The 115,343-nt window shown below is 59.6% G+C and carries 92 protein-coding genes, 11 pseudogenes and 1 riboswitch (2 of these 104 cut by a window edge); of the genes and pseudogenes, 42 read left to right on the top strand and 61 right to left on the bottom strand.

Features of this window, described 5'->3' with window-relative positions; translation table 11 throughout:
- Positions 1 to 570 carry the 5' portion of an enoyl-CoA hydratase-related protein gene (locus XI04_RS27935; protein ID WP_271595714.1) on the bottom strand. 204 nt of this gene lie to the left of the window's left edge, so 570 of the gene's 774 nt are visible here — the first part of the coding sequence; its start codon is at positions 568 to 570; the stop codon falls past the left edge of the window.
- Between the two features lie 653 nt (positions 571 to 1,223).
- Positions 1,224 to 1,800: pseudogene (locus tag XI04_RS27930) on the bottom strand (DNA polymerase/3'-5' exonuclease PolX); the annotation flags it as partial.
- A gap of 97 nt (positions 1,801 to 1,897) precedes the next feature.
- Here XI04_RS27930 and XI04_RS27925 point away from each other — a divergent pair.
- The 3 genes from XI04_RS27925 (at position 1,898) to XI04_RS27915 (ending at position 2,859) form a co-directional block, all read left to right on the top strand.
- Positions 1,898 to 2,056: a hypothetical protein gene (locus XI04_RS27925; protein ID WP_271595715.1), complete on the top strand. Its 159-nt coding sequence runs from the start codon at positions 1,898 to 1,900 to the stop codon at positions 2,054 to 2,056.
- A 39-nt stretch (positions 2,057 to 2,095) separates the two neighbouring features.
- Positions 2,096 to 2,500 (top strand): extracellular solute-binding protein, encoded by a 405-nt coding sequence (locus XI04_RS27920; RefSeq protein ID WP_271623864.1) that lies wholly within the window; start codon positions 2,096 to 2,098, stop codon positions 2,498 to 2,500.
- A gap of 197 nt (positions 2,501 to 2,697) precedes the next feature.
- Positions 2,698 to 2,859 (top strand): hypothetical protein, encoded by a 162-nt coding sequence (locus tag XI04_RS27915; protein ID WP_271595717.1) that lies wholly within the window; start codon positions 2,698 to 2,700, stop codon positions 2,857 to 2,859.
- A gap of 1,224 nt (positions 2,860 to 4,083) precedes the next feature.
- Here the strand turns inward: XI04_RS27915 and XI04_RS27910 are convergent.
- The 6 genes from XI04_RS27910 to XI04_RS27890 form a co-directional block, all read right to left on the bottom strand.
- Positions 4,084 to 4,926: a hypothetical protein gene (locus tag XI04_RS27910; RefSeq protein WP_271623863.1), complete on the bottom strand. Its 843-nt coding sequence runs from the start codon at positions 4,924 to 4,926 to the stop codon at positions 4,084 to 4,086.
- A gap of 355 nt (positions 4,927 to 5,281) precedes the next feature.
- Complete coding sequence (locus XI04_RS38925) at positions 5,282 to 5,581, bottom strand: WD40 repeat domain-containing protein (protein WP_442869421.1); 300 nt, start codon at positions 5,579 to 5,581, stop codon at positions 5,282 to 5,284.
- 384 nt (positions 5,582 to 5,965) lie between these two features.
- A complete protein-coding gene (locus XI04_RS27905; protein ID WP_271595719.1) occupies positions 5,966 to 7,306 on the bottom strand; it encodes an alpha/beta hydrolase in 1,341 nt (446 codons plus the stop codon).
- 11 nt (positions 7,307 to 7,317) lie between these two features.
- Positions 7,318 to 8,472 carry a S1 family peptidase gene (locus XI04_RS27900; protein WP_271595720.1) on the bottom strand — a complete coding sequence of 385 codons (1,155 nt, stop codon included), beginning with the start codon at positions 8,470 to 8,472 and terminating at the stop codon, positions 7,318 to 7,320.
- 20 nt (positions 8,473 to 8,492) lie between these two features.
- Entirely contained in the window at positions 8,493 to 9,167 is a 675-nt protein-coding gene (locus tag XI04_RS27895) for a M12 family metallopeptidase (protein WP_271595721.1), read from the bottom strand.
- Positions 9,168 to 9,171: 4 nt separating this feature from the next.
- Positions 9,172 to 10,251 (bottom strand): hypothetical protein, encoded by a 1,080-nt coding sequence (locus tag XI04_RS27890; protein WP_271595722.1) that lies wholly within the window; start codon positions 10,249 to 10,251, stop codon positions 9,172 to 9,174.
- 207 nt (positions 10,252 to 10,458) lie between these two features.
- Here XI04_RS27890 and XI04_RS27885 point away from each other — a divergent pair, with 207 nt between their 5' ends.
- The 3 genes from XI04_RS27885 to XI04_RS27875 all read left to right on the top strand — a co-directional run bounded on the left by XI04_RS27885 (position 10,459) and on the right by XI04_RS27875 (position 13,333).
- Entirely contained in the window at positions 10,459 to 11,859 is a 1,401-nt protein-coding gene (locus tag XI04_RS27885) for a hypothetical protein (RefSeq protein ID WP_271595723.1), read from the top strand.
- Positions 11,860 to 11,934: 75 nt separating this feature from the next.
- On the top strand, positions 11,935 to 12,900 hold the full coding sequence (locus tag XI04_RS27880; protein WP_271595724.1) for a helix-turn-helix domain-containing protein: 966 nt from the start codon (positions 11,935 to 11,937) through the stop codon (positions 12,898 to 12,900).
- The gene (locus XI04_RS27875) at positions 12,890 to 13,333 is read left to right on the top strand and encodes a hypothetical protein (RefSeq protein ID WP_271595725.1); all 444 of its coding nucleotides are present in this window, start codon (positions 12,890 to 12,892) and stop codon (positions 13,331 to 13,333) included. The genes XI04_RS27880 and XI04_RS27875 overlap by 11 nt, the downstream gene beginning before the upstream one ends.
- Before the next feature lie 69 nt (positions 13,334 to 13,402).
- Here the strand turns inward: XI04_RS27875 and XI04_RS27870 are convergent, their stop codons facing one another.
- From XI04_RS27870 to XI04_RS27835, 8 genes and pseudogenes are all read right to left on the bottom strand, one after another.
- Entirely contained in the window at positions 13,403 to 13,576 is a 174-nt protein-coding gene (locus tag XI04_RS27870; RefSeq protein WP_271595726.1) for a hypothetical protein, read from the bottom strand.
- A pseudogene (locus XI04_RS27865) lies at positions 13,576 to 13,773 on the bottom strand (TrbC/VirB2 family protein); the annotation flags it as partial. The gene XI04_RS27870 and the pseudogene XI04_RS27865, both read right to left, overlap by 1 nt.
- A gap of 461 nt (positions 13,774 to 14,234) precedes the next feature.
- Complete coding sequence (locus XI04_RS27860) at positions 14,235 to 14,555, bottom strand: 4Fe-4S dicluster domain-containing protein (RefSeq protein ID WP_271595738.1); 321 nt, start codon at positions 14,553 to 14,555, stop codon at positions 14,235 to 14,237.
- A complete protein-coding gene (locus XI04_RS27855; protein WP_271623862.1) occupies positions 14,552 to 16,180 on the bottom strand; it encodes an FAD-dependent oxidoreductase in 1,629 nt (542 codons plus the stop codon). The genes XI04_RS27860 and XI04_RS27855 overlap by 4 nt, the downstream gene beginning before the upstream one ends.
- A gap of 43 nt (positions 16,181 to 16,223) precedes the next feature.
- Positions 16,224 to 17,099 carry an ABC transporter permease gene (locus tag XI04_RS27850; protein ID WP_271623861.1) on the bottom strand — a complete coding sequence of 292 codons (876 nt, stop codon included), beginning with the start codon at positions 17,097 to 17,099 and terminating at the stop codon, positions 16,224 to 16,226.
- Entirely contained in the window at positions 17,092 to 17,958 is an 867-nt protein-coding gene (locus XI04_RS27845; RefSeq protein ID WP_271623860.1) for an ABC transporter ATP-binding protein, read from the bottom strand. Before XI04_RS27845 ends, XI04_RS27850 begins: the two co-directional genes overlap by 8 nt.
- On the bottom strand, positions 17,955 to 18,998 hold the full coding sequence (locus XI04_RS27840) for an ABC transporter substrate-binding protein (RefSeq protein ID WP_271623859.1): 1,044 nt from the start codon (positions 18,996 to 18,998) through the stop codon (positions 17,955 to 17,957). Before XI04_RS27840 ends, XI04_RS27845 begins: the two co-directional genes overlap by 4 nt.
- Before the next feature lie 27 nt (positions 18,999 to 19,025).
- Positions 19,026 to 19,955 (bottom strand): TauD/TfdA dioxygenase family protein, encoded by a 930-nt coding sequence (locus tag XI04_RS27835; protein WP_271623858.1) that lies wholly within the window; start codon positions 19,953 to 19,955, stop codon positions 19,026 to 19,028.
- 259 nt (positions 19,956 to 20,214) lie between these two features.
- On the opposite strand from XI04_RS27835, the gene XI04_RS27830 reads away from it, so the two are divergent.
- The 7 genes and pseudogenes from XI04_RS27830 to XI04_RS27800 all read left to right on the top strand — a co-directional run bounded on the left by XI04_RS27830 (position 20,215) and on the right by XI04_RS27800 (position 27,608).
- Positions 20,215 to 20,409: a hypothetical protein gene (locus XI04_RS27830; RefSeq protein WP_271623857.1), complete on the top strand. Its 195-nt coding sequence runs from the start codon at positions 20,215 to 20,217 to the stop codon at positions 20,407 to 20,409.
- 195 nt (positions 20,410 to 20,604) lie between these two features.
- Positions 20,605 to 21,945: an LLM class flavin-dependent oxidoreductase gene (locus tag XI04_RS27825; protein ID WP_271623856.1), complete on the top strand. Its 1,341-nt coding sequence runs from the start codon at positions 20,605 to 20,607 to the stop codon at positions 21,943 to 21,945.
- 376 nt (positions 21,946 to 22,321) lie between these two features.
- Positions 22,322 to 23,758, top strand: coding sequence for an ABC transporter substrate-binding protein (locus XI04_RS27820; RefSeq protein ID WP_271623855.1), 1,437 nt, complete (start codon positions 22,322 to 22,324; stop codon positions 23,756 to 23,758).
- A gap of 61 nt (positions 23,759 to 23,819) precedes the next feature.
- A complete protein-coding gene (locus XI04_RS27815; protein ID WP_271623854.1) occupies positions 23,820 to 24,743 on the top strand; it encodes a carbohydrate ABC transporter permease in 924 nt (307 codons plus the stop codon).
- Entirely contained in the window at positions 24,740 to 25,579 is an 840-nt protein-coding gene (locus XI04_RS27810) for a carbohydrate ABC transporter permease (RefSeq protein ID WP_271623853.1), read from the top strand. The genes XI04_RS27815 and XI04_RS27810 overlap by 4 nt, the downstream gene beginning before the upstream one ends.
- 10 nt (positions 25,580 to 25,589) lie before the next feature.
- Positions 25,590 to 26,685 (top strand): annotated as a pseudogene (locus XI04_RS27805) (ABC transporter ATP-binding protein).
- A gap of 32 nt (positions 26,686 to 26,717) precedes the next feature.
- Positions 26,718 to 27,608 carry an SMP-30/gluconolactonase/LRE family protein gene (locus XI04_RS27800; RefSeq protein WP_271623852.1) on the top strand — a complete coding sequence of 297 codons (891 nt, stop codon included), beginning with the start codon at positions 26,718 to 26,720 and terminating at the stop codon, positions 27,606 to 27,608.
- 43 nt (positions 27,609 to 27,651) lie between these two features.
- Here the strand turns inward: XI04_RS27800 and XI04_RS27795 are convergent, their stop codons facing one another.
- The 5 genes from XI04_RS27795 to XI04_RS27775 all read right to left on the bottom strand — a co-directional run bounded on the left by XI04_RS27795 (position 27,652) and on the right by XI04_RS27775 (position 33,350).
- The gene (locus XI04_RS27795; RefSeq protein WP_271623851.1) at positions 27,652 to 29,547 is read right to left on the bottom strand and encodes a TRAP transporter large permease; all 1,896 of its coding nucleotides are present in this window, start codon (positions 29,545 to 29,547) and stop codon (positions 27,652 to 27,654) included.
- A complete protein-coding gene (locus XI04_RS27790) occupies positions 29,544 to 30,569 on the bottom strand; it encodes a TRAP transporter substrate-binding protein (RefSeq protein ID WP_271623850.1) in 1,026 nt (341 codons plus the stop codon). The genes XI04_RS27795 and XI04_RS27790 overlap by 4 nt, the downstream gene beginning before the upstream one ends.
- Before the next feature lie 162 nt (positions 30,570 to 30,731).
- Positions 30,732 to 31,742 (bottom strand): transketolase family protein, encoded by a 1,011-nt coding sequence (locus tag XI04_RS27785; RefSeq protein ID WP_271623849.1) that lies wholly within the window; start codon positions 31,740 to 31,742, stop codon positions 30,732 to 30,734.
- The gene (locus XI04_RS27780) at positions 31,739 to 32,578 is read right to left on the bottom strand and encodes a transketolase (protein ID WP_271595752.1); all 840 of its coding nucleotides are present in this window, start codon (positions 32,576 to 32,578) and stop codon (positions 31,739 to 31,741) included. Before XI04_RS27780 ends, XI04_RS27785 begins: the two co-directional genes overlap by 4 nt.
- Before the next feature lie 22 nt (positions 32,579 to 32,600).
- Positions 32,601 to 33,350: an SDR family NAD(P)-dependent oxidoreductase gene (locus tag XI04_RS27775; RefSeq protein ID WP_271623848.1), complete on the bottom strand. Its 750-nt coding sequence runs from the start codon at positions 33,348 to 33,350 to the stop codon at positions 32,601 to 32,603.
- Between the two features lie 110 nt (positions 33,351 to 33,460).
- On the opposite strand from XI04_RS27775, the gene XI04_RS27770 reads away from it, so the two are divergent.
- Entirely contained in the window at positions 33,461 to 34,357 is an 897-nt protein-coding gene (locus tag XI04_RS27770; protein ID WP_271623847.1) for a LysR substrate-binding domain-containing protein, read from the top strand.
- Positions 34,358 to 34,465: 108 nt separating this feature from the next.
- Here XI04_RS27770 and XI04_RS27765 read toward each other — a convergent pair.
- The 4 genes and pseudogenes from XI04_RS27765 to XI04_RS27750 all read right to left on the bottom strand — a co-directional run.
- A pseudogene (locus tag XI04_RS27765) lies at positions 34,466 to 34,740 on the bottom strand (transporter substrate-binding domain-containing protein); the annotation flags it as partial.
- Between the two features lie 129 nt (positions 34,741 to 34,869).
- Positions 34,870 to 35,856, bottom strand: coding sequence for a peptidyl-alpha-hydroxyglycine alpha-amidating lyase family protein (locus XI04_RS27760; RefSeq protein ID WP_271595755.1), 987 nt, complete (start codon positions 35,854 to 35,856; stop codon positions 34,870 to 34,872).
- Between the two features lie 38 nt (positions 35,857 to 35,894).
- On the bottom strand, positions 35,895 to 36,566 hold the full coding sequence (locus XI04_RS27755; protein WP_271595756.1) for a 4-carboxy-4-hydroxy-2-oxoadipate aldolase/oxaloacetate decarboxylase: 672 nt from the start codon (positions 36,564 to 36,566) through the stop codon (positions 35,895 to 35,897).
- Between the two features lie 96 nt (positions 36,567 to 36,662).
- Complete coding sequence (locus XI04_RS27750; RefSeq protein WP_271623846.1) at positions 36,663 to 37,649, bottom strand: LysR substrate-binding domain-containing protein; 987 nt, start codon at positions 37,647 to 37,649, stop codon at positions 36,663 to 36,665.
- A 187-nt stretch (positions 37,650 to 37,836) separates the two neighbouring features.
- Between XI04_RS27750 and XI04_RS27745 the strand changes: the two genes are divergently transcribed.
- From XI04_RS27745 to XI04_RS27720, 6 genes are read left to right on the top strand one after another with little or no spacing between them, the layout of a single operon-like run.
- Positions 37,837 to 38,595 (top strand): SDR family oxidoreductase, encoded by a 759-nt coding sequence (locus XI04_RS27745; protein ID WP_271623845.1) that lies wholly within the window; start codon positions 37,837 to 37,839, stop codon positions 38,593 to 38,595.
- Positions 38,592 to 39,101 carry an acetyl-CoA carboxylase biotin carboxyl carrier protein gene (locus tag XI04_RS27740; RefSeq protein WP_271595759.1) on the top strand — a complete coding sequence of 170 codons (510 nt, stop codon included), beginning with the start codon at positions 38,592 to 38,594 and terminating at the stop codon, positions 39,099 to 39,101. Before XI04_RS27745 ends, XI04_RS27740 begins: the two co-directional genes overlap by 4 nt.
- Positions 39,101 to 40,456, top strand: a complete 1,356-nt coding sequence (accC, locus tag XI04_RS27735) for an acetyl-CoA carboxylase biotin carboxylase subunit (protein ID WP_271623844.1) — start codon at positions 39,101 to 39,103, stop codon at positions 40,454 to 40,456. The genes XI04_RS27740 and accC overlap by 1 nt, the downstream gene beginning before the upstream one ends.
- Complete coding sequence (gene pxpB / locus XI04_RS27730) at positions 40,453 to 41,115, top strand: 5-oxoprolinase subunit PxpB (protein WP_271623843.1); 663 nt, start codon at positions 40,453 to 40,455, stop codon at positions 41,113 to 41,115. Before accC ends, pxpB (XI04_RS27730) begins: the two co-directional genes overlap by 4 nt.
- A complete protein-coding gene (locus tag XI04_RS27725; RefSeq protein WP_271623842.1) occupies positions 41,112 to 42,095 on the top strand; it encodes a biotin-dependent carboxyltransferase family protein in 984 nt (327 codons plus the stop codon). Before pxpB (XI04_RS27730) ends, XI04_RS27725 begins: the two co-directional genes overlap by 4 nt.
- Complete coding sequence (locus tag XI04_RS27720) at positions 42,080 to 42,487, top strand: acetyl-CoA carboxylase biotin carboxyl carrier protein (protein ID WP_271595763.1); 408 nt, start codon at positions 42,080 to 42,082, stop codon at positions 42,485 to 42,487. The genes XI04_RS27725 and XI04_RS27720 overlap by 16 nt, the downstream gene beginning before the upstream one ends.
- Here the strand turns inward: XI04_RS27720 and XI04_RS27715 are convergent.
- From XI04_RS27715 to XI04_RS27675, 9 genes are all read right to left on the bottom strand, one after another.
- The gene (locus XI04_RS27715) at positions 42,480 to 43,247 is read right to left on the bottom strand and encodes a LamB/YcsF family protein (RefSeq protein ID WP_271595764.1); all 768 of its coding nucleotides are present in this window, start codon (positions 43,245 to 43,247) and stop codon (positions 42,480 to 42,482) included. The genes XI04_RS27720 and XI04_RS27715 overlap by 8 nt on opposite strands.
- 35 nt (positions 43,248 to 43,282) lie before the next feature.
- Entirely contained in the window at positions 43,283 to 44,260 is a 978-nt protein-coding gene (locus XI04_RS27710) for a biotin-dependent carboxyltransferase family protein (RefSeq protein WP_271595765.1), read from the bottom strand.
- A complete protein-coding gene (gene pxpB, locus XI04_RS27705) occupies positions 44,257 to 44,952 on the bottom strand; it encodes a 5-oxoprolinase subunit PxpB (protein ID WP_271595766.1) in 696 nt (231 codons plus the stop codon). The genes XI04_RS27710 and pxpB (XI04_RS27705) overlap by 4 nt, the downstream gene beginning before the upstream one ends.
- Before the next feature lie 238 nt (positions 44,953 to 45,190).
- Positions 45,191 to 46,285 (bottom strand): ABC transporter ATP-binding protein, encoded by a 1,095-nt coding sequence (locus XI04_RS27700; protein WP_271595767.1) that lies wholly within the window; start codon positions 46,283 to 46,285, stop codon positions 45,191 to 45,193.
- Between the two features lie 10 nt (positions 46,286 to 46,295).
- Positions 46,296 to 47,360, bottom strand: a complete 1,065-nt coding sequence (locus XI04_RS27695) for an extracellular solute-binding protein (protein WP_245003409.1) — start codon at positions 47,358 to 47,360, stop codon at positions 46,296 to 46,298.
- A 29-nt stretch (positions 47,361 to 47,389) separates the two neighbouring features.
- Positions 47,390 to 48,193, bottom strand: coding sequence for an ABC transporter permease (locus tag XI04_RS27690; RefSeq protein WP_192893110.1), 804 nt, complete (start codon positions 48,191 to 48,193; stop codon positions 47,390 to 47,392).
- On the bottom strand, positions 48,193 to 49,125 hold the full coding sequence (locus tag XI04_RS27685; RefSeq protein WP_271595768.1) for an ABC transporter permease: 933 nt from the start codon (positions 49,123 to 49,125) through the stop codon (positions 48,193 to 48,195). The genes XI04_RS27690 and XI04_RS27685 overlap by 1 nt, the downstream gene beginning before the upstream one ends.
- A gap of 214 nt (positions 49,126 to 49,339) precedes the next feature.
- Positions 49,340 to 50,542 carry a pyridoxal phosphate-dependent aminotransferase gene (locus XI04_RS27680; protein ID WP_271623841.1) on the bottom strand — a complete coding sequence of 401 codons (1,203 nt, stop codon included), beginning with the start codon at positions 50,540 to 50,542 and terminating at the stop codon, positions 49,340 to 49,342.
- Positions 50,535 to 51,338 (bottom strand): SDR family oxidoreductase, encoded by an 804-nt coding sequence (locus XI04_RS27675; protein ID WP_271623840.1) that lies wholly within the window; start codon positions 51,336 to 51,338, stop codon positions 50,535 to 50,537. Before XI04_RS27675 ends, XI04_RS27680 begins: the two co-directional genes overlap by 8 nt.
- Positions 51,339 to 51,577: 239 nt before the next feature.
- Here XI04_RS27675 and XI04_RS27670 point away from each other — a divergent pair, with 239 nt between their 5' ends.
- A complete protein-coding gene (locus tag XI04_RS27670; RefSeq protein ID WP_271595771.1) occupies positions 51,578 to 52,270 on the top strand; it encodes an SDR family NAD(P)-dependent oxidoreductase in 693 nt (230 codons plus the stop codon).
- A 326-nt stretch (positions 52,271 to 52,596) separates the two neighbouring features.
- Here the strand turns inward: XI04_RS27670 and XI04_RS27665 are convergent, their stop codons facing one another.
- Complete coding sequence (locus tag XI04_RS27665) at positions 52,597 to 53,640, bottom strand: nucleotidyltransferase domain-containing protein (RefSeq protein WP_271623839.1); 1,044 nt, start codon at positions 53,638 to 53,640, stop codon at positions 52,597 to 52,599.
- Between the two features lie 395 nt (positions 53,641 to 54,035).
- Between XI04_RS27665 and XI04_RS27660 the strand changes: the two genes are divergently transcribed.
- The 5 genes and pseudogenes from XI04_RS27660 to XI04_RS27645 all read left to right on the top strand — a co-directional run bounded on the left by XI04_RS27660 (position 54,036) and on the right by XI04_RS27645 (position 58,144).
- Positions 54,036 to 54,305, top strand: a complete 270-nt coding sequence (locus tag XI04_RS27660; RefSeq protein ID WP_271595773.1) for an excisionase family DNA-binding protein — start codon at positions 54,036 to 54,038, stop codon at positions 54,303 to 54,305.
- Positions 54,306 to 54,546: 241 nt separating this feature from the next.
- Positions 54,547 to 55,776, top strand: a complete 1,230-nt coding sequence (locus XI04_RS27655) for a diaminopropionate ammonia-lyase (RefSeq protein ID WP_271623838.1) — start codon at positions 54,547 to 54,549, stop codon at positions 55,774 to 55,776.
- Positions 55,777 to 56,275: 499 nt separating this feature from the next.
- Positions 56,276 to 56,386 (top strand): annotated as a pseudogene (locus XI04_RS38920) (helix-turn-helix domain-containing protein); the annotation flags it as partial.
- Positions 56,387 to 56,500: 114 nt separating this feature from the next.
- Positions 56,501 to 57,367, top strand: coding sequence for a hypothetical protein (locus tag XI04_RS27650; protein ID WP_271623837.1), 867 nt, complete (start codon positions 56,501 to 56,503; stop codon positions 57,365 to 57,367).
- Between the two features lie 150 nt (positions 57,368 to 57,517).
- Complete coding sequence (locus XI04_RS27645) at positions 57,518 to 58,144, top strand: LysE family translocator (protein ID WP_271623836.1); 627 nt, start codon at positions 57,518 to 57,520, stop codon at positions 58,142 to 58,144.
- Positions 58,145 to 58,791: 647 nt separating this feature from the next.
- Here the strand turns inward: XI04_RS27645 and XI04_RS27640 are convergent.
- Positions 58,792 to 60,045, bottom strand: coding sequence for a DUF418 domain-containing protein (locus tag XI04_RS27640; protein ID WP_271623835.1), 1,254 nt, complete (start codon positions 60,043 to 60,045; stop codon positions 58,792 to 58,794).
- Positions 60,046 to 60,081: 36 nt separating this feature from the next.
- On the opposite strand from XI04_RS27640, the gene XI04_RS27635 reads away from it, so the two are divergent.
- On the top strand, positions 60,082 to 60,402 hold the full coding sequence (locus tag XI04_RS27635; protein ID WP_271623834.1) for a hypothetical protein: 321 nt from the start codon (positions 60,082 to 60,084) through the stop codon (positions 60,400 to 60,402).
- 1,192 nt (positions 60,403 to 61,594) lie between these two features.
- Here the strand turns inward: XI04_RS27635 and XI04_RS27630 are convergent.
- On the bottom strand, positions 61,595 to 62,770 hold the full coding sequence (locus XI04_RS27630) for an OpgC family protein (RefSeq protein WP_271623833.1): 1,176 nt from the start codon (positions 62,768 to 62,770) through the stop codon (positions 61,595 to 61,597).
- Between the two features lie 795 nt (positions 62,771 to 63,565).
- Here XI04_RS27630 and XI04_RS27625 point away from each other — a divergent pair.
- Positions 63,566 to 64,534: a helix-turn-helix transcriptional regulator gene (locus XI04_RS27625; protein ID WP_271623832.1), complete on the top strand. Its 969-nt coding sequence runs from the start codon at positions 63,566 to 63,568 to the stop codon at positions 64,532 to 64,534.
- A 1,019-nt stretch (positions 64,535 to 65,553) separates the two neighbouring features.
- A pseudogene (locus XI04_RS27620) lies at positions 65,554 to 66,736 on the top strand (IS30 family transposase); the annotation flags it as partial.
- 14 nt (positions 66,737 to 66,750) lie between these two features.
- Here the strand turns inward: XI04_RS27620 and XI04_RS27615 are convergent.
- The 5 genes and pseudogenes from XI04_RS27615 to XI04_RS27595 all read right to left on the bottom strand — a co-directional run.
- Positions 66,751 to 67,008: pseudogene (locus XI04_RS27615) on the bottom strand (transposase); the annotation flags it as partial.
- A 326-nt stretch (positions 67,009 to 67,334) separates the two neighbouring features.
- A pseudogene (locus tag XI04_RS38915) lies at positions 67,335 to 67,490 on the bottom strand (helix-turn-helix domain-containing protein); the annotation flags it as partial.
- 1,321 nt (positions 67,491 to 68,811) lie between these two features.
- Positions 68,812 to 69,006, bottom strand: coding sequence for a hypothetical protein (locus XI04_RS27605; protein ID WP_271595781.1), 195 nt, complete (start codon positions 69,004 to 69,006; stop codon positions 68,812 to 68,814).
- Between the two features lie 1,087 nt (positions 69,007 to 70,093).
- The gene (locus tag XI04_RS27600) at positions 70,094 to 70,546 is read right to left on the bottom strand and encodes a hypothetical protein (RefSeq protein WP_442868183.1); all 453 of its coding nucleotides are present in this window, start codon (positions 70,544 to 70,546) and stop codon (positions 70,094 to 70,096) included.
- Positions 70,547 to 70,552: 6 nt separating this feature from the next.
- Positions 70,553 to 70,774 carry a hypothetical protein gene (locus XI04_RS27595; protein WP_271595782.1) on the bottom strand — a complete coding sequence of 74 codons (222 nt, stop codon included), beginning with the start codon at positions 70,772 to 70,774 and terminating at the stop codon, positions 70,553 to 70,555.
- A 692-nt stretch (positions 70,775 to 71,466) separates the two neighbouring features.
- On the opposite strand from XI04_RS27595, the gene XI04_RS27590 reads away from it, so the two are divergent.
- From XI04_RS27590 to XI04_RS27575, 4 genes are all read left to right on the top strand, one after another.
- Positions 71,467 to 71,751 (top strand): hypothetical protein, encoded by a 285-nt coding sequence (locus XI04_RS27590; protein WP_271595783.1) that lies wholly within the window; start codon positions 71,467 to 71,469, stop codon positions 71,749 to 71,751.
- Positions 71,752 to 73,434 (top strand): DNA polymerase/3'-5' exonuclease PolX, encoded by a 1,683-nt coding sequence (locus tag XI04_RS27585; protein ID WP_271595784.1) that lies wholly within the window; start codon positions 71,752 to 71,754, stop codon positions 73,432 to 73,434.
- Positions 73,434 to 73,673, top strand: a complete 240-nt coding sequence (locus XI04_RS27580; RefSeq protein WP_271595785.1) for a hypothetical protein — start codon at positions 73,434 to 73,436, stop codon at positions 73,671 to 73,673. Before XI04_RS27585 ends, XI04_RS27580 begins: the two co-directional genes overlap by 1 nt.
- Before the next feature lie 72 nt (positions 73,674 to 73,745).
- Positions 73,746 to 73,997: a hypothetical protein gene (locus XI04_RS27575; protein ID WP_271595988.1), complete on the top strand. Its 252-nt coding sequence runs from the start codon at positions 73,746 to 73,748 to the stop codon at positions 73,995 to 73,997.
- Between the two features lie 155 nt (positions 73,998 to 74,152).
- Here the strand turns inward: XI04_RS27575 and XI04_RS27570 are convergent, their stop codons facing one another.
- The 3 genes from XI04_RS27570 to XI04_RS27560 form a co-directional block, all read right to left on the bottom strand.
- Entirely contained in the window at positions 74,153 to 74,572 is a 420-nt protein-coding gene (locus tag XI04_RS27570) for a hypothetical protein (protein WP_271595786.1), read from the bottom strand.
- A gap of 14 nt (positions 74,573 to 74,586) precedes the next feature.
- The gene (locus XI04_RS27565) at positions 74,587 to 74,787 is read right to left on the bottom strand and encodes a hypothetical protein (protein WP_271595787.1); all 201 of its coding nucleotides are present in this window, start codon (positions 74,785 to 74,787) and stop codon (positions 74,587 to 74,589) included.
- A 594-nt stretch (positions 74,788 to 75,381) separates the two neighbouring features.
- Positions 75,382 to 75,927, bottom strand: coding sequence for a TlpA disulfide reductase family protein (locus XI04_RS27560; RefSeq protein WP_271595788.1), 546 nt, complete (start codon positions 75,925 to 75,927; stop codon positions 75,382 to 75,384).
- A gap of 409 nt (positions 75,928 to 76,336) precedes the next feature.
- Here XI04_RS27560 and XI04_RS27555 point away from each other — a divergent pair.
- From XI04_RS27555 to XI04_RS27540, 4 genes and pseudogenes are all read left to right on the top strand, one after another.
- A pseudogene (locus tag XI04_RS27555) lies at positions 76,337 to 76,600 on the top strand (AsnC family transcriptional regulator); the annotation flags it as partial.
- 384 nt (positions 76,601 to 76,984) lie between these two features.
- Positions 76,985 to 78,169: a TlpA disulfide reductase family protein gene (locus tag XI04_RS27550; protein ID WP_271595989.1), complete on the top strand. Its 1,185-nt coding sequence runs from the start codon at positions 76,985 to 76,987 to the stop codon at positions 78,167 to 78,169.
- A 746-nt stretch (positions 78,170 to 78,915) separates the two neighbouring features.
- Entirely contained in the window at positions 78,916 to 80,397 is a 1,482-nt protein-coding gene (pdxR, locus tag XI04_RS27545; RefSeq protein ID WP_271595789.1) for a MocR-like pyridoxine biosynthesis transcription factor PdxR, read from the top strand.
- A 96-nt stretch (positions 80,398 to 80,493) separates the two neighbouring features.
- On the top strand, positions 80,494 to 81,123 hold the full coding sequence (locus tag XI04_RS27540) for an FMN-binding negative transcriptional regulator (RefSeq protein WP_271595790.1): 630 nt from the start codon (positions 80,494 to 80,496) through the stop codon (positions 81,121 to 81,123).
- A 1,842-nt stretch (positions 81,124 to 82,965) separates the two neighbouring features.
- Here the strand turns inward: XI04_RS27540 and XI04_RS27535 are convergent.
- Positions 82,966 to 83,148 (bottom strand): hypothetical protein, encoded by a 183-nt coding sequence (locus tag XI04_RS27535; protein WP_271595791.1) that lies wholly within the window; start codon positions 83,146 to 83,148, stop codon positions 82,966 to 82,968.
- Between the two features lie 1,219 nt (positions 83,149 to 84,367).
- Positions 84,368 to 84,673: a hypothetical protein gene (locus XI04_RS27530; protein ID WP_271595792.1), complete on the bottom strand. Its 306-nt coding sequence runs from the start codon at positions 84,671 to 84,673 to the stop codon at positions 84,368 to 84,370.
- 1,508 nt (positions 84,674 to 86,181) lie between these two features.
- Here XI04_RS27530 and XI04_RS27525 point away from each other — a divergent pair.
- Both XI04_RS27525 and XI04_RS27520 read left to right on the top strand, forming a co-directional pair.
- Entirely contained in the window at positions 86,182 to 86,505 is a 324-nt protein-coding gene (locus XI04_RS27525) for a hypothetical protein (protein WP_271595793.1), read from the top strand.
- Positions 86,506 to 87,253: 748 nt separating this feature from the next.
- Positions 87,254 to 87,505 (top strand): hypothetical protein, encoded by a 252-nt coding sequence (locus XI04_RS27520; RefSeq protein ID WP_172789611.1) that lies wholly within the window; start codon positions 87,254 to 87,256, stop codon positions 87,503 to 87,505.
- A gap of 441 nt (positions 87,506 to 87,946) precedes the next feature.
- Here the strand turns inward: XI04_RS27520 and XI04_RS38910 are convergent, their stop codons facing one another.
- A complete protein-coding gene (locus XI04_RS38910; RefSeq protein ID WP_373569543.1) occupies positions 87,947 to 88,276 on the bottom strand; it encodes a GNAT family N-acetyltransferase in 330 nt (109 codons plus the stop codon).
- A 974-nt stretch (positions 88,277 to 89,250) separates the two neighbouring features.
- On the opposite strand from XI04_RS38910, the pseudogene XI04_RS38905 reads away from it, so the two are divergent.
- A pseudogene (locus tag XI04_RS38905) lies at positions 89,251 to 89,534 on the top strand (alcohol dehydrogenase catalytic domain-containing protein); the annotation flags it as partial.
- Positions 89,535 to 91,399: 1,865 nt separating this feature from the next.
- Here XI04_RS38905 and XI04_RS27510 read toward each other — a convergent pair.
- From XI04_RS27510 to XI04_RS27455, 12 genes and pseudogenes are all read right to left on the bottom strand, one after another.
- Positions 91,400 to 92,728, bottom strand: a complete 1,329-nt coding sequence (locus XI04_RS27510) for a glutamine synthetase family protein (RefSeq protein ID WP_271595795.1) — start codon at positions 92,726 to 92,728, stop codon at positions 91,400 to 91,402.
- Positions 92,728 to 94,014 carry an ATP-grasp domain-containing protein gene (locus tag XI04_RS27505; protein ID WP_271595796.1) on the bottom strand — a complete coding sequence of 429 codons (1,287 nt, stop codon included), beginning with the start codon at positions 94,012 to 94,014 and terminating at the stop codon, positions 92,728 to 92,730. The genes XI04_RS27510 and XI04_RS27505 overlap by 1 nt, the downstream gene beginning before the upstream one ends.
- Entirely contained in the window at positions 94,011 to 94,880 is an 870-nt protein-coding gene (locus XI04_RS27500; protein ID WP_271595797.1) for a DMT family transporter, read from the bottom strand. Before XI04_RS27500 ends, XI04_RS27505 begins: the two co-directional genes overlap by 4 nt.
- A 162-nt stretch (positions 94,881 to 95,042) precedes the next feature.
- Entirely contained in the window at positions 95,043 to 95,858 is an 816-nt protein-coding gene (locus XI04_RS27495; protein WP_271595798.1) for a gamma-glutamyl-gamma-aminobutyrate hydrolase family protein, read from the bottom strand.
- Positions 95,855 to 96,913, bottom strand: a complete 1,059-nt coding sequence (gene rtxC / locus XI04_RS27490; protein ID WP_271595799.1) for a dhydrorhizobitoxine desaturase — start codon at positions 96,911 to 96,913, stop codon at positions 95,855 to 95,857. Before rtxC ends, XI04_RS27495 begins: the two co-directional genes overlap by 4 nt.
- Positions 96,914 to 96,944: 31 nt before the next feature.
- Positions 96,945 to 99,356 (bottom strand): 2-aminoethylphosphonate--pyruvate transaminase, encoded by a 2,412-nt coding sequence (locus XI04_RS27485; protein WP_442868184.1) that lies wholly within the window; start codon positions 99,354 to 99,356, stop codon positions 96,945 to 96,947.
- A gap of 1,943 nt (positions 99,357 to 101,299) precedes the next feature.
- Complete coding sequence (gene cysN / locus XI04_RS27480) at positions 101,300 to 103,183, bottom strand: sulfate adenylyltransferase subunit CysN (protein WP_271623830.1); 1,884 nt, start codon at positions 103,181 to 103,183, stop codon at positions 101,300 to 101,302.
- Positions 103,183 to 104,181, bottom strand: coding sequence for a sulfate adenylyltransferase subunit CysD (gene cysD / locus XI04_RS27475; protein ID WP_442868185.1), 999 nt, complete (start codon positions 104,179 to 104,181; stop codon positions 103,183 to 103,185). Before cysD ends, cysN begins: the two co-directional genes overlap by 1 nt.
- Before the next feature lie 174 nt (positions 104,182 to 104,355).
- A complete protein-coding gene (locus XI04_RS27470; RefSeq protein ID WP_271595802.1) occupies positions 104,356 to 105,459 on the bottom strand; it encodes a sulfotransferase family protein in 1,104 nt (367 codons plus the stop codon).
- Positions 105,460 to 106,263: 804 nt separating this feature from the next.
- A complete protein-coding gene (locus XI04_RS27465) occupies positions 106,264 to 106,449 on the bottom strand; it encodes a hypothetical protein (protein WP_172789405.1) in 186 nt (61 codons plus the stop codon).
- Between the two features lie 2,388 nt (positions 106,450 to 108,837).
- Positions 108,838 to 108,980: pseudogene (locus tag XI04_RS27460) on the bottom strand (IS3 family transposase); the annotation flags it as partial.
- A gap of 37 nt (positions 108,981 to 109,017) precedes the next feature.
- Positions 109,018 to 109,272: a hypothetical protein gene (locus XI04_RS27455; protein ID WP_271595803.1), complete on the bottom strand. Its 255-nt coding sequence runs from the start codon at positions 109,270 to 109,272 to the stop codon at positions 109,018 to 109,020.
- 1,374 nt (positions 109,273 to 110,646) lie between these two features.
- Between XI04_RS27455 and XI04_RS27450 the strand changes: the two genes are divergently transcribed.
- Positions 110,647 to 110,808, top strand: a complete 162-nt coding sequence (locus XI04_RS27450; RefSeq protein ID WP_246709090.1) for a hypothetical protein — start codon at positions 110,647 to 110,649, stop codon at positions 110,806 to 110,808.
- Between the two features lie 510 nt (positions 110,809 to 111,318).
- Here XI04_RS27450 and metE read toward each other — a convergent pair.
- Positions 111,319 to 113,664, bottom strand: a complete 2,346-nt coding sequence (gene metE / locus XI04_RS27445) for a 5-methyltetrahydropteroyltriglutamate--homocysteine S-methyltransferase (RefSeq protein ID WP_271595991.1) — start codon at positions 113,662 to 113,664, stop codon at positions 111,319 to 111,321.
- A 101-nt stretch (positions 113,665 to 113,765) separates the two neighbouring features.
- Positions 113,766 to 113,968, bottom strand: a riboswitch (cobalamin riboswitch).
- A 683-nt stretch (positions 113,969 to 114,651) separates the two neighbouring features.
- Here metE and XI04_RS27440 point away from each other — a divergent pair.
- Positions 114,652 to 115,343 carry the 5' portion of a nodulate formation efficiency C protein gene (locus XI04_RS27440; RefSeq protein WP_271595804.1) on the top strand. 31 nt of this gene lie beyond the right edge of the window, so only the first 692 of its 723 coding nucleotides appear in the window; it begins with the start codon at positions 114,652 to 114,654; its stop codon lies off the right edge, out of view.

Here is a 115,343-nt window from a genome sequence, read left to right as displayed (position 1 = left end):
CTCCGCGGCCGTGACGACATCGTCGTGAAGCTCGTCGATCAAGCCCATCCGAATGGCTTGTTCGGCGCCGAAGCGGTCTGCCGAATAGAGTATCCTCTTGGCGTTGGACACGCCGGTGAGTGCGAGCAGGCGCTGCACACTGTGAACTCCGTAGACAATCGACAGCCTCGCCGACGGAATGCCAATTATAGCGTTGAGATGGGCGAAGCGGAAATCGCAAGCGAGCGCAAGATGGCAGCCGCCTCCGAGACAGTAGCCATCGATCGCCGCGACGACAGGCTTTCCCAGCGCAGCAATCGCTCCCGAGCAGGCATCGACTGCGACTTCGTAGGCGGCCGCCTGATGACGGTGTTCTCTGATGCGGTCGAATTCGGAGATGTCCGCGCCGACCGAGAAGTTCCGGTCCGAGCCACGCAGGATCACGCCGCGGACATCCCGATCAATTGCGTAACTCGAGAAGATGTCAGCAAGCTCCCGCCACATCGCAAGCGTTACGGCGTTCCTTACAGCTGGACGATTCAGAACGACGTGCGCAACGCCGTCTCGCCGCTCGACCCGAATTTCCTCCACGAATGCCTCTCTGGGCTGGAACGGGTTTGAGCATACCCGACGAAGGTCGAGGCTCACCCCTCACTTGCATAACTAGACTTAATACTTCGAACGAGTCAAGTCCGCTCTTGCCGTTGACCTCAATCTGCGGAAACATCTCGAATCCCGCGAGTTTCCAGTTCAGCGTCAGGCGATGGTTCGGCCAGCAGATCTGTCGGGCAAACTGTCAACTCTGCTGCCCTTGCTCAGGTGGCGCTACCTAGAGAACGATTGACGTCGTCGAATAGACTGTCTCTACGCGATGGTTCACCGCCGACGCCCAGCCAGCGCCCATTCGAGGCTGTGCAAAATTTCATGGAACACTGATCACGGTTATAGACCATGCCGTTGATCGACGAACTGCCTCCTAGCGTGCGGCCCTGAGCTGTCTAGATAGGTCGACCACCAGTCCGAGCGGTCGGATCCGTCTTGAATTGCTAGGTGGAGGAAGCATCGAAGCGTTTTGATAAACCCCGCTGGTACACGAATGAATGGGTTGCGGTCCACGGGAGCAGCCTCGAGGAGACAGCCTGTTGCGATATCATCCGCCGAGAGGCGACTTGCGAGTAGGCAGCCGGCCGCACCAGCCCCCACAATCACGGCCGCACAAGGGTGTCGCGTTCCACGACGAGGACAAGCGCCGATTGGTGCCAACGCCAATCCAAGTAAAGAGGCCATGGATGTGAGTTGATCTCGACCACGACGTGTTTCGCACAGGTCGATTTCGTGGCCAGGGCGGCGCTGTAGCTGCCGCCCGGTCATGTGGCCGACGATAATCGTGTGAGGATCGGAAGCGGCCCGAAGCAGTCCCTGCGTCTCGTCTTGCAGTCCAGCATGAAGCGCCCGTGGATACTGGCGACAACGAAAGTCGAAACGTCCAAGCACCTCGTCATCGTAGTCAAGCGAGCCGTCCGCCAGAATGTCCGACTCGATGCCGCTAAGGATCCGGAAATCCTTGCCGAAGCGCTTTGTTGAGCCGGTCGGCTGCTCGATGCTGCTGCGCGCCCCGAAATACATCGTATCCGCGCTGGCGCGTCGCTCTTCGCCATCGTCTCCAGGGTCTCGATCCCGTCCGAGTTATCGGCGTGGGAGTGAAGGATTCCGCGCGGGTTCTCCGTCGGTGAAGAGCTTCGGCAGCTTGCCCTTCAGGACCAGCTCAATTTCGCCGCGCCCCTCCCTGAGCTCCGGAGCGATGAAGGGCAGCCTGGCAGCATCTAGCGTTGCACATGGTGGTCGCACGAGCCGGGGCCGTTTGCCGCGCGAGCGGATTGAGTTAGGCGAATAGGGCAGATTCCCGGACGATGGCGACGTGATGTTGCTCTATTACCGGAAGGACATCTTCGACGATCCGAAGATCAAGGACGAGTTCAAGGCCAAGTTCGGCTACGAGCTGGCGCCGCCAAAGGACTGGAAACAGTTCGACGAGATCGGCCAGTTCATCACCGACAAGATGGCGACGAAAGTCTAAGGCGCCGGCTTTTTCCGCAGCGCGCCCTATCCGCAATACATGTTCCAGGAACGCTTCCGCATGGAGGGCGGCAAGTTCTTCAATGCCGACACTATGAAGGCGACGGTGAATGGCGAGGTCGGCCTCAAGGTGTTCAAGCAGATGCTGGCGGAGAACAAGTTCATGCCGCCAGGCGTGGAGCAGTGGAATTTCGTCGACAATCTCGCTGCGTTCCTTCAGGGCACGACCGCGATGACGAGTTCCTGGCCGCCCTACGGCCGCTGGGCCGCGGGCTACGGCTCGGGCGAGGAAGCTTTGAAGTGGGTGCCGAAATCGCAAGTCGCCGGCAAGGTCGGCTATGCGCTCACCCCTCTCGGTCGCCCGGAGCTCGGCGTCGGCTTCGATCTATCTGTGTCGGCCACCAGCAAGAACAAGGAAGCGCCTATCTCTTCATCCAGTGGCTGAACAGCAAGCAGACCAGCCTCGAGCGCGTCCAGCTCCCCTATACGCTGCGCGATCCGTTCCGCCTCTCGCACTACGCGAGCGAGAAATACCGTGCGCTCTGGTCTGACGCTCCAGCCTATCTCGATACGATCAAGACGTCGGGCGAGAAGGGCCTGCTCGATCTCTCGCTCCTGCAACAGGACAAGTACGACGAGGCGATGACCAAGGCGATCTCGAGCCTGTGGGCCGGCGAAGAGCCCAAGGCCATTCTCGATCGCATGGCGCAACAATTCGACGCGATCACCGAGAAGGTCGGCATCGAGAGCCAGAAAGCCGTCTACAAGGTCTGGGCCGCAAAGCCCCGCGCCTATCCGCAATAACTGACTGGATATCGCACGGGAGGCATCGCCCTCCGCGACTCGCAAGCTGGAGGACACGCTTCGCGACCGTTTTTGACTAGGTGACTTCATGGCTACGAAAAGTTGCGTTTACTCTCGACGTTAGGCATCAAAGATGCCCCGCCAACCAATGGGAGCGAGGTCGTCTTTGAGACGCTTGTTGCTCCTGTGATGGAAAGCTTTCCCAATCTTGAAATAACTCACTTCCAATCATTTCGAGAACCCGGCTCGATCAATCAAGCAATCATGGAATACGTTCTAGCGGCGGATTGGGTTATCGCAGATTTGACTGATCTGACGTTCGACGGATTTTACGAACTCGGGTGCGCCATGCGACGAAGCTGCCCACTGTTCTATTAGCTCAGGATGGCGGACGCATGCCTTTTGATCGCAAAGACTATCGCTTTGTTGTCTACCCGTGAGAGGCCACGGACGATGAAACCGAACAAAGGGCACGCGAGGCTCTGGCCGAAGCAATCCGAGATGTTCTTGAAGCGATGCCAACTCCTGCCGGCTCAACGATGCCGGGAATAGATATGACCCCGCGCGAGACGCGTCACCAGCTGGCTTCGCGGATACATGAGGCCGCTGAAGCTCTCCGAACACTGCGGATAAACTCGGCTGCCGAAGTTGTCGCCTCAATGGATAAAATCGCCACGGACCTTGAATCCATCGCAGATGAAGAGACCCGATCGCATTACGAGATGCCGGCGAGAAGGTACTCAAGATTCTTTCGCGGATCGCTGACCAGCTTGCAACCGTTAAGGGCTCGCGGATTATCGTTGCCGGAATTATCTCCCTTGTGCTTGGAGGTGCTAGGTACCCAGGAGCCACAATTTACGGGCTAACATTAGCATTCTGGCAAGGACCAGAGATATTCTCAAAGGCGATCGAGGCGTTCACCAAGCGCAAAAAATAAGCGTTTAGCCGTACTCAAAGCCGAGATTGAGGTCGGTACCTTCAAAAGCCAGTCGAGGTGATGGCGAGAGAGTTCAGTATGACCTGCTTCCCGTTCGAAATCGCGCGATCATTATCGCAGCATGGCAGCGCGGGGGATCGCTCCTGGATACGAGTCCAAGGCCGATGCGGCAGGGCAATGGCTGAACAAGGCCTCGAAGTCAAGAATGTGGCTCCGAAGGAACGAGGAGAGAAGCCTCGCAATTCGGACCTGGTTCTACGATAGAGATCCTTTCATGGGTTTCACTTTTACTCCGTTGGCCCTGCGCTTTCGCTATCGCACTCTTCCATCTCGATGACGCGCCGTTTCAGCGGGGAAACCCATCCCCTGCTATCCTCGACCAATTTCCACCGAGCTTGCTTAGCGATCAAGATTGCGGCATCCATGTAGTCGGCGCCCAACGCGAACTGCGCGTGAATTTGCGCCTCGATCAGAGCATTGACCGGTTTTTCGTAGTATTTGACGATGTAGTAACTGGTGCGCTCGCGATATTCGTCCCACACCATTCTGTGCGCTTTCTCGGCGGCAGCCGCCGAAGCGGTCACGCCCCAGTAGGACATTAGGTCATGCGCGGCGTTGCCACTCCAATCGCGAAACAACCGGTGTTGCCAGTTCTTATTTCTCAATATGGCAGCAACGTCCTGACACCAGCGCGAGATCTCGACAGGATCGACATTGATTCCGGGGGTGGAGGCGAGCCACTCTTTGACCTGCCGCAACGGCTCGTGCAGTCGCCAGTCGAACGCCTCCATCTCGGCGCGACGCTTGGCATCGGGCCGCCATTCGAACAGCACGCGCGTCTTGGTCTGCATTCTGTCGACAGTCGAGCGCGAAGCGAACGACAGGCGCGCCTTTCGTGCCCGCAGCAACTGCAGGACTTCCGTCTCGCCGTAAGTCAAACTCGCGGGAAAATCTAAGGACTTGCCGCTGTTTTGGGCGCGATAGTGCGATTCGTCGATATGCTCCTCGCGGCGCGGTGCGGTCTCAACCACGAGGTCGATATCACCGTGATCGTTGCTGTCGGTGAGGTAGGATCCGAACGCGAGCGCGTCTTCGCGGCGCTGCTCCAGGAGGGATATCTTGAACCCCACGAACCGGAGTATAAGGGCGACGAAAGAAAATACCAGACCAGCCAGAAGGTCTTGACCGGCAGTCCGACGATGCTTTTCACTTCGAGTCTCATCTGGTCCTGTGTTGTGACTGCATTTGAGGATTTGGTCTTTTACTTGTTGGTCCCGCGAACTCGCCGCTTTGGTAGCTTGGAGGGCGATATCTCGCGATCAAGCGTAGCGAAAATCAAGGCGTCACGCCTCCGCCAGATCGCGTCCGAGCCGGGCGATTAGCACAACCAGGACCCCCTCCCCGGTGAAGGTCGATTGTATGCTAATGATCCGCAAGACCGTCATCCTGCTTGAGACTGCTACGCACAATGGGGCATTCCTGCCCTCATCCACCCGCACCGGCAACTGAGGTCTCCTCGAAAGCCGGAACGGCACTAAAACTTCCGTCCGCACAACACACACCCAAGCGCTCTTCATTGAGCCACGCGACTTGACCTGAGTCACTGAACTTTGTCGTTCCCAACACTTCCGCTGATAGTCCAGAACGCCAAACAACGAGCTGGCCGTCCTCTCCCGCCGATGCGATGTGACGTCCACTGTCAGAATAGGCGACGCTCCAAGACCTGCCGGCGTGGGTCGAGTATCGACGGACATCGTTTTCATCGTCTAGTGCTGCAGTAACGATGTCTTCGGGGCTTGCCGCGTAGACAATGTGACTGTCATTTTTCGACTAAGAGAGCGACTGCACAGAATCGCCCGCCTCGATCATTCGGATCAGTTTTCCCGAAGCGGCGTAAATCTCAATCGAACCCGTTTGGATGCCAATGGCCAAAAGTTCACCAGAGCGAGACCACTCACAGCAGTTTACGACAGTGTGGCGTAGTGAAATGCTCCGGTAGACGCTTATTGGTGAGAACATCGTCCAGCTCTCCGCTTGTAAATCTGCTGGGTGCGCAGCAACAAAACATTTCGGCTCGCCGCGCTCATTTGTTCGCACTGAACGCGGCCGCACCTGCTAGCTCTCTTACTGGTCGCCCAAAAACACGCCTGCGAACGGCCAAAGAGCCATTCAGTATGGATACATCCAATAAGTCGTATTGGAATCGTCGGGCATCGATCGCAAGGTCGGGGTCCGCTGCGGGGGTTTAAGATGCGTCGAGGAAGAAATAATCCGGCCTATGTCATCGAGAACGGCGCGGCTGGTTGAGTACGTACTGTGATTTAGAGCGAACATTTCGCTGCCCACCGCGGAAACATCGATGGTTTCGATACCGGGGACCAGCGTTGGCCCGCTGTCGGTCACAAAGCCCATTCGCGAAGTGGACTGCGCTTTCTTCATGGAGGCTAGCAATGCCAGATCCGTCGAGGAGGCATATAGAGTCACCGCCCCCGCAGCTGCCTTGATCTGACTCGCACGCTTCAGATAGAGATCGCGATCGACATCCGGCGCAGCAAAAATCAGCTCGGTGATTCCGAGCGTCGTCTGGCTCAGAGCAGCTTGTTGCAAGGCACCCAGGACAACTTCGCTGCCGAGGCTATGCGCAATCACGATGATCCTTGAGACCTTTCCATCCTTCTTAATCAGCTGGAGAAGATCGAACAAGCCGTCCGGCGCGAACAGAGCACTCTCGCGGTCGTAATCGTAGTCCTTCACTCCGCCCTTCGACGGCCACGAATACATCATGACGCGACCTTTGTAGTTCGCGTCGAAGGCGATCTGCGCGGCCTTGAATGCAGCGTCGGAAAAAGCAACGTTGTAGCCATGCACGAAAAGCATCAGGCTGTCGGCAGGATTGGCGATAGCGGCGGCAAACTCTTCGCGTGAGAGCCTATTTAGCTTCTGAATTCGGAAGTGCTTCCGGTCGTCCTCCGCCTGGCGTATTCCAAGCCAACTCTCGGGTGTTTCCACTTCGCCCATCTTGTGAACGATAGGAATGCTGACGGTCACGTAGCCAAAGGTATTTGTGGCGGCCCGACCATAGGAGATCTGGCCCAATTCAAGACGTGGTCCGCCCGTCACCACGCGATTTGTGGCGAAGTAGACCGGCACCAGGCCCTTGATGACTGGCTTGTTGACCACCACCTCGGCTCCGGTGGTGGTCTTGTCGGGAGGTGCCTCCTGGCTCGCCTCACCAGTTGTCGGTCGCCATGGCCGATAGCCATGATAGTGCCGGACATGATGGTAGTACCCGGGGCCATAGCGATAAGCGTATTTCTTGAATGCGCTCCCATGTTTCTGCGGGGCTTGGTGGATATGCGGCTTTGCCGGATGCGTAGTTGGACCCTGGTGGGCGCAACCGGCCGCAAGCGCGCAGAACAGGACTACGAGCATTGCTCGCACCTGCTGGAAACCTTGACCGAGCCGATGCAACCGGTTCGAAGCGTAAATTGGCAATGCAAGCATGACCATCTATTTGGCACCTACTTCGCAAGGATCTGAGAAACGTTGACCGTAGCGCCCAGCCATCCGCGGTACCTGTCGACGGCAGGTCCGCTGGTGAGCTTGTAGGTGAAGCGAGCCTGCGCCCCAGCGCCGTTTATCGCGCAAGCGATATTGCTGGCACCGTTCGCGGTCTCAACGTGCCACGAGCACCCTGTGATGCGGTAACCGGGCTCAGCAGGGAAAGTCTCGGTATAGTCGGCCGAATGCTTCGCAAATACGACCGGGTGATCGTCCTTGGTTTTGTCCACCGTATACGAGCGCTCGATCTGCTTCGGCTCGACGAGCTGCGACACTGGTACGTTCACGATGAGACGCCGGTCTTCGGGCACAATCGTGTGGATCGCTCCGGCAAGTATCTCGGGAATTTTCATGCCGGCATTGGCTTGCGTCTGCACATGCGTGGAATTCAGCTTGCTCCAGTTCTCAAACGAGATCGTTGTCTCGACCCACTTCGTCCAGCAAACAGACGGCTGGGGAATGGCCGTGATCATGCTGTAGAGTGGACTTGCAGTAATGACAGTGGCGGGAATGATGAAGTTGACGCCAGAAACCAGCGCCTCGTTCCACTTGACGATGCCGCCGACCGCGATCCCGAGCAGCGCGCCGAACTCGTTGAACGCGGGCCCGCCGCTGTTGCCGACATTTATGACCGTGTCGGTCTGCCAGCGACCATTCGGGCTAGTTTGGTTGCTTATCAGACCGCTCGAAATGCTGAGATCCAGATCGAGGGGATAGCCGAGCAGATAGAGCTGAGTCCCCATCGGGGCTTGCTGGTTGTCGTCGATCACCGGCATTGGACAACGAGAGGCGCCTCCGCTATTTCCGGCGGGCTGCGACAGTTCGAGAAGAGCCAGGTCTCTGGCATCGTCGCGGTGAACCGCAGTGACCTTGATCGGGTTCGCATTGCGCGACCCGAGGCGGGCATTGACTTCAAAGCTCTTGTAGTTCTCCTCGCGTCCGATCACATGGCTATTGGTCAGCACGAGACTATCGCCGATGAGCAGCCCGGAGCCGCCGCCGACCTCCTGCTTATCGTTGTACATGACGCCAACGTACTGGACGTGAACCGTCCTGACGTTGTACCGCGCAGCAATCTGCACCGCCGCGCGATCCGCCTGCGCGGGAGCGCTCATGAATACGAAGAGACTGAGTGTCAGGACGGATAGAATGTTCTGACAGCGGCAATATCGAGCGGGCTGAGTTGTCCGTTTCCGTTCCATGCTGGATTACAATAGTTCATTATGGAGTTGGGGTCGTATTTAGTGACTTTATAATCGCCGACCGAGCCAGAAGCTTTCTCGTTGCGGCATTGCTCCGGCGCATCGTCGCGGTTCTGTTCATGTGTGAAACCAAGCGCATGTCCGAATTCGTGGACTGCAACTGCACGAATGCAGAACTCGCGTCTATCTCGACAGCCTTTGCTCCAATGATTGAAACTGAAATTGAGAGTCATGCCCGATGGCTTTCGGTCGAGGTACTTGCCAACGACATCGGTGTGGGCGCCCTCGTCAGCGATCCGCACGTGCACACCGGGCGCGCCATCGGTACACGGTGGCCAAGTCTTCGAAAACCACACGCCACCTTGCGCCGCGGCCTCCCAAGTCTCGGCAACGGCTTTTCGAACTAAGTCGGCATATCTGTGATCTTTTGGTTGCAGGTTCTCCCAGCAGACCGGGATTTCCTTGATTTCCCATTTCGAGCCACGGATGACCGTGCCGTACAGTTCAATTTCGGACACACCTGAAGGAAGCGCAGGCTGTGCATTCGCACCCCAGCAGAACAAGCACACGAGCAGCAGAACGAGTCTGGGCAACCAGATGGGAAACATTTTCCTACTGCGTCGGAGTTGGGGTCGGGGGGAACACAGGCACCGGCGCCAATATAAAGCCTTTGGTGCGAGGTCCGGCGCCCGATGGGCGACCGGCCGCGGCACCTCCGGGGAATTCCTGCGACTTCTCTCCTCCCGGCAAGGGAGTCGTGTAGATGGGATTCTCCTTCGATCCGAGCGGTGGCGTCTTCTCCGCATAACCGGCCGAGCCGGATCTGGCTCCATTAGCCAGGACCGCATTCGGACCATTGATGTAGATTCCGAGATTGCTGAACTGCTGAGCGGAGGCAGATGCTTGGACCGCAGCGGGCGTCCAACGCGACGAAGTGAGAGAGTACTTTGCTTCCAGTCCGCCGGTGACCTGGATCGAAAACGTGTACGTCATCTGCGCCGGCTCCGCTCTCTCCGTGGGCATGGCAGGAGTCAGATCGTTGGCGGCGATGAGAATGGCATTGTCCCGCAACCAGGCCGCTAGTGGCTTGGAAGCATCTACAATAATGCGCTTATAGGCGGTTCTCTCCGGATACTTGTTCTCGGCCAAGCCCTCCAGCTCGACCAGGTCGGCAGGCGCTCCGCGGTAGCAGCCGCGTTCGTACGATGCAGGACTCGCCGCCTGCGGGGTGGTATCGGACGCAAGCTGGGCATTCTGCTTCAGAAGGAACGACCAGATCAGGTCATAGGTGTCCTGGGCTGAAGCGGTGGGACCCACATGGGTCACCTCGTTGCTGGTCGCGCTCAGTATCCGCCTGTAGTCAAATGCCGTACCGGATCCGAAGCCGCCCGTATCAGTCACCTTCAACTCCAGGAAGAAGGTACCATATAGGAAAGGGTCGATGTCGAAATGGGCGTACCTGTCGAACGCCTCTTCAGGCCGCGTCTTGTAGATCTTCAGGTATGCCTTCCGTCTCTCTCGTTCGATTTGGTAGAAGGTCACGACCTCACATCGGATCGACTTGAGGAAGTAAGGCAGCTCACCGGCCGTGATCACGCCTGTCTGCGGATCATGAATATGATATAGACTGGTGCACCCGCCCATGGCGAAGCAAATCGCAACATAAGCCGCGGCTCGGCTGAATTTCCACATATGAACGCCCCCGTCCGCGTCGACGCGCGGATCGCCCGCTCAGATAGAAAAACAGTCCGCACGGGTTCGTCAATAGCATCGTGACAACAATGCAGCTTTTCGTTGCGCCCGTCGCATTTCGCGCAGGTTTTCCGCGCGGCCTCCCCACGTCTTGGTAAGCGTGTTTCGTGATGGTCGTACGGCACGGGCCAAGAAGTGTGAGCAACAATGTCGAGCCGATTGCAAAATCGTGGGCGCACGCTATCGATGGAACATATTGCTGGTGTGATTTGGACAAAGATTTTGCCTGGGCCCGTGAACAGCCGAGCCGAAACGTCAGCCTTTGATGCCTGGAAGAAGGAAGCGTGGGAGCTTGCCGGGCGGCAGGAGCTGATCACGAATGCCAGTCGGGATGATCTCAGGAAAGCTCTGTTCGAGCTCGACACGCTGTTTCGGAAAGCCCCGGGAAGCGTGCACAAGGCCTACCGAAATCTTACAGAAAGGCGGATCGAGCAGGCACGAGAGAGCTTCACCCATTCAATAGGAGATGGCCATCTCTCGTGGTCCTTGTCCAATGAGACGCCTGAACTAACAGCGTTAAGGATGGGCGGCCTCATACGGGAAATCGATCGGATCCTTGCTGAGCGGCGGTCTCAGTGGCCGATCGCACCGAGTGAGTGGCACCTCGAGCAGCTTGGATGCTGGCTCATTCCGCGGCAGGGCGTGAGCGCATTGCGTCCGGCTCGAAGGGGGCAGGCCTACTCGAAGCGTGGCCTGCTCTTTCACAGGATTCTGCCCGCGCTGATTCAGGGCTATCCTGTCCATGTCGTAGATACTCGCACCTTGCGTAGTACCGCACCGGACGCGAGCAAATGGACGATGGGTGCCTGCCTGTTCAAGGAGCTAGAGATCAAGCCAGAATTTGTTTCCATAGGAGGCGATAAGCGTTTCATTGTCGCGGCCGTCGAGGCGCCGTCAGCCGGTGAGGCCATTTCGGAGCAGATTACTCAGGCTCTCAAGGAGAACTGCATCGCTGTTGTGTGGCCGGAGCTCACCGTCTCGCCGGAATTGCGCGAGAACATCGTTAAACTCATTCGAGACCGCGACGTTGCGGACGAGCTCGAAGCTCCCGAAATTCTCATTCCAGGAACCTGGCACGAGACGACCGACCATGGCATCGTGAACCGGGCTCGGATCTACGACGGTTATGGAGAGGAGCGCCTGATCTACGACAAGATCGCCCCGTACGCCGACGATGGCTGGGGCACGGAAAACATCACTGCGGGTGACCGGGTATGTGTCCTTGCCACCGAGGGCGCTTTGATTGGGATCGCCATTTGCCTGGACTTCTGTGACATGTGCGAGACGCCCTTCGGCGAGCTCGACGTCGACGTGATGCTGGTCCCCTCGATGGGGAACGACCGCACAATGCAGGGCCACCAAACCACCGCGGCTCAAGTTGAGGTGAGGTTCGGCACCCGCAGCTTCGTGGTGCAGCATCCAACCCAAACCGTCTTCAAGGATCACAGAATAGGTACTATTTTACCTTTATTGAAAGAACCTAACTCGGTTTCAGCCAAGGAACTCGGTCAAAAAACCGTTTGGGCTGCCTACAAATGGGGCTCTTGACACCTAGATTCCGGGACTAAAATCAGAGTAAAGCGTTGTAAAACGTTCTTAACGGTTGTGATGTAGGGCTAGCCCATGTCGGACGCAGCATTGGAAAAGATTGAGTCGGGCGAAGCGACGGCGAACGAGGCAAGGTGCGTCATTTCGGAATTCCTCAAAGAGGGGTCCGAAACAAGCTTGGAGCGCCTCTATGCGACACTGGGCGCGTGGGTTTGGAACGCCCTTGAAAGCCGCCGGCGTGACCCTGAGCTGCGGGAATGGTTCGATATCTTACGTCGGACGAGCGCAACGCTTAAGCCAAGGAATGCAGCCTATGCGGAACGCTTCAGAGCATTCTACGATCTTCTGCAGATGTCGATAAATACCTCCAAGCTCGCACGGCCGAGCGAGGTCATGCATCGTCAGCACGTCATTGAGATACTTCGGTTGCTGCGTGACACACAGTCGGGGCAGATGGAGAAGGCGGCGATCGCCAAGAGGTTATCTCTTAGAGATGCCAATCTCAGCCGCATTCTCCGCCTCATGACGAATGCTCGTTTCGTGGAGCGAACAACACAGGGCAAGTTCGCTCATTTCGCCCTGACGCGTGACGGCTTGCTTGAGTTAGAAAGGCGCGAAAAGCGCGAAGCCGAGGAGCGTGGCCGGTCAACCCATCTCGTGCGAGACAAGTTTCCAGCAGCCGCCCACCCGATCCATGTACCGGCGGATGCAGACGCGGTTCTTCGTACCTTTATTGATCTGGCAATGCATGGCTCGTTGCCCGCCAACATAGCTGGCTCGCTCAACGCGAGCGCTGTCGGCGTCCGGCGAGCAATGGAGGACTATCTGCTCCATTTTCACGGCCCGGCACCTGCCGCACCCGGATATATGAAGGCCAGGACAAAAAGCTCCTACCAAGCCTTTTCCGTCAGTGTCGTGCAGCCAAAAAAGGCTGAAGCTCACGGCTCCTACACTATAGAGCCGATGAACAGTCCCAAATCCGCCTCATTCCCCGTCGGGATGTTGCATCTGCAGGGAGAGGAGAGCGAACATGTCGAATGAAGATCTCAGTGCTTCGAAGCCGGATGAGGCGCAAAGTGATCCCGACGCCGTCATGTTGTATGGAAGCGCCCTGGTCGACCGGCTCACATATATCTCAACGACATTCAGCTCGCTAGTCATGAGTATGGGCAGAGCTGCGCGGGACAATCGCGATGTCCTAGTCCCGCTCGTCGAGGTGAAGTTTGAGGGACCTACCGGCCAGGACGACACCGTATCCAAGACCTTTTTTTCGGAGCTGGTGCCTCTCGAAAATATAGCTTTCGTTCTCGAGGACATGTCGAACGATCTCACGACTGTTTGCCATCACCTGAGCGCGGTGGGTGCAGGCCCGGTGAAACCTGATTTCAAGCGACTGGGCGAAACGAGAAGGCTTTTGAACGAAGCCAAGGGCAACCTCGAAAAGTGCCTGGCCGATTTGGAAAGGATTGGTTGAGGCTCTCTTAAGCAAGGGCACCAAGCGCTGGAGCGCAGTTGAGAATCGCTTGCCGAGGCGCCAGGTCGATCAGCCATGTTCGCTAAAGACAAACATGAAAGATGAATAGCGTACTGCGGAAGTGTTGTTCGCTTCCGGCGATCGCCACGGTGCGGGGCGCCCGCCCATCAGGATCGGATCGGTGAGCGCGCGATGGACCGGCGCGAAGAAGCCCGGCACTTCTGGATCGACTATTCCGGCCATTACACTAAGGCTCCGCCGGAGAAGCTGAAGAAGGTCAGGAAGGGCTCGATGCAGCAAACGCGATCGAGAGGCCGAAACGATCTGGATCAGCCGGCGGAAGCCGCCGGACGCGTCGCCGAAGGCGAGCGTCAGGCCGGTCACGGTGATGATGATGACCGACATGATCTTGGCGACGGCCCTTGCACCGACTCCAGACCGGCGAGCTGCGTTCGCTGCCACCCGTGACTTGCTTGCCATCGATGAAATGATTGATCTGCGTGGGAAGCTTCAGAATACGTGAAGCGATTGGATGGTCGACTCGACGGTCGACTAATCCTCGACTCGGAAATGGCGCCGCCGCCGCGACCACTGTCCTGATGGACGTTCTATCTGCAGAAGATGGTCAATTCAGCTCCGCTCGGCGGATGAACGTCGTCGGCCGAGTTGGTATAGGCCAAGTTGAGCCGGGCCGATCGCCGAAGCAGCCCAACCGAGGTAAGTGTCTCGTCCGAGATCGTGCAGCAGGTACACATCACATGGTCCCCTTGATCCCGCGATATTGCGTTAGGGTGCGCTCGTTCGTCGACGGTCCCGACGAGCGCGTCGCCAGCTCGCCCGCTGAGGTCCGCTCCGGTGGCTGACGCTTCCGAAGCACCGGCAGCTCATGGGTTGAGTAGGCCTAATGACCGAAAAGCAGGAAGCTGCGATCGGCGCTTCGGCGATCTTTCGTGTCGCTGGTCCATCCGACAGCCCGACGATAGGTGCCCATCCCGTTCGCCTGCTTCAGCGCGGCGACATCGACCGGCTGGGTACCATCCGCGAAAGGCGAGACGTAGAGCGCATCCTCAGGACAATAGAGCTCGCAGAGAAAGCACGTCTGGCAGTCGCTCTGTCGTGCAACAACGGGGATTCCGCTAGTCTTGTCGAACACGTTGGTCGGGCACACATTTACGCATATGTCGCACGACGTGCAACGCTCGGCGTCGATGATTTCGATCATTCTGCTGCCTCCGCATAAGCAGTCTCCGCGTGTGGCCTGGTCGAGGTCCAGACCTCGTCAAGGCCGCCCGTCGTCACGTAGTGGCGCTGCCGGTGATCCTGATCGGGGAAATCGTCGCGGCGATGCATGCCGCGGCTTTCCTGACGCGCCAGCGCGCTGCGATACATCCACCTTGCGGTCGCCAGCATCGCCGCGCTTTCCCGTGCGCGCAATAGCTCGGACGTGTCGGCCGCATCTGCTTCGGAGGCGTTACGCCATCCGGCGTCAAGGCGCGCCAGCGCGCCATCCAGCCGGGACGCCTCGCGGAAATAGTTCAGCTCATACGGAAACACCTCGTCCTGGACAATCTTCTTCAGCGCAGCAGGTTCGAACGCGTGCTGCCCGCGGCGGCGAAAGCCGACCGTTCCCGCCGACGACAGCTTTTGCCGGCCGGTCGTACCGGCTTGTCTTGCGTAATCAGCGGCGCCCCTCCCCGCCAGCGTCCCCGACGACATCGCCCAGGCTGCGTTGTGGCTACCGCCGCCAGTGAAGCCGCCGCAGATCAGTTCACGAGTGGCGGCATCGCCCGCCGCATAGAGACCCGCCACACTGGTGGCGCAGGTGTCGTCAACGATGCGAAGACCGCCGGTGCCGCGGACGGTGCCTTCCAACCGCAGGGTCACCGGAAAGCGATCGGTGAACGGGTCGATGCCGGTGCGATCGAAGGGCAGGAAAAAGTTCGGCTGCGAGACGCGCATGTGCCGCTGCACGTCTGCGTCGGCCTTGTCGAGTCTGGCATATACCGGGCCCTCGAGAAGCGCGCGCGCGATCGCCGATCGGCCGCCCTTGGATGCCGCACCCGGCACCACGCTGCCGTCATCATAGGTGAACGTGGCCCAGCCATAGAACAGCGTCTTGGTTACCGAGCCGAACGCCGGCGAGATCGCATAGGGGTTAGAAAATTCCATGCTGCCGAACTCGGCGCCTGCTTCCGCAGCCATCAGGTAGCCATCGCCGGTCAATACGTTCGAGCCCAGCGTCTTGCTCAGGAATGCGCAGCCCCCCGTTGCGATCACGACTGCCTTGGCGCGCACCGTCCAGCCGTCGCCTTTCTGGCGCCGCAAGCCGCTCGCGCCGGCAACCGCGCGGCCGTCATCCAGCAACAATTCGAGCGCCGGACTGTGATCGAGAATGGTGACGCCGGCCTGCTTGGTCCGCTTGCGCATCAGGCGCATATATTCCGGGCCCTGCAGCGAGTTGCGCTGCGACCTGCCCTGGTCATCGATCGGATAGGGATAGCCCCAGTCCGCCAGGCGATTGCTCTGCTGATAGGTGAGATCGAGTGTGCGGGCCATCCAGCGGCGGTCCTGCAGATAACCGCCGAGCTTTTCGCGGCCGGCCATCGCAGCCTCGCGCTGCGCCGGGTCCGGATCGACATACCAGACGCCGGTCCCGGCCGCCGCCGTCGAACCGGATGTGCCACAAAATCCCTTGTCGGCGAGTACGACGCGCGCACCGCGCCCAGCCGCGCTCACCGCCGCCCAGGTGCCCGCGGGGCCGCCTCCGAGCACCAGCACGTCGGCATCATATTCAACGGATCCGGGTGGCGCAGACCTGCGTTCGGCGCGCCGGAATGGGCTGGTCATGATTGGTTCCCCTTGTTCGAACGATTGCAGTCGGTCGCGGGCTTCACGCCGCGACCGGAGCCTTCCAGCGCATGAAGCGGCGCTCCAACGCCTCGAGCATGGCATTGAACGCCAGCCCGATCACCGTGATGCCGAGAATCCCGAAATACATCTGGGGAATCAGGAAGCTGTACTGGCTGTTGATGATGAGATAGCCGAGACCGGCTTTGGCGCCGACCATTTCAGAGGCGACCAGCACGAGCATTGCGGAGGCGCTGGCAAGACGAATGCCGACGAAAATGGTTGGAAGCGCCGCGGGAAGGATCACCTTCCGAAACAACTGTTGCGGCGTCGCACCCATCGTCCGCGCCGACTTGATCAGCAGCGGATCGACCTGCTTCACCGCGGCGATGGTATTGAGCAGCAGCGGCCAGGCGCAGCTATAGATCACCATGGTAATCTTCGACATCTCGCCGATGCCGAGCAGCAAGATGAATACCGGCAACAGCGCCAGCGGCGCGGTGTTGCGGCAAATCTCGATGAATTGGTTCAGAAGATTGCCGAGCCGAGCATACCAGCCGACGGCGAGCCCAAGCGGGACAATCAAGGCGACCGAGATCAGGAAACCGCTCAGGGCGCGCAGCAAGCTCGCCGAGACATCGTCATAAAGCTCGCCGGTTTGCGCCAGCTGCCAACCGGCGGCGATCACCTCCGAAAACGGCGGCAGGAATACGGGATCGATCAGCTCGAGCCTTGGGGCCGCCTCCCACACCGACAGCAACAGAATGAGTAGCAGGGACCGGTGTCCTAATGCGGCAAGCCCGCGAATAGCGTTATGAAGCCCGTTGCGGATCCGGGACGGTCCATGTTGTACGCCCGCTACCGACGCCGAACGCCCATGCGCGAGCTCCAGCAATGTCAGCGTTTCCAGGCTAGACATGGGCAACCTCCTTTACCTCGGAATTGACACGAAGCGCACCAGCTCCGCCGCTCAATTGCCCCTGCTGTGCTTTCTGCACCTCGTCGCGGAGTTGATTCCAGATTTCATGCCGCACCTGGCCGAACTCCGGCAGCGAGCGCACGTCGTCTGCCTCGTTGCGCAGCGAGGCGGGAATCTCGATGAGCTGCTTGATGCGGCCCGGGCGCGACGTCATCACCGCCACGCGTTGGCCGAGCACGACCGCCTCGTCGATGCCATGGGTGATGAAGACGATGGTCTTGCCGGTGGCGCGCCAGATCCGCAGCAACTCGCCTTGCAGCGTCTCGCGGGTCTGGGCATCGAGCGCGGCGAACGGTTCGTCCATCAGCAGCACTTCCGGGTCATAGGCGAGGCTGCGCGCGATCGCGACGCGCTGCTTCATGCCGCCGGAGAGTTCGTGCGGATAACGATTGGCAAAGCCGGACAGGCCGACGAGATCAAGGAAATGGTGTGCGATCTCGCGCCGCCGACGAGCGTGGAGCCCGCCGATGTCGAGCCCGAACTCGACATTCTCCGCGGCCGTGCGCCAGGGAAATAGCGCGTATTGCTGGAACACGATGCCGCGGTCGCGACCAGGACCCGTGATCGGCCGCCCGTCCAGCAGGATGCGGCCACTGGTTGGGGTCGTGAGCCCCCCGAGCAAATCGAGCAGTGTCGATTTCCCACAGCCACTCGGGCCGACCAGAGCCAGGAACTCGCCTGCACGAACATCCAGGGTAATGTTCTCCAGCGCAGTGAATCGGTCCGGCGGGCGGCCTGCTTCACCTCGCGCGACGAAGTCCTTTCGGACCCGCTCGAAGCTGATCTTGACAAAACTCATTGCGCATCCGCCGTCTTGCCGGGACGGAAATAGTTGAACGCGTTGGTGTAGGTATTGGAGGCCTTGATCTGGCCGGGTTTGAACAGCCCGTCCTTCTCCAGCCAGTCGATCCACACCTGGATCTCCGCGTCAGAGATCACGCCGCCCTTGCTCGCAACGCCGGTGCTCTTCCAGTATTTGATGGAGGAGCCATCCTCGTTGCGCTTGCGGTCGGCGATGATCCTGTCGAAGCGTGCACGCACCTCCTCCGGCGGCGCCGTCTGCGCCCATGCGATCGCCCGCGAGATGCCCTCGACCAATCTGCGGGAGGCCTCGGGATTGTCCTTGATGAACTTGTCCCGCAGCACATAGGAACCGCCGGTGAACTGACCGAACAGGTCGGTGTCATTAAATAGCGAGTGGATGCCGCCGCGATCGAGCGCCTTGTCGCGCAGCACGCCGCTGAGCGCGCTGACCTCGACCTGGCCCTGGCGCAGCGCTTGCTCGCCGCTCACGGGCGGGATGGCCACCAGGGTCGCCTGTTTGGCCTCGCTCGCCGAGAGGCCGTTACGGGCGAGATACTCACGCAGCACGAACTCCAGATGCGCGCCCAGCGTGTTGACTGCGACCTTCTTGCCGATCAGGTCGCGCGCTGTCTTGATTGGACTGTCGTCCTTCACGTAGTAGCCGTAGTAGGTGTTGGCATCGGAGCCGTAATAGCCAACCACCGCCTTGATCGGTGCGCGCGCCGCGATAAGCTTGAGGATCGCGCCGTAGAAAGCGCCGCCGATGTCGATATCGCCGGTCACGACGGTCTGGATGTCCTGCGGGCCGCTGATGGTGTTGCCGACCCATTTCAGCTTCAACGGCGCGAGATAGCCAAGATCGTCGGCGAGCTCGATAAACGTCACCTGACCGGCCCAGCCCTGGTAGCGGATCTCGGACTTCTCGAGCGGCGGCTCCGCGAAGGCTGGAGTTACGAGGCCGACCGCCAAGGCGCCCGCCAACAGCACCCGCAAGGCGCGACGCCGCGCTCCAGGGAATCGAAACTGAGAGTTCATTGTGCAAATCCTATGCTGAGGCGGAAATCAGGCGGCCTTGGCCGTCTGGGGTTTCGGTGTCTTGACACGCGTCACGCTGCGGCGGCCATCGACGCTGAGCGGAACATCGCCATCGATGGTGGCGCGGCGAACGATGCGGTGCTGATCGCCATAGTCGTTGACAGCGTAGTGCTGGGTGGCACGATTGTCCCAGATCACGACGTCGCCGGCCTGCCAGCTCCAGCGCACGGTGTTTTCGGGCGCGGTGATATGGGACTGGAACAGCTCGAACAGCTTCTGACCGTCGTATTTCGGCAAGCCGACGAAGCGCTGAACGAAATTGCCGAGCACAAGCGAGCGCTCGCCGGTCTCGGGATGAACCCTTACTACCGGATGTTCGGTTTCGTAGATGGTGCCGGTGAACACCTCATCGAAGTGTTTTCTGTCCGCTTCCGTCGCGCGCGTCTTCACGGCGTAGTCGTAGGCGTTGCTGTGAACCGCCCAGAGCTCGTCGGCGAGCTTGCGCAGCGGCGCCGGGAGGTCGAGGTAGGCCGCGGCCGTGTTCGACCACACAGTGTCGCCGCCATAGGGTGGGATCACCACGCCGCGCAGCACGGAGATCTTCGGGTAGGCGTCCACGAAGGTGACATCCGTGTGCCACTGGTCTGCTCTGCCGCCGCCGCGATCGGAGTCCAGTTCGAGGATCGACGATGTGCCCTTGATCGCACCGACCGTGGGGTGCGGCACGAGCGTTCCGAGGCGGACGGCAAAGCACTCCTGCTCGGCATCGTCGAGATGGCCCTGGTCGCGCAAGAAGATCACTTTGTGCTCGAGCAGCACCTGGTTGATGGCGGAAATGACATCATCGGACAGATCGCCGGACAGCTTGACGTTCCGGATCTCGGCACCAAGTCTCGCCGCGCGTTTGACGATATCGGCGCGCGGAATGACGTTGTCGATGGTATTTCGATTGCTCATGATCATGGTTTCCTGTGATTGTCTGGGCAAGGCTCCGCCGTGCGCCGATCGCGCCGGCGGCTGGAACTGATGGATTTTCATGGGTTGGTCGTCGGGGACCCGTGTGCCCCTGCGGGTGCTAGGCTTTCAGCCGTGCACGGATCCCGGCGGTACAGCTTTCCGCCATAGCGGTGGCACCGCACGCGCTCCGAGCCGAGCTCAACCGGGCAGCGTCACAAACGACGAGTAGATCGGATTGCCGCATAGTAAACGACCTCGCTTGTACGTCGCAGATCGTAAAAGCGATCGCGATCCAGTCAATGAAACGAAACCAGCTTTGTTTTCCGTAGCGCGCGACGATCGCTTCGTCGGTCAATCGGCCACGGAAACATTTGCAATGGTCACGGATTATCTGATGGCCTTGCGCGCCAGAAGGCAGGTCAAATCGAGTCAATCGGCGCTCGAAGCGGCCTGAAACACCGCGATCGTTGCTGACAACAAACGCACTCGTCTCTGTTAGATGATGCGCTCACGAGTTTCATGCTCGCATCCCCTGCAACAACGCAAATTCATTTCATCGACAGCTTCGCGATGCCCGACATACAGTCGAGCCACGTCTCGATCGCCAACCGACACCCCCCACAATGACCAAACATTTGCGAGTCACGCGATGCGCCAGCGGCAACTTTCCCTGAACTTCTTCATCTACCCGGACGGCCATCACGAGGCGGCCTGGCGCCACAAGCTCTCGACAACGGACCGCATCCTCGACGTCACCTACTATCAGGAGCTGGCGCAACGCGCCGAAGCACACAAATTCGACGCCGTGTTCTTCGCCGATGGTCCCGTGCTAGCTGACAATGTGCGCTACGCACAGCGCTTCCGCCTTGAGCCGATCACGCTGCTCACCGCAATCGCGTCCGCGACAAAGCGCATCGGCCTGATCGCGACCGCGTCGACGACCTACACGGAACCATACAATCTCGCTCGGCTGTTCGCCTCTCTCGATCATATTAGCAGCGGCCGCGCAGGCTGGAACATCGTGACGACGAGCTCGCCCCAGGCGGCGCAGAATTTCGGGCTGCCCGAGCATCCTCCGCATCACGAGCGCTACGAGCGGGCGCGGGAATATCTCGATGTCATCACGAGGCTATGGGACAGTTGGGAAGACGACGCGCTGGTCAACGATCCCGTGTCGGGCATCTTCGCCGACACGAACAAGATCCACACCATCGACCACATTGGAAAGCACTTTCGTGTGCGCGGTCCGCTCAACGTGTCGCGGACACCGCAGGGCCGCCCGGTCTATGTCCAGGCCGGCTCGTCCGAGGATGGGCGTGCCTTTGCCGCCCGCTTTGCCGAAGCCATCTTCACCGCGCATCAGACCTTGGCAAGCGCGCAGGAGTTCTATGCCGACATCAAGCGCCAGGCGCTTGCTTTCGACCGTAGCTCCGACCAAATCAAGATTTTGCCCGGCATTTCCCCGTTCATCGCGAGCACGCAAGTTGAAGCGGACCGGCTCCAGGAGGAGTTCAACACCCTGATCCAGCCGGAGTTCTCACTGACCCAGCTCCGCCAGATGACCGGGCTCGACCTCACCGGCTTCGATCTTGACGGTCCCTTCCCGCGCCATCTAATCGACACCGACGGCGCGCATGGCGTTGCCAGCCGGTTCAAGCTCGTGGTCGACATTGTCGATCGCGAGAAACCGACGATCCGTCAACTCGTACAGCGGCTCGCCGGCGCGCGCGGCCATTGCGTGATCGCCGGCCCACCGGAAAAGATCGCCGATCACATCCAGACCTGGTTTGAGAATGGTGCTGCCGACGGCTTCAACGTCATGCCGCCATGGCTGCCAGGTGGCTTCGACCTGTTCGCCGAGCAGGTCGTGCCGGTCCTGCGCAAGCGCGGCCTGTTCCGCCACGATTACGCCGGCACCACCCTGCGCGAACATTACGGTTTGGATCGTCCAGCAAGCTTGTTCTCCAGCCCGATCCGGGCAACTGCATAATCGACCGTTGTACTTCTTGGAGCCGCCAGCAGATAGGTGACTGCGGTTCACCGATGCTTGCAAAGTTCTCATTTGTCGGAAAGTTCCGCCTCGACGCAGACTAGCCCCAAAGTCAACGCTCTCGAGCGTTTTGGGGAGGATGCGTGCTTCTACAACGCCAACTGGCGTCCATTCAGGTTGCGGGCGACAAGCCCGGACCTGCGATGCGCCTGCGCTGCAAATCCTCGACATAGATGAATTTGTTTCTTTCGGCCAGGTCGCCTCCGACAGGGTCCGTTCACGCCTGCGGCTGGCTAACCAGGCGGGGATCACGTGAGAAGCGCTCCGAAGCCGGCTCTCCCGGACTCCGGACGCCCAGGAGGAGGAGGAGGAAGGGATGAAGTTCAGGACGTTTTTCGCCGCGGCCGCAGTGCTAGCGCTGGCTGCAGGTCCAGCGCCGGCTGCCGACAAGGATGCCGCCGACACAGCGGTGGAAGCAGCGAAGAAGTATGCTGGCACGACCATCAGTATCGTCTGGGAGGCCGGCCTGCAGTCGCTCGACCCGCTGAACTATTCGGGCCCGCAATGGGAGAAGCTCACCGGCATCAAGGTGAAGGTGGTCGAAGTGCCGACCGATCAGATGTTCACCAAGATCATGCAGGATTTCAAATCAGGCGCCGGAGCATATGACGCGCTGAACGTCATTCCGTCCTGGATGCCCGACCTTGCGCGTGCAGGCGCGCTCGAGCCTCTCGACAAGTATGTCGACAAGTTTGGCTACCGCGACGAGTTGCAGGACATCGCGGCCGCCTATCGCGACAACCAGATGCAGTATGACGGGAAGATCTACGGCTTCCCGGACGATGGCGACGTGATGCTGCTCTACTACCGGAAGGACATCTTCGACGATCCGAAGATGAAGGACGCGTTCAAGGCCAAGTTCGGCTACGAGCTGGCCCCGCCAAAGGACTGGAAACAGTTCGACGAGATCGGCCAGTTCATCACCGACAAGATGGCGCCGAAGGTCTACGGCGCCGGATTCTTCCGCACCGCGCCCTATCCGCAATACATGTTCCAGGAACGCTTCCGCATGGAGGGCGGCAAGTTCTTCAATGCCGACACCATGAAGGCGACGGTGAATGGCGAGGTCGGTCTCAAGGTGTTCAAGCAAATGCTGGCGGAGAACAAGTTTATGCCGCCGGGCGTGGAGCAGTGGAATTTCGTGGACAATCTCGCCGCGTTCCTTCAGGGCACGACCGCGATGACGATCTCCTGGCCGCCCTACGGCCGCTGGGCCGCGGGCTATGGCTCGGGCGAGGAAGCGCTGAAGTGGGTGCCGAAATCGCAGGTCGCCGGCAAGGTGGGCTACGCCCTCACGCCTCTCGGCCGTCCCGAGCTCGGCGTCGGCTTTGACTTATCGGTGTCGGCCACCAGCAAGAACAAGGAGGCCGCGTATCTCTTTATCCAGTGGCTGAACAGCAAGAAGACCAGCCTCGAGCGCGTCCAACTTCCCTATACGCTGCGCGATCCGTTCCGCCTCTCGCACTACGCGAGCGAGAAATACCGCTCGCTCTGGCCCGATGCCCCAGCCTATCTCGACACCATCAAGACGTCGGGCGAGAAGGGCCTGCTCGATCTCTCGCTGCTGCAACAGGACAAATACGACGAGGCGATGACCAAGGCGATCTCGAGCTTGTGGGCCGGCGAAGACCCCAAGGCCATTCTCGACCGTATGGCGCAACAATTCGACGCCATTACCGAGAAGGTCGGCATCGAGAACCAGAAAGCCGTCTACAAGGTCTGGGCCGCAAAGCCCGGCGCCTACCCGCAATAACTGACTGGATACCGCACGGGAGGCATCGCCCCCCCGTGCGGTGCCGTTTTCCGGACTGATGATGACAGTTTCTGTGAGCCTCAATGGCGCCGAGCAGCGCCGCCCCAGCCGCTTCGGGCGCATGCTCGAGGACCGCCTGCCCTATCTCATCGTCGCGCCGGCCATTCTGATTCTCCTCCTGGTCGGTCTGTTCCCTCTGATCTACTCGCTGATCGTGAGCATCCAGCGCATCACGATGACCGAGAACGACACCTCCTTTGTCGGATTCTTGAACTATGAGGAGCTGTTCAGGGATGCTCGCCTCTGGGCTTCGCTCGGCCACACCGCCATCATCACCGCGATCGCCCTCCCCCTGGAGCTGCTGATCGGCTTCCTGATGGCGCAGCTCTTCATCGATCGGATGCCGGGTCGACAGATCTTCGTCGCGCTGCTGGTGCTTCCGACGGTGATCTCTCCAATCGTCGCGGGTGCGACCTGGCGTCTGATGTTCGACGTCCGCTTTGGCCCGATCGGCCAGATTCTGAGTTTCTTCGCCGGCGAGCCGGTGCGGATCCTTTGGACCGTCAATCCCGCCTTCGTCTATCCGGCGATCATCATCTGCGAGGTCTGGCAGTGGTCGCCATTCATGTTCCTGCTGCTGCTTGCTGCGCTGTCGAATGTTGACCAGTCGCAGCTCGAGGCCGCGGAAATCGATGGGGCGTCGTACCTGCGGGTGCTTCGCGCGATCGTTCTGCCGGCGATCGCGCCCGTGATTGCCGTCGCCTGCCTGATCCGCGGCCTCGATCTCGTCCGCATCTTCGACATCATCTGGGCCCTTACCGAAGGCGGACCGGGCTCGATGACAGAGACAATCTCCCTCTACACGTATGTGCAGGGCTTCTCGCAATTCGAGACCAGCTACACGGCCGCGATCTCCTTCCTAGTGATTGCGCTGCTGGCGCTGATCACGATCCTGGTCCTCAAGCGCATGGAGCTTGTGCGATGAGGATCGGCAGGCTTCCGGCGAGAAAGGCCCGCATCCTCGCGGCCCGCTATCTCGGCGCGGGCGTCGTAACGCTGCTGTTCCTGTTCCCGGTCTATTGGCTGTTCATGATTTCGTTCAAGACGCCGGACGAGATCTACCACGTGCCGCCTCTGTGGATCCCCGGGCAGATCCAGTTTTCGAACTATTACGTTTTGTTCAAGGACGGCGATGTCTTTGCAATCCTGAACAGTCTCATCGTCGCCGGCGTCAGTTCTGTAATCGCAATCGTTCTCGGGACGCTCTGCGCCTACAGCCTAGCGAGGTTCGGCACCGGCGGCGAGAACCTCGCGATGTGGATCATCTCCCAGCGCATGATCCCGCCGATCGCTGTCGTCTTCCCGATCTTCCTCATCTACGTGTATTTCGGTCTTGTCGACGGCTATTTCGGGCTGATCCTCCTCTACACCGCATTCAATCTTCCCTACGTAATCTGGATGATGCGCGGCTACATTGTCGACGTTCCCCTGGAGCTCGAGGAAAGCGCGCTGGTCGATGGCCTCAATCGATGGGAGGTGATCTGGAAGGTCGTTTTCCCGATGGTTCGCCCCGGCCTCATGGCGACGTCGGTCTTCACCTTCGTGTTCGCCTGGAACGACTTTCTGTTCGCACTCGTGCTCACACGCACCGAGGTCATCACGTTTCCGGTCATGCTGACCCACTATTTCGGCGGCCAATCGAATTTCTGGGCAAAGATCGCGGCGATGTCAGTCCTGGGGACGTTGCCGATCTTCGTCGCGGTCTCGGTGATGCAGCGCTATCTCGTGCGCGGCATCTCGCTGGGCGCAGTCAAGGGTTAGGGAGAGCGGAGTGGCTGACGTCAAGCTGTCCGGAATACACAAATATTACGGCAACGTGCATGCGGTCCGGGGAGTGGATCTCACCATCGCCGATAGCGAATTCGCTGTGCTGGTGGGGCCGTCCGGCTGCGGCAAGAGCACGCTCTTGCGAACGATTGCCGGTCTCGAGGATCCGAACGGTGGAACGATCACCATCGGGGGCGCGGTGGTCAACGATCTGCGCCCGCGCGAACGCAATATCGCGATGGTGTTTCAGAACTATGCGCTCTACCCTTATCTGACCGTCAGCGAGAACATCGCCTTCGGTCTGCGCGCGCGCAAGACTCCCGAGATCGAGATCAGGAAGCGAGTCAGTGAAGCCGCCGAGATGCTCGGCATCGGCAATCTCCTCCAGCGCTATCCGCGGCAGCTCTCCGGAGGACAGCGTCAGCGCGTCGCCATCGGCCGCGCCATCGTTCGCAAGGCCGACCTGTTCCTGTTCGACGAGCCGCTCTCGAATCTCGACGCTCAGTTGCGTGACGAAATGCGCACCGAGATCAAGCGCCTGCATCACGAGATCACGACGACCATGATCTACGTTACCCGTGGTCGAGGCGATGACGCTGGCCGACCGCATCGTGTTGCTGCGTGACGGAAAAATCGAGCAGCAGGGCGCTCCGCTGGAACTGTTCGAGCAGCCGCGTACGGGGTTCGTGGCAGGCTTTCTCGGCTCTCCGTCGATCAACCTCATCCCCGCGACCCTCAGGACAAACGGCCTCGGGGCAGCGGTGGTGTTTCAGTCCGGCGGTGAACTGGCGCTTCCGAGTGCGAAGGCGAGGCCGCTAGCCAGTATGGATGGGCGAGAAATTCTCGTCGGCATTCGGCCCCAGCACTTCAGTCGAGCCGGCGGGCCGTTGCGCGACGGCGTGGTCTCCTATTCGGCCACCGCCGATCTCATTCAGCCGACGGGGACACGCACCTTCACCACCATCAAGATCGGTGGCGTCGATGCCGTTGCCGAACTGCAGGCCCATGACGTCAGCAGCCATGGCGAGCGAATCGATCTCGCCATCGACCTCAATCGCGTGGTGCTGATTGATCCGGCCGGCGGCCTGGTCATCGCATAAGCGAGAGCAACATTCGAAAACGGGAGGGATGAATGGCGTCGAGACTGTTTGCAACCGGAATTGGCGCGCCGGAGGGTCCGGTGTGCCTGCCCGACGGCTCGATGTATGTCACGGAGATGTCCGCGTCGACCCTTTGCGTCACGCGGCTCGATCCTCGCGGCAATCGCCGCGTGATCCGAACGACGGGTGGCCGTCCGAATGGACTGACGACCGATGGCCACGGCCGGACCTGGATTGCGGAAGCGGGCCTCCGGGCGCTGATCTGCATCGACGAAAGCGGAAACGAGATCCGACGCATGCAGGGCGAAGGTGCGGATCGCTTTCTGTTTCCGAACGATCTCTGCTTTGGTCCGAACGGATTGCTGTACATGACCGACTCCGGAATGGCCGCCGAGGATTTCATCAACGGTCAGGCCTTCGTCGACGGTTACATGGATCTCGATTGGGACGGCCGTGTATACGAGATCCATCCGGCAGCCATGAAGGTGCTCCGCGTGCTCGATCGCAAGATCCGCTTCACCAACGGCATTGCCTTCGGCCCTGACAATCACCTCTACGCCAACGCATCCTTCACCGGCGATATCTATCGGTATGACGTGCTCGGCGAAGCAGCGCCGAAACGCGTCGTCTTTGGCAACGTGCTGCAGCCGGATGCCAATCCGGACTTCAAAGGATCGGACGGGATGGCCTTCGGAACAGACGGCCGGCTCTATTGCACGGTCTACAACCAGAAGAACGTTACGGTGCTAGACCGGCGGGGTGAGGTCGCCGATCGTCTGGTCCTGGACGGACCCCAGCCGACGAACTGTGCCTTTGCGCTCGAAGGCAGGAAGCTACGGGTGACCGAGGTCGGCAAGGGCCAGGTCGAGGAGATCGACATGCCTTGCGAAGGCCTCCCGCTGCATCTGCCGAAATTCGGCTGACGAGATGCCCTTGCGATGTTTCGCGCGAGGGCGCCTTCGCCAGTTATGAAAGGAAACCGATCGATAGCCAGGGCACGGCGGCAACGATCAGCGTGCCGATCAGGAGCGCGATCATATAGCCCACGATCGGCTTCATGCCTTCGTCCGGATTGATGCGGCTGATGGCGCAGGCCGCGTAGTAGCCGACGCCGAACGGCGGCGCGAACAAGCCGATGCCCATGGCGAGGACGACCACCATCGCATAGTGGACATCGTTGACCCCGACCTGCCGGGCGATCGGGAACAGCAGCGGACCGAACAGGACGATCGCGGGAATCCCTTCCAGGACGCTGCCGAGGATCACGAAAGTCACGATCGTCACCGCTAGGAAGACGGGTACCCCGCCCGGCAGGCTGGTCATGAACTTGGCGAGAGAGGCTGAAAATCCCGATTGGGTCAGCGCCCAGGCCATGCCTGTCGCCGCGCCGATGATAAGCAGAATCGCCCCTGACAGCGAGGCTGTCTCGACCAGCATCGGATAGATGCGACGCCAGTCGAACTGGCGGTAGATGAACAGACCCGCGCAGACTGAGTACAGGATGCCGATCGTCGAGACTTCCGTTGCCGTCGCAACGCCCTCAACGACCGCCGTGCGGATCACGAACGGCAGTGCGATAGCAGGTATCGCGATCACAAAGGCCCACCCGATTTGCCGGCCGGTAGCCCGTTTGACGTGAGACAGGTCTTCGCGGCGGTACCGCCACCAGACCACGACCGCGAGCATGACCGCGAGGACCACGCCCGGGAGCAACCCGCCAGTGAAGAGCGCCGAGATCGACACGCCGGTCACCGAGCCGATCGTGATCAGGACCAGCGAGGGCGGGATCGTTTCGGTCTGCGCTCCGGTTGCTGCTAGGAGCGCAACGAGGTCGCCCGGTTTGGCCCCACGCTGCCGCATCTCGGGAAACAGGACAGGAGCCACCGCAGCCATGTCCGCTGCCTTGGAGCCGGAAATGCCCGAGACCAGATACATCGCTCCGACCAGCACGTAGTGCAGACCGCCGCGCACGTGGCCCAGCAGGGTCGCCAGGAAGCTGACCATGGCGCGTGCCATGCCCGTCATCTCGATCAGGAGGCCGAGGAACACGAAGAGCGGCACGGCGAGCAGGATCAGGTGGCTCATGCCCTCGTCCATCCGTCCGATCATCACCACGTCGGGCGTGCTGGTCGTCAAGGCGAGATAGCCGACCGTCGCTAAACCAAATGCGAACGCGATCGGCACAGCCGCAAAGACCATCGCCCCCACAACGAACACGAAGAAGATCAGGAGGTTCAAATTGCCGAGCGGCTTCAAGACGGGAGCGAGCAGAACGAAGGTCGCAATGATGCCTGCGACGAGCGCTAAGGAAGCCAGCAAGCTACGCGGGCTCGCGATGCGCATGAGGCGGAGCACCGCTGCGATCAGCATCAAGCTCATGCCGATCGGTAGCGCCGCCGCGCGCCAGCTGTTGACGATCTCGAGCGCCGGCGTCGTGACAAAGGCCTCGTCGGCCGCAAATTCATAGGCCGGCCAGACAACGAGCGCAAGAAATGCCAGCGATGCTGCGGCCCCGACTACATCCAGGAACGCGCGATGCTCCGCACTGAGAACGCCAACCATAGCCGTCATCCGCATGTGTTCGCCGCGCTGGAATGCGATCACGGAACCGAACATGGCGAGCCAGAGGAAGAGAATGCCGGCAAGCTCGTCGGACCAGATGATCGGCGAGCGGAACACGTATCGCCCCACGATGCCGGCAGACAGCACAGCGATCTCCGCCAGCACGAGCAGTGCTGCCGGGACCGCCACAACGTGACCAAGCACCGTGTTCGTCGTTATCACCCAACTGCGCCGGCCTGCCTGCGGGGCGCTGGCCGCCACACCGGCATCGGCGTGGGGCGGATGGCTCACGCTCGTCATGATAGCTGGCCCGCGGCTTTTTCTAGCTGCGACCATGCCTCCTCGCCAAACTTGGCTTTCCAGTCGGCGTAGAAGCTGGTTTTGGACAAGGCCTGGCGGAAAGCGGTGCGATCGACGTTGATGAATTTGAGACCCTTGGCCGAGAGATCGTTGCGCAGCGACTGGCTGAGCTTTGCGATGTCGGCACGCTGATCGACCGCGGAGCGATCGAGCTCGCGCGTCACGATCTCCTGCACGTCCTTGGGCAGGCGCTCGAAGGCGCGCTTGTTGCCGAGGATCCAGTAGCCGTCCCAGACGTGCCCCGTCAGGCTACACGTGCTCTGCACTTCGTAAAGGCGCGCGGTCGCGATGATGGGCAACGGATTCTCCTGGCCGTCGACGACCTTGGTCTGCAACGCGGAATAGACCTCGTTGAAGTTGATCGGCGTCGGCCCGGCGCCTAGCGCCTTGAAGAGCGAGGTGAGCAGCGGCGCGGGCGGAACGCGGATCTGGAAATTCTTCAGATCATCCGGGGTGCGGATCTCGCGGCCAGACGAGGTCACCTGGCGGAAGCCGTTGTCCCAGGCCTTCGACACCGCCGTGATCGGCGTCTTGGCGATCTGCGCCCGGATGTAGGTGCCGAGGTCGCCGTCCATCGCCTTCCATACGCTCTCGTAATCGGCGAATGCAAAACCTGTGTTCACGATGCCGGCGCTCGGCACCAGGGTGGCAAGGATCGAGGACGATTGATTGAAGAACTCGACGCCGCCGCTGCGGACCTGGGTCAGGAGCTCGGTGTCGGAGCCGAGCTGATTGGCTGGGAACAGCCTGATCTCCAGCCGTCCGCTGGTCGCTTCGCGGATGCGGTCGATCGCCTCCTGCGCGCGGATGTTCACCGGATGGGTCGGGTCCTGTCCGGTTGCGAATTTGTAGACGAACTCGGCGGCAGACGCCGGACGGGTCAGAATCCCGCAAAGAGGTACCGCGCTCGCCGCGATTAATAGTGAACGGCGGCTGATGCGTCCGGGCTTCGAGACAGTCATGTTTTCCTCCTGGTCCTGTATTGACGTTGTGCCGGCTGCATGAGCCTGCGCTGCTCTTCGCCGGCCGCAATTCGGGCAACAGCCATTGCTCGCCCGCCGCAACATGCAGCGGGCGGAACTCTTCACTCGTATTTGGTCTGGCTGGCGCTTAGTGCCGGGGCGCTAAAGCCACTGCTTGATCTGCCTTGCGACCTCGGCGGTGGAAATGCCGTAGCGGTCGTGCAGTGTCGGTAGCGCGCCGGCGTCAAGAAATTCGTCCGGCAATGCGATCTGGCGGAACGGCGGATGGACGCCGGAACGCATCAGGAGTGCGGCGACCGCCTCGCCGAGACCGCCAATCGTCGTGTGGTTTTCGGCAACGACGACCAGGCGGCCTGATTTACCGGCTTCACGCAGGATCGTCTCGGCGTCGAGCGGCTTGATGGTCGGAACATGCAGCACCGCAGCATCGACGCGGTCGTTCGTCAGAGTTTGCAAGGCTTCGAGCGCACGCATGGTCATGATGCCGGACGAGATGATCAGAACGTCCTTCCCGTCACGGATCAGCTTGGCTTTGCCGAGCTCGAACTTGTAGTCGTATTCGTCCAGCACGAGCGGCACTTGGCCTCGCAGCAGGCGCATATAGACCGGCCCCTGATGCGCCGCGATCGCAGGCACCAGTTGCTCGATTTCATGGGCATCGCAGGGGTCGATGACCGTCATGTTCGGCATGGCGCGAAACAGCGCGAGATCCTCCGCGGCTTGATGGCTCGGACCATACCCCGAGGTCAAACCAGGCAATGCGCAGACGATCTTCACGTTGCGGTCTTCCTCCGCGATCGTCTGGTGGATGAAGTCGTAAGCGCGCCGCGAAGCAAACACCGCGTAGGTGGTTGCGAACGGCATGAAGCCTTCGGCGGCAAGACCTGAAGCTGCGCCGAACAAAAGCTGCTCGGCCATGCCCATCTGATAGTAGCGGTCCGGGAATTCCTTCGCAAAGATGTGCAGGTCGGTGTATTTGCCGAGATCGGCCGTCATGCCGACCACATCGGGACGGCTGCGCGCGAGATCGACGAGCGCGTGTCCAAACGGCGCCGGTTTCGTCTTTTGCCCTTCAGCCGCGATCGAGGCGATCATGGCCGAGGTGGTCAGGCGCGGTTTGCCCGGCGGGGGTGCTGATCTGACGGTCTTCATGCCTGCCTCCCGGCTTCCAGCGCTGCCAGCGCAAGCTGCCATTCGTGCTGCTCGACGCGGATGAAATGGTTCTTCTCGCGCTGCTCCAGGAAGGGAACGCCCTTGCCCATCAGCGTATCGGCGACGATCATCCGGGGTTTTGGCTCGGGATGAGACTTGGCGACATCGAACGCGGCAACCACGACGTCGAGATCGTTGCCGTCGATGCGCTGCACAAACCAGCCAAAGGCCTGAAGCTTCTCGACCAGCGGTTCGAACGCCATGACCTGCGTCGAAGGACCGTCCGCCTGCTGATTGTTAACGTCGACGATGCCGATCAGATTGTCGAGCTTGTAATGGCCCGCCGACTGGATGGCCTCCCAGACCGAGCCCTCGTCGAGCTCGCCATCCGAGAACAACGTGTACACCCGCGCGTCGGATTTCTTGCGCTTGAGCCCGAGGCCCATGCCGACGGCGATGCTGAGCCCAAGCCCGAGCGAGCCGCCCGACATTTCCATTCCCGGCGTATAGGAGGCCATCCCCGACATCGGTAAGCGGCTCTCGTCGCTGCCATAGGTTTCGAGTTCTTCCTCGGGGACGATCCCGGCCTCGATCAAAGCCGCATAGAGCGCGATGGCGTAGTGCCCGTTCGAGAGAAGGAAGCGATCGCGCTCCTCCCAGGACGGATCGTCCGGCCGGTAGCGCATCGCGTGAAAGTAAGCCACGGCGAGAACGTCGGAGATATCAAGCGCCTGGGCGATATAGCCTTGGCCCTGGACCTCGCCCATGCGCAGCGCATTGCGGCGAATATTGTAGGCGCGGTCCGCCAGCTTGGGCGTGTTGGTCAGCGTTTCCATCGATCTTGACCTTGTCTTGCGCTCAGTGGATGAGCATGCCGCCGTTGACGTCGATCACGGCACCGGTCACGTAGGCGGAGAGATCCGAGGCCAGGAAAGTGTAAATGCCGGCGACGTCATCTGCCGTGCCGAGGCGATTGAGCGGAATGCCTTCCAGGATCTTCGTCGTCATCTCGTCGGTCGGCTTGCCGGCCGTGATATCGGTGCCGATCAGACCGGGCGTGACGCAATTGACGCGGATGCCGTCCGGGCCGAACTCACGGGCCATCGCCTTGGCGAGACCGAGCACGCCAGCCTTCGCGGCCGAATAGTGCGGACCGCCAAAAATTCCGCCGCCGCGCTGGGCCGAAACCGAGGACATGCAGGCGATCGATCCGGACTTGCGCGCGCGCATGTGCGGGATCACGGCCTGGGAGAGGAACAGAATGCCCTTCAGATTGACGTCCTGAATGCGATCCCAATCAGCCGGCGAGATATCGAGGAACCTGACCGGTTGGGTGATGCCGGCGTTGTTGATGAGAATGTCGATGCTTGCGAAGGATTCGATCACGCGAGCGACGGCCTGCTCGCAGGATGATTTGTTGGCGACGTCGCATTGCAGGCCAATGTGGGACTTGCCAAGCGATGCCGCGGCATCCGCCGCCGCGCTCGCGTCAATGTCGAGAATGGCGACCCGAGCGCCCTCGGCGGCGAACCGCCGTGCGGTGGCCAGCCCGATGCCGCGCGGCGAGGCCGCGCCCGAAATGATGGCCGTCTTAGCGCTGAGCAGCATCAGTTCCTCCCGCAAATTGTTTTTCCTTGGCAAGGCTAGGAATGGCCCGCGGACGCGCAATAGACAAACGCACAGTTGTCACGGATCGATGAATCTGGTTCACTTATGGAATGCTGTCGAATGTCCCGATATCGGCAATTCGCGCCTTTGAAGCCGCCGCTCGCACGGGATCATTCCGCGATGCGGCGAATGAGCTTCACCTGACGCCGAGTGCCGTCAGTCATGCCATCCGCAAGCTGGAGGACACGCTTCGGACCGTTCTCTTCGAGCGCAGTGCGCGATCGGTGCGGCTCACGCCGGCCGGCGAAAACCTGATGCGCCACACGGGAGCGGCCTTCGACCAGCTCCGCCGTGGTCTGGAGGAAGTCGCGGCGCGCGGACCACAATTGGTGCGCGTCCATTCGGCACCCAGTTTTGCCGCGCAGTGGCTTGCGCCACGGCTTGCACAGTTTCTCGCCGCTTATCCGAAGCTCGAGGTTCGACTGGCTGCAAACACGGAGTACGCGCGCTTCAGCAATGATGATTTTGATATCGACATTGTTTACGGTCCGCCGCGCGCGGAGGGGGTAGAGGTTCTTCCTCTCCCGGAGGAGACGGTCACCCCGCTCTGCTCGCCTGCCCTCGCAAAATCGATCAGGAAGCCTGCCGATCTCCTCGATCAGACGCTGATCCGCTCTGACGTGAAGCAGATTCAGTGGCACCAATGGTTCACCGCCAACGGATTAGAGGCCCCTGCGCTCCACGGCATGAGATTCGATCGCAGCTTTCTCGCGATCGCGACAGCCGCGGAGGGTCTGGGAGTAGCGCTAGAATCAACGCTTCTGGCCGAACGCGAACTGGCGAGCGGGCGATTGGTTGCGCCACTGGCAGGACACGCCAACGATATCCGCTACGTCGGCCATCGCCTGATCTACCCGCGGGCCAGCCGACAGAGATCGGCGGTACGAGCCTTTGCAGATTGGCTCATGGCGCAACTCGATGGCGAAAATGCCATTTCCCCCCGCTGAAGTTCTTCGCACCACGTTCGATAGTACACACACGCGCGGCGAAAGAGCAGCCAGCGGGCGGCTAAGCATAAAGCTTGCTCCAATGGATGTGAATGGCGCCAACTTAGGTCATGGGAGCGGCGTGAACTTCAACTGGCTGAGCGGCGCGACCTTATCGGTGCGTGTTCTTAAACTCGGTGCTCGAACCGAGCCACTTGTCCCAGAGTTGGTTGATCTCGCCGGCCTGGTCCATCGCGAGCAGGGTCTCGTTGATCTTCGCGAGCAGCGCCGGCTCGTCCTTCTTCATGCCAACGCCGATCGGCTGCAGCACCATGGGCTCCTCGATCATCTTTCTGCCCGGCCTCCTTGGACTGGTTCACGAGCTTGGTAATGGTCATGCTATTCCGACGGCTCGCGCGAGTCGTGGCACGATTTCCGGCAGGAGGCAGGATATGGTCCGAACCGTTACCCAAGTGGAGCAACGAGTCTGAGGCTCGTTGAAATTCGCGCGCTATAAGGGATTGTGAAACGGTCTAGCGCGGAACGTCGGCCACCTTCTCCAGCTTCTGCAGGCAACGCGAAGTGCGGACCACGGCCGGCATCTTCTCGTCAGGGAAGTTCGTCTTCCAGTCGGTGACGCCGACCTCGCCAACGTACATGTCGCCTCTGGAGTCTAGCGCGATCCCATGCGGCGCGAGGAACTTGCCGCTCGCAAGACCGGGGCCATCCTCGCCGCCGAGCCGCGCGATGCGCTTGCCCTTGGCGTCCACGATCGACAGCCGCGGGCCGAGATTGGGCACTTTGCGGTTGACCGGCATGGCGGGACCGAGTTCGCCGATGACGAAGGTCGGGTTCTTAGCCCCGCCGCAGCGGCACAGCGCGCACGGCCGGTGGAGGTTATTCCACTGCGCCTCGTATTTGCCGTTGCCGTCGAACACCTGCACGCGATGGTTCTCGCGGTCGGCGACATAGACCCAGCCATCGGTATCAGCGACGATATTGTGCACGATGTTGAACTGGCCGGGATCGGTGCCGGGCGCGCCCCAGCTCTTGATCAGCTTGCCGTCAGGCGTGAATTTGTGGATGCGGGCGTTGCCGTAGCCGTCGGAGACGTAGATCTCGCCCTTCGGCGACAGCGCGGTGTGGGTGCAGCGATGGAAGGGCTCGCCACTCATGAACGGCGCCGGCTTTGCTGGGATGCCGATCGTCAGCAACACCTTGCCATCGGTGGTGCATTTGCGCACGGTGTGGTCGCCGTCGTCGGTGCAATAGAGGTTGTCGTCGGCATCGATATGCAGGCCGTGGGCGCGGGAGAAAAGCCCCTCGCCCCAGCCGCGCAGGAAATTGCCGTCGCGGTCGAACACCACCATCGGATGGGCACCACGGTTGAAGACGTAGATGCGATCCTTGCTGTCAACCGCGACAGAGGCGACATCGGTGAGCTGCCAGCCGTCTGGCAGCTTCGCCCAATTGTCGATGACGCGATAGCGATGCTCGCCCGAGCCGAGAATGGCTGACACCTGATTTCCCATAACTGCGTGCTGCGGCGCTTGCGCGCTCAGGCGAAGGTGCAGCCCTTGGATTCGAGCACCTTTCCGATGCCAGAGAGCTCGAGGATATCGCCACCGGCCTTGAGGGCCTTCATCACGCCGGCTTCCTTGTCCTCGCGCGCCGCCGACTTGACGCAGACATCGGCGATGTTCTCCTTCGGCACGATCACGACGCCATCGTCATCGGCGTTGACGATGTCGCCGGGACGGACGGCGATGCCGCCGATGACGATCGGCTGATTGATGGTGCCGAGGGTCTCCTTGACGGTGCCCTTCATGCAGAGGCCGTAGGAGAAGACGTTGAAGCCGGTGTCACGTACCGCAAGGCCGTCGCGAACGCCGGCATCCGTGACCAGGCCGACGATGCCCTTGGCGACGCAGGCCGTCGCCAGCACCTCGCCGAAGCCACCCTGCTCGGGATGATCGCCCGCGCTGACCACGAGCACGTCGCCTGGCTTGGCCAGCGAGATCGCTGTGATCAGCATCATGTTGTCGCCGGGGTGGCAGCTCACGGTCAGCGCCGGTCCGCAGGCGCGCATGCCGGAATAGATCGGCTTGATGCGGGAGGTCAGCGCGCCCGATCGCCCCTGAGCCTCGTGCAGGGTCGACGGAGGAAACTTCTTAATGCGCTCGACAAGCTCGGCGGCGGGCCGATTGAATGTCCTGATCACATGCACCATGAAAACCTCCTTACGAGCGCGATCTCCGTTACACCTCCATAACCAACGGCCTTGAGGCGGCAAATTCAGAATTTGGGATTGCCGCATCGTGTTTCGTTATGGCTCGTGCTTCGGCCCGTCCAGAGGCGACGTCGGGCCACCCGTGGCAATCGCAGCCGAGCCGGGCTGGGCATCGAACGGCCCCCAGGTCTTGACGATGATCTCGAGCAGGATCTTGTAGACGGCGAATGCGGCGTCGGAGAGCGGGGCGCTGTCGGAGATGCAGAGCGACATCTGCTGCGAAGCCGACGGCGTGTTGATCCGCCGGATGCAGAGTTCGTCGAGGTTCGGCAACTCCTGTGCGATCGACATGGGCAGCACAGCCGCCCCCACTCCAGCGGCAATCGCGGAAGAAAGGGTCGATTGGGAATGGATCTCGGCGACGATGCGCGGGCGGAGCCCGACCTCGGCACAGACCCGTTCCACCGTCTGCCGCAGGAAGGATTCCCGATATGGCAGAAGCAGGTCGAATTGCGCGACCTCCGCCGCCGAAACGTCCTCCGAAGGCATCTTCTCCGGATACATGCTGCGGGGCGCGACGAAATAGAAGTACTCGCGCATCAGCGGCTTGTAATCGAGACCGGTCACCGGGCGTTCACCGTAGAGGACGGCCATATCCATGCTCCCCTTTAGCATCATCTCGCTGAGCATGACCCCGGAGCTGTCGTAGATGTGCGGCACGATGCCGGGGTAGCGTTCCCGTATCTGCGTGAGCAGCGGGGTCGCCAGCAATGCCGCTGAGCTGAGCGGGGCCAGACCGATCGTGACGTTGCCGGTCAGCTCCGGCTTGTTGTCCAGAATGGTGCGCCTGGCTTCTTCGATTTGCCGCTGGATCGATTTGGCGTAGCGGTAGAGGATTCGTCCGGCCTCGGTGGGCTTGACCCCGCGGGCGCTGCGGTCGAGCAGCTTGCACTTGAAATCCGCCTCCAGGCTCGCAATGTGCTGACTCAGGGCCGGCTGTGCGACATTCAGCACCTTCGCCGCGCTCGTCATGCTGCCGAGATCCACAACCTTGATGAAGGCCTCCAAACGTTTCGTATCCAATACGGCGTCTCCGGATATCCACTCAGGGAGCAATGCAGCAGCAATAGGCTGAAGCTATGGGATCAGAAGGAATTGTTCTTACCACTGGGAACCTGACGGGCCTATAGCTAGTGCTGAACTCGTCCGCCGCTCGCGTTGCAGCCGACACCACCAGCGGGTCGGGACGGTAGCAGAGGAGCCCTCGCGGATGGGATTTTCGGACGATCGGACGGCCCTGGTGACGGGCGCATCCTCCGGAATAGGGGCTGCGACGGTTCGCCGCCTGAGTGCGGAAGGGCTCCAAGTCTACGCCGTGGCCCGAGACGCCACGCGCCTGAGCGCCCTGTCGGCAGAGACCGGATGCCGCCCCTGCGCCGTCGATATCAGCGACCTCGATGCACTTGCGGCCTTGGCGAAGTCGGCCGAGTTCGACGTCCTGGTCAACAATGCCGGCCAATCCCGGCGCGGAAATATCCTGGACACAACACCAGAGGATGTCGACGCCCTGATCGACGTCAATCTGCGTGCGGTCCTGCATCTGACGCGGCTGATCGTGCCCGGCATGGTGCGCCGCGACCGCGGCCACGTCGTCAACATCTCCTCGATCGCCGGCCACTACGCATTCGGCGGCGGCAACACCGTGTATCACGCCACGAAGGCCGGCATTCACTCGCTGTCGCAGCAACTGCGTGTCGATCTTTATGGAACCCGGGTTCGCGTCACCGAGATATCGCCCGCGCGGGTCGAAACCGAGGTTTTCGGCCGGCTGCTGGGTGACCTCGCCGAAGCCAAGCGTCGCTTCTTCGACGACTATGATTCACTTCAGCCCGAGGACATCGCCAATTCGATCGCATTCGCGGTTGGATCGCCGGCCCGCATGAATGTCGCCTTCATGGAAGTCCTGCCGACCCAGCAGGTCGTCGGCGGCCTCAATTTTGCACAGAAGAGCCGCCCCCCTGCGGAGTGACGCATGAACGCCCCGAACTCGACAGGCCCTCAACGCGGAATGTGACTGTGGACCTCGCCAAAATCGAACAACTCGTCGATCTCGTTACGCGCTCCTCCATCGCGGAGCTGGACCTTACTGAGGACGGCACCCGCATCCGCATCCTCAAGCGAGCGTCTGCAGGAGCTCCTGCGGCCCCGGCGCAGCCTGCAAACGGGGTCGAGGTTGAGGCCCCTGCTCTCCATCACAGGGAAAGCCCAGCTCCCGAGGCCAACGCCGACATCGTCGTGCCAGCACCGATGCATGGCATCTTCTTCCGGGCTGCGGCGCCGGACGAGCCGCCGCTGGTCGAGGTCGGCGCGCGGATCGAGGCTGGGCAGAAGATCTGCATCATCGAAGCGATGAAGACCTTCATCGATATCGCCGCCGAGGCGCCCGGCGTCGTGCTTGCGGTCCTCGCGGAGAACGGTGAGGAGATCGCAGCGGGGCAAGCCCTGTTCCGGATCGGTCCTGCGGGTTCATCCTGATGTTCGACAAGGTCCTGATCGCCAATCGCGGCGAGATCGCGTTTCGCATCCAACGCGCCTGTCGGGCGATGGGTCTCAAGACGGTCGTCATTCACTCCGAAGGTGACCGCGACGCGCGCTATGTCGCGCTCGCCGATGAGGCACTTTGCATCGGGCCCGCACCGGCGAGCAACACCTATCTCAACGTTGCGGCGATCCTGCTCGCAGCCGAGGCCAGCGGCGCCGAGGCGATTCACCCCGGCTACGGATTCCTCTCGGAGAGTGCAGAGTTCGCCGATCGGGTCGCGCGCGCCGGCCTCACCTTCATCGGTCCGCCGGCCGATTGTATCCGGATCATGGGCGACAAGGTCGCGGCCAAGCGCGCGATGCGGCTGGCGGGCGTGCCTTGCGTGCCCGGGCCGGACAGCGCCCTACCGGATGATCCGGCCGAGGTGCGCGCGATCGCGCGCGACATCGGATACCCCGTCATCATCAAGGCCGCCGGCGGCGGCGGCGGACGCGGCATGCGGATCGTGCGCAGCGAGGCCGCGCTGGACGAGGCGTTGGCGCTGACCCGCGCGGAAGCCAGCAAGGCCTTCAAAAACGCTGCGGTCTATATCGAGAAATTCCTTGAAAAGCCGCGCCATATCGAGATCCAGGTGCTGTGCGATCAACACGACAACCATCTCTGGCTCGGCGACCGCGACTGCTCGCTCCAGCGGAGGAACCAAAAAGTAGTCGAGGAAGCTCCCGCGACAGGTATCGACCGCGCGCTGATCGAGCAGGTAGGCGCGAGCTGCGTCGAGGCCTGCCGGGGGATCGGCTATCGCGGTGCCGGCACCTTCGAATTCCTTTACGAGGACGGACAGTTCTTCTTCATCGAGATGAACACGCGCGTCCAGGTGGAGCATCCCGTCACCGAGATGACGACGGGCATCGACATCGTCAAGGCGCAGATCCAGATCGCGCAAGGCGAGCCGTTGGGCATCGTGCAAGGCGACATCGCACGTATCGGCCATGCCATTGAATTCCGCATCAATGCCGAAGACCCCATGACCTTCGCGCCCTCGCCGGGCACGATAACGCGCTGGGATGTTCCCGGCGGCATCGGCATCCGCGTCGATTCGCATATCACCGCCGGCGCCACCGTTCCACGGCACTACGACTCACTGATCGGCAAGCTGATTGCCCACGGCGGCACCCGCGACGAAGCTATGGCGCGTGCGCGCGTCGCCTTGTCCGAGCTGCGCGCCGAAGGCATCCGAACCAATGTGCCGCTCCACCAGGCGATCCTCACCGATCCGACCTTCTGCCGGGGCGGCTACGACATCCACCATCTCGAGCACTGGATGAATGCGAAGGTGGCCGCGCAATGACGGCGTCCGACCGGCCGCGGATCAGCCTGCTCGGGACATCGGCGCTCCTATTCGAGGCACCCGGCGCGTTCGACCTGCCGCACCAGCGGCGCATCTGGGCGCTGGCGGCCACTGCATCGAACTGGCCCGGAATCCGCGAGGCCATTCCTGGCATCACCAACATTATGCTGACTTTCGAGACGCCTCCGCGCGAGCTCGACACCCTGGTCGCCGCGCTCAACCACGGCTGGGACGCGGCGGAAGGCCTCGCGATCGGCGGCCGCGAGATCAGGCTGCCTGTCACCTATGGCGGCGAGATCGGATCGCAGCTTCAGTCCGTCGCCGATAATTGCGGCCTGTCTGTCGACGACGTGGTCTCGATCCATGCCGCCCCGCTCTACACGGTGTTCGCGCTCGGCAGCCATCCCGGCTATTGCTATCTCGGCGGCATGGACCCGCGCATCACCATGCCGCGGCGGCAGACGCCGCTGCAACGCTCCGCGGGCGGCTCGGTGTCGATCGGCGGATCGCAGACCGGTGTCTCCGCATCGCCCGGCCCCAGCGGCTGGCACGCCATCGGGCATACGAGCTGGACCTTCTTCGATCCGTCCTGGCCGACGCCGGCTGCGCTCGCGCCGGGTGATACGATCCGGTTCGAGATCGAACGGGTGATCCGGTGATCGAGATCCTGTCAGTCACAGGGCCAGCCAGCGTCCAGGATCTTGGCCGCTTCGACCAGTATCGCTTCGGGGTCGGCACGTCGGGTGCGATGGACGATGTCGCCCTGCGTGCCGGCAACATCCTTCTCGACAACGACGAGAACGCCGCCGGCATCGAAATTCCGATGCTGCCGTTCAAGCTTCGTTTCGGCCGGGACATGGCCTTTGCTCTCACGGGCGCCGGTGTCGAGGCCGAGATCGCAGGACGCGTGATCCCGCCATGGTGGCGGTCGCACGCCCGTGCCGGAGATATTCTGACAATCAAGGCGATGCCCCGCGGCGCACGGCTCTATCTGACCATCGGCGGCGGCATCGACGTGCCCATGGTGCTGGGCTCGCGCAGCACCCAGTTTCGCGGCGAGTTCGGCGGTTGGCACGGACGGCCGCTCCAGGTGGGCGACATCCTGCCCTCTGCGGCATCCACCGCTACCATCGACGAGCTCGGGGTCGAGCCGGCCGAGATCACGCTGGCGCGGCCGAACACCGCCGCGGACGAGACCATCGTCAGGGTCGTGATTGCCGGCGAGTATCACGGGTTCGACGCCGCCACGCAGGCGCTGTTCTGGTCCAGCAGCTGGAAGATCACGCCGCAGAGCAACCGTTACGGCTACCGCCTGCAAGGCCCCGCCGTGAAGCCGAAGGCACCGATCGAGAAGCGCTCGCACGGAATCGTCCCCGGCGTCATCCAGATTCCGCCGAACGGACAGCCGATCATCCAGATGCGCGACGCGCAGACGTCCGGCGGCTACCCGAAGATCGCAACCGTGATCGGCGCCGATCTGTGGCGCGTCGGGCAGGCCCGGCTCGGCAGCAGTATGCGGTTCGAGCAAGCTGCTTACGCCGATGCGCTGGCAGCCGAAGCCGAGATGTCGACCTATCTCGATCGGCTCAGGACCAATGTGCGCCTTGTCGAGGAGACCCGAACATGCGGATCGAGCTGACCGACATCGCGCGTCTGGCGCAGATCCTCGAAAGGTCCGGGGTCGACACGATCGAGATCGAGGAGCCCGGCCAGTCCCTGAAGCTCGTCGTCGACACGGGACCGCGAATGGCCGTATCGCCGACGCTTGCCGCCTCCGCCGCCGACCATTCCGTCATCGCCAAAGCCGACGTCGCAGGGCATTTCCTTGCGGCTCATCCCTGGCGGGACAAGCCGTTCGTCGCACAGGGCCAGCGCATCGAGGCCGGCGCGATCGTCGGCCTCGTCAAGATCGGGCTCTTGTATGCGCCTATCGTGGCGCCGGCCGCCGGCACCGTCGATGCCGTGATCGCGCAGACCGGTGCAACGGTCGGCTACGGCACACCGATTGTGCGCATCCGCCCGCTCAGTTGAGCAGCACGGTTGCCGGCGTGACTTCGCCGCCGCCCTGCTCGATCACGCGGCGCACCGTGCCGGCAAGGTTGACCGATCCGGGCGTGTCGCTGTGGATCAGGATCGAGCGCGCCTCGACCTTGATCGACTTGCCCTCTATGGTCCCCACGGTGCCGCTGTCGAGGAAGCGCTTGACCCGCTCGGCCACCGCCTCGGTCGAGGTGATGACCGAGTTCGGAAGCTTGCGGGACACCAGGTGGCCGTGCTCGTCATAGGCGCGATCAGCCAGGAACAGAGTGAGGATGCGCAGGCCCACCTTGCGCGCGGCGCGCACGATCTCGGCGTCAGGCTGCGAGAACACGATGAAATCGCGATTGATGGTCGCAATCGCACGGGCAACGACATCGGCCATGTCAGGGTCGGCATTGACCATGTTGCCCATCGCGGCGTGGAAGCTGACATGGGTCACGCGATGGCCCGCATTGGCCGCGATCGCCTGCAAGGCGCCGATCTGATAGACCATGTGCTTCTCGAGCTCGGCGGCATCCATCTGGATCACGCGGCGGCCAAATCCGAGCAAGTCAGGCAGGCCGGGATGGGCGCCGACCTCGACCCCCTTCTGCTTTGCCAGGCGAACCATGCGATCCATGATGATGGGATCGCCGGCGTGGAAACCGCACGCGACGTTGGCCGACGAGATTATACCCATCAGCGCCTCGTCGTCGCAGATGCGATAGTTGCCAAAACCTTCGCCCATGTCCGAATTGATGCCGATTTTCATGTTCGTACCCTGCTCTTGTTATTGTTGACGTCCACTCAAAGCGCTCGATAGAGATCCGCGGTCGCGCGTAGCTTCGCGAGATAGTCGTTGACGGGAGCCATGGCCGCGACCGCGTCCTGATAGCTCACCTCACTGAAGGCGATGACCGATCCCGGTGCCGCCTGGCCGAGGCGCCAGAGGTCGGCCTGGATCACGGCCGCCATCTTAGGATAGCCACCGGCCGTATTGGCATCGCTCATCTGGATGATCGGCTCGCCGGCCGGCGGCACCTGCACGACGCCGGCCACCACACCGTGTGAGCGCATCTCGACCGGCGCGTCCAATGTCAGCTTGCCGCCGGCGAGGCGGTAGCCGCCTCGATCGCTCTGAGCGCTGATCTTCCATCGCGTCGACCAGAACGTCGCCTGCATCGCCTCGGAAAACAGGTCGTACTCGCCTGCCCGCATCACGCGTATCCGCAGCACGCGATCATCCGCTGGAGCGGCGCCTTCGATCGCGACATCCGGCGGCGCGACGCCGAAGTCGAAGCGGCCCTCGCCGCTGTGCGACGAACTCCCGATCGGCACGACGTCGCCCGCCTGCAAGGTACGGCCCTCGAGCCCGCCGAAGCCGCCGCGTACATGCGTACTGCGCGAACCCAGCACGCGCGGAACATCGACACCGCCGCCGAACGTCGTGTAGACCCGCGCACCACGCCGCGGCGCGGTGATCGCGAGAACGTCGCCCGCCTTCGCGCGCGTGCACCACCACGGCCGAACGGGCAATCCCGCCAGTGTCGCGTCGTGATCCGCGCCGGTGAGCGCAAATGCCGTCTCGGCCGAAAAGCGCAGGCGGAACGGAAAGGTCTGGATCTCGATGCCGGCCGCATTGTCGTCGTTGCCGAGCAGCGCATTGCCGGCGGCGAGCGCGACGGGATCCATGGCGCCCGAGGTGCTCACGCCGAAACGGCGCGCGCCGTGACGGCCCAGGTCCTGGATCGTGTTGAAGGCGGGGCTGGCCAGGATCTCGATCACAGCTCGATCCGATCGATCCTGAATTTGACACGGTCGCCCGGAAGCATGAGCGAGGGCTGCTCGGAATTCGGATCGAACATCACGATCGAGGCCCAACCGATGGCATTCCATCCATTCGGACTTGTCAGCACCGCGACGCCCGTCTGCATCCCACCGATGGTCACCGAGCCTGCGCGCATGTTGAGCGACGGCACGGATTTGCGCGGCATGGTGATGCGCGGATCGAGGCCGTGAAGATAGCCGAACCCCGGCGAGCTCGCGACCGCACAGACGGTGTATTCGCCTTCGCTGTGAATCCTGATGACGTCGCGCTCCGGCAGTCCGGCGCGGCTTGCGACTGCCGGCAAATCGAAGCCGAGCTCGCCGCCATAGACCACGGGAATCTCGATGAGCTTCCCGTCGGCCTTGCGGCCGGGCACACGATGCCACAGCTCGACGATCGAAGCACTGAGCATGCCGATATCCGCCGGCGGCTGCTCGAATACGAGCATCACATTGGTGACGCCAATGACAGCCTCCTGGACGTTGGGCCAGGTGGAAACCGCATCCGCAAGGGCCCAGATGCGGCCCTGCTGCACCAGGTCGAAATCACCCGGTGCCTCGACCAGCATCGCAAGCGTGCCGATCAGGCTGATCTTCGGGCTTTTCTCGATCGTGCCGACAAAAGGAGCGTTGGGCTGATTAATCGACAAAAGGGCCTCGCTGGTCGAACGCCCGTGGCGCTGCCACCCCTAAAGCGCGATGAGATTTGGATGAATCGCCATCGCGCTCCAGGTTGTTGTTACGCATGATCTTTTCGGAAAACCGCTTCGCACTTTTCCGGATCATGCTTTAGATCTAGCCAAGCAGCGCAAGCCGATCCAAGACGATGTTCGTCTGCGGGTATAAGGGATGTCGATTGCCCGCAAGACGCTGCACTCGCCTCCGGTTTCAGTGACGCGCAATGACGTGATTGCTCGGCGACTCCCACCGCGCCACGACTTCCTCGCCCACCGCGTATCGGAGCCCGGCCTGCTGCGACTGGTTCTGCTCGAACACAATGATCTGGCCACCACTCGGTGTCTTGAGATAGTAATGACTGACGAATCCCCGATAGATGGCCTGGTCGACGCGCGCCGTCACGCTGTTGGCACTCTGCGCTGCCGGGCTCTGGCCAACACGCTCGACCACGATCGCCTCGGGCCTGATCGAAACCATCACGTCGCTGGCCGACGACGGGATCTGATCAACCTGAAGGCTGAGTTCGGGCGAGACACGAATGACCGCTCCGCTTCCGTTGCGCTGCTCGACGGGCCCCTGAAACAGATTTGACGCGCCGATGAACTGCGCGACGAATTTCGAGGCCGGACGCTGGTAGATTTCCGTCGCCGAACCGACCTGCTCGAGCTTGCCGTCGCGCATGACCACGATCTTGTCGGCCATCGTCAGGGCCTCGTCCTGGTCGTGGGTCACCATGATTGTGGTCAGGCCGAGCCTGCGCTGAAGCGCGCGCAGCTCGACCTGCATGCTCTCGCGAAGCCCCTTGTCGAGCGCCCCGAGCGGCTCGTCGAGCAGCAGCATGGCCGGCTCGATCACGAGGGCCCGCCCCAATGCGACGCGCTGCTGCTGGCCGCCGGAGAGCTGCGCCGGATAGCGCTTGCCGAAGCTGGAGAGCTGCACGAGGCTGAGCGCCTCGCCCACCTTCCTTGCGGCATCGGCCTTGGATATGCCGCGCATCTCGAGGCCGAAGGCGATGTTCTCCTCGACGGTCAGATGAGGAAACAGCGCGTAGTTCTGGAACAGCATCCCGACGTTGCGTCGATGCACGGGAACATCCGTCATCCTCTTGTCATTCACGAAGACGTCGCCGGATGTCGGGCGGATCAGCCCCGCGATCATGCGGAGGCAGGTCGTCTTGCCGCACCCGCTCGGACCGAGCAGCGCGACCATATGGCCGGGCTCGATCATGAGCGAGACGTCGTCGACCGCAACGGTGCGGTTATATTCCTTGCTGAGGCGGTCAAGCCTGACTTCGGAAGACCTCATGGCACCTGTCCTAGCTCGTAAACACCTGATTATAGCGCTCCAGCCACGGGCCGCGGCGGGGAACGATGAACTTCCAATCCGGCGTGAACAGTCCGAGATCGGTCGCCTTGGTGTCGGGATAGGCCAGGAACTTGGCCGTCTCCGGCTTGAAGTCGATGCCGCCGACCGAGGGCGCGCTGAGCGTCTGCTCGGACAGCATCTTGGCGACCGAGGGCTCCAGAATGCGGTTGATCAGGGCACAGGCGAGCTCGGGCTCAGGCGCATTCTTGACCAGAGTCATGCTGTTGATGCCGGTGAAGGCGCCTTCCTTCGGGAAGGTCATGTCAATCGGCATGCCCTTCGCCGTGTGCGGATAGATCGCCTTCGAGTATTCGATGCCGCCGATCGTCGCCTGGCCCTGGGCCACCTGGAGCACCTGTGCCTCGCTGTCGTAGATCGTCAGGACATTGGGCTTGAGAGCGGCGAGCTTGTCCCAGCCGCTATCGACCAGATATTGCGCCTCCTGCAGCGGCTTGCCGGTCGTGAGCGCCGTGGCCACGATGAGCATCAAGACGCTCTGGGTGTTCTTGGGCGTGTTCAAGAGGATCTGCTTGCGGTATTTCGCGTCGAAGATCTGCTCATAGCTCTCGAGCGGCTTCGTCACCTGCGGATTGATGAACATGGCCGCGCTCGAGATCGAGAATCCGACGCCGTAGCCATCCTCGAACAGGTACCGCTTATAAACCTTCTCGAGGTTGGGAATTTTCCCGGCGTCGAGCTTGTCGATCAACCCTTCCTGCTTGGCCTGGGGGATGCCGACATCGTCCATCATCATCATGCTGAAGCGCGGCGTGTCGCGGGTCGCGCGCAGAGCGGCGATGTTGGAGAGCGTCGCGCCTTCGATCGTGAAGACGCGGCACTTGAACTCGGCCTCGAACTTGGGAATGACCTCCTTCTGGATAAGCTTGCCCAGCGCGGAGTTGTAGACGCCGACGTGCAGTTGCTTGGCGTCCTGCGCCCACGACCGGCTGATGATCGTCGGGAAAGCAACCGCGGATGCACCGGCCTTAATGAGAGTCCTACGTGTCAGCTTCATGGGTCCAATCTCCATCTAACCAATGCACATCAGGCAGCCAGCGCGCGGCGAAGGCCGACCAGTTTCTCCAGCAGCAGCACGCCGACGATCGCCATCAGGATGATGATCGTCGACATCGCCGGCACGGAAGGGTCAAAGACGTTGACCAGTTGCCGCATCAGGACGAGCGGCACGGGCGAGTATTCGGAGTTCGCCAGCCACATCGTGACCGGGTAATTGTCGAAGGACACCATGAAGGCGAACAGCCCGCCGGCGGCGACGCCCGAGGCGATCTGCGGCAGCGTCACGCGCCAGAAGGTGGTCAGCCGGTTCGCGCCGAGGGTGCGCGCGGCGTCCTCCAGGTTCTCATCCACGAGCTGGAGGCTGGTGACCACGGTACGGATGACATAAGGCGACGTCACGACCACATGGCCGATCAGGAGGTTGAGGCGCGCATCCTGCGAGCCGAGCCTGGTGAGGACCTGAAGCAGCGCCAGGCCGGTGACCAAGGCCGGGAAGATCAGCGGCGACAGCAAGAACCCCTTGATCGCGGCCAGACCAAAGAACTTGCCGCGCACCAGCGCGAAGGACGCCGGCACGCCCAGCAGCAGCGAGCCCGCGGTCGTGCCGAGCGCAAGGAGGATGCTCAGCCTCATCGCCTCGAGGAAGTCGCGGTCCTGGAGAACCTTGGCATACCATTTCAGCGTGAAGCCCTGCGGCGGGAACGTCACGAAATAGGAATCAGAGACTGACACCGCCATGACGAGGAGCAGCGGCGCCAGGATGAACAGCATCATGCCGGCGGTGATGGTGTAGAGAATAAAGGCGCCGAAGCCGGAAAACCGCTCGTCCATCACTCGGCCCTCCTGAGACGCCGGCCTTCCAGAAGCCACATCGAGACGCCGTTCACCGCGAGGACCAGGCCGACGAGAACGACGGCGATCGCAGCCCCGAACGGCCAGTCGTAAACGACGAAGATCTGCTGCTCGATCAGATTGCCGAGCATGACCGCCGAGGCGCCGCCCAGGATCGCCGGAATGACGAAGGAGCCGGCGGTGAGTGAAAAGACCAGGGTAAAGCCCGCGACGAAACCGGGCATGCTCAGCGGCAGCGTCACGCGGAGGAACACCTTCCACCATGGCGCGCCCAGCATCCGGGCAGCATCTTCGAGGTTGGGATCGATCTTGCCGAGCGCCGAGGCCAGCGGCAGAACCATCATCGGGAAGAACACGTGCAGGGATCCGATGACGACGGCGGCCTCGGTGTAGAGGACCGATATCGGTGCGTCGACGACGTGCAGCGTCATCAGGATCCAGTTCAACATGCCCTTCGGACCGTTCTGAAGCACCAATTGCCAGCCGTATCCGCGCACGACGACGCTGACGATCAGGGGCGCGATGACGATCAGGGTGATGATGCGGGTGACCATCGGACGGCTCTTGACCATCACGAGGGCGACGGGATAGGCGAGCACCGTCGCAAGCAACGAGGTGATGATGCTGATACGCAGCGTCGTCCAGAGGACGCGCGCGTAGAGCTCGACGTTGACCAGACGGGCGTAGTGCGCGAGCGTGAACGGACGGCCAATGATACCGCGGCTGTCCTGGGTCTGAATGCTTGAGAGCAGCAGCCCTAGCGCCGGATAGAAGAAGAAGTACGTGAGGAACGCCAGCATCGGGATGGCGAGAAGCCCGACCGGGAGAGCGAGACGCCACCGCGATGCCCGCCGGGTTGCCGGTGGAGCTTGAACACCTAAGACTGCCACCGCATCGTTGCTGGTGGTCATCGCTGGCCGTCCTCGACTGCGCGATACCAAGGCATACCCCTCTGCTGCACAAAGCTTATGCGTCGGCATCCTACAGGACCAAGAACATCTTCGTTTAGGGGCATCAGGATGGATTATGACAATTGGTTCGGCATACTGCTCCGATCTTGGCCGATGAATGCCGCGTGATGCATCTTTCGCACTGCACCAGGCGAGCCGCCATCCCGATGCGCGGTCAGCGCAGGCCTTCGCAAAAACTGGCGATGCGTCGGCAGCCCTCCTTGAGTGATTCGGTATCGGTCGCGTACGAAATCCGGAAGTACGGGCTCATGCCATAGGCGCTGCCCGGGACAGCCGCGACATGATGTTCTTCCAGCAGAGCCGCAATGAAGTCGGCATCGGTATCCAGCCGTCGGCCGGCCTTCGTGGTCTTGCCGATGCAGCCCGCGATGTTTGGAAACACGTAGAAGGCGCCTTGCGGCTTGTGGCAGGTGATACCCGAAATCTGATTGAGCAGCTTGACCACCAGATCGCGCCGGTCGCGATAGATGTCAGCGCGCTCCTTCAGGTAGTCCTGCGGTCCGTCCAGGACCGCGACGGCCGCCGCCTGGCTCACCGTGCAGATTCCACCGGTCGCCTGACCGTGGACGTTGTTCATCGCCTCAATCAGGTCCTTGGGACCGCCACAATAGCCGACCCGCCAGCCGGTCATGGCGTAGGCCTTGGACGCGCCGTTCACTGTCACGACGCGATTCTTCAGCTTCGGCTCGACCTCTGCGATGGTGTAGAACTCGAAACCATCATAGGTGAGATGCTCATAGATGTCGTCGGTGAGAATCCAGACATCGGGGTGCTTCAGCATGACGTCGGCGATCGCGCGCATCTCTTGGCGCGTGCAGGCAGCCCCGGTCGGGTTGTTGGGAAAATTCAGGATCAACCACTTCGTTTTAGGCGTGATGGCCGTCTCCAGATCCGCGGGGCGGAGCTTGAACTGGTTGTTCTCCGGGCAAGGCACCGCGATGGGCGTCCCCTCCGCAAGGAGAACGATGTCGGCATAGGTGATCCAGCCCGGTGTGGGAATGACGACCTCGTCGCCGGGATTGCAGGTCGCAAACAGCGCGTTGAAGATGATCTGCTTGCCGCCATTGGCGATCAGGATCTCGTCGAGGCCGTAGTCGAGATTGTTCTCGCGTTTGAACTTGCGCTGGACCGCGGTACGCAGCGCGACAGTTCCCGGCTGCGCCGGATACTTGGTATCGCCTGCGAGGGCGGCCCGATGTGCGGCCTCGATCGCGTGCGGCGGCGTCGGAAAATCGGGCTCGCCGGATGACAGACCAACGATCTTGACGCCGGCGTCCCGGAGCTCGCGCGCCTTGTCCGTCATCGCCGCCGAGGCCGACACCTTCACAGTCTTGAGGCGGGTTGCGAGTTCAGGCATTGTCTGCTCCACTTCTCATCTCTTTCAAACGTGCGGCCTCGGATCGGCTCGCAAATCGCAATTCGCCGACGACCTGGAACGTGGGTACGACCTCGATCGTCGCGACGTTCATCCGCGCCGGCGATCCGACCGCGAACGCAATGGCATCGGCGATGTCTTCGGATTGAAGTGTTTCGAACGCCCCGACGAAGCGGGCATCCGGATTGTCGGCAGCGTTCTGGTTCTGGAAGATGCTCGTCGCCACACGCCCGGGTGAGACTTCGGTGACACGAACGCTGGTGCCGTAGAGATCGACGCGCAATTGCTGCGACAGCGAATGAACGCCGGCCTTCGTCGCGTGATAGGCCACGGATGAGTTGAATGTCGTGGCGTTCTCGCCGAATGCATAGTGGCCGGCGATCGACGAGACATTGACAACGTGGCCGCGGTTGCGCCGCGCCATACTGGGTGCGATCAGCCGCGTCAGGTGCAGGACCGCCCGCAGATTGACGTCGACCAGCGTGTCGACATCGTCAGGCGCGGTATCCAGGATGGTGCCGCGCCGCGACTGGCCGGCATTGTTCACGAGAACATCGAATTCAGCCGAACTCGCAAGGCGCTTCAAAGCGTCGAGATCGTTCACGTCAACCGCGCATGCGTGACATCCGGTCTCAGCTGATAGGCTGGCCAGCCTGCGAACGTCGCGCGCCAGTGCGTGAACCTCAAGCCCCTCGGCGCGGAGGCGACGAACCGTTGCAGCCCCGATACCGGAGGACGCGCCCGTCACCAACGCCGTTCGGTAGTCCGAAAATCCCATTCGCAAGGCTCGCTTGCCGTCAGCCAGAGCGGCGGAAAGCTACGTGCAGGGATTGGCACCCGCATACAGCGGATTTGTTCTGCCCTCATAAGGACATCCAATATCCCCCAGCCGAAAGTCGTCCGGCGTGCGAGCCATAAGCACAACCGATGCAGGCAGAGTGAATTTCTCTTACTCGTCACCGCGCGCATCCGCCTACATTTTGCGATGCGCTTCGCTCACCCATGGGAGACGGACTAGTGTTGGAAGTCGGCAATCGGATCGTCATGGTCTCCGGGGCTTCGCGCGGCATCGGACGCGCCGTCGTCGACCGGCTGCTAGAGTCGGGCTTTCGCGTATCGGCGGGGCTTCGCGATCCGAGCCGCCTCGTCGAGAGCGAGAGGCTCATGACGCACTACTATGACGCCGAAGACGTCAAGAGCCCGATCTCCTGGGTCAACGCAACGGTCGCGCGGTGGGGCGGCGTCGATGCTATGGTCAACGCGGCCGGCATCAATCCGAAGGTCCGTGTCTCTGATGAGGGCGAGAACGAGCTGGATGAGATGTGGCGCGTGAACGTCAAGGGTCCCTTGCGCCTCGTGAGAGCCACCCTCCCCCATCTGGCCGTGTGCGGTCATGGCCGGGTCGTCAATCTGGGATCGCTAGCTGGCAAGCGCGTCGGAAGCAACGTTGGTTACGCGATGACCAAGTTCGCCGTCGTTGCACTCACCCACGGCATTCGCCGCGAAGGACGCGCGGCGGGAATTCGGGCGACGGTCGTCTGCCCGGGTTACGTTGCGACGGACATGACGCTGAACGACGACGAGATCCCGCGCCACGAGATGAGCCAGCCGGGCGACATCGCACGCTTGGTGGAAACTGCGCTCATGATGCCGAACAATGCGTCGGTCTCCGAGATGCTCGTGCACTGCCAGTTCGAACCGATGCTATAGGCCCGGCCGGAACGGTTATCATATGGCAGAGGTTGACCCGAACGGCAACCCAAGAACTGCCGCGCTGCATTTCGTCTTCGTTTAACTTTCCGCCACCTCAACGCAGCGGATGCGCAGATCTATCTTGTGCCCGCACCGGCCGGTCCCACGTGCTTGAGCTCGCTCGTACGTTCGCAGATCGGATGCGGCCCACTTCCGGGGCCTGCCCACCAAAAATCTGCCGGCATCATCATCACAGGGCATGCAATGAGCAGCAGCATGCTGAGCATCATGGTGCTGCTGATGATGGGCGGGATATACCGGTACCATTGTTGCCGAACTGGCTGCTAGGCTCGCGCAAAATTATCTTTCTTGGCGAACAGAGGCGCCGCGCTGTCGAGCACCTCTTTCGGAAGCATCCTCAATTGCTCTGCGTCGAACGGGAGGTGAGTGAGATAGTTCGCCACCAGAGCGCCTACGGCTCCAGCCTGCGCTGCATCTCGTTGGAGTTTTAGCGCCTCCCTGTCCGGCCGACGGGACAGCCATAGTTTACGGGCGGCCCAAACCCGCGGGTCGGGAGCCACGATACGCACCGGTTCGCCTTTTTCGTCGATGGCCACCGCCTCGAACGCGGGGGCATTCTGCAGCCAATCGAGGCCTTCGATCTGCACAGCGGCTAGATCTTCCGGGTCTAGGCCGATCTTGTCTGGAGCCTTCTTCCAAGGTGGGCTCCGCATTGGCTTGATCACATCGACGAGATAGCCATCCCGGTTTACGGCACGGAACGTCTGCTTGGCACGTTCGAAGCTGGTATCCACTCGCTTGAGTATCTTCATGAGCGATGATTCAGAGACGTCGTCGTCCGCGACGAACGTAAGGCCGCCGCGTGCGTCGAACAGCAGATCGAGGTCTTCCGTCGTAGCCAAGCCTGGATCGAGTCTGACGCCGGAAGAGGCCTCGTAACCGTAGATCGCGTTCGTCCCAAGAATCCGAATGCCGGAACCCAGAATTCCGAAGCCGTCGAGCGCGCGCATGATCCGCGCTCCCAGCAACGGCACGCGGCCCAAGCCGAGCGCACGATTGACCGCGGCTTGCCGTTCCAGGGTATCGCGCAAATTCTTCACCCTGTTTTCTGCAGCAGCACGTTTCGCTTCGAAGTCCGCCTTCATCTTTTCAGTTTCGGGGGAACGCGCGCCCAGCGAGGCCTGCTTCCGGACGCCTGCGTTGTTGTAGTAGCTGCGGACGAGGTACTGGCGGCCTTTCGACTCCGCCCAAGTCAGGGAACCCCGATGAGCATTGTAGGCCTCCTTTGCGTCCCGTAGGGCCTGGAACCGTTGCTGACTATTGATCACCTCTCGGCGCTGGTCATTGTTAAGCTCTTGAAAATCCATGGTTTCGACGACCCTAACTAATTTTAGACCCCACTGTTGAAACTGTATTTATCCTTAAATATCAATAGTTTCAACAGTTCAATCGAAAGTTCAGGCCAGGTGTTGAAACAGCAACCCGTCGGCCCCTTGGGAGACAGATATTTCTTTCGTTTATGCGCTTATTGCGTCTAGTTCGAATGGTGCTTTCATACCGCCCATCGAGAATCACCGTGCCAGCCTGTGCCCAGGAGCTAGGGGTTGACCGGCTGCCTCCGCCAGCGAGAAGGTGGCCGCCAACCAGCTTCGTCAGATGCTGGGGTCCCATGCTCATGGCGGCGTAAAGCTGCGTTTGCTCCAGGACGAGCACAAGAAGCCTACTGAGATCACCCTGCCCCCCAAGCCTATCGTGCCTGCTGATGGAATTGTTGCGGCAAATCGTGCGTGGCGATGCGGTGTCGCTTGTGCCCGTGCATGAGATGCTGACGACGCAGCAGGCAGCGGATAACCTGAATGTTTCGCGTCCGTTCCTGATCTCACTTCTGGAACGAGGTGACATGAATTACAGAATGGTGGGCCGTCATCGCAGGATCAGGGCAGAAGACCTGTTTGCCTATAAACGCGTGCGGGACAAGAAACGCAGCAAGGCTCTTTCCGACCTCGCCGAACTGGACGCCGAGAACATGTAGAGCTTGTTTGCAAATCGATTTACTGCACTTGGCCGCCTGCACTTGCGAGCACAGGAAGCCGCGGAGCTGCAGGAGACAGTTGACCTGCTGAGCCCGTACGTCGAAGCTCTCCAGGGCTAGTGCGAGTATCGGCACTACGGCCAGACCCGGTAGCAGCAGCGCATCATGCTGCCGGGCATCGGCATTTCCGAGTGGACGACCTGAAGGCAGATATGGTGCGAGCAAGCAAGAAAGTCGAACCATGTTGCTTCTCAATCAGCACAATGAACACGGCACCTCCCTGGCTTCATCGGATGCAGAAATATTGAGCGTCGAAGCCGCTCGCGAAGTGGAGCGGTTTCTACGCCATCGCGCTGGCCACAAAGAGACTCCACTCGTCTCTCTGCCGGGCCTTGCTCGTGAGATCGGCGTGGCCTCGATCCACATAAAAGACGAGGGCCATCGGCTCGGGCTTGGCAGTTTCAAAGCCTTGGGTGGATCCTATGCCGTGATCCGGCTGGTCTTGGAGGAAGCAACTCGGCGGCTCGGCCGAGCTGTTGACGTCTCTGAGCTTCAGACACCTGACGTGATGGCCGTGGCTCGGGAGATGACGGTATCCTGCGCCACCGATGGAAATCATGGCAGGTCCGTCGCGCAAGGCGCCCGACTCGTTGGCGCGAAATGTGCCATATTCGTTCACTCCGGGGTCAGCGATGAACGTATCGACGCAATCGCCCGTTTTGGTGCGCAGATGATCCGGGTCAACGGCAACTATGACGACTCGGTCGTAGAAGCATCCCGAGTTGGCGCAGAAAAGGGTTGGATCACGGTCTCTGATACGTCCTGGCAGGGCTATGAGCGTATCCCCGGATTTGTAATGCAGGGATATACCGCACTCTTGAGTGAAGCACTGCGACAGCTCGCCAAAATCCCGACCCATGTCTTCGTCCAGGCCGGGGTTGGCGGAATCGCCGCAGCGGTAGCGGGACATCTTTCGGTTCTATTCGGCAACAACCGTCCGTTCTTTACGGTTGTCGATCCCTCGCGTGCAGCGTGCCTCTTCGAGAGCGCTCGAGCTGGCCGTCTGGTCAAGGTGCCTCATGAGCGGCCGACGGTGATGGCGATGCTCGAGTGCTATGAACCTTCGCTCGTCGCTTGGCGCATCCTGTCGCGTGCAGCGGACGCCTTCATGACTGTCGACGAGGAGGACGCAATAAATGTTATGAAGCGCCTTGCAAACCCCAGAGATGGAGACCCCGCTATTGTTGCAGGAGAAAGTGGCGGTGTTGGTCTTGCAGGGTTGCTGAGGGTTGCTTCTGACCGCACATTGCGTGGCAGGATTGGCCTTGGACAAGATGCACGGGTATTCTTAGTTAATACCGAGGGCGCGACCGATCCCAGCCTCTACGAGGAGCTGGTTGGTGCGCCCCCAGCGCAAGTGGCGGCCGAAACTGACCGGACCAAATACAGGTCAACAGACCTTATGTCTTAAGCAATCTGACAAGCTCACCGCGCGCTTAGAGTTCGTCGCGAACGCCGTCCAGATATGCTTGCCGTCCGGCGCTCAGCCTCTCCCACCTCAGGCGCTGCAATTGCGCTAAAACCCGCTTTGTCTCTCAAGTCCCGGTCTTCGCCCAAGCGTTTTCGATCATGTTGGCGGCACGTGGCCGGCATTGTGAAATAGCTCACGTAGCGCCTCCGACCTGAATCACCCTGAAGGCCTGAAACGCCCATCAGTTCCGCGAAAGGACATGCGGGTGCTCAAGCTCATTTTGAGATCTCAAAACCTAACAGACCGATGCTGCATAGGGGATGATTCATGCGCAATCATGACCTTGTCTCGGGCATAGCAACGCGAAGCCGGGCGCAGTCAGTGCCAGTCGACTCTGCGGCACACCGTGTAAAGTCTGTAAAGTCACCAGAATTCAGAAGATCTATGCTGGCGACCGACCGCGGCGGCGGCGTGAACTACGCGGGACACCCAAGCCGAACTCGCGGACGCTCTTGGAATTTCGGCTGGCTATCTGAGCCAAATGGAAGGAGATCAAAGGCCGATCACGCGCAAGCTACTAATGCGCCTCAGCCGTCTGCTCGGTATTTGATCGAATTATATCGCGGCTGACGATGAGTTGCGTCTCGCGAGCAAACGCGCGTGGCACAGAATGCTTCGGGTGCCGCGAGCCGCTTCCCTATGATGAGGTCCGGAATTGGGTTGGATGGAAGCGAATTATTTCGATGCGCTTGATCATGCCGCCCAAAGACTCGCTGAGAGACGAAACTTCCATCCCGAGAACCACAGTGGAGACTTCATCAAGTTTCTGCGCGACGCGTATGGGATCCGCAAGGCGCAAGCTCCAGAGGATCTTGACAAGGGCATGATCTGGCGCGTTGATAACAACGCCAAGACAGTTTTTCTATCCGGAGATGCCCGCGTAGAAACCGGCTGTTCTGGATCGCTCACGTCATCGGCCTCCTGGAACGGCGAGAGAGCATCGAGCGGCAGATCAGACAGGCAGCTTAAGCAACGAGGAAGCCGCACCGCTAGCACGTTCGCTCTCGCCAACTGCTACGCCGGCGCACTGCTCATGCCGTACGAAGCCTTCTTCACCACCGCGCGCTGGGCGCGGTACGACTCGAACGACTTCAACGACGCTTCGGAGCGAACAGGTCTTCCACCGCTTGAGCACACTTCAACGTCGGAACTCTCCGGGAATTTCCGTTGTATTTTTTTTAAGACCGACATCGCCGGAAATGTGCTGAACCGTAGCAGCGCCACGCGCTTTCGGTTCGCCGTTTCGGAGGCCCCTGCGCCGTCTGGAACGTGCACCGATCGTTTTCGCATCATGGCCGCATCCTGGTCCAGTTGGCCGCCACGCCGGAGAGCCTGCGAACGCTCGATTTGTCATCACTGGGCGCTACCGCCGATTGGACACCCGCTTGACGTCAGTACAATCGAAAGAGGTCGTGCCATATCAAATCAACACCAAAGTTCCGCGAACCAGCGGCAGCAGATGATGACGCAAGAGCAACAACGGCGGCTTCGGCAATCGGTTGCGCGTGGATGTGGACGTGTGTATCTGTAGTCAAGTTGAGAGCTAGCGCACGACAGGCTAACCGCATCCAAGAGTCCGCCGGGCTTGCAGGAGCAAGGAGGCCCAGGAATTCAGACGTGGGCCTTCTTTGTCCCACCCAGGCCTGAGCCGGGGGGCTCCGGACCGCAACAAGAGGCAGCCATGTTCGGAAACCAGACTTTCCTCCTATTCTTGGCAGCGGCGCTGCTTGTGGCGATCACGCCAGGACCGGGTGTTTTCTATATCGTCGCGCGAACACTTGCCGGCGGCAGGGGCGAAGGTTTGGCGTCCAGCGTCGGTCTGGGTCTCGGTGGGCTTGTGCACGTACTGGCTGGCGCGGTCGGCCTCTCCACCCTCGTCATGGCGAGCGCGGAGGCTTTCACTTTGCTGAAGATCGCGGGAGGCCTGTATCTCGTCTGGCTGGGAATCAAAACATGGCGCGAAGCGCGTATCGGCGAACCGACCGACGTCCACACAACCGGAGCGCGTCGAGCCTTCCGTGAGGGCATCGTCGTTGAGGCGCTCAACCCCAAGACGGCCGCTTTCTTTCTCGCATTCATCCCGCAGTTCGTCGATCCATCGGCGAACGTTGCCACTCAATTCATCACTTTGGGCCTCATCTCCGTCGCACTTAATACGGGCGTAGATCTAATTGTCACCTATTGGGCCGCGAAAGCGAGAGCTGGATTTGCAAAGCGACCGTCGTTCATTGTCAAAACGCGACAGGCGTCGGGTGCTGTCATGTGCGGCCTGGGAGCGACGTTGCTGTTGGCTCGTCGCACAAGTTAGCCTTCCAGGCTCGCAAATCGCCGCCGCGTTTCAGCATCGGGACGCTCCGTGCTCCGCTCTCCAATAGGGAGACCGTGGGAAACGTGCCGGTGTTCGAATCATAACGGTCTTCTGGAGCAAGCTCCGAAAGCAGCCTTGTTGTGTCCGTGAGTTCGGACAATAGATCTTGTACCCCGCTCCAGTTAAGGCGGATCTCCTCTACCAATGGCCCAGCCATGCGTAGGGCGAGGGGCAAGCCATCAAGATCAAAACGAGTTGCCGGGCCTCGGCGGCGTGTGCGTTTAGGAACGTGGGTGCGACGTACTTCAGCAATTCGAGGCGACACTCTCAGGCCTCGGAATCCCGGGAATTTGCGTTCTGTCGTATTGAGACTTGCACCCCGTTGCTCGTCCCCGCGCCATTCTCGTCCGGTCCGATCGCTTCGAGGACGCTGGAGAGGCGGCAAAGCGCCTAAAGAGCAGGAGATGAGCCGGCGCGATCTCGCCGGCCGAGATTCGTCACCGGAACCATGGTGCAATGTCCGGTTTCCCGTCGACAGCCGATATCGCGACGCCTCGTTTCTTGCTCAGCTTGGGGCCAAAACTAGCCTCACGCGCTGGCGCGGCTTCCACTTGAAGCAGAACGAGCTTTGGTATCTGGGGGCCGCATCAATCCGGTGTGGTCGCGCGCAGGATGGGTAAATTGACCTTTGCCCGCATAGGCTGCGGTACCCCATACATGCAAGAGCGCCAGAGCCACTCGACAGGACCGAACCGATAGCGGCCCAGCCACCACGCGCTGAACACCACCTGCGCGACATACACGAAAATGCCGATCGCCAGTGTCGCGGCCACGTCGAGGCGGCCAAATTGGCCTAGACCATAGCCGTAGAAGATCCAGCCGCAGATCACAGATTGCGCGAGATAGTTGGTGAGCGCCATGCGGCCAAGCGGCGCGGCCCAGCCCAGCATCCTCCACCCGGCCCAGAGGTTCACAGCGGCGATGACTGCGGCCGCATAACCCAGGGCCAACACGACCGCCCCCAGCTGTTCTACCGAAAAATGCGCGCGCCCGAGCGACGGCCAATCGAAGAGCTCCTGTCCTGCTGCCGCGAGACTCAATCCGGCGCCGAGAAGAATGCCAAAGGTTGCGACGACGAACAGCAGTCGCCGGCTCGCCGAAGCCCAACGCAAAACCCCGCTGCGCCACGCGAAGGCGCCGACCAGGAACAGCGCGACAGTGCGCGGCAAGGCCATGACCTGCAGCGGAAGAATCACCGTCACCTCGCGGATCCGGAACGCGAGCACATCGAAAAATCCGCCCGTGCCGTAGGCACGCGTCGCGTCCGCGGCAAGAGCGGCCATCCCGGCCGCATCCGGCAGCGGCACGATCGGCGATAGCACCGGCATGGTCACGTAGAGCCCTAGGAGCAGCAGGGCTCCACCCGCCATGAGCCACCGCGCGCCGCCAAGGAAGGGCAGCACCACGAAGCCCGCCAGCGCATAATGGACGAGAATGTCGCCGCTCCAGATCAGATGGAGATGCACCAAGCCAATCCCCAGCAACACCACCAGCCTGCGCGCGAGCAAGATCATGCGCCGTGGATTGCCGGCAAGCCGCTCGAATTGGATGGCGAGGCCGACGCCGAACAGCAGCGACAACAGCGCAATCGCCTTGGAGTCGACGGCGACCGTCAGCACGGCCGCCACCGCCCGGTCCAGCGGCCCCGCCGGCTCCGCGTTCGGCAAGTACGACCCGAAGATGGAGACCCGAAATATGGTCACGATGTTCATGGCCAGCACGCCGAGCAGGGCCAAGCCCCGCAGGGCGTCAATCGCGTCGAGTCGCTCCGACGGGCTCACAGGCTTTGCAAGCGTGTCACTCGCCGGCGCGGTTCGCGAGGCGATGCTTCCGCCGGTCATTGCAGGACGCTCCAATTTCCGATGGAGAGATTTAGAATGCCGCGCCGTGCCGCATCAAACTACCTGAATTGGGGGGCTGACTCGAACCGTGACAAATTGATTTACTGCCAATGCGCGACGAAAGATTTTCTCTCACAAAAACTTCAATTGGCATACGAGCGCGAATGGCGGTTGTTGGGTCCGCGCGGCCGTCTTGAAATAGCCGGCGAAAGACTTGTGTCCGAATTATATCTGGGTTCTCGCATTGCACGACCTCATAAGAGGAGGATTTTGGCTGCACTTGCACCTATCGGTGTGCCCATATTCGAAATGAATATTACTGACTATTTGCATCAATGGGTCGAGGCACGCATCTAAAGCCGTAGCCTGAACTCCCAACGTAGAGAACGCGTGTCGTCTCAATGCAAGTCAGGAGCAAAGCAACGACCGCTTCGGGTCAAAGCGGCCCCTATCCGCACCACGAAATGCAGGCGCGACACCCATTGCAGAGCCCGCGCAGACACCACGGCGAGATGCGGGTCACAAGCAGCGGTCGAAGGGAGCACGGCTTCGCGTCCGGCTGCCGCCGATAGTACGATGGTCTCAGGCCTTGTTCGGCTAATGGCCGGGTTTACTCGCCTTCACTCCTCTCAGGGCAGTGATTTGCTGTCGACCAGGACGATGGTCTCAAAGATCGACCCGCCGTTATCTCGGACCCTGACTGAAAGTCGACCTTTCCGGCGCCGAGCGAGGAACTCTCGCGCAGCCTCGCCGAGCGATAGGCAAGCTTCAATATCCCGGAGCTCGGTCCCTTCACCGTCTTCGTGAATGGAGCAGCTTTCGTGATGATCGAACTAGAACTTTTCATGATCGGCATCAAAGACCGCAATCGGCGTTCCTAACGCTCCTATTGAATACCGCGGCTTTAACCTGGATCGGATTTGTTCCGCGGCGTCCGTCCACTTCTCTTAAGGGTGCCAACGGATGTGCGCGGCATTGATCAGCATTGCGGCCGCGACCAAAAGAGCCGCCGAGCCCGCGAAGAAATGCAGAATAGCCACTCGGCAGATTCTCCTCAGGAGTTCCCGCGCTCCCGCGGAACCAGGAGCGTTGCCAACAGCACCAGCACGGTGGGTAAAAGGAAGGTACCGGAACTGATTTCGATTGGTCTGCGGCTTATGATTCATCGTAGCCGATAAGTCCGACGGACGCATTCAACCGAGATAACTATCCGCTTCCTCAGGGACTGCATCGACGAGATTGGCGGATGTCGGCAACGGGTGTTGGCCGTGTGAGAACGCGAAGACGCTTGAGCGCGATAGATGAAGTTATTCGTCCGAGCCCGTTCTGGGCTCAAGCTCGCAGCGCCTTCAACTTTGATGGCGAACTGAAGAATGTATTTTAGTCGTGTTTCGATCCTTCGCGGATTCACACAGCCAGCGTCAAAAGGCGAAGAACTCAGGTTGAGCAAATCTGGTCCGATCTGGCTCAACAAGACTTCCACCCCCGAGGCGCGACTTCGCAGATCGGCCAAGAGCTGCTCTCCGTCCTCCACCCGCGATCTACCAGTTTAGCGAACCGACGGAACTTTCCCGATCGACTGCGTCGCTGCTGACTTCCGGTCGCGCTGGATGCCGATCGCGTTCAGTAACCGCGCGACGCCGATCATCATCAGCACTCCGGCAACACTAACCACGATCTGCATCGCAAGCCCCGCCGAGAGGTCGAGCAGTGCAAGCTGGCTGGCGAGCGCCAGAAGGACGCCGAGACAATAGATCGGCAGCGAATTCTCGCCACAGCACTTCGCGCAGCGCAGCACCGGCGTCGATAGCCCCTCCCAATCCCGCGAAATGAACCGTAACGCCACAATTGCATAAGCCACAAAGTGCAGCAGCCGTATCGGACTGAGATTCGATTTATCCAGTGGAAATGACAGGTCCGTCAAACTTTGCGAGACCAGCGGCTCGATGCTCCAACTCCGCGCAAGCACCAGGCCGAAAGCTAGATAGAGAACGGCCAGAACAAGCGCCAAGCGTGACATCATCCAGGGCCGGAATTTCTCTCCCTCAATGACGCACCATGCGCCCAGCACGATCAGAAGCTGCCAAGCCACCGGATTGAAGAACCAGACGCCGTTGGGCCAGGCGGACACTCTCCAACCAAAGATGTGCACGAGCGCGTAGAGCAACAAGGACATGCCAAGGGTGAGGTTCGGCGCTCGCAGCAGCAACCACAGCAGCGGCGCGAACAGCACGTGGAAAATCATGAAAACCGGTAGGACGTCAGTGTTGACAGGCCGGTATTGCAGGATTGCGGCGTGCGCAAGCGTCGCGCCCGGACGTTCGAGCAGAATTCGCGTATTGCTCCCGTCGGCGAGGTCATCGCTGCCCGCAAGGTAGACCAGGATGGCGCAGGCGAGTGTAAGCAGTAGAAACGCCGAATAGATGTCCCATCCCCGGCGCAGCGAGCGGCCGATCATGCCGCTCCAGCCCTCGCGCTCACGCGCCCTGCCGTAGGCCAGCGCACAGGTCACGCCCGAGAGGAACATGAAGATCTCGGCGGCATCGCAGAAACCGTAGTTGCGCGGTGTCAGCCAGCTTCCAATGTTATTAGGAACATGATCGAGAAAGATCCACCATAACGCGATCCCGCGGCAGACATCGATACGCAGATCACGGCCGTCCGCTCTGAACTCCGGCGGAGTTTCGCCGAACAATCGCGTCGAGGTTTGACTTCGATCATCCATCTGTTGGCCCGCGCTCGCGCCTCATAGGGTCGATAACGCGCTCCAGCTATCCGATGGATGATGGAGGCTCCTTCGTCGCCCAGCTACTCCTCCGAGCGCCAGACTCGGCAGGATCATCGTCCTCCCAAGGCGCTTCCAGGATTTTGTCGCCAATGCCCCGTATCAAAAGTTGCTTTCGCATTTCGGTGAGGCGGGCCCGGCAGTACTCGCGATAAAGCATGTTGAGTATGGTGGACATGATCGAACCTCTTCCTGATCACCACGATTGACGTCCCATGTGACAGATTTCGACCATTTCATCCGGCAGCTAAGAAGGAACAGTGCCGGGGAGTGATTTGGGTCCGACGAACCTTAAAGGTAATGCGGCGATCAAGGCACGATAGGAGACCGGATCAGAGGACAGTGTTGTTCTGCAGAACTTCCGCCCGCGGGCCGATGAGGCCGATTAGTCGCGAGCAGTCCGATAAAGTTGAATCTGGTCTTGCAGCCAGGGGTGTTCAAACTGGATCCCATGGCAGCAATTTGAAATAGAGCAGTTACAATCATCTCCTCTTAAAGGAGATATTTGCACGTGGCATTTGCAATCAATAATTGTCGTAATTTTCTGGCCGCCACGTGAGCCAGTTCACATCAGCATCAATCACAGGTGAATGAGACTAGCAGACAAATGAACTAGCTTCTTGGAATCCTGCGTACCTGAGGGGACGGTCGGTGCGCGAATTGCAAAATACGGATACCGGTAGCTGTCCTGCCGCAGCATTTTCGCCCAGTGGCTTATCAAGGCTGGAGGTCCCCATGTCTACGGACGCAGCCAATTTCGTGTCGCATCGATTCTCGTCGCGCGAGCATCCGGAGCGAATGCGACTTCCACTATGGCGCGAGAGGTTTGTGCGGGGAATAGTTCACGTCGATATCGAACCTCTAACGAACGTTCCGTTTCAAGCCGACGCAACATTGCAAGCGCTCCGGGGTCTGCGCACGCTCGCACTGAAAGGCTCTCCCATGTGCTTCAAGCGTTTGCGGGCGAGCGTTGCTGACGGCGACGACTCAATCGGCCTAATTGTCTGCTTACCCGGCAAAACTCGCTTATCGCAGCGAGGCCGGGACATCGAGCTTTGCGCCGGCGACGCAACCTCGATTCTGCATTCGGAACCCGCTACCGTCACCTATATCGACGGAATGCTATTTGGTCTGGCGGTGCCCCGCGAGGCCCTTGCGCAGCGCGTGGCAGATATCGAGAGCCTCGCCATGCGGCCGATTCCGCAGAGAAATGAACCACTCCGCCTCCTCATGGCCTATCTGAAGTCAGCATTTAAGGAGGGGGCTCTGGCCGCCCCCAAGCTGCGTGATGCGATCGTAGCCCACACCTGTGATCTTGTTGCGCTCGCGGTCAGCGAGTGCGCTCCCTTGGGCGAGAGTGATGCGAGTGCGGTCGTGGCCGCGCGCCACAGCGCCGTACTCGACTACATCGCGGCACACTTTCAGAAGCCCGGGCTTAGCGTCGAGGAGGTTGCTCATCGCCAAGGCATTTCACCTCGCTATCTGCAGCGCCTGATGGCATTATCAGGATCATCGTTCACCGGGCACGTGAATGAGCTACGTCTCCAACTTGCGTTCAAACTGTTAACCGAGGCGCGCGCCAGCACGCAGCTGATTTCCGACATCGCGCTGGAGGTAGGCTTTTCGGATGTTTCGCATTTCAATCGCCTGTTCCGAGCTCGCTTCGGCGATTCGCCGCGTGGGATTCGCAGGGATACCGGCTAGAGCCACGTGCCCCTGATCGGCGCGTGCACGAGATCCTGTTAGCGAATGCCGGCATTGGGTCAAAGGCAGCGGTGGACGCCAAGTTAGATCGGCGTCCGATTTGCCCCTGACAGCCAATTCGCTTTAGGAACGACCAACCCGGCGGCCCATTGAAGATGAGGAACGTCAGTTCCGCGACGCGCTGGCGTGCCAGCACGTTAGTGCCGCAAGGGTACAGCCATGTACGACATGCAAACACACCTAGAGAAACTCCTCGCGGAGGCGGAGGAGTGCGCGCTTATCAGCAGACGCCACGCAGCCGACCAATCGAAGAAGGAGTTGTTTGCTGATCTCTCCTCGCACCTATTGGGGCTCGCCACCAAGGTGGAACGCGCCATCCAAGAGCGTCAGGACTGGTCTAACAGGTAGGTGCATCGGCGAGCCTTGCCTGCGTCTCGCACCTGACGCCCAGAGAGTAGGTCTAATCGCGACAGGCGATCGGTAGTCAATGATCAGGTTCTTCCCTTCAATCCGGCCATGATCGCGCAAGCTTCCCTGCCACACGTTTGAACAGCGGCAACTACATGGTCGCACCATCAAGATAGCCAATCCGGCGAGCGGCCCCTCTGCCCACCAACGCGCGGCGAGACAAGCAGTGCCGCACTAGTTGCCGGAGTTCCTAACTGGCTGCTCTGCTACGTCTCGGAGGGTGCGGACCTGCTCCGCCCGGCGCGCGAGCTCCTCATAGGTCTTAGCGACGTTACGCAAGCTTTTCCTTGTCTCAGGATGCTCGCAGTTGTCTGCCTTCGCCCGAAACTCCTCCGCTCGCATCTCCCAGTAGTGAGGCGAGTGCATACGCTCGATACCCATGACGCCAAATTTCCTGAATTGGTCGTTCATGCTGATTAATGTACATTCAGTCCAAGTGTTCGCGCTGCTACCCAGGGAACAGTTAGGTCGCTTCCTCAGCCTAGCGAGCAAAAGCGGTAGGAGCAGGATCGCGCCGGAGAGCCGGCCTGCGTCCGCTCCGGGTCTTGATTGTATCGCAACCTGTCGGAAGCAGATTGTTCCGAAAGGCAGGCGGCATGTCACCAGCGATGTTAGATCTTCGGGCAAGCCTCGCTCCGGGGCGCCACCTTTCATTGCCTGAACGTGAGGAAATCGCCCTTCTAAAGGTGCAAGGCCATTCTATACGGAGATCGGGCGCCGCTTGGGGCGGGATGCTTCGACGGTCTCCCGTGAACTGCGGCGGAACGTGGCCATCCGCGGCGGCGAGTTGGAGTATCGGACAACAACTGCCCAATGGCGTGCAGACCGATCTGCCCGCCGGCCCAAGCCCGACCAAGCTTGCGATCAACGAGCCTTGCGCACTTATGTGGAGTGGAGACTTGCCGGCGGCGTTGTAGCTCCTGCCGTTCGGTGGAACGGCCGCCGGCATGGCCGGCGAAAGGATCGACCATGGGCCAAGGCATGGAGCCCTGCGCAGATTGCCCGACGCTTGCCGATCGACTTGCCGGACGACAAGACGATGCGCATCAGCCACGAAGCCATCTATCAGGCTCTCTTCGTTCAGGGCCGCGGCGCAATACGCGCCGAGCTGACGGCCTGCTTACGAAGCGGACGCGTGTCGAGCGTGCCCAGGGCGCGCGTGCGCAGGCGGGGCAAGCGCTTTGTTTCACCGGAGATCCTGATCAGTGAACGCCCCGCTGAAGCGGCCGATCGAGCAGTGCCGGGACATCGGGAGGGGACCTGATCCTCGGTCTCGGCAGCTCGGCGATCGTCACGTTGGTTGAGCGCATGACGCGCTTCACAATGCTATTGCAGCTTCCCCGGTTGGCGGGGCATGGCGAAGCTCCTCGCAAGAAGAACGGACCTGCGCTTGCGGGACACGGGCGGAAGCGGTGCGTGACGCAATCTCGCGCACAATCATCACCTTGCCCGAAGAACTACCTCGAACGCTGACTTGGGATCAAGGCGCCGAAATGGCTCAGCACGACCGCCTCAAGATCGACGCAGGCATCCAGGTCTACTTCTGCGACCCGCAAAGCCGTTGGCAGCGCGGCACTAACGAGAACACCAATGGGCTGTTGCGCTTCCCGAAAGGCACAGACCTGAGCATCCACAGTGCCGACGAGATATCCGCTGTAGCAGCGGCCCTCAATGCCCGACCGACAAAGACGCTGGAGAACGCCGGCAGAAGCGACTGACGAACTACTGTCATGAGTGCAAAACAATTGGTGTTGCGACGGCCGCTTAAATCCGCCTTGCACGCCGCGGTCGGAGTGATGGATCAGGCTGCCCGGTGCCGGTCCCCGACCCGCGATGGCTTTTTCCAGCGCGGCGATGGCAAGCGAAGCATCGAGTGTCTCTTCGAAGGCCCAGCCAACAGGCTTGCGCGAGAACGCGACGAGAATGAGGGCGAGATAGGCGAAGGTTTTGGCCAAATGCACATAGGTGATGTCCGCGACCCAGATCTGGTCGGGTGCGGACGGCACCAGGCCGCGGGACGACGAGAAAGCCCGATGGCCGCTCCGTGGGCGGCTTCAGGAACGGCGTCTTGCGCTGCGCCAGCAGGTTATCTTCGCGCATAAGTCGCTGAACTTTCTTGGCGTTTACGACCATGCCTTGGCGTCTGAGGGTGGCTGTTACCCGTCACGAAAAAATCGAGGTCCATCTGCTGGCGGCCCACCAGCCGCTCGAGTTCGGCGATGCGGGCATTGGCAAGCGCGAGGGCGGAGCGCTTGTCGTCGTATGTCGCTAGCGGCTTGAGCTTGCGGGGACCAGGTTTGGGTCCGGGCTTCCGGTTGAAACCGTCCGGCCCATCGGCGTTCCAGGCTTTGATCCAGTCATGAAGAATCTTGCGGGAGATCCCAAGCTCGCGGGCCACAGGAAAGACGCCTTCGCCGCGCTCAAGCCGCTTGATCGCCTTCAATTTGTAAGCCGTCCGAAACTGACGCTTCTTTCCTCGTCCTGCCACAGGTCATCCTCGAAATGCCTGTCACTGTAATTATCGTGTCTCACTTCAGGGGTGCAGTCCAAAGTCTTGTCGAAGGCAGCTTCTCGTCGCCGGAGACGCTGCGGCTTGGTTGCCTAACTCTCGGTGAAGACCTTGGGCCCTTAAAGCGGGTGGCCGAGACGTCGAACCATGTATGATCTTAGCCTTGCCCTCTTGAAAGAGGTTGAGGACGTGTTCTTATCCGCGCGTGAGATTAATGGTGGAGATGCGGCGCGAGATCGCCATCATCGCTGCTGCTCCTTTCAGGGCGCAGGAGCGCGACTGGTCTCCCAGTGATCGATAGAAGCCGCGAGCCGGACATGATGTCAGTAGCTTCAGCCGTTAGACATCCAGTCAGCTAGGAGCGAGTGCCGTGGTGGCTTGAGAGCTTTACCGTGCTCCTGTGATCACGCGAAAGCGGGAAAGAGCCTGCTTGTCAGGCGGCACGGCAATCGGCTTAGCCTTGGTATCCCGCCGCGCAGTGCACTTGCAGTTTGGGCAGATGAAAAGGTGGGCGATCATCGGTTCGGGATTGTCTCGCACCAACTCAGATCGAAACCACCTCATGGAGAGGTGGCAATTCGGGCAACTTGGAACTTCGAAGTGCCCCAATGCGTCCTTCAGTCGATTCATGGTCGCCCCCCAGGTTGAAGGCAACCGTATCAGCAGCCATCCGATCACAAGCTATCAAATGATCGCCTAAACGGGACACCAAATTCAGCGGTCCCAGCGGGGCAGCTGGGCCATTAGCATGCTGCTATACCCCGGGGCTGGGAATGGGCATCAAAGTATAGCGACAACTGTTTGCCTGCCCCTTGTTCCCAAAAATGAGCCCGGGCAGAATGCCACGCCCAACGTACTCAGGCGAACAAGCCCTCAAGCGGCACGTGAGGTTGCAGAGCGGCCCATCAACTCGCCACGGGCGAAGGGCCACGCGGCATCTATGCCGCACGGCACTGCTTGCAAATGTCCAGCCTCACCGAATTCCGTCGCGAGCGGACGCTAGCAGATTCGCAATTTCGACCACAAAGTCAGCGGCCCGAGAGCCGGTAATTTTCCGGAGTCTCGACTTTCGTCTGCTTTGATAATCCTGGCAAACGATACCATCCATGATTCGAGAGCTTGACCATCAAGCAGAAGCTCTTGCCGCAATGAGAAAAGCGATCGCCGCGACTTGTCAAGCAGAGCGCGACCGATGGCTGCGGGTCGCACTGCATGGAAGGACTTGGCGCGCCTAGTCGATCGCAAGGCTGCGGCGCAATGAAGCTCACGGCAGCACGCCGCGCGAGATGGGAGCCGCGGATCAATCGGCAAAAACGAACGTCATATCCTGGAATTTCTGCAGCGGCAGATTCGTGATGCTTCGCTGCATCGTTTGGATATCCACGCTAGCGCTTGACGGGACCGCCCGTGCAAGATGAGGATCGAAGAAAGCAAGCTTTGCGGCGACACCGACCAGGAGAACTGCGACGAGGCTCAGAGTGGAATGTACACGCATGGTCGCTCCTCCTTTGCAACTGCAGTGGGGGCTCCATTCCCCTCCATTGCGGATCGTTGGAGTGTAGATAGCGTGCGTTTCAGGTTCTTTTCCTTCTGCCATGAAATGATTTCGTCGACCTGTACTTTCGGCTTCGCGGTCGCCGGGCTACGATCATGGGTTCCCGATTGGTTGAATGGCGCGTGCACGCCTAGTTCGTTCATGCGTCCGGCGTAAGCTCTGCTTGGCGACTGCGGGCAAGCAGGTCTCTTCCCAGGTTTGTCGAGGCCGCCCTTAAGAACCGTCGCGCGCGCCATCAAGGCGCGTTAGCGGCCTTCTAATGGGTTCGGCCATACCGCGACACCCACCTTGGAAATGGTGCCAGATCTCAGCTGTGGCCGCTAAACGTCGTCGCAGGTGTGAAGTACCGGGTGTGACTGTCCACATAGGATGGAAGAACTCGTTGCTCAGCTTGAGAAGATTCGCCAACATGAAGCTGAATGTGCTCGATTAGCGAGGGCGCCCAGGACAGGCAGTCCCGGGTTCTTTGCGAACGCCTTGCGGAACGGCTCGGCGAAATGCTGGAAGACATCGAGGCGACGATCACCGCGGGAACGAAATTGAGTGCCCGCTGGGAACGGTTGTTCGGATCCGATGCAATTCTGCACTGTCTGACAAAATTCGGCGACCTCGAACCCCGGTTCAATAAGACACCCCGGCGGGTTCAATGGGGGCGCCCCTAGGGAGCGCCACGACGCCGGGAGCCCCGACAATCAGCGTTCGGGTGCGCGCCAAACGCTTGCTACACGCTTCGCTACACGTTGTGCCGCTGAGTTGCTCTCTCTCCTCTGAATAGATCGGCGCACTTGCAAGCGGTCGCACAGACGGCATCGGCGCCTTTGCATGGTGTCCTTCCTTCTCTGGTGGTGATGGCAGGGAAGCCGGCCGGCGCAGATCTCTACCTGCAAAACCGCTTTGCGAGCATGATCGCCATGCCGCTGTGGCCGCGCTCGCGCGCCAGCTTCTCGGCCGCCGCGACGCTGCGGGACTCGCGCACCATGCTACCGGCCGCACAGAAGGCCGGCCGGTCGGCGACGCCGGTCTGCCTCTACCCGACACGTCCGAGCGGAATTCCCCCCTCGGGCGGACGAGTACCGGGTCGGCGCCAACGGATGGGCCCCGGGAAGCTATTGGCGATGCTCAAGACCCGTGCCTCATCCGTTTCAAGAGCTATTTTTTGGGCGAGCATGACATCGCCCAGGACCAAGCCCCCCACCGGAACGAAGCACCACCCTTTCCCGAGCCGCCCGTATTCGTCGATCTCGTTGACGTTGCCGGACGTTCCCAGCCGGATGCGGTACCGCTTTCCGGTATCGCACCCAACGACGTCGAAATATCCTTTCCTATCGAATTCGACCCTTTGCTGGGGCGAAAGCCAGGAATGCAGCAGTCGCAGCGCTCGAGCCTGGACCGTTTTCTCCTCCTTTGCTGCTTGATAAAGCCTACCAACAGCCAGGCTCCGAAGGGTCCACGGGCCGACGCGACCGAACCTCTTCTTCACTGGTGCTCACCCGCCGACGAGCCGCGGGAAAAATAATGTCTCTTCGGCAGTCGGATCGAACGTGGTGATCCTTGTTGCCTCACCTGGCCCCTTCCGTACCGCCGCGGTATAACCTTTGCTCGTAAATTGCAGAAAAAGCCTCTCCGCCTCTACCAAAGCTTCTGCATTGGAGTTGTCGAAGAAGTGCCGGCTATCGCCGCTGTGATCCATCACGATTTGCATTGCCATGCTGAGGTCTCCCGATTTGCACCTCACAAGCAATGTAGAATCCGAGCCCTCGTTCCTAATTGACCTAATCGCCAACGAGACACCTTCGGTCGCTCTGCATCATCAGCACGAAGACGGTCCAGTGGGTTTGTCTGACGTCCCTGACCGTCGCCTCAGCTTGGTCGAGGCTCGACCGAACATCGATTTACGGTCTCGGGCGGAGTAGTGCAGGGTTCTCAACCGATCGATTGCGTGCTGCCGTGCAGCTGTCATTGCCGCACCAATGTTAGCTTCGCCTGTCATTGGCCCGCTCTATCACCCGTCTACGACCCCTGCCGGAAGCTGATCGGCTGAGACTTTGTGTCGATTACAACAGGTTCGGTGGGATGGCGATCGACCGCCCTAGGTTCCTGTGATTTTCCCGGATTACGGTCAGCTAGTGAACACACAATCGAGCCCCACCGAAGAGCGGCCTTATGGCGCTCGGCGCGCGGCGCAAGCAAACGAGCAAACCGTCACGATTTAGGACGAATTGAGCGCGAGCCGTGGAGCCGGATGAGCAGAACAGCGAAATCGCTCGCCGAGATCGAGTATCGGGCAAACCCGGTGGAGCTGCGGCACCCGCCTTTCAAGGACTATCCCAGGACCTTTGATAGGGCGCGTGTGATAGCCTTGGCGGTAGAACTATCGGCGGGAACAGGCGTTTACCGATCATGTCAGACGCATTCGACTATTTCCGCGCCTACGCCGTCCGAGCTTTTTGCAAGGCCCGATCGATGCCGAAGGGCCGGATGAAGCACCTGCAGCTTGTGGTCGGCCGGATCTATAACCTTCTCAAGAAGGAGGCGGCTTATGGCCCGAACACGCAACACCTGGAAGACTTCCGGGCAGCGCAGAAGCTCGACAGATCTCTGGAGAGTCGGCCCAACGACGACATGGCCCCTCGAACTCGCTTTGCCGCAACGAGTCCTCATCGGGCCGGGCAGGAGGTTCGTTGAGTGACTTCCCTCGACGCTCGCACCGTAGCAGGACTCCTGCGAGAATATGCGCAGCGCACCGCGTTGCGTGGCGGCAACCCCTACCGTGCAAAAGCCTATTCTCGGGCCGCCGATAGCTTGGGCGCCCTTGTCGTCCCGCTGGACGCGGTCATCGCCGAAGATCGTCTCACGGAAATCCCGGGCGTCGGCGATGCTATCGCCGACATTATCACTAAACTTCACCAGACGGGCACTCATCCGAGCCTCGAAAAGCTGCGGAAGGAGATTCCTGAGGGGGTGCTCCAGATGCTTGCCGTTCCGGGTCTGCGTCCGGAGAAAGTGCTGCGCCTCTACAAGGATCTCGGCATCGGCTCGCTCGCCGAGCTGGAGGCTGCCGCCAAGGAGCACCGCATCAAGAAGGCTAAGGGGCTCGGAGCCGCGCTGCAGACCAAGATCCTGCAGAATCTGGCGATCGCCAAAAGTGGAGAAGGCCGCCTCCATCTGCACCGTGCCGCCGCTCTGCTTGCGCAGGCGAAGGATTCGATCCGAAAGGCCCATCCCGAGCTGAAGCGCGTGACGCTCGCAGGCGACTTCCGGCGCGGCTGCGAGCTCGTCCGCGAACTAACGATCGTTGCAGAAGCTCCCAAGGGCGGCAAGACATCGGAGCCTGCTCAGACCGATAGGCTGCGGATCCGTTTGTCCGACCGCAAACACTTCGGCGCCGCCCTTCTCTTCGCCACCGGCTCCGCCGCTCACATCGAGCAGCTCCAAGCGATAGCCGCTAAGAAGGGATTGCGGTTGGAGGCCGACGGTTTGCACAAGGGCCGCACGGTGGTTGCCGGCGACGAAGCCGACATCTACCACGCTCTCGGGCTGCCCTTCATCGATGCCGAGCTCCGGGAGGGGCGCAACGAGGTCGAGCTGGCTCTGAAGGGCAAGTTGCCGAAGCTCATCACCGACCAGGATCTGCGCGGAATCCTTCACTGCCACACCGATGCTTCTGACGGGACAGAGACCCTGGAGACGATGGCGAAGGCCACCCGCCAGCGCGGGTTCGAGTATTTCGGGGTCGCCGACCATTCGAAGTCCGCCCACTATGCCGGCGGTCTCTCCGTGGAGGAGATCGCGCAGCAGCACCGGGAAGCCGACCGGCTGAACAAGCGCTTCGGCAAGGATTTCCGGATCCTGAAAGGCATCGAGTCCGACATTCTGGCGGACGGGTCGCTCGACTATGACGACGAGGTGCTTGAACGCTTCGACTTCATCGTCGCCAGCATCCACGGCCGGTTCAAACTGGACCGCAAGGCACAGACGCAGCGCCTGCTTCGGGCGATCTCCCATCCCCACGCCACCATCATAGGCCACATGACCGGGCGACAACTGCAGCGCCGGCCTGGCTACGAAATCGATGTCGAGAAGGTGCTTCGGGCTTGCGCAAAGCATGACGTGGTCGTCGAGATCAACGCTCATCCGTGGCGGCTAGACCTGGATTGGCGCTGGCACCAGGCTGCGCTCGATTTCGGCTGCATGATGAGCATCAATCCGGACGCGCACTCGATTCCCGAGCTCGACCACATGCACTGGGGCGTCGAGATAGCCCGCAAGGGCGGTGTCCCTGCCGACCGGGTCCTGAACGCGATGACGCTTCCCGAGATCACGCGCTACCTCCGCCAGAAGCGCCGCTCGCTTGCTCGCGCCGCCTGATGTCGAATGGCGACGATCTCTCGATCGAGGGAAGGGTGGTGGCGGTCGCCGCCGATCGCGGGCACCACTTCAGCAAGCCGATCCAGGGCCGCATAGTCCTGGTGGAAGGCCACAGCGTCGAAGGCGACGCCCACCCCGGTGCGTTCGTCCGGCATCGCTATCTCGCCCGGCGCCGACGCCGGCTTCCCAACCTGCGGCAGCTCCACCTGATCCCATTCGAGCTCTTCGCATCTCTCTAGGAGGCTGGTTTCGAGGTGCGAGCCGGAGAGCTCGGCGAGAACATCACCACTGCGGGCCTGGACCTCGAACGGATGCCGCTCGGGACGCTGATCGAACTCGGGCCCACAGCCATCGTCGAGTTGACCGGCCTCCGCACGCCCTGTGTCCTGATCGACTGCTTCCGGGCGGGCATTAAGAGGCGCGTGCTCTCGTCGGCGGAAACGGGCCCTGCATTCAGATGTGAGGTGCTGGGCGTGGTGCGGGTGGGAGGGCGGTCGTGGCCGGCGATATCGTGCGGGGGCGCCTCCCGCCCACCTAGTTTCAGGCCCTACCGAGGCCTGTAAGAGCCCGGTGCACACTCGGCCGCCTGATGACCGAATCGAAAAGCGGTCGGTAGATCGGGCCTGCATGGCCTCAAACAAGGTAACGGCGGTGGGGAGGCAATCGACAGTCCGGGACTATTAAGCCGCCGAGCTCCGCTGGCGGCTTTTTTCTTTGACTAGGAGGCGTTCGCCCTGGCTCGTTCGCGGGCCTCGCGGCGGCGTTCACGGCGTTCGCGCCGCAGCTTCGCACGGTCGGCGAGCTGCGGCAGCGGAGGAACCGCCGCTATTTCGGCTACCGGCGGGGTCGTCTCGCTGGCCGCCGCCGCTTGGATTGGCTCCGGCATCGGTCGGGCTTCCATAAATTCAAGCACTTCCCGTCCTTTGGAAGTCAGCCTCCAACCACCCCTTGTGCGTTCGACGAGCCCTTGTGACCAGATGTTAAGATCCGGCACCCGCGCCGCGAGGCGTCTAGTCCGGTCCGCCCAATCGCGTCCGCTGGTCGCCAGGATGGCCATGTCCCTCTTGAGGTCCTCCATCACGGCAAACCCATCCGGATATGCCACCAGGATCTTGAGGACCGTGACTTGGAAGTTCACGTCCGCCCTCCCGATCAACGCCGCATCGTGGGCGCATGCGAAAGGGCATGTTGCCCAATCTGCCTAAGCCTCTCGCGAGAGACTTCGCCCCTGGTCGCAGTTTCCAGGATCTTCGAAGCAACGTGCGTACGTGCGCCGATCTGTCGGCCTAAGACGCTTTCGCACACTTCATCAAGGACCGCGCGCAAAAGCGCGATGGTTGCCGTATCGAACATGAGGTGCCCCCAGAAGGGAAAATCCAATCTTAGCCCGGTTTTGCCGGCGTGTGGATTCGGGCATGTTAGCCTTTGTGGAAAATACGATCGAACTAGAAACGGGTGCAAGATTACGGGTGCCGATGCCCCGCCCGCAAACCTATTGGGTTCGAAGCCGCGTTCGCGCAAAACAACGCGCGGTAACGATTCACGACAACCCACTCTCACTGTAATTATCGTGTCTCACTGCAGGGGTGCAGTCCAGTCGTGGGGACAGCTAGCGTTAGGCGCCACCGCTGAATGAACCACTTTTTTGTAGGCCCTCTTGATGACTCGCACAGGCATACTTTGTCGCCAATGGGACCGCACACCGTTTAGCTAAAGGTGCCGAAGGCACTCGTCCCGCCCCTTCCATCCACAGCCCACAGTATTTGTCGATCGCGCCGCGAACAAATTGACTCGCAGCTGGAAACCGGTCCGTTCGAAGCAACGGATCCGCATGGAGGAGACGGACGCTGAGCTCATCCGGCCTTAGAGCGACGCCTCTTCGAGGGCAGAACGCGGCTTCGCCCAATCTCTCCATCGCTAGCCTAAGTTTGACGAAAAGCGGCTCAGTCAGGCTTCTTGCTCCATTTCGCGCATTATACGCTCGTTTTCGGCAATCCGCTCTGTTTCGACGGCTTTAGCTTCATCGCTGGTCCACCAGCTGCCGGTCAGAATTTTCGGCAAAACGTCATCGAGCTGTGTCGGAAAACCGACAAAGGCGATGCGGCCGTCACGGTCGACCACGAACGAGGTGGGAATCCCGACAGACAAGCTGGCATCTAGCCAGAGCTTTTCCATTTCGCCTGTGTAGTCGAATCCGATCCGGTAATTGAGATTCGGTACCTTTTCAGTCAACCAAGCGTCCAACTTGTCTCGGGCCTCGTCCGCTGTTTGAGCGCGTTCAAGAGCCGCGAGTCCGAGGACCTCAATGCCGCTGTTTTTGTATTTCTCTTGCAACTGCACCAGTTCCGGGACCACCGCGACACACGGCCCGCACCAAGTTGCCCAAAATTCGACGATGTACACCTTCCCAGGCTGGAAGCTCGAGAGGGGCCCGCCACGCAGCCAGTTCTCCACTTGTATCGGAGGAGCTGGTGATTCTAATCCGAGCACCATGTTACTCTCCAAAACTTAGTGCCCGACCTTGGGCGACTTTTTGTCTAGCTGATCTCTGATCGCAGGCGCGACCGGCTTGCCTCATGGCGGGTTCCCAGTGAGATCCGCGGCGAATGTCGGTGCCGCCGCTAAGCGCGAGGACGATCCAAGTCACAAGCAGGAAGGTTTTCCCTCATGAGGGGTTACATCCGTTCAAGGAAGCAGAGCTTCGGGCGGTGCGCATCTGTTTGCACCAGCACTCGTTCGCTATTGCCGCACTCCAGTAGCAAGGTCTGTTAGCAAGGTCTGTGCCATGTCGTCTGCGTGCATTGTCCTGAACCTATTTACGGCGCACTTTCCTGAGGTTTGGACGATTTCCTGCATCGCACAGGAATTTCACGGCGGGATTCACCTCAGGCGGGAGCTGATCATGCGATATGATCGAGTAGACGCCACATCCTCGAGATTGTGCGAAAGAACAACCGCCTAACTTCCGAGGTGCTCGGCGAAATGGCCGGGCTTTCTGCTACCGCCCTGTCAACGACGACTGAAGAGGCTCCGCTCTGGGGGCACCATCGAAGCCGACGTCTCAATCGTCTCGCCGAAGGCGGTGGGAAGACCTATTCAAATGCTTGTGCTGGTCACTCTGGAGCGGCAGCGCGCCTCAATTGCGAAATCGATCCTATCGGCCATTGCTACATGATGCGTTAGGGCGGCGGCAGTCCTAGACACGAGATCTTGCCGGATCGGCTCGCATGACCAAGCGCTCACCCCGCTTGGATTCCGTGTCCAACGTCTGACACGGGACAAATCCGTCAGGTTCAAAACACCGGCTGCGTTTGGGGCGCCTTGGAGTTTTTAAAGCGTAGTCAGGCGCTTGATGGGCGCTGACCGAGATGGCACGCTTGTTGCTATTTGGATGCAGAAACACCGAGTGAGGGGCGAGCGCACATCAGATGCGCAAAACGAGTGATGCTCTCCTTCTCTTGAAGGTGTGCTCCGTTTCTGAGAGAGACAGTAGCGCACAAAGTCGCGCAACGAGTGGCAATAGTTTTGGAGAACAATTTTGGAGAACAACATGGTGCTGCGCATGGAGTCCCCAGCTCCTCCGATCAAGGTGGAGAATTGGCTGCGCGGCGAGCCCCTCACAAGCTTCCAGCCCGGGAAGGTGTACATCGTCGAATTTTGGGCAACTTGGTGCGGGCCATGTACGGCAGTGATGCCTCATCTAGTACAGCTGCAAGAGAAATACAAAGACAGCGGACTTGAGCTGCTCGGCGTCGCAGCTTACGAACAAGCTCCAACGGCGGACGAGGCCCGAACAAGCTTGGACGCGTGGTTGACCGACAAGTTCTCGAACCTGAACTTTCGGATCGGGTTCGACTCCACAGGCGAAATGAACAAGCTTTGGATGGATCCCAGCTTTTCTGTCGGGATTCCCACCTCTTTCGTTGTCGACCGTGACGGCCGCATCGCCTTTGTCGGTTTTCCGACACAGCTCGATGACGTCTTGCCGAAAATTCTTAACGGCAGCTGGCGCACCAGCGATGAAGCTAAAGCCGCCGATACAGAGCGGATCGACAGCGGACGACGCGAAATGCGCGAAATGAAGCGCAAGCGGGCGCTGACTGAGCCTATACTCGCCAAGCTTCAGCCGGCGATGGAGGCGGAGGATTGGGCAAAGGCGCTTTCGACGGTTGAAGAGGCCGTCGCGGTGATGCCGGACGATCTCCGCTTCCGCGCGCTCCATGCGGAACTGTTGCTTCACAAACTGCGCAACTTGCAGACCGGCTTGCCGGTTTTGAGGCAATTCGCTCGCGACGCGATCGACAAAAACGATGAGCAGTGGATGGAGTGGGCGCTGCGCCAACTCTTTGATCCGGCGAATGACAACTCCCACTTCCCGTCTGCCGAGCGCCTCGCGATGGGCAAAGAGTTGTCCGAACACATTCTTGCGCTGAATCCTCTGCAAGGGGACGGTGGCTTTAAGTACCTGTCCTATGGGACGGTCGCTCAGTATTATTATGAGAGCGGCAACAAGGATCGCGCGATCGAATTGGTCGAGGTGGCGTTGAACTCGCTGGGCGGTCCTGAGCCTATCCCCGACGAACTGAAACAGCACGTCATGTCGCCGTTGGTCGAAGCGCTGGCCAACTACAAGGGTGAGGAGGCTTGCTATGGGACTGTTTGTGCAACTCCGCAAGACGGGTTTCCGACAGCGTCAAAGCGCAGGCGACGGAGAAAACAACAAAAAGAAGGGTGATCGTCGGAATTGCTCGCTGGCGATCATCCATTTCTCTGTCGGCGAGTGGCAACTAAATCTGACGGTCTGACGGTGTACACGAACATGCCAAACGACTCCTCCGCAGTTATTGAGAGCGGCGCGGGCGGTGCAGTCTCATGGGCCGCGATCGCGCTCGTCATCCCGCAAACCCGCTTTCACACCGTACGTGCTCTTTGGAGAAAAAGAAGGAAGGGGACGCGGTCCTGAAGCTCGCAGGCCTGACATCGTTATCGGGTAACAGTCTGGGTAACTTTGCGGGACCGAACTGAGATTAGCACGACTGTTCAGGGCATTAGGGTGCTGGTTCGACGCTGGCCAGGGGCACCAACGAGGCTGTTAGAGCCCGTTCCAAAGCGCCCGCAACCGTCTGCGCAGTACTTCGGAACCCCTTGTAGGCTCGTTCTGGCGCTTGGCTATCGCGGCGGCTGAGGTCGGCTCGATTCCCGTTCGCTTGCGAGCGGTTCCGCACCCCGCGGCCGGCGCCGGTTCGGAAAATGTCCGAGCGTACCGAGGCGCGTGTCGCGGTATCTCATTTTGCTGCCCAGGCTCTTTGCAATTCAGTCGACGATAGACTTCATCGAAACCGGGGCACGCCGGAATACAGACGGTCAGGAGTTCGCGGAGCTTTTTTGAGATTGCGCGGCCACCTCGATTGAACCAGCTTGGTTTTGGCGCCGAACGGGCGCAGACTGGTCTAGCCAGTAGCGTTCTTTGGTTAGGTTCATATGGTCCAGATTAAGGTGCCGTCACACCGCGTCGGGCAGATGGGAGCGCGTCGGATCTATGAAGTGCTCAGGGATCAGATCCTGGGGCGCGTATACGGCTCGAATGGCTCGCTGCCCTCGTCCCGCGCTCTTGCCCAAGAGCTGGGAGTATCGCGCGGTACGGTGACGGTCGCATACGAACAATTGGCGGCTGAGGGATTCATCGAGACCCGCCATGGCGCCCGCCCACGGGTCGCAAAGGCTCTCGTCGAGACTGGGCGCACAGGCACGAAAGCACGGTCGTCTACACGCAAGGCACGAGTCTCGCGGTATGGTGAACGTTTGCGACAGGTCGTCGCACGCTCAAACGAGCAACCTCGCAATCTCGTTGCCGACTTTCGCTATGGTGATCTCTCACCTTTGGACTTTCCCGTACTAGCATGGAAGAGAGCCGTAACCGCTGCGATCACGCAGCGACCCCGAACATTGACTTACGATGATCCACGTGGCTCGCTGCGCCTGCGGACGGCACTACAAGGCTATCTCTGGCGTTCGCGGACTGTACGATGCGAGATTGATCAGATCATCGTCGTCAACGGTTCGCAGCAAGGGCTCGATTTGTGTGCTCGGCTGCTGCTTAACGCTGGCGATCGGTTCGTCATGGAAGATCCCGGCTACCCTATGGCGCGGCACATCCTCTCGGCGACCGGAGCTATTGCGGTGCCAATTCCGGTCGACGCTAACGGACTAGACACGGCGAGGCTTGCAATGGCCGAAGCTCGTCTCGCCTACGTAACGCCCTCCCACCAATTTCCACTTGGCGGTGTCATGCCGATCGGGCGGCGGCATCAGTTGCTCGCCTGGACCAAGAAGGTTGGAGCCTACGTGATCGAAGACGACTACGATAGCGAGTACCGGTACGACACGAAACCTGTGCTCCCGCTGCACGCTCTCGAAGAAAGCGAGCACGTCATCTATCTTGGGACCGTCTCCAAGACACTCTCGCCTACCTTGAGGATCGGCTATGTCGTGGTGCCTCCTGAACTGCAGTTCGCGTTCAGCGCCGGCAAGCAGATCATGGACCGGCACACATCTCTCATCGAGCAAGAGGCACTAGCGACGATGCTCGATGCGGGCACCTACGACAGCCATGTCAGGCGCATGCGGCGGCGCAACGACGACCGCCGGCGAGCCCTGATCGAGGCATTGCGGCGGAGATTTGGCGACCGAGTCCGAATCGAAGGTGACGCTGCCGGCTTGCATCTGGTCGTTTGGTTCGACGATCTGCCCAAGAAGTCCGAAGCAGCATTGATCGAAGCAGCCCGCTCAAAGGGGGTTGGCATCTACCCCATCTCGCCCCTGTACGATCAACGTCAGCCGGACCGCCGGCGCGGACCAAACCTCGTCGGGCTCATCTTAGGTTATGCCGCGCTGGAGGCTCATCAGATTGAGCGTGGCTGCCAGCTCCTGGCGCAAGCGAGGGACCAGTTTCGTTCACGGTGATAAACGCGAAACAACTGGACTAGCGAAATCGTGACGAAGTGGTCTTTCTAAACTACCAGGCCTGGGCTATTCCGGAGCGGAGAACGGAGAAGCGCTATGTACGTGCCCCCCGCCTTCCGGGATGATGACATCGAGAACATCCGAGCGACCATCAGCTCCGCACGCTTGGCGAACCTAATCACAGCCACGGCAGAAGGGCCGCTCGCAACACCACTGCCGCTATTCCTCGACGTGATGGAAGGCGAACGGGGAGTCCTGTACGGCCACCTCGCCAAGGCCAATCCGCAATGGCGCGCGGCTCCGATCGGCGAAGCGCTGGCCATTTTCATGGGTCCGGAAGCTTACGTGACCCCCTCATGGTACGCCACCAAGCAGGAAACCGAAAAGGTAGTGCCGACGTGGAACTACATCTCCGTCCATGCTTACGGTCCGGTCGAGTTCTTCGAAGATAACGAACGTCTGCTTGATGTAGTTACCCGATTGACGAACATCCATGAGGGCTCAAGGGTGACACCTTGGTCTGTCAGCGACGCGCCGGCAGACTTCATCGGCGCCCAGCTGCGTGGGATTGTCGGCATCCGCATTCCTGTCACCAAGTTCGAAGGCAAGCGCAAGATGAGCCAGAACCGTCCTCTTGCCGACCGTATCGGTGTCGTCACCGGCCTTGCTGCGAGCCAAGAACCGCGCGATCAGGAAGTCAGCATTCTGGTCCCAACGCTGGCCTGAGCCAGGACGCTTCAGACCGCAACGCCAGCCCAAGCCGCGTTCGGCTACCAGTTCTTCATTTTTCGGCAGCGGCGATGCTCGTGGCCGTCACGCCGGGACCGGGCATCTTCTATATCGTCGCGCGAACGCTTGCTGGCTGCAGGGGCGAAGGTTTGGCGTCGAGCGTCGGTCTAGGGTCTCGGTGGGCTTGTTCACGTACTGGCTGGTGCCGCCTGCCTCACCGCCCCCGTCATGGCGAGCGCGAACGAGTCAAACGGCCTGGTCTTATAATGCCAGCAATTACACCTACACCCCCAAGGCGCCATCGGTGGCACGTCATCCTATGGCAGCGTACCCAGCTTCACCAAGCTCGCCATCGGCGCGACCGTGACAGGTGGGATTCCTCTCAATCGTTGGGATCGCCGTATCTAGTAGATGCCAATGCGACGCTACACTGATGGACTCTACCCGTTGAAGATCTCCGCCAACTTAGGTGCGCGTTGACGAACGGACCGGCCTGCCTACAGGGAAAGAGTTCTCCAGCGACTTTGCGGTACCGCGGAGCCTTCCGATCGCCGCGTCAAGCTCTTCGATCAGATCTTGCCGGTTGTCTTCTTTTCCCGCGTTCATAGTCATCAATTGAGCGCTGAGCTCCTCGCAATGCCTGGACGGCGACCTGGGGCCTGCTTCTGAAGGTCCTGGGAGTTGTCTTAAGCTCGAGCCGCGTGCTGCGACGTCGTGTTGAGCCAAGTAGGCGACGGCCTGCACCAGCGGGATAAAGCCCCCAGCCGCAGGGGCTGCTTGTGGCTAGGACCAGTCTACTCGCATCCATCGCTGGCGGATGCTCCCTCTCTAAAATCGGCGGCACGCCTTCTTCGATTTAGCTTTCCGCTCGGATCGGCGGCCTTCCTCAATCGCGCACGTGGTGGTGCTCGCAGCCGGTGGATGGTACCGCCTCCGATCTCGCAACCGCAGTTGACTTCAACAACGTCGAAGCAGCAGTTAGCCGGCGGGGTTTTGACAGCAAACCTGCCACATGCTCCTCGTCGCCGACGGCGCTAACGACATTCAGTTAAAGAGCCGCCCAGCATCGGGATGATGCTTCGCGGGGAGCACCCGCGTTGAGGCGCTAACCCAAGACCAGAGACAGATCTGAACCAACGCCCCGGATTGAGCAACAAATATTTTGAACCTGTAATAAACTCCGCGTTTTGCAAGCTCACGTCGATATTTGGAGAGCGCTCGGCCCGAAGCTCTCAAATGAAAGCTGATACGCCACGATGCGGAACTTAGTTCGGGGCTGCTCAGCTGCCAGGCCGCCCGAGTGGAGTTGCTCATGAGTACTGAGCGAAATCCCGACCCTGTGATCCTGTTGTTCGCGATGGCCGTGATATTCGCCGCCTTCGCGGCATTCGTCACGACGTTTGAGCGGGTTGGGAGCACCACAGCTGGTGGCGAGGCTCCCTCCATGACCACGGGGCTGGGCAAGCCTCGGCCGCCTCTTGAGCGGGCGCCCGGCCAATCAGAAAGGAAGTAAGCACCCCACCTGAACCGACAAAAAGTGTCCATCCTTGTGCTGCGGCGTCAGGCCCGAAACCTGGCCCAAGTCGACCGACTTTCGAACGAAGCTGACCCGAAACCAAAGCGAAAGTGACCCGCAACGAAACCCCTCTGGTGTCAATGGGTCCTTCCAACTATACCCTGCTTTTTTTAGCTTGTATGATCCTACCTCCGGTTGCATACTCTTCCCGCTTTCGCCCGATATTGTTTCAATAGTCATTGTTCGAGGCAGTAATGAGTAATCGAGGTCAGGTTTACAACTATTCGGCTATTCTGCGTCAACGGGTCGAGGGGCTTATCGCACTATTTGGGGAACTGCAGGCGCTCCGGCGACGCCTGCGAGCCGCTAACGCGAGAAGGATTGGTCGGCGTATCCAGAACGCCGCGCGGAGAAGAAGAGTTGTTCGGCGGTAACAGCTCCCGTTCAATGCAACGATCGCCCGTCCCCGCTTCGAATTTGATACGAAGCCGGGTCACGTCCTTCACGAGCAGCTGCCGTCTGCAGCCATTAGCCGGAATACCGAAGCATTGTAGCAACAGCAACGGCTTCTGCGTCCGCCAATCCTCTTGCGGAATCTCAATCCTCTTGCGGGACCTCTTCAATTCTGCTGCACGCCAACCTGCACCGACCTCTCCGATGCAAGCGGAATAGGTGGGACCCGGGCAACTCGCCCCCGCTCCCGCGGCCAGCATTGGGCCTATCGGTGGAGAGGCACCGCAAGTGCCGGTTCCTAACCGAGGGTACCGCGAAGGTGATAAAGACCGTACGGCGGCGCATGGCCAAAGATAGCACCGCCATCTTAAACGAGAGCGGGACCGCGCGGCCCAGGAGAGCCGAATCCTTGATGCGGGCGCGGAGTTGCTGCGCTCCGCACCGGCCGCGCCTTCTCAGCCGCCTCACGGCGAGGATAAGGTAGCTGATGCTACGTCCGATCTTGTTCCGGACACCGCTGTCATGTCGGCGGCCCCTTCTCTGCGCAGGCCCATCGGCCCACGCCGAGCCAAGTCGATGTTGAGCAACTTCTCGCGGCCGCGCCGGCAAACGATGTGACGACTTCGTACGAACCTCCGAGCATGCCGATCGGATTACGCTCGCGGAGGCTGATAACGAGGCGGCGAGCCGGACGGTAACTTGGCTTGGCGTACTGCTAATGATGCTGGGGATGCTCTCCATCTTAAGCTTGAGCCGCTCGCTTCGCCACGCGGTGAGATTGCGATGCTGAAGCGCGCTACACTGGGCAGGATACCTGACGCGCCGTGTGACGGAAACAGTCCAGGCGACGGTATAGCCAAGTGGCCACACGTCAAGGTTCCGCGCGTCTGCGCTTACTTTAGGCGCTGCTTTACACCAACATTCGACTAGGATGACAGGCTCCTTTGGGATGGGACTGTCATCATGCGGTACAGAGTGCTCGTGGTGGACATCAGCAGGCGAGTGATATGCGCCGCGAAGCTCGACTGCGTCGACGAGGAGGCTGCGAGATGTCGGGCCGAGCAAATGTATGGCGAGCACGACGTTGAGCTTTGGGAAGGGGATCGGCTCGTTGCCGTTTTCCCAAGTACAACGCCGACTGAAGATCGAAGCGACCGCTTGTCCTGATTAGAGGGTCCGCCACGCCGCCGAGTTTAGGTGTGTACTCATTGCGCGGCCGAACGATGACGCCCGATTACCCAAAAAACCGTCCAATCAATCTCGTAATTGCGGTTAATGGACGTCTCGGTCCAACTCTCGCAACAATCGATGCAGGAAGTCGCTGGCGTGGTTGTATTGTGCGCCACCGTCCAGGATCTGATGAGCCAGTGGTGACATTATGTTGCCAACGGCCTCAGGGCCAATCAGTTCGGTCCGTGACGACCACAACTCCAGCAGCCCGTCCGGGATGTGGTCGCTCGATCCAAATAGCTGCAGGAGCCGGGCTTCCGCGACACCGTTGTGATCATGGTGGGCCTTGGCCGCATAAAAGGCGAACAAGCCACGAAAGGCGTCACGGGAAACGGAAGGCTTAGCCATCGCAATGTCCCCCACAGAATCCTTCAAATGAATTTGCTTAATTGGAGCTGAACGGAAGCTATTCCTTCGAAATCCTCACACGAAGAAGATTCTACAACGGATCGGGAAAAAGCGGCAAGCCCTTAGTCCATGTTAGATACGACGTATTGAAACCAGGCTTTGTTCGTCTTGTAGAAAAGTTACCGTTGTTAGCGTGCGGTTCACACTGAACAAAACGTCTGCTTTCATGGGACGGTGCTCTCGGCGGCTCCGCCGCGGTGTGCCGCTCAGCCGTCCGAAGCCCGTCGTCCCTAGCCCGTTCCCGCTTTCCGCCGGAATGGCGCCCCTAGACGACCATGACCATTCCACCGAGCGCATAAGACATCACGAAGGGAGGCCGACTCCAGCGCAGTCAGGTCCCGCAATGCGAGGCAATGGTCTGAGGAAGCCAGAGAAGAGCGTTCCAGAACTTTCGCAGACCAGGAAGAACAAGAATGCAGAAATCAGCAGCGCTTTGCTGCAAACGAGGCGAGACCATAGATTGGGCCTGCGCGACTGCTCTTCGCCAGCAGCTCGCCAAGATGCGCTTCGCTTCGGGTCGAGGGCTTCGGAGAATGCGTTGCCGTCGCCAGTCAGGTCCATCATCTCCAGGTCGGTGGTGGTAAGTACTGGAGACCAACCTTACGCCCCGCGCGAGACTCCAGCAATACTCAGGCTCATGGATCCTGGTCCCGGTCGGCCGATATACGCCGTGCAGCTTAACCGCTTACTTCACGCCGTCGACGATCCAGTTTCAGCCTTCCCGTTTTCTTTTTCCGCGGAATCGCGATAGCTTGCTCGCTCAGCCGTGGTGTCGGAATTGTCTCGCCCGTCGATCGTCTTTCCGGAGCGGGCTTGCTGTCGAGCTGGAGCACCAGGGCTTGTTCGTGCGGCTGTAGCGTGAGCTGGTGCGTTCCTTGATTGGGAGGCGCAGCACTTCCCATGCGGAGGTGATGACGCCAGAGCGCGATGTTCCGCGGCCCCCGCTTCAAGCCCGCAGCTTTCCGGGAGGCGTTCGAGCGGTCGATGAGGGCTACGCAGGTTATGGCCAACACCGACGAGCCGGGATCATCTGTGAGGCTCGCGTCGTAAGAACCTGGCCAGCGGAGAGCGAGTTGAGGCCCGTCCATGAGAAGCGCAAACACGAGATTGGGCCCGAAGGATCGGATCAGCGACCGCGCATGGGCGACCCGAGCCAAGTCTTCACAGATCAGCTGTCAAAGCGGACCGGTTGCGGAAAACGTCCATGGGATGATGCGATGGTCGATCTCCGGATATTCCCACCACACGCATTTCGTGGACAGCTCGTCTTGTAAGCCGTAGGATTCGATCTGCTGGCCTCGAGCTGCCAACGATGATGCTTTCACCTGGAATGAGTTGCCGCAACTCTCTCGCCGAAGCTGTTGGCATAGAGAGTCGAGACCGCAACGAGTTCCGAGAAGGCCGTTACAGTCCCTCGACGCACCGGAGATCACGAACTCAATCGAAAGATGGTGATCGCGGACGTGCCTGACCAGAGCATCATGCGTGCTCCAGTCGAGCGCGTATTCCGGCAGAACGATACCGTTCGCAGGCTTTCGCTTTCGACGCGCCTCTGCGAGCAGCCGATCGATGAAGAAGACGAAATCACGTCACCCTCATCAGTGCTCCATGCCTCATCGGTGGCGCTCGGTGTGCCTCCTCCAGGCGGAGCCACTTTTGTCGACGCGAAAACGTCACCAACGATTCTTATTTCCCTTCTTGTCGCGATTCACTCGGCCACGGAAGCAACCTGCAGGGATGGCGTAGGGAAAGGGCACCAGGAGCACATTTGAGCCTGGTCTGATCGCTGCCGTAGTTCGCTTCGGGTTGGTGCCAATACGCGTTCGTGTAGGCTCTCGGCGGTACGAGCGTCAGATTATGACCGAGCGTCCGGATCTAGCAGCCCAACTCCGTTGTCCTGCTTTTTAAGGCTGCCGGTTATAGCCTATTGTTTTCGAAATGAGTGAAATCGGATGGCAATTCGGGTACGGAGCAATGCCACAGGCGGGCCCTGTTCGGTTTCGATGGAGCACGCCTCGGCACACGGAACGGCAACTGATAGCCCCACAGGGAACATCGAGAGCGTCTACCGGATTTGACGCAAATTGACCCGGACAAGCCAGGTTGTGTCGGCGAGAACGAAAGGTGTTCCCAGGGCTGGCGCCCGGACCTGTGGCAGCTCCCGTGCGTGTCCGGAATGTGAGGGCCATATCAGGCGCGGCGAGTCCCAGGACGCGATCATGACGCATCGCATTCGTGGTTTCTGGACGCGGCCGCAAAGTTCGCTACGCTGGCACCCCCGCGTGCAGGCCACGATGAGAACTGCGAGATTGCAGGCGTGCGCGCTTCTTTTGGAGCCATCTACCGAAATCGGTCCGCACAAACGTTTGTATGTATTGGACAGGCGCTTCGAGGAGCTAAGTTGAAACGCCGAAAGAGGGCGCTGGCAGCGGACAGGCTTCCTGGGCTTGACGACTTGTTCGCCCTCGTTTGGGACAAGGCAATGGCTTCCTTCGACCCCTCGGGTCGGAGATGATCTCGATGGGCACTTCAATGAGTACTTTGATTCGCCTCCGCTACAACACAATGGCCGATGAAAGCCCGGGCGGCGAATGGAGATGGCGCGTGATCATGGAGAGAGATGGCGGTTATGAGGAAGTTCTCGTAAAAGAGCTCTCGATCAACGTGCCGTCATTCTCCCAGGCAGACGAGATGCCTGTTGTTGGGCGCAAGTACCATATTGCTTGCCACGGCACACTCACGGTGAAAGACGGTGTCGGTACCATCAGGTGAACCGAATGAGGCCGCCTCGATTGGGCTGACTCGTCCTCACGCTCTAGCCATCTGTCGTGGACTTAAACGGGCGACTGAAGCGATGATCCCGCGAGGCGCCTCGTCCGCAAGGCTGATTGAAGTTCTATTAGCCGCCCTCTCCGGTTGCCGCCTTCGGCCCCCGTTTTTGTAAGCCTCACACCCACCAGGATTGAGCGGGTTGAAATCATGCGCGTCCACTTTTTCGCATCGTCTGCTCACGGCTGCATCATATCAAGGGGCGTAATTCGCCAATCTTAATCGCAGTCATGAAACGCCACAATGATTCTTAGCTGAATCCTTTTGCGAAGGGATAACCAAGGAGTGATTCGTTCGCTGCCTTCATAGTCTCAAATTGATCATCAATGCGTCTTTGGTGTTGTTGATCAAGCATCAAGAGGCCCCTGCGAACATTTCAAGCGATCACGCTTTTGGTTGGCGTAACATGGGGAAGAACGGTGGAGAACCGCCGACCTGGACTTCCGTCAAAACACTCCAACCTTGTTGAGCATAAAGTCGCATCGCGTGCGGACTGGTCGCCTCCAAGTGCACAGGTCTCCGCGCGGCATCTGAGATCTTGGTTGCGTGCCGAAGAAGATGTCCTGCGAGCCCTGATCGCTGATGTATGGGATCAATGGCTACCATAGTGACATACCAATGCGGCTGATGCGGATGGTACTTACCGAACGTTTCAAAAACTCTTTCGGTTTCGGAACGCCGGTGCGCAGGAACGCTCCTTAGAAGGAATTCCATCATGCTGGTGTTGTCGCGCTTTTCGCCAGCTGTGTCCCATAAGATGGCTCCCTTGTCGCCGTGGTTAAGGTATGCGCCGCTCGAATATGGACTGCCGCAGTAATGCTTAATAATTCCGTTAAAATGCTGCAGGTACTCCCGCGGTTCAGGGTACAGCCACCTCAACAAGGACACATCGTAAATCCGGTTGTTAGGATCGCAAGGACTCTCGAGTAGTCCTGAAGATCGATAGCCTTGATCGATAGTGCGTCCCCATTGGCGGATTGCATAGTGCCTCCTTGCGCTGCCAGTGCCGAACTGTGGCCCTACCGTTCTAGCGCTTTGAATGCACCGACCGCGTCGCCAAAAAACTGCGCTAGCAAAAGCCAGGCCAAAGAATTGTGCGGCTCGTCTTGCTTCTTGGAGTGGAATGTCGTCTTCGAGGGACGGGGACGCGGTTGCCGTCGGGGAGCTAGCGCTTGCGAAAGCGCTAGCCTAGGCTGGCTGATGCGCAACAGCCACCCGAAGGTAAATATCCGCACAACGTTGAGTGAGATGATTCACTCTTCAGACGCCCGGCATTTACCCCACGAGGGTTTCAACGTTCCTTCGCTCTCCTGCCGCCGCGGAGCCCCGCGAACTGCCGGTGAGGTGCGGGAGCCGCTCCGCGGGGTGATCCTGTTGAGCTGGGCGGATCGCTGGCCGGGCAGAACAGCCGCCGAAGCCGGCGATCCCTACGAATCTCTCCGAGCCTTCGCGGCCCACAGGAACGCTCGGCCCATACCGTGTCAAAAATCTTACGGCAAGCGATTACCGAAGACGTGAAGCCACCTCGCGGGCGATTGCAGAGGGCGCTTAGCGATTTCACCCGACGTTGGTATGGAATTTGCTGTCTCCGCTCGCGCAGCCGCGCGCAATTGCGCCATCGCCACTGATGCCTACGCAACGCGCGCGATCGCAGTGCTCTGCATCAATCAAAGCGTAAGGTTTCTAACATGAAGCCGCTCGTCAAGGCTAAGTCTGAGCCCGGACTCTGTTTACGCGACGAACCCGTGCCCATGATCGGACCGACTGATCAATTGATCAGGCTCAAGAAGACCCGGGATTTGCGCTACGGATTCATATTTTCCGCTGGGATGAGTGGGCTCGCAAAACCGTGCCTGTGCCCATGGTGGTGGGCCATGAGTTCGCGGGCGAAAGAGTTGATCTCGGCTCGGCCTTTCAAGGCCTTGCATGCGGCCAGCGTGCGACGGGAGAAGGCCATGTGATCGCAATGCACGGTCTGGCCTAGGCCGCCCGGACCGCATTTTTGAAGGCACGTAAATTGCTGGATAACGAGCAGGAGCTGGCGCAAAGAACGCAGGCCGCAGCGACTATCTCGGAATTCTAATGAGGCTGATCCGATCCATCTTGTTCCACCTGACTTTGATGCTGCTTGCACCTGAACTTTCGGACGCAACGAGTGCTGCCGCTGGCGCAAGTCCTTCGAGCGTCAAAGCTGTGGCGACATTCAAGCAGAATAGTCGCCGAGAGGTGCTACTAAGCTTCAGCAGTCGCGGCCCCTACGACAGCCAAACGACGCTAGCCGCACTCGGTCAACCGGCGGACAACTTCCGGCCGGTCAAGCTGCCTGGCAGTTCCGCGGCGCTGGAACCCCAGCCTTATATGTATGATCCGCACGCCCCAACGCCTGACAGTCAATATCCTCGATGGCGCTGATAGGCTTAACATCCCCCTTGTGACGTACGGGATGTGCAATCCTGCCGCCCCGCCTTTTAATCTCCTAGCTGCAGAGACGCCGCGCTCAAGCAATACAGCTATCCTCCTCGGAGTTCTGATTGTCGCCTTTCTGACTGTTCTTGTCGTTATTGTTGTAGAAGTAAACGGCCCAGGTGCGGGCACGTGAGCGAGCAGAGCTGGGCTATATCGCAGTCGCCGTTCAGCTGATCTGCCGCAACTCTTCGCTGGTTGCAATTCAGCGTTCACGCCAAGGGACTCACGGGAATTTGTCCGTCCTCCAGGGTGCGGCAAGACCACACTCCTACACTGCATTACCCGGATGCAGCGTCTGACCAGCGGAGTCTGCTCGGTCGACGGCGAGATTTGGTAGGATGAGGCGATGTCTCAGCCGCACTCATCTACGTCCCATCGGGGGTGTACTTCAGCGGCCGATCTTTTCTTATTTGTCTATCAAAGCGTACTCTCCTGTAGAGCCGGTCAAAACCGAAGACGGCACTGATCGACTTTGACGGTGTAGTCGAACCACTAGTCTTGGGGCACTGCCTGACGATGGGACTGTCACACCTTTCTCGGCCGCAGCAATGTAGCGCGCTGTTGATCCCAACTCGGCTACTTTTAGTGGCGACCCGCTCATTTGGACTCAACTGCACCGCCAAGAGCAAGCTCTGCCATGCCTTTAAGGCTTGGCTAGCTTGGCACGATTTTCCTCACACCGAGAGATCGCGTCCTACGACGGTCCGGTTCTAGCGCGCGTGCGTCACTCACGCTGCTTGATCGCAAATCGGCTATCCAGCGAACGCGGCCTCACCGGGGGCCCTCACCGGGGGAGTACTTTGTTACGGCCTTCCCTAAAGTTCTTTGGCCTTTCGCGTGATGCGCTCACCCGTTCGAAGCCGATAAAGGCAAGATCATTGTTGCAGCCTTTGTACGCGCGCGTCCCAAGATTTGCTGGGGCGGTTCTGCGCGATACCCTCGTGCGGCACTTGAGGGACAATCCTTTACGCATCTTCGCGAAATAGACTGCGCACCATTTCTCGCTCTCATGAATCCAGGGCCAAAAGTGATTGGCTCTCTTCGCCGGCAGGGAACTCAGAGCGCCGCGCGGGGCGCGTCCTGGCCAGCACCGATCTACGCCAACCTCGTCTCGGGCGCGGGGCTCCGCGGTTCGGCTACAGCGTCGCGCGTCCTGTTCTTCGGCTTCGCCCCACTGGACGAATATTCCCCTTTTGCCTTCCTTCTTGAAAAAGTCGAGCACAGCTTATCTGCATTGCACCGAAGCAACCGCAATTGCGGCCACAGAGCAGTTGGCAGCAGACCTCATCAGCTCCCCACGGCTCTCCTTAACGAGAGACGCGCCCTTCACATGGCTGCGAGAGGAATGAGGCACAGAACTGTCAAGACAAGCTAGATGATCTCGAAGTATCTCCGACGTTCAAAGTCGGTCACTCGATTTTGAACGGCGTCCCATTCCCAACGGCGCGAGCAAGAAAACGCTTCAACAAACCTTTCTCCGAAAATCTCGTTCGCCGCTGCTGACTGTGCGAAACGAGAAGTTGCCTCTGATAGGCTTTGAGGTAGTCTCGCAGTCATTTCCACACTTGCATCACCGGCGATCGACGCGGGTAGTGCCACACCTGTCTCGACTCCCAATATTCCGGAACCAATGGCACATGCGAGCGCAAGATATGGGTTCACGTCTGCGCCAGCCAGCCGATATTCCAGACGATGGACGGATGGCTCCCCCAAGATAGCGCGAACCGCGCAGGAGCGGTTGTCAACTCCCCAGCTTGGACAGATTGGTGCCCAGTAGCCAGGCACCAACCTCTTGTAGCTATTGAAGTTCGGCGCAGCGAGCACACAAAACTCGTTCATGTAGTTCAATTGTCCGGCGATGAATTGCCTCATAAGTTTTGAGAGGTTGCCGACCGCATTGCTGTCGTGAAACGCATTCTGACCATCCGAGGACATCGAAATGTGAATATGGCCGGACTGGCCCGGCCAATCCTCGGAAACCTTGGCCATGAATGTAGCCATCATGCCTCGCCTTTGCGCCCATGCTTTTATCATCGACTTGAATATGGTTGCTCGATCGGCAGCTTCCAACGCATCACAATGACGAAGTGACGCTTCGACCACGCCCGGTCCCGTTTCGAAGTGCAGTCCGCTGAGAGGTATTCTAGCTTTCTCACAAAGCGCTAATATCTCATCGAACAGCTCATGTTGAGCAACGGAGCGCATAATCGAGTAGCCGAACGGGCCGCGTGTTAAAGGAGCCCATTCGCTGAACGGCTTATCCTCAATTGTATCGGCGCTCTCCTTGAACAACATAAATTCAAACTCGAACCCAACAGCGCATCTGTATCCGAGGTCAGCAGCCCTTCTCAGGACCTTACGCAGAACACCCCGCGGGCAGATGTTCTCATGTGCGCCCGTGAACTCGGCGAGGTAGAGATGTTGATTGCCGAGATCAGACACCGAACGGCCGGTGGCAGACAGAATACGCAGGTCAGCATCGCCAAATGCTGATAACGGCTGCTGCGTGAAACTGATTGGGATGACCCGATCCGAACAATCCCACGCCAGCACCGCTTCAGAGAACTTGATGACTTTATCTTGACCCGAGAGATCTTCACCTAAGACATGCTTGCCTCGCAGCACACCGTCGAAGTCGCTTACGCCAATCATCGCTACGCGGGCTGGAGTGGCTCCGGTCAAAGTTGCTTCAGTTGCCATCACTGGCTATCCCGCGCCACCAATTCGAACACCTGATCCATCCGCATTTCTCGCAACTTGTGATAGTCATCATTAAGCTGATTCATGTCGCTATTCACGAGATAGACGATGCCCGGTGTCGACGCCAAATCGATAGTCGGAACCAGCTCTTCACCAATTGGAACGAATGCAATGGCATCCGCAAAGCTCGGGAGTTTGCGGATTGCTTGGAGTCCCGGGTAGCCGGCAACGACACCGCCCCTGTCGGAGATCAGGGAGACACAGAGTGCGTGCGCGTTCCGCTTGTACGGCCCGCGCATCCTCATGTACTCACCAAAACCCTCGGGATCTGCGTAGCGCCAAGCGGTCAGCGTGACATGGTTATGCCCCAACGCCATCGTTCGTGCTTTTGCCGACATAGTCCCTTGAAGCCTCGCCCCGAAGTCCACCAGAACGGGCCCCCGATGATCGACAATGATCTCGGCATGAGCCGGTCCCTCGAGGATCTGAAGTGCCTGCAACGCACGTTTCAGGTAGTCGGAGAGCTCCTGAACGATTGGTTCGCTGCCGTCCAACAATCTTTCGAGTGAGCAGACGGATGATGCCCCCTCGATAGGAACGGTGTCATAGGTCCAGGCCTCCGTAACGAAGGCATCTCCGTGGATCGAGACGGCGTTTACTGTGTATTGTTGACCGTTTATTTTTTCCTGCCCGAGAGCAAAACGATTCAATGCTCCGACACGGTTCGTCTTCCCAACAATCGCGCTTAGAGCACGCTGAATATCGGAATCTGTCGAGCAAAAGAATACATCCTCGGTGCCCGTACTGTTCAGAGGTTTGATCACGATCTCATCGAACTTCGCTTCGCGCCTCCAGCTTGCGATCTCCACAGCATTGTCAGACACGACTTGTCTGATCGATCGCACACCGGCATAGGTCAGCGCGCAAGACAATCGTGCTTTGTCACGCCGAGCAGCCGATAGAGCGGTCCCGTTTGAAGGTAAGCCCAGCCGCTCGGACAACGAATCGGCGAGTTCGACTCCAGGCTCGCAACCCGCGATAACGAACTCAAATTCTCTGCCCTGGAGCGCCTGAAGATGATATTCAACGATGTCATCATACCCCATGCGCTCGCCGGGGCGAATGAGTTCATCGTACAGATCCGCATTGAAATGCGCTTGGAATATGGGTGGAATCTGTGCGGCCGACATCACATGTACCGTCCCAATTCCATAGCGCTTGAATTCTTCGGGTAGGTAGCGGCCGGTAGAGTATGCATCCACGACCACACATTTCCGTTCTTTCATGCGGATCTCCGATACTGCAAGTAGATGTTGCTGACAGCGATAGCCGTAATGAGGACATTTCCAACGAACGTATGTGGCGAAGGCACGATGCGAGAATCGAAGTACTGGAACAGGAAGGTGACGATGGGGGCGGTGGACAGGACCATGTTGACGGTGAAGGGCTCTACGCGGCGAATGCCCTGCTGAATCAAGAGCAAAGGCAAAACGATCGTCGACAGTCCAATTGCTGCGATCGCAAACCAATGCTGCGAGATCTCGGGCACGATAGATGAATGGTCGACCAGCCCCAGCAGCAAAAGAATGGTTCCATAAAAGCGATGCGCCAGGACCTGTCGGCCGGAAAACCCGCGGTCGAACAGCACCTTGACAAGGATATTTGTGAGGGCGAGCGATAGGCCGGCCACGATGGCCAAGACGATGCCAAAGGACGATCGAGCCCCCCACTCCACACCCGCATTGCCGCTGGCCGAGATCCAAATCATGTAAGTCGCGATCGTCGCAATCGCGGCGCTCACGACAATATCGGATGTTGGCGGGGCGCCGCTGCGCCTGATCAGGGCGTTTAACCACACTGTTGCGGCGGGCCCCAACGCCACCATGAAAGCGGCCACGATCGCAGGTTCAGCGTATTTCAGTCCTATAAATAGGCCGATCCAGCTGATCGCCGTCACCACGTTGAGTGCGACGAAGACCAGGAGCGACCATTTTCCGGCTCTTGCTTCGCCTCCCTCGTGGCGAGCCAAGAAGTTGAACGTTATACAAACCACTGCGAAAGACAGCAGCAGCGCCACGAACACATCCGCTTTCTGAAAATACGATGCCGCATAAACCTCCCCTGCCGCGCTCAGAACGACATAAAGCGCCACAAAAAGCACTCCTAGAGCGAAGCCACTCGTAGATCGTCCGCCCCTTTTGTGCCCGCGACACCGGGCGGAGCTCTCGGAAGCCCACGCGCGCGAGTCGTTTTCGCAGGACTGCCCTTTCGGCTCGCGCGAGCCACGTTTCGTTTGCAATATCACGACCTGCCTCTAGCCCTTCTTAGTCCGGCAGTACCCAACACACGCCTCTCCAAATGCCTTGAACAGTTGCTTGCTGAGGAGGTCGGTTGAGACGTGCCATTCGGGGTGCCATTGCACACCGATTTGCAGCGTCGGAGCGCCAATCACTGAAGCTGCCTCGACCAGACCGTCGGGCGCCCACGCCTCGCGCCTCAGCGCTGGGGCAAGCGCCTCGATGCCTTGATTGTGCAGCGAGTTGACTTGCGCTTCGATCATCCGCGCGATTGGAAACAGTGCGCCATCGGATGATATCCTGACGTGGTGCGCGGCATCATATTGACGGTCCCTGGGACGGTCTGGCTTCTCAGCATGCATGGCGCCGCTTTCTCGGCTCCACTCCGCAAGCGATGGGCGGAGTGTTCCGCCGAGATAGACGTTGAGTTCCTGAAGCCCACGGCAGATGCCCAGAATGGGCATTCCGAGGGCGATGGCGCTCTCTATGGCCACGGCAGAGAGCCTGTCCCGGGGACGGTCAAGGATCCCAGGCTCAACATCCTGCCGATCAGGATCCAAGGACGCGGGCGCTGACAGGACTGCGGGGTCCACGTTCGATTCATCGCCTGTCAAGACCAGACCGTCCAGCCGGCGCATGATGGCCGGGGCGACCTCCTCCATAGCATCTTCCGCGTCGACGGTCGGCAATATGACACAAGCCACTCCCGCATGACGATGGAGTGCCTGCACGTACTTGCGCCGTAACCAGTCGCGATGCACACCATCGACCAGAAGACGGTTCGAAGTGACGCCGACAACGGCTTGGGTGCGCTCGGGCTGTTGCAACCTCACGCCACCTTGCCTCGCGTGCGAACCCCGGCAACGGACTGCTCATACAGCCGTCGATTTCGCTCTTTCAGCTGAGTTATGACGCTAGGCTGACCTTGAGGTCCCTTGACAAAGAGCCCGCCCCAGGTGGCGGCGACCTTCGCGTAGTTCGGATCCTGCATTCGGATTTTCTGCGCCGTACGCAACAGCCAAAACGGGATACCGGGTGAAAGGTGATGCTCAAGGTGGTACTCATCCAGATTCTGTCCCAGAATGGCTCGTTCGAGGAAGCTTCCTTTCCGATTCCTCGTAAGATAGACGTTCTGCGTCTCTGTTTCGCACATGGGTGAATGCTCAGCGAGTTCGATAAACCAGCCGAGGACCTGAAACGTGGTGAGATAGGGCACGATCCAAAACAGGACGACGATATGGAGCAGACCAAGAGCATATGACCCGGCCAGGATGCTGAACCAGAACAGATAGAAGCCATACCTGTCGACAAGTATGCCTGAGCGGCTCTGATCATCGGTCTCTTCGATCGAAAAACGATTAGTCCAAAGATACTTCAGATACGCTACTGTCGCGCCGCCGAAGATCGGCTTCCAAATGATGTTGAAAGTATATCTCTCTGGAGGCTGCACATCGTAGACGCCGCTGGCCAGGAAAAACTTCAGGTCGGGATCCTTGTCCGGGTCGCCGAGATAGGGATGATGCAAGTAGACATGTGAGATCCGGTAGGCCCAGTGGCGTTGGAACAAGGGATAGGAAGCGAACAGAATGCCCAGGACATAATTCCAGGTCGTATTCTTCGCGAGCGTGCGGTGAGCCGCATCGTGAGCGATGGTTGTCAATCCGCGTTGATAGGCACCGATCAGGAGAACGGCCAGCGGGTAGAACCACCACGAGACAGACACGGTCGCAAGCGTGCACGCTGTAATGACAGCGTAATCTTTCGCAATGTAGGCGGCCCCCGTGATGTTGTCCGGCCTTAGCTCCGAAAGCTGCTTATTGATCTCCCGACTGAATTGAACGGCCTCATAGCGTGATGACCTCAGTTTCCAAGCGTCTGCCTGATTCATGAGAACCTCTTCCTGATCGCCTTGCAGGTTGTCAGATTGCGGAAAGCGCCTTGTCCAGATCGCGCAAGATGTCGTTGACATCTTCGATGCCGACACAAAGCCTGATTGAGCCACCAAATATGCCGGCGGCTTCGCGCTTTTCCCGCGGGACAGTGGTGTGGGTCGTCGAGACAGGATGAGTCACGAGCGTGCGGGCATCTCCCACATTGGAAACGTGATACATCAAGTCAACGTTTTGGATGAACTTGCGCCCGGCCAGTTCGTCTTCCACTTCGAACATGACCATCGCCCCATGTCCGTATGCGGTGTTGAGTGTCTGATCGACGATTTCCCGATCGGCGCCCTCAAAGAGGCCCGGGTAGAAGACGCGACGCACTTTAGGATGCTCCTTTAGGACGCCGGCGACGATCCTGGCATTCGCGCAGTGCTGCTTCATGCGAACCGGCAGCGTTTCAAGCCCTTGGATCAGTTGAAAGCTCGCAAAAGGGGCGATGGCTGCACCCGTATCGCGCAACCAGGTCATGCGAGCCTTGAGGAGAAACTCGCTCTTTCCTAGATCATCGACATCGCGCACAGCGTTCTGCCAGACAATTCCGCCATGCGCTTCGTCGGGACCGTTGAACAAGGGAAAGCGGGAGGCTCCCCGATAGCTAAATTTGCCGCTGTCAACGATTAGTCCGCCGAGGGTCGTGCCATGACCGGATATGTATTTTGTTGCAGAGTACGTCGTAATTGCAGCGCCCAGGTCTGACGGCCGACATACCAGCGGCGTCGTCGTATTGTCTACGACCAGAGGCACGCCGTACCTTCGGCCGATTTCCGCCAGCTGTTTGACGGGGAGCGGAATCAGACAGGGATTCGAAATGACCTCTCCGAACAGGCAAATCGTGCGATCATCAATGGCACGTTCGAACGTCTCGGGCCTTCGAGGATCTGCTGTCCTCACGCTGATTCCCAAACGCTTTAAGGTATTGTGGAGCAGGTTCCAGGTATTGCCATATAGATAAGGAGAGGCAACGATATTGTCCCCTACTTCGCCACTTGAAAGGTTGACGATAGCAAGGAACGTTGCCGCTTGACCTGACGCAACGGCGAGCGAGTCGCTGCCCATATCGACGGCGGCGTAGCGCTTCTCCAGCGCGCGAGTCGTCGGATTGATAATCCTCGTGTAGGTGAACCCATCCGCTTTGACGTTGTAGACGTCAGCGATGTGATTTAGATCGCCATCGAGTTCATAAGCTGTGTTCTGGTAAATCGGCACTGCGACGGCTTTTGTCACCGGGTCGCGTCGATAGCCCGCATGCAGAACAGCGGTCTCGGCGGAATGCCGCAGCTGCCGGTCCCCAGCTGCTTGAGCCGGCATCTTTACGCGCGCCCCATATGCCTCTTGGCCCGACGCCGGCCTTGCTGACCGAGCCTGACCGGAGCGGAAATATGTACGAAAGGCGCATCCCAACTGCTCAATCCAGCTAGATTGGATTTCCCCAATGCAACCGACCCGAAAGCTCCGCGTCGCAAGATGCAGCTTCGAGTAGACGTAAAGGTTATGGGCCGCCAAGTGGCGATACAGCCCATCGAATCCTGGCTGGTCCACTATTCCGGGCGGCGCACTGAACGCAACACAGACCGGGGACTGCAACTCGGGGGACAACAACGGAGCCACTATCCCTTCGAGTTCCTTGATGAGGTCGTTTCTGACCTTCTCGTACCTGAAGCGCCTGGCATCGATGCCTTCCTCGTGCAGAATCTTCAAAGCCATTGTCGTTGCCTGAACGACGTGGGTTGGAGGGGTCGACCGCCACTCACCCGTGCGCTCGAGCGAGCGCCATTGATCTCTCACATCGAGCACAAACGATCTCGGTTCTTGAGTCACATTCTCCAGTAGCTCGCGCGAGGCGATGACGAACGCTACTCCCGGCGGCCCTTCTATGCACTTGTTGCTCGACGTGACCAGTACGTCAGGTCCACGCTGGCTCAGATCGATATTGAGGGCGCCGAACGAACTCATCCCATCGATGATAGTCTTTACGCCACGTTGCCTCGCCACCTCCACGATCTCGTCCAGCGGATTGACGATTCCGGTTGTCGTCTCACAATGCACGAAACACAGGTGCGTAACGCCGGGATTTCGGCTCAGATACTCGCTGATCTCTTCCGGATCCAACGGATCCGTCGCGCGCTTAACAAGCTTCAGTGCTTCGATACCCCACAGCCGAAAAATTTGAAGAATGCGCTCGCCATAGATGCCGTTCACGCAAACGAGCGGCCTGTGGGCTCGGGACACAAATGAGGAGAGGGCCGCCTCCATTGCAAAGGAGCCGCCTCCTTGAATAGGCACCACCGAATATTCCTCACTGTTTCCCAGCAAGTTGAGCATCAGCCGCCTCATGCAGGCGGTCACCTCCTTGAACTCGTCATCGCGAGACGCGAGATCAAGCTGCATCTGGCTCCTGACCGCCGGCGATAACGATAATGGACCAGGCGTCAGCAACGACCGCTGTCTTGTCAAACCATTTCCTCCTAACATTGTATTGGTCGATGACCTTGAGTACGCACAGTAGGGAGCGCCGTGGCGCGTCCCATCCTCATCAACAGCTTCGAATGAAGCGACATGTACCGTGGGCGCGTTTCGCGTCGACGCCCAAAAAGGCTGTCGGATGACAACCTCCATATCTCGTCGCGGACGGAGAGCGATGCTTCACAAAGCTCCTCATTGATGCCCTTCAGACCTCCCAAAATACCCCTTGGCGCGAAGAACTCGGGCGCAACCGGCGCCAACGTACGCTCTCATCCACTGTCATGCATGGCAAGCTTGAGCGCGATCGCCCTCTTGCAGCTATGAAGCGCCAGTCTGCGAACAATTTACGTGTGAGCCTGTCCGGTCAGGCACGCTTTACGCTAGCAAGGAGCTGCAGCCAGGACTCGACGTGCCCGGATTATCAATGCCTGGCACACTCGATGATCGTGGTTCGCAGCGGGAGTCTAATGCGTTCCTTTGGACTTGATACATTTGCACTCCGTCGCTGGTTGGAGGATCTAGGACGCCGATGACTGTCCATTTCGGAGATCGTACAACTTGACGTTACGGGCGGTTCAACCCTCTCCGAAGATTTTCTCACGTAAATTTTCCCGACGTGCTCTCATTTGGCTGCGACAAGCTGACGTAAGCAGCAGAGGGCAGAGGATTCATAGCGCGGTTTTCGGCGAGCGGCCGTACGACAGAGCACGTTGTCCTGATTTGGTAGGAGTGCGCCGAGCCGAGTCCGGATGAGTGGCAGGTTCATCTTTTAAATTGATCGGTAGATCGGCAGCATCCATTGTTCGCTACACACGCCGCTCGTTGCGAGACATCTCACCGGGCGATCGTCCGGCGGTGAAGGTACGGTGATTTACGGCGGTTAAAACGCCTGAGCCGGCGAGCCACGCATCACCAGCAATCGGGGTGCGCAAGTACCTCGCCCATGAGGCACTCTGGTTCGACGATAGTCACTTCCGAGCCGTTCTGCTCGCTTTTGATTCCTCCGCAGGCCCGCTCGTTGATGTGAACTCGCGTTCTACGCGGTCTACAGTGCGGTCGAGCACGTCGATGGCTGACCAGAGCGGCTCATCGAGAGATCATTCTTTGTCGCTTGGCCAGCGATGAGCTCCCTTTCCCTTTCGGCCGCGTCAATGGCCGCCTTCATGGCAAGGAACGATGGAAGGCGGACTGGATCATGACGCGAACACGCAACGGAGCGCCGTAGCACAGGATGGCTAATGTTCGCGGCAGCGTTGCCTCGACATGCGAAGGTGCTGGGCGGAGGCCGACGGTGTTCGCCTACGAACGGCGGCCACAATGAAGCAAGCTTGCCGGACGTTACCATAGGCCACGACAGGATGGATCGCGACCGATTGCTCGCTTCAGATTGGTCCATACCTGGAGTAGGCCCAGGCTGGCCGGATAGCCACCCCGGAAAACCGCGGCCCGCGCTTCGTACTGTGTGGGGAAGTAAAGCCGGCCGAGTCCGCGGCCCCGGCGCGGCTTTAAAGGCAGATCGGCGTGTTCTTGGCCGCACGCGCAGCAAGAAGCGCCAAGCCCCCCTTCAACCTAGTGGAAGTAGGACTTCCTCTCTGGCCTTTCTCGCCCCATGGTAGATTCTGATCTGCAGCATGGGACGGCCTCTCTTGAGCTCCACGCTCCTGACCATGCTCCATCTTTGCTCGCGTACTCGGTTTTGAACTGACCATCCACTTCGAGCACATATCCGGAAGCTGGCAGTACACGAGTGGGTGCGACCAGTCTGTTCCTCTCGAGCGAAAAGTTTGACCGCAGGCCCCGCCTGAGCCAGATCGCCTGAGCCGCGCCGGCAGGATATTACGCGAATTGATGACGTGACGCGAGCACATCTAGCCATCAAGAATTGAGCGCGCTATCAAGACATCCACTACCGCTTTCGCTGACTGCTCTAGGTTCTGCTCCATGGTCCTGAGATGAATATCCGGTGTTTCTGGTGCTTCGTAGCACGCGTCGAGGCCGGTGAAGTTCTTGATGTTGCCTGATTTCGCCTTTGAGTACAGCCCTTTCGGGTCTCGCCGTGCGCATTCCTCGATCGGCGTATCGACAAATACTTCTATGAACTCTTCGTTGCCAACCAGGATGCGCACCCTGTCCCGTTCCGCTCTCGTGGGCGAGATCAACGAGCAGATCACGATCAAGCCGCTGTCCACCATCAACTTGGCAACTTCACCGACACGCCGAATGTTCTCCCCGCGGTCCGCCTCCGAGAAGCCCAGATCGGCGCTTAATCCGTGTCGGAGGTTGTCGCCATCCAGCAGCATTGTATGCCGCGACATCGCAAACAGCTTTTGATCAACCAGATTCGCAATCGCCGACTTTCCCGCGCCAGACAGGCCGGTGAACCAAATGACGCAAGGCTTCTGATTCTTGAGTGCGGCACGCTCCTTCCTATCTACGGATAGGGCTTGCCTAGAAATATTGGCGGTCTGCCGTAGCGGAACGGCAATCATGCCTGCCCCCGCCGTACGATTGGTGTAACGATCGATGAAGATGAATGATCCGGTCTTCCGATTGACGTCATAAGCATCGAATACTGCGGGCATTGTGGTCACAACATTACAGAAGGCGATCTCGTTCAACGAAACCATCCCGGCGGCCAGATGCTCACAAGTGTTGACGTCGATCCGATGCTGAATTTCAGTAATGCTGCCGGAAATCGTCTGCGATCCGATCCGCAGGATGTAATTGCGTCCGGGAGTGAGCGGCTCCTCGTCCATCCAAATCACATAAGCAGCGAATTGGTCGGCGACCTTTGGTTGATCGTCCGGTCGGGACAGAATGTCGCCACGGCCGATATCAATTTCGTCTTCCAGTGTAATGGTCACCGCATCCCCGGCTTTGGCGCCGACAAGGTCGCCACCGTGGGTCACGATCCGCTTGACGCGCGTGGTCCGTCCCGACCTGGCGACAATGATCTCATCCCCCGCCGAGATCGTCCCGGAAGCCACCGTCCCGGCATAGCCCCGAAACTCAGGATTTGGCCGGTTCACCCATTGTACCGGAAAGCGGAAAGCCTGGCTTGCGGTGCCGGACTGGATGTCAATGCTCTCCAAATATTCAAGCAGGCAGGGACCACGATACCAGTTGGCACGCGCGGAGCGGTCTACGACGTTATCGCCGTAGCGGGCCGAGATCGGGATGGGAACGATCGAGGTGAAGCCGAGACCGGCGGCAAAGGCCATATAGTCGCGCGCGATCCGATCGAAGCACTCCTTGTCGTATGCGACAAGATCGATCTTGTTCACTGCCAGCACGATATGACGAATACCGAGCAGCGCACAGATAAAGGAGTGGCGGCGCGTCTGAACCATCACGCCTTTGCGGGCATCGATCAGGATAATGGCGAGCTGAGCCTGCGAGGCGCCGGTAGCCATATTGCGGGTATACTGCTCATGGCCGGGAGTGTCGGCCACCATGAAGGAGCGCCGCGGCGTAGTGAAGAAACGGTAGGCAACATCGATCGTAATGCCCTGCTCCCGTTCGGCCTCGAGGCCGTCCACAAGCAGCGCGAAGTCGATGTTATCCCCGGTGCTACCGTACTTGATGCTGTCGCGTTCCAGCGCCGTGATCTGATCGTGGTAGATCATCTTGCTGTCGTGCAGTAATCGGCCGATCAGCGTCGATTTGCCATCGTCCACCGAGCCACATGTGATGAATCGCAGCTGATCCCTCGTCCGGACCGGAACCGGCTCCGTTGTCTGCTTTGTAAACATCAAAAGTAGCCTTCTCGCTTCTTCTTCTCCATTGAAGCGGCTTCATCGGTGTCAATTAGGCGCCCCTGGCGCTCAGACATGGTCGCGGTCTGCATTTCTGCGACGATACCTTCGATCGTGGTCGCATCGGATTCGATAGCCCCGCTCAAGGGATAACATCCAAGGGTGCGAAAGCGGATCATCCGCATTTCCGGCGTCTCATCGCAGTTAAGCTGCAATCGCTCGTCGTCAACCATGATCATCGCACCATTTCGATGCACTGTCGGTCTTCGTTTTGCGAAGTAGAGCGGAACGACCGGAATTTTCTCGATCATGATGTATTCCCACACATCGAGCTCGGTCCAGTTTGACATCGCAAACACGCGCATAGTTTCGCCCTGGCGAATCCGTGTGTTGAACAGGCTCCAGAGCTCCGGCCGTTGGTTACGGGGGTCCCATACATGTCCAGCCGAACGGAAGGAGAGTATCCGTTCTTTTGCGCGACTCCTTTCCTCATCGCGCCGGGCTCCGCCAAAGGCGGCATCGAATCCGTGGAGGTCGAGCGCCTGTTTCAGCGCGTCCGTTTTCATGACCTGGGTATGGAGGGCGGAGCCGGAATCGATCGGATTGATCCCACGCGCGCTGCCGTCCTTGTTGACATGGACAATCAGGTCGAGACCGAGCCGCCTGGCTGTCGCGTCTCGGAAGCTGATCATCTCGCGGAACTTCCAGGTCGTATCGACGTGAAGCAGTGGGAAAGGTAGTTTTGCCGGATAGAACGCCTTGATCGCAAGGTGTAGCAAAACGCTTGAATCTTTTCCGATCGAGTAAAGCATGACGGGCCTTTTGAACTCGGCGACCACATCACGCATGATTTCAATCGATTCAGCTTCGAGACGGTGCAGATGTTTTGGCAGCATATATCTTGTTTTCGGTGCAGGATCTCTGTTCTTCGCCGCTCTATGGCTCCAGCCCAGAGCGGGGAATATCCGTGGCAGAAATGGCCGGCCAAGGCGCATGGCTCGTCAATGAGGCCAAGCCCCGTTCGACAGCACACTTCGACGCGGCAGCATATCGCATTCTGCCGCTCGCACTGCCGGCGCGTGCGGCACACCTGATCGGGAGATCAGCGTGCCGGTTAAGGATCTTGGCTAAATCAACCAGCGTTGCTCGACCACAAGCATTCAGAATCCTTAGGAGCTCCCGACGATCCGCTCAAGCCGCGCGACCTCGCCTCGCAACATCTCGATAGCCACGTCCCGGTTCTCCGAAACGTTCCAATTAGTGTGGGCAGACTCTCCAGCATGAGATAAGCCGGACAGTCCTCCCGCCTTGGCACTTCGAAAATCCCACCATGTTCGGAATATCCGACGATAAAGTTCGGTTACTTCCCGTCCCCTGTCCAGAACTCCGGCTTTCTGGGCATGCAGCAGTTCCTGCTCATATCCAAGTTCTACGAAAAGCTCGGCACCGACCAGATCGGTCACGGTTTGCATCTCTTCGACGCTCAATTGAGATTGCCACGATTTGACAGAGCTTTCGTCGATGGTGTTTCGTTCCAGGATTTTTCGGTCTCCAAAGCTGCTGGACTGAAGATAATCTGCTCGTCCCATGCTCACCGATGCCACGCCTCCTGGATCACAGCCGAGCGCTGTCAGTAGACGCTGGATTTCCTCGTCCGGGTGCGCCACGAGCAGTTCGTATTGCACCAAATGAGTCTGCGGGCGAATACGTTGCGCGGCGAGCCTAGGAAGACCCAAAACCAAATCGGCCAGCGAAGATATTATGCCATCGGGCAGTCGAAGCATGAGGTCAGCGAGACTGGATACGCTGACCGGCTGCGCGCTTTCTGCCCGCAGTGGGATGCCCCACGTCGATTTCAGTGAAGCGGCGATCGCGTAAGGATTGCGCATCAGAAGGATGTGTAGCGCTTCCGGATAGACGGATTCAACAAATTCAAGTGTCGTCCAATAGCGTGGTGTCTTATCTATGATGATGCGCTTGCCCGCTTTTGCCAGATATTGATCGTATGCTGCATCTGCAAAAGCGCGGCTGACGATCGTGCGATCTATCCGTCCCAAGAATTCGGAGGTGGCGGCCTCAATTAGAGAGCTGCCGGCCGGATGACGCCGATCCACCTTGCCAATTGCTTCAAGCGCCAGCATTAACCAGGGTTCAGGCGGAGCCGCAATGTCTGGATGGAGCTGCAGCAAATGTGCAAGGAGTGTGGTCCCGGATCGTGGAAGACCAAGGAGAAAACACACCTCAGGTGAACGACCAACAAGTCCGCTCATCATTCAGACACTCGTGCTTGGCAAGCGCCATCTGTCAACGCTAGCTCGATTGGGCGAAACAAAGCCGGCCGCCGGATCACATGAGGGCAACCGCTTGCGTACAAGGAGTCGAAAGGACAAGAATTTTGTCTGCCACTCATGGCTTGAGACCCATTCAGTCCGATCAGGCGGGATCACAGAACGATAACTGAAATCGCTTCCCCGATTGCTCGATCGATAAAACGAAATCAAGCAACAGCTCAAGTGCACGAAGATTGACCGCGAATATGGCAAGGTTGAAAAGAACTATACGGACGTTTGCCAAGACCGCGCGCGGCACATGGAAGGTTGCTACGTATAGAAGATGGGTGCGCCGGGGCATTGAAGAGGTAACTGCGACATGCACCTTGCTGAGGCTCGGCAGACACAAACAATTTCGGCATATGAGCGGAGCGCTGCAAAGAAGCAGGCCATATCGCGGACATCACAGCAGAACTCTTCTCAGCGCGGGAGCGATCCAGACGCTACCTCCAGTGAGCGCCGCCGTTGGTCGGTCAACAGACTGGATCGCCCTTCATGTGAGAGATCCATGACGGCGCCATCAGCAAGGCAATGTCTTCACTGCCGATCGGTCACACCCGTTGAGACCACGTCTAAGATAGTCCGTCAATAATGAGAGATGCTGGAGCTCCCACCGCGACAGTGAAACACCATCCAAACACTCTCTCAGCGCGGATCCGTAAAGCTAAATTTCCGACAAAATTTCTATGGGTACTGAGGGCGGCCCAGCGAGCCGCCCTATCGCGCCAGTACCAGCGCTGCTCAAAACTACCGCTGATGTCCGAGTCCGATTCCAAGATGCAAGGCCTTCTGGCGGAGCGCACCGACGCTGCGTTTGGTCATCTTTGCTATTTTTATGACCGGGGTTCGGGCCTTCGAATGGACTTTGAGCTCCTTGATATCTGCCCTCGTCCATTCGCGCCGCGTAACGCGTTTCTTGGTTGCTTTCTTCACGATGAATGCTCCTTTTGAGAGGAGCGGCTTGTAGCATAGTTTTCACGGCACGACGACCGCAAAAAGCAGACGATATATAAGAGTGGCGTCAGGTATAACTTGGTCATGCGTTCCAAACGCGAGACGTCTGGGCTAGTACAGCTGTGGAACTGCAAACCTCATATACACCTCGCCTCGCCCTCAGAGAACGTTCCCATCGACGCCCTTCTATTTGCGGCGAAGCAACCGACACGCGCTAGAATGAGTAAGCCAACGCGAGATCAGTTTAGCCGACCGTCTCGACCACGCTGATGTGCATGAGGAGGCCAGAAGCCTCATCCCTCAGGTTTGAATCACAATATCCCTAGCCGCGTTGAACGACTTCCTAATACCAATTGCAACGCCACTGTTTCAAGATGTGACTTCGAGATCTAGTTGAGTACATCACGATCAGCAAGGGGTTGAGCGGCTGGCGGTCGCCCCGGTAGCGGTTTACGTGGGCTCAATCGCCTGCCGTGGGGCGCTTTCTGCCCGCGTTCCTTCCCAGCTGCGAAGTCAAAGGCGCAGTTGCTCAGCTTTCGGCTGTTGCGCGATCTCTCGCTCAACCTACGCCTGCATAGTTCACTGATCTAAGTGTTCGAGCCTCTCAAGATATTCCCTTCCCTCCTCGGCGAGGATCCCGCATCCGGCCTCCCGCATCAGCTTTGGCCGAAAATGCCGAGTTGGGGCGCGTGGCCTGCGATGCGCTTCATATGAGCCGGCCACTCCGGGCCGCTGCTATACAAGTAGCCAATGCTGCTTAACGACTTCGATACTCGACCGGCCCGTGCGGCTAGCCGGTAGGTATCTTCAGTATAGACGTGAAAACTCACGCGCACGCCATTGACCCAAGAAAAAGCCTCATAACACCTATTTTGAGGTAAGCTCCAGAGGCGCGCCCCGCTTTCAAAAGAAAAGCTTGCTCGCTAAGCCCAATACGCGATGCCCCCCTGGTCTGGTCGCTTTAAGCAACTTTTTCGACGCATCGGCCACATCCTGCCCGAAGCTTCCGAAGAACGGTTCAGCATAAGATAGCGGCGTCGACTAGGAGTGTGAGGAGATCTCAACCGCCTTGGACCAGTACGAGATCAAACGACGTCGGTGGTAACCACGCTGTTGTACATCTTGACGAATGACGTCGCTCACGGAACGAACCGCCCGCCTCTTTCTCTTCCAATTGCCGTCCAATCCCGGCGGGATCCCAAAGCCTGTCGGGACGACCAAAAGATCGTGTCTTCGGTTCAAATAGATATCGAACATGTGGTATCTCTTGTCGCGCGAGCGTAGATCGGCCGTTCATCGGTCTGGTGACATTGAAGCAACAGTCTCCCTTAAAGTCACTGGACGATCAAATGACATTCGAAAGCTCCATCCTGATACGTCAAGACCATCACGGGCACGATGGTGCAAGATCTGAGCGTGTTCACGTCCCAACTTTCCGCTGAGAGGCGCACTCGACGAGCGTCGACCTGAAACGTGCGAGAGTACATCTAATTTTACTTAGCTACTTTGCGGCTCTGCGGCTCTGCGGCTCTGCGGCTCTGCGGCGCTTACGCTACAGTTTTTGGTTCTGGCAACTAGTTGATGCAGCATAACTTTGACAAGTTCTAACGAGCACACCTTCGCCAGCTATCAGGCTCCCAAAGCAATGGCTTTACGAGCCGCCGCCTCCGGTACTAGTCGAAGTAATCCTTGGACCCGTCTTCGCGGACCGCATCGACAGTAAAGCAATCCCCCCGGCAAAGATCCACCTATGGCGCTGCCGAGCCGGGATGACCGGAAAGCGATTGTGTTCAAGGATCCTGGCCAGTTCGGGGCCGGCGTCTTTGACTAAAACGAACGTCAGGAGGGACCGAAAGGACGTTGATATCTATGTAGAGGCCGGACAACAGCAGGTCGTCATCGTCGCAAGCTGGGGAATTAGTTTTGAATGGTTCGGGCGCGACTATCACTTGCGCATTGCTTCTGGCAAATAGTCGGTCATCGCTCGAGACCGCACCAACAGAAGGCTCATCGGTCGATGCACGATCACGTTAAGCTCCCGCAACGTGTCCACAATTGCTTCGACGTGCTCATTCAGTTCGTCGACATAGCGGTCCTCGATCCCGTGGCGGACCGGTGCGCGAGCTCAGGCACCTGCTGCCGCCGACGAGAGAACGCGGATAATACCAGTCCGAGCGAAGCTCAAGATTGTTATAAAGGAATAAGTCGCAAGAGAGTTCGCGATCATGAGCCGCATGATTGGTGGCCGTACCCACCACAACTTCCTTCAATCTCGACCACTCGTCGTACGAATCTAAAGTCACGCTTACCCGTATCGGCCGTGCGTTCAGGTTTCATAGCCGAGTCCGATCAAGACGCGAGCGTAGGCACAGTCTCATAGGCACGCTCGCCGAATACGTTATCGCGGGCAAGCAAGCCGTCCATGCTAATGGCGATGCCATGACTGGCGAGCACGCCGGTGAACGTCGCGGCCGTGAATAGCCTTGGTCGGTGCTTAAGATGTCGCGCTTCCGTGGAAAACTCAGGAAGTGCGAAACCCTTGCTTACTCAGGCGTCCTTGCGGGATGCTCGAAAGGCTGATGTGGACGGATTAGCTAAGGCAGGTGGGGTTCGAAGCTCCAATACATCGGCGAATATTGTCCAATCGCGGACACTCTTTTGCTTGCAAAATTCAGTCTCCGCCTGCTGAGCAGCAGCACTCAGGGAGACGGCATCGACCTTGAATGCTGCCTGGCACGCACGATGCTCGCCGCCGGTATCGTCACAAACGGTCTTAATAAACCGAACATTAAATGAAGGCATGCCCCTCGCTTCCCGTGGTTCGCTTATCGACTATTCTGCCATTCGCATCGCGAGTATTTGATCTGCCTCAAGTAGCCCCCCAAGAGGTCTGTCCGCCCATCCAAAGATCGATCAGATGTAACGGCACGGCACGAGCCGCTTGCGCGCAGATTTCTTATATACGCCGGCGAGGGACTATGCGCGCAGGCGATCGTGCGGCAATCAGGCCAGGAACCCGTCTTCCATCCGACGGTCCACTAGCCGCCCCCACGGTAAGCCGATCATAAGGATTGTCGCAGCCCACGTTTCGATGAGCCCAGGTCCAGGACTCCAGTGCCGAGACCTAAAGGTGGGATCAGCCCCGACAAGGCTACCGACGATGAAGGCGAACAATCGTTTGACCATCCGTGTGCACGGAGCAATGAGGAACAATGCTGCCGTAGCCCATGGAGCGTGAGTTGCGCCTCAAATCAACACGCTGGCGTGCTGCAGAGAGTGCGATGGATTCGCGCATGCCCGAGTTCGGACATGTGCACTGCCACGCGGGGATTTGCGGCACGTGCGGCCGCTCGAGGTCAACCACTCCCGGACGAACGAGGCTTTTGACCCGCATCAATGCTACGACGGCTGTGTCCTGATAGAGGTGATCTTCTAGTAAGGTCAGACGCATGGCAGAAAGAACGACTTGAGCCCATGATGCTCTCATGTCCAAGCACCAGCCATCACTTTTTAGGACTCCTTTCGGGCGCAGCCGAGCCGCGGGTTGATGACCTACACATGATAAGTTGCGCCGCTTGCGATGACGTCTACTTTATCGACCTGCGGACAGGCCCGATTATGGGCTCCGAGCAACGCTACGTCCCTCCTATTGGTGTCAACCGAATCCAGCGTCTTCGCGCTCTCGCTGGAGCACGTGCTACGCGCGCGAGAGCGCGGCTGAAGTCGCCCGCACTCCACGGGATGACGCCGCAGAACACGGAGTATCTCACCAACAAGGGACGTGACATGATAGAAAACCGGGCCATTTACCCCGCCACAAGCCAGATTGCTGGAGCTGCAGACCAGTTTAGTTCGTGCAGAACAGTTACAAATAGCGACAGCCGAGGCCTTGAGCTGCCCCAGATCCATTCGGCGGAAGCTCAGGCCTTGTTTGCCGGCGAAAATCCAAATATTCGCGAGCGGACAGTGTTCCGGACCAACGATGCCACCGACTGCCCTCTGCCGCGGCTCACGCCATCAAGACCGCGCGCCGTCCGGTCGAATCGCGCAGAGCCTGCTCGCGCGAACGCCAAGCGATGTTCGTAATGTTCACAAGGTTGTCTGAATTTGTCAGCTCGCAGCGATGAACTTTGTTCAGGATCAAATGGCGATTTGATCTGGGAGCGGCTCGAAATCATGCCGCCCTTCGATCAGGATCTGGAGATTGCCGTGATCGAGGGGAATTCAATTCACCGGGTGGTCTTTCCCTGCCGCCGGGCGTTCGGCGGATGGATCAACGCGAATACCGGAGAGCACGTCGCCGTGCAGCCAACGCATTGGCGTATCTGGCTCGGATAGCGGCGGCGATCCTGCACAATAGATTGGTGTGAGTTGAAGCAGGAACTGGCTTCGGCGTCCTCTCGTCGGACACTATGTGGGGTTCATCGAATGAGAGCGCCTGACGGGGAAACATGTCCGAGCGGACCGATGAGAAGCCCCTTGCGGTTACGTCCGGCATCACCCCTCTCATTGTTGTCGCAACCGTTCCCACTCTTCTTATGAGAGACACCACGGTGTAGATTTCGTCTCTCAGACCAAACGATCGCTTAGCACGGCATAAGGAGCTACGATAAACGTATCGATATGAGTCCATATTCTCGGCCAATGTTCTCGCCTTGGTGAACCGTCGGCTATTATCTTTCGGCCAAGTACCGCGAGCCGTCAGCGTCGTTTCTCCGGATGCACATCCGTTCCAACCATCAACTGGGGCCAAGCACTTTTTGTTGGCCCCAAGTCTTGCCGCGAGATTAAGGAGGGCGGTATTGACCACAAGCGAGTAGCTTGGTCGAGAACAGACCGAGCGCCGGATCAATGATTTTGCGGAGACGATGCAGCGCGCAGTTCGCGGGCGGCAGCGACCATGTTGGTAATCGCAGGCCGCACCTCCTCCCATTTGCGCGTTTTTAAGCCGCAGTCCGGATTGACCCAGAGCTGTGATTCTTGCAAACGCGTCCGAGCCAGCACCATCAGCTCCTTCATTTCGCTCACCTCGGGAACGCGTGGAGAGTGGATGTCGTACACGCCAGGTCCGATTTGATTTGGGTATTCGTACTTCCTGAATGCGCCCAGTAGTTCCATTTTCGATCGCGACGTCTCGATCGAAATGACATCCGCATCCATTGCAGCGATCGCACCGATGATGTCGTTGAACTCGGAGTAGCACATATGTGTATGGATTTGCGTCTGATCGGTAACGCCTGATGAGCAGATGCGGAAGCACTCTCCGGCCCAATCGAGATAGGCCTTCCACTCCGATCGGCGCAAGGGCAATCCTTCGCGAAGTGCAGCTTCGTCGATCTGTATCATGCCCGCACCGGCATTCTCGAGGTCGCGCACTTCGTCGCGGATCGCAAGCGCAAGCTGACGGCAGACCTCGCTCCTAGGAATATCATCGCGAACAAACGACCAGTTCAGGATCGTCACCGGTCCGGTCAACATCGCCTTCATTGGCTTGCTAGTTAGTGATTGCGCGTAACGCCACCAGTCCACAGTGATCGGCTTCGACCGCACTACATCGCCAAACAGGATCGGGGGCCGGACGCAGCGCGAACCATAAGACTGTACCCATCCCTTCCTGGTAAATAGGAAGCCGGCGAGTTGCTCGCCAAAGTACTGCACCATGTCATTGCGCTCAAATTCGCCGTGCACGAGGACGTCAAGACCGATGTCCTCCTGCCAACGTACGGCGCGGGCTATCTCCTCCTTGATGAACCTATCGTATTGCTCGTCGCTCAGCGCGCCTCGCGCATGCGCCGCCCGAGCATTTCTGACTTCTGTGGTCTGAGGAAACGATCCGATCGTCGTGGTGGGAAAAGCTGGTAGTCCAAAGCGTGCCCTTTGGATCTCGGAACGACGTGCAAACGGACTTGCGCGCCGGCGCATCGTCTGGTCGATTGCGCTCATCCGGGCAGCGACATTGGCATCATGGATCTTCGGCGAAGTCCGCCGGGCAGTCGCAGCGCATTCCGAATCGGCAAGAGCGAGCCCGACATTTTGGTCGCCAGCGAGTGCTCGCGCCAGGATCGCAAGCTCACGCATCTTCTGAACAGAGAAAGCAAGCCAGCTCTTGACGTCGGACGTGAGCCCGGTCTCGAGTTCAACATCGACCGGCACATGAAGCAGCGAGCAGGATGGAGCGAGCTGTACACGGTGCTTGCCGAGCTTCGCAATCGCGGGCTCCAACCGCCGACGGAGCGACGACAGATTCGATCGCCACACATTCCGGCCGTCGATGACACCGAGCGACGTTACGAGATCTCTTCGACCGACAGCAATGATCTGATCCAACAACTCTGGCGCTCGAACCAGGTCAACGTGCAGACCCGAGACTGGGAGGCTCAAGGCGGTATCCAAATTGTCGCCTAGGTCGCCGAAATAGCTGGCAACCATGATCTTGATAGCCGGTCCCTCTTTTGCGAACCGCTTATAAGCATGTAGCAGTGATTTTCGTACCGCTTCGTCCAGATCAAGGACCAGGCAGGGCTCGTCAAACTGAACCCAACTTGCCCCTCGTTCGGCCAATTCATGCAGAACCTCAATATAGATCGGTATCAAATCATCTAGTAGGGATAGGGGCTGGAACGCGCCATCGGCACTCTTGCCGAGTTTTAGGAATGTGACGGGCCCGATCAGGACAGGGCGGGTCTGAAAGCCGAGAGCCTTTGCTTCCTCATACTCTTCGATGGGTTTGCGAGAGCAAAGTCTGAACGCCTGTCCCTTGTAAAACTCGGGAACCATGTAGTGGTAGTTGGTATCAAACCACTTAGTCATTTCCTGCGCGGGTGCGCCAGACCCCCGCTGGCGGAGACCGCAACTCGTATCCTGGTCGTCGCATTGTGATCCGCGAGCCATGGCGAAGTACGTCTTGAGGGAAACGTAGTCTCCTTTCGAGGCGTAGATCTCCGGGATAGCACCAACCATGACACTTGTATCGAGCACCTGATCATACAGCGAGAAGTCATTCGACGGAATGATCGTGACGCCGAGAGATTTCTGACGAGCCCAGTTAGCTGCGCGCAGCCCGGATGCGTCCTCGAGCAATTGCTGTTCGCTGATCTTTCCCGCCCAGTAGCTTTCGAGAGCGAGTTTGAGCTCACGCCTTGGACCGATGCGTGGCGTCCCGAGCGTAGCAACCGGAAGAGAGAGAAGAGACATAGTGTTAACCCCTGTTGGGGACAAAGGCCATGGCGGACGCAGGCAGAGGAAGTCGCGCATGCGACGGCTGCTTGGCGCACCACCGAGACACCCCGCCCGTGGACCAATACATCGTCGGGGCAGGTCTCCTGGCTTGCTGGTCATCGCTGCTGTCCGGCCTTCCCGAAGCCGTGCTGGCTTCAGTGACATCGTTGGACAGTAGCTCGCCGCTCACAGTTGCGGGGGCAGCGCCGGCATTTGCACCGGCTTCCCTCTTAGCTCCGGATCAAGTGGGATTCGGAGAACCTCGACGACTTGGATTATCGACAGGAGGACTCTTCCGTCAACCTCTCAGATCATGTGCCAAGCTAATCTGCGACATCTAGGCGAATAACCGTGCCTTTCTATGAGCAGCGCAATCTAGCAACATACGGGACGAGCAGGTTGACTTGCGTGCTAACCAGACTTCAAAGTTCATCGATTAAGTCGGCTTCGTGTCGCCAGCCATCATGTAGGCCGCACGCCGACGCCAACGATCGCGTACCAGACGGTTCAATGACGGCAAACGCACTTGAAAGGATCCACAAACTGCGGCCGATACACTGAATGGAAACATCGAAGCGTGCGCAGGTTGGAAAGTCGACAAGAGGGACATAAAACCCGTGCAACTCTCCGCCCTCTCCCTGGCACAAAGAATGCAAGCCGCTCGACATACCCAGTCTCTCTTGCTCGGTATGTCCAGCTCAGCCAATTGAAGCTGTCGCGGGCTAGGGAAGTTAGCGGCGCGTGACATAGAGGGGAGCGGCTGCCCGCGCGGGATAGCCACGGGTGCCCCGTCGCCTCTCCGTAAACTTCTTGCGCCCGCTCATAGCAGCTTCAAGGTTGCCAGCTTTGAAAGATGTACGGATGAAACGCGATAGGCCGAGGGTTATGAAGAGAATGTCGGGAAGACCCGCGCTATGGCTTGCCCTGGGCGGACTTCTAATGTGCCTAGCCTGGCCGGCTGCCATGAGCAACACCATTGGCGCCAGCGACAACCCACTTGTCGAAAGACTCAAGTCAACGTGGCGAGCGCAAGATGGTGAGACGATAGAACAAATCATCTCCAATGTCTCGAAGGTGGCACAGTTCGTCCCTCAGATGTGGGGGGTCGTTGAACTTGGCGAAAACGACTATGTTTTCGTTTCGTGGACCAGGCACCGAGACAACAAATCAGACGAACAGTACGCTATCACCTGGAAAGTCGCGCTCGACGGTACGATTGAGCTTGCGTCAACCTATGCGAAGCCGATGGAATTGGGCTGGCGTGCCCTAGCGCTCTCGTTGATCGCCAAAGAAGTCGCAGATGGTGAAAGGGACGCAAACTTTAGCTTTCTGCATGATCCAAGTAACTTCAACTTTGTGACTACGCCGCAAGGCCGGCTCGGCGATCTTCTGCGGCAGGGCCGATGCACTATCATTGAACCTGTTGGGGTAGACTACTTACCCAAGCAGAATGACAAGCCGAACGAGAAAGGCGATCTATGGCGCATTCTGCTCTTGGTGAATTGCGATATCCAAGGACCACGTTATTTTACACACAACGGGGTCATCACTTTCGAGAAGAGCGAAGGCCAAGATTGGGAGCCACAATCCTCTTTTGCCAAGCGCATCGCGAAATTTCCTCCGGGCTCCTGGTTTCAACGGACCGAGCCAAAGGA

This window comes from Bradyrhizobium sp. CCBAU 11430 (genome assembly GCF_028128855.1).
GTDB lineage: Bacteria > Pseudomonadota > Alphaproteobacteria > Rhizobiales > Xanthobacteraceae > Bradyrhizobium > Bradyrhizobium ottawaense.
This window is presented reverse-complemented; position numbering and strand designations above follow the sequence as displayed.

Excerpts from the sequence above, each read along its gene's own strand:
- XI04_RS27875 (WP_271595725.1), top strand. The coding sequence starts at position 12,890 with ATGTCGAATGAAGATCTCAGTGCTTCGAAGCCGGATGAGGCGCAAAGT.
- XI04_RS27595 (WP_271595782.1), bottom strand. The coding sequence starts at position 70,774 with ATGGCAATGCAAATCGTGATGGATCACAGCGGCGATAGCCGGCACTTC.
- XI04_RS27645 (WP_271623836.1), top strand. The coding sequence starts at position 57,518 with ATGTTCGGAAACCAGACTTTCCTCCTATTCTTGGCAGCGGCGCTGCTT.
- XI04_RS27885 (WP_271595723.1), top strand. The coding sequence starts at position 10,459 with ATGTCGAGCCGATTGCAAAATCGTGGGCGCACGCTATCGATGGAACAT.
- XI04_RS27860 (WP_271595738.1), bottom strand. The coding sequence starts at position 14,555 with ATGATCGAAATCATCGACGCCGAGCGTTGCACGTCGTGCGACATATGC.
- XI04_RS27455 (WP_271595803.1), bottom strand. The coding sequence starts at position 109,272 with ATGCCTTCATTTAATGTTCGGTTTATTAAGACCGTTTGTGACGATACC.
- XI04_RS27895 (WP_271595721.1), bottom strand. The coding sequence starts at position 9,167 with ATGTTTCCCATCTGGTTGCCCAGACTCGTTCTGCTGCTCGTGTGCTTG.
- cysN (WP_271623830.1), bottom strand. The coding sequence starts at position 103,183 with ATGTTTACAAAGCAGACAACGGAGCCGGTTCCGGTCCGGACGAGGGAT.
- XI04_RS27905 (WP_271595719.1), bottom strand. The coding sequence starts at position 7,306 with ATGGTCATGCTTGCATTGCCAATTTACGCTTCGAACCGGTTGCATCGG.
- XI04_RS27485 (WP_442868184.1), bottom strand. The coding sequence starts at position 99,356 with ATGCAGCTTGATCTCGCGTCTCGCGATGACGAGTTCAAGGAGGTGACC.
- XI04_RS27790 (WP_271623850.1), bottom strand. The coding sequence starts at position 30,569 with ATGACTGTCTCGAAGCCCGGACGCATCAGCCGCCGTTCACTATTAATC.
- XI04_RS27605 (WP_271595781.1), bottom strand. The coding sequence starts at position 69,006 with ATGCGTGTACATTCCACTCTGAGCCTCGTCGCAGTTCTCCTGGTCGGT.
- XI04_RS27505 (WP_271595796.1), bottom strand. The coding sequence starts at position 94,014 with ATGAAAGAACGGAAATGTGTGGTCGTGGATGCATACTCTACCGGCCGC.
- XI04_RS27900 (WP_271595720.1), bottom strand. The coding sequence starts at position 8,472 with ATGAGCGCTCCCGCGCAGGCGGATCGCGCGGCGGTGCAGATTGCTGCG.
- XI04_RS27840 (WP_271623859.1), bottom strand. The coding sequence starts at position 18,998 with ATGAACTCTCAGTTTCGATTCCCTGGAGCGCGGCGTCGCGCCTTGCGG.
- XI04_RS27470 (WP_271595802.1), bottom strand. The coding sequence starts at position 105,459 with ATGATGAGCGGACTTGTTGGTCGTTCACCTGAGGTGTGTTTTCTCCTT.
- XI04_RS27745 (WP_271623845.1), top strand. The coding sequence starts at position 37,837 with ATGGGATTTTCGGACGATCGGACGGCCCTGGTGACGGGCGCATCCTCC.
- XI04_RS27550 (WP_271595989.1), top strand. The coding sequence starts at position 76,985 with ATGGTGCTGCGCATGGAGTCCCCAGCTCCTCCGATCAAGGTGGAGAAT.
- XI04_RS27660 (WP_271595773.1), top strand. The coding sequence starts at position 54,036 with ATGGAATTGTTGCGGCAAATCGTGCGTGGCGATGCGGTGTCGCTTGTG.
- XI04_RS27510 (WP_271595795.1), bottom strand. The coding sequence starts at position 92,728 with ATGGCAACTGAAGCAACTTTGACCGGAGCCACTCCAGCCCGCGTAGCG.
- XI04_RS27695 (WP_245003409.1), bottom strand. The coding sequence starts at position 47,360 with ATGAAGCTGACACGTAGGACTCTCATTAAGGCCGGTGCATCCGCGGTT.
- XI04_RS27530 (WP_271595792.1), bottom strand. The coding sequence starts at position 84,673 with ATGGCTAAGCCTTCCGTTTCCCGTGACGCCTTTCGTGGCTTGTTCGCC.
- XI04_RS27675 (WP_271623840.1), bottom strand. The coding sequence starts at position 51,338 with ATGGGATTTTCGGACTACCGAACGGCGTTGGTGACGGGCGCGTCCTCC.
- XI04_RS27690 (WP_192893110.1), bottom strand. The coding sequence starts at position 48,193 with ATGGACGAGCGGTTTTCCGGCTTCGGCGCCTTTATTCTCTACACCATC.
- metE (WP_271595991.1), bottom strand. The coding sequence starts at position 113,664 with ATGTCTCTTCTCTCTCTTCCGGTTGCTACGCTCGGGACGCCACGCATC.
- XI04_RS27835 (WP_271623858.1), bottom strand. The coding sequence starts at position 19,955 with ATGAGCAATCGAAATACCATCGACAACGTCATTCCGCGCGCCGATATC.
- XI04_RS27810 (WP_271623853.1), top strand. The coding sequence starts at position 24,740 with ATGAGGATCGGCAGGCTTCCGGCGAGAAAGGCCCGCATCCTCGCGGCC.
- XI04_RS38910 (WP_373569543.1), bottom strand. The coding sequence starts at position 88,276 with ATGGAATTCCTTCTAAGGAGCGTTCCTGCGCACCGGCGTTCCGAAACC.
- pdxR (WP_271595789.1), top strand. The coding sequence starts at position 78,916 with ATGGTCCAGATTAAGGTGCCGTCACACCGCGTCGGGCAGATGGGAGCG.
- XI04_RS27565 (WP_271595787.1), bottom strand. The coding sequence starts at position 74,787 with ATGTTCGATACGGCAACCATCGCGCTTTTGCGCGCGGTCCTTGATGAA.
- XI04_RS27890 (WP_271595722.1), bottom strand. The coding sequence starts at position 10,251 with ATGTGGAAATTCAGCCGAGCCGCGGCTTATGTTGCGATTTGCTTCGCC.
- XI04_RS27680 (WP_271623841.1), bottom strand. The coding sequence starts at position 50,542 with ATGCCTGAACTCGCAACCCGCCTCAAGACTGTGAAGGTGTCGGCCTCG.
- XI04_RS27820 (WP_271623855.1), top strand. The coding sequence starts at position 22,322 with ATGAAGTTCAGGACGTTTTTCGCCGCGGCCGCAGTGCTAGCGCTGGCT.
- XI04_RS27655 (WP_271623838.1), top strand. The coding sequence starts at position 54,547 with ATGTTGCTTCTCAATCAGCACAATGAACACGGCACCTCCCTGGCTTCA.
- XI04_RS27855 (WP_271623862.1), bottom strand. The coding sequence starts at position 16,180 with ATGACCAGCCCATTCCGGCGCGCCGAACGCAGGTCTGCGCCACCCGGA.
- XI04_RS27575 (WP_271595988.1), top strand. The coding sequence starts at position 73,746 with ATGCCGCTCGGGACGCTGATCGAACTCGGGCCCACAGCCATCGTCGAG.
- XI04_RS27715 (WP_271595764.1), bottom strand. The coding sequence starts at position 43,247 with ATGAAAATCGGCATCAATTCGGACATGGGCGAAGGTTTTGGCAACTAT.
- rtxC (WP_271595799.1), bottom strand. The coding sequence starts at position 96,913 with ATGAATCAGGCAGACGCTTGGAAACTGAGGTCATCACGCTATGAGGCC.
- XI04_RS27870 (WP_271595726.1), bottom strand. The coding sequence starts at position 13,576 with ATGGCCGGAATAGTCGATCCAGAAGTGCCGGGCTTCTTCGCGCCGGTC.
- XI04_RS27630 (WP_271623833.1), bottom strand. The coding sequence starts at position 62,770 with ATGGATGATCGAAGTCAAACCTCGACGCGATTGTTCGGCGAAACTCCG.
- XI04_RS27800 (WP_271623852.1), top strand. The coding sequence starts at position 26,718 with ATGGCGTCGAGACTGTTTGCAACCGGAATTGGCGCGCCGGAGGGTCCG.
- XI04_RS27720 (WP_271595763.1), top strand. The coding sequence starts at position 42,080 with ATGCGGATCGAGCTGACCGACATCGCGCGTCTGGCGCAGATCCTCGAA.
- XI04_RS27625 (WP_271623832.1), top strand. The coding sequence starts at position 63,566 with ATGTCTACGGACGCAGCCAATTTCGTGTCGCATCGATTCTCGTCGCGC.
- XI04_RS27785 (WP_271623849.1), bottom strand. The coding sequence starts at position 31,742 with ATGAAGACCGTCAGATCAGCACCCCCGCCGGGCAAACCGCGCCTGACC.
- XI04_RS27650 (WP_271623837.1), top strand. The coding sequence starts at position 56,501 with ATGGAAGCGAATTATTTCGATGCGCTTGATCATGCCGCCCAAAGACTC.
- XI04_RS27880 (WP_271595724.1), top strand. The coding sequence starts at position 11,935 with ATGTCGGACGCAGCATTGGAAAAGATTGAGTCGGGCGAAGCGACGGCG.
- XI04_RS27795 (WP_271623851.1), bottom strand. The coding sequence starts at position 29,547 with ATGACGAGCGTGAGCCATCCGCCCCACGCCGATGCCGGTGTGGCGGCC.
- XI04_RS27755 (WP_271595756.1), bottom strand. The coding sequence starts at position 36,566 with ATGGTGCATGTGATCAGGACATTCAATCGGCCCGCCGCCGAGCTTGTC.
- XI04_RS27525 (WP_271595793.1), top strand. The coding sequence starts at position 86,182 with ATGGTGATCGCGGACGTGCCTGACCAGAGCATCATGCGTGCTCCAGTC.
- XI04_RS27640 (WP_271623835.1), bottom strand. The coding sequence starts at position 60,045 with ATGACCGGCGGAAGCATCGCCTCGCGAACCGCGCCGGCGAGTGACACG.
- pxpB (WP_271623843.1), top strand. The coding sequence starts at position 40,453 with ATGACGGCGTCCGACCGGCCGCGGATCAGCCTGCTCGGGACATCGGCG.
- XI04_RS27775 (WP_271623848.1), bottom strand. The coding sequence starts at position 33,350 with ATGCTGCTCAGCGCTAAGACGGCCATCATTTCGGGCGCGGCCTCGCCG.
- XI04_RS27850 (WP_271623861.1), bottom strand. The coding sequence starts at position 17,099 with ATGTCTAGCCTGGAAACGCTGACATTGCTGGAGCTCGCGCATGGGCGT.
- XI04_RS27815 (WP_271623854.1), top strand. The coding sequence starts at position 23,820 with ATGACAGTTTCTGTGAGCCTCAATGGCGCCGAGCAGCGCCGCCCCAGC.
- XI04_RS27450 (WP_246709090.1), top strand. The coding sequence starts at position 110,647 with ATGCCGCCCTTCGATCAGGATCTGGAGATTGCCGTGATCGAGGGGAAT.
- XI04_RS27665 (WP_271623839.1), bottom strand. The coding sequence starts at position 53,640 with ATGGATTTTCAAGAGCTTAACAATGACCAGCGCCGAGAGGTGATCAAT.
- cysD (WP_442868185.1), bottom strand. The coding sequence starts at position 104,181 with ATGCGCCTTGGCCGGCCATTTCTGCCACGGATATTCCCCGCTCTGGGC.
- XI04_RS27700 (WP_271595767.1), bottom strand. The coding sequence starts at position 46,285 with ATGAGGTCTTCCGAAGTCAGGCTTGACCGCCTCAGCAAGGAATATAAC.
- XI04_RS27580 (WP_271595785.1), top strand. The coding sequence starts at position 73,434 with ATGTCGAATGGCGACGATCTCTCGATCGAGGGAAGGGTGGTGGCGGTC.
- XI04_RS27825 (WP_271623856.1), top strand. The coding sequence starts at position 20,605 with ATGCGCCAGCGGCAACTTTCCCTGAACTTCTTCATCTACCCGGACGGC.
- XI04_RS27780 (WP_271595752.1), bottom strand. The coding sequence starts at position 32,578 with ATGGAAACGCTGACCAACACGCCCAAGCTGGCGGACCGCGCCTACAAT.
- XI04_RS27590 (WP_271595783.1), top strand. The coding sequence starts at position 71,467 with ATGTCAGACGCATTCGACTATTTCCGCGCCTACGCCGTCCGAGCTTTT.
- accC (WP_271623844.1), top strand. The coding sequence starts at position 39,101 with ATGTTCGACAAGGTCCTGATCGCCAATCGCGGCGAGATCGCGTTTCGC.
- XI04_RS27560 (WP_271595788.1), bottom strand. The coding sequence starts at position 75,927 with ATGGTGCTCGGATTAGAATCACCAGCTCCTCCGATACAAGTGGAGAAC.
- XI04_RS27540 (WP_271595790.1), top strand. The coding sequence starts at position 80,494 with ATGTACGTGCCCCCCGCCTTCCGGGATGATGACATCGAGAACATCCGA.
- XI04_RS27685 (WP_271595768.1), bottom strand. The coding sequence starts at position 49,125 with ATGACCACCAGCAACGATGCGGTGGCAGTCTTAGGTGTTCAAGCTCCA.
- XI04_RS27770 (WP_271623847.1), top strand. The coding sequence starts at position 33,461 with ATGCTGTCGAATGTCCCGATATCGGCAATTCGCGCCTTTGAAGCCGCC.
- XI04_RS27635 (WP_271623834.1), top strand. The coding sequence starts at position 60,082 with ATGCCGCGCCGTGCCGCATCAAACTACCTGAATTGGGGGGCTGACTCG.
- XI04_RS27520 (WP_172789611.1), top strand. The coding sequence starts at position 87,254 with ATGGGCACTTCAATGAGTACTTTGATTCGCCTCCGCTACAACACAATG.
- XI04_RS27920 (WP_271623864.1), top strand. The coding sequence starts at position 2,096 with ATGTTCCAGGAACGCTTCCGCATGGAGGGCGGCAAGTTCTTCAATGCC.
- XI04_RS27915 (WP_271595717.1), top strand. The coding sequence starts at position 2,698 with ATGACCAAGGCGATCTCGAGCCTGTGGGCCGGCGAAGAGCCCAAGGCC.
- XI04_RS27845 (WP_271623860.1), bottom strand. The coding sequence starts at position 17,958 with ATGAGTTTTGTCAAGATCAGCTTCGAGCGGGTCCGAAAGGACTTCGTC.